This is a genomic window from Hydrococcus rivularis NIES-593, from assembly GCF_001904635.1.
GTDB classification, from domain to species: domain Bacteria; phylum Cyanobacteriota; class Cyanobacteriia; order Cyanobacteriales; family Microcystaceae; genus Hydrococcus; species Hydrococcus rivularis.
On sequence record NZ_MRCB01000016.1, the window covers coordinates 1 to 107,445 of the forward strand.

Consider the following 107,445-nt stretch of genomic DNA (forward strand, 5'->3'; position numbering starts at 1 on the left):
GTTTCATATTCTTATATTAAGATAGAAGATTATGTCTGACTATATATGACTATACTTTAATAGTTTGGATTATATACAAGACAAATTTGGGGAGAGAAAATCTATCTCTACAGAATTTATCTCTTGGCTTGCCTGTATTGTTTGAGAATGATTGAGAGATGTTGACGAAATAGTCTGGCGAGATGGCTGCGACTAAGTGTAAAGATTTTCAAAATATGTAGTTTTTGCTACAGAAAGTTTTATGATAAAGGTGTAAAGAGGGCAAGGAGGCAGGATAATGTCTATTGAAACACAAGCTCGCGCTCTCCTGATGCGCCACCACAGAGCGGTCGTCAATCGCGAACAGTCAATGCTTCTTCGGATCGTCAACGAACTTGGTGTGGACATTGACGTGACGCACTATCACAGCCACATCCAAGGTAAAACTCCCTCAGAGTTTAGTGCGGGTTACGATCGCACTCATGCTTCTATGAGCTAGATGATATAACAGTCAGCACCAGAGTAGGAGATAGAGATGGGATCTTGGGAGTCTGAATCCTAAAAGTCTGGGCTGACAAAAAATTTTTCGATTGTCTGACTTTGGCATGGACGCATTTATTAGTTTTGCAAAATGCTCAAGGGGTGAGGCAAGTGTCACTGCTGAGGGAACGAGTATGCCATCAAAAATCAAAAGCCAGGCAACTAAGACGAAACAATCGAGTGGCTCGTTCTTCAAGTTCTCAATCCCGTCCTGTAGGTACTTTTAGACTTTTATCTTCCCAAGAGCTAGAGGCGGTTTTACAAGAATTAAAAGGGTGGAGCCAGACAGAGGGAAAATTGCATCGTCAGTTTCGCTTCAGTTGCTTTGAAAAAGCATTGGGATTTATGTCTGGCTTGGCGTTAGTAGCTAAGGCAATGGGACATCGCCTGCAAGAGTCGAATATTTACGATCGCGTTACGGTTGACTTGACGACATCAGAGGCTGGAGGGATTACCGACCTAGATGTCGAACTAGCCCGAAAAGCCGATGAATTGGCTTCTCAGCTCAAACCATTGGGGTAAAGGCACGCTAAATTAAGCGAATTTTATACATAAATCATTTTTCGCGTCATTCCCCCATCAATAATAATATTAGCTCCCGTAATAAAAAATACGCTCGCTCATTTATCATCAATGCGATCGCTAATTTTTCCCCTAACTGCCGAAATCGCAACCACGCGCGGAGAGGCAAGATAGTTTCTAGCCGTCGGATCGCCACTGCGTCCCTTAAAGTTACGATTGGTGGCATAAATCCCCGTCTCTTGTTTGCCCAAAACTCCAATTCCGGCATTGATGCAAGCACCGCAGCCAGATTTAAGAACCTGTGCGCCTGCTCGTTCTAAAATGTCTAAATAGCCCAATTCTTCAGCCTTCTGACGAACTTCCCTAGAAGCGGGAACGACAAACAGACTTACTCTAGGGTCAACTCTGCGCCCTTTAAGCACTTCAGCAGCTTGGGCTAGATCGAAGAGTTTTCCTCCCGTGCAGGAACCGATAAACGCCCGCGTAATAGGAACTTCACCCAATTCACTAATCCCGACCACGCGATCGGGTTTGGGCGGACAGGCAATTTGCGGTTCTAGATTACTGAGATCGAATCGATAAATTTGTTCGTATTCTGCATCGCGATCGCTGGTTATTACTTCAAATTCCTCTTGCGTGCGACTTTGCACGTACTCAATCGTCACTTCATCGGGAGCAATTAAACCGCACATCGCCCCGCACTCGATCGCCATATTTGCTAAGGTCATGCGTTCGTCGATGGGCAATTGCTCGATAATACTGCCCCGAAATTCGATCGCTTTTCCAGTTGCCCCATTGCAGCCGATTTGACCCAGGATAAAGAGCATAATATCCTTAGCGCCGATCTGTTTGGGAAGCGTTCCCGATAATTCAAACAGCAACGTTCCAGGAACGCGAACCCACATATCCCCAGTCGCGAAGAGATTCGCCATGTCAGTCGTTCCTACCCCAGTAGAAAAGCAACCAAATGCCCCATAGGTGCAACTATGGGAATCCGTTCCCGCAATAACCATCCCCGGACGAATAAAGCCTTTTTCTGGTAGGAGAACGTGGCAAATGCCTGCCGCTTCGCCTGGAGAAACCACGTCTAATAGATGGCAACCTTGCTCTCGTGCAAATTGCACCATTTGTTGATGCATCGTCGTTGCGCCTTCGTCTTTCCTGATGTCGTTAATTTGAATGAAATGATCGGCAACTAAAACGACTTTATTTGCATTCCAGACTTTCGCCTTCTCTCCAAAATGCTGGTAAAAAAGTTGAGCGACTGGTCCTGCGATGGCATCGTGGGACATCGCCAAATCGACCTTGGCAAAAATAACCTCGCCAGGTTGGACGAAAGCATTGCCCGAAGCGCGGGCAAGCATCTTTTCTGCCATCGTCATCGATCGCGCTGGCGTGAGACTTTTGGGGACAGAAACTTTATCTCTCAAACGTTTCTGATTGAAGGGAATTAAACCGCCTGCCCGCGCGATCGCATCTACGACTGGATTCTGTTGGCTATCCCCGATAATTTCTAATGACAGACCAATATTGATACTATTGCGATAGAAAATTTCGGCAAAAGAACGAGCGCGGACTTTTTTAATTCCTGCTGCTTTGATAGCAATCGGAGCAAATTCTCGACTAGAACCGCAGCCAAAGTTATATCCTGCCTCGATGATGTCGTATTCTAGCAGCTTCCCTTCTCCTATTAAATGTTCTAGGGCATAGCGTGCTAAATGGACAGGATCGGCGTTAGTACCGCGTTTAGCAGGGATAATATCATCGGTGTTGATATCATCGCCGAGTATTAAAATTTTCTCTGAGATATTCATCACTCCTCACCTAAAAATCAAAAGCTATTTTAATCTGTTATTGTTCTATTTATCAGGATAAATTTGTCAACAACATAGATTAATTACCTAGTCAATACTTTACAAATATACTCATAGAGCTATGATTTTAAAATGCGATCGCAAAAGTCGATACATTATCAAACAAGAAGACAAAATAAACTAGCGATCGCCCGGTTATAAGTCTACAAAAAAAATAAAAAAAATCAGTAACAACTAAAACGGATCTAAAAACAGTTTTAGAAAAGATTGAGCCAAAAAGCAACAATGTACTTAATGAAAAAGTAGATGGTTTGAGTAAAAGATAAGATAAACGCTATAGAATTAAAAGCTCATTTATAAACAACTCTACTAATTCCTCCGTATTGACTAAAATTTCCTTGCCTTGAAGCGCTAAATCGGCTGTTCGGTATCCTTTCGCCAAAAGGTTTTCTTGTGCTTGAATCAATATCTGTGCTGATTCCTGTTCGCTCCATTGCTGAAGCATTAAAATAACTCCTGCTAGCGTTCCGAGAGGATTAGCAATTCCTTTACCCGCAATATCCGGTGCCGTACCGTGAATAGCTTCGTACATTCCAAAGCCATTTGCATTGAGACTCGCAGAACCTAGCAATCCAATCGAACCAACTATTGCTCCGCCAATATCGCTGAGAATATCGCCAAAAAGGTTGCCAGCTAAAATCACATCGAAATACTGGGGATTGATGACTAATTGCATCGCTAAGTTGTCTACTAGCATCGGTTCTACGACTACGCCAGGAAAATGTTCGGCTTCTTCTTTCACAAGACGACTCCACGGTAAATGGGGCAGTGCATTTTCCTTGTGAGCAACAGTCAGTAGACCTCTGCGACTCTTAGCTTTTTCGAGAGCAACCCTTGCTATCCGTCTTATCTCCCAGTCGTAGTAGCGCATGGTGTGGTAACCATAAGTCCCCTTCGCGTTTTCGGCGCGTCCAGAAGCCCCAAAGTAGATCCCGCTTGTCAATTCTCGCACGAAGAGGATATCTACTCCTTTGAGTCGTTCGGTTTTGAGTGGCGATTTGACGAGCAGACTGTCGAAAGTGCGAATGGGACGAAGATTAACGAACAAATCGAAACGTTTTCGTAACTCTAAGAGTCCTCCCCTGGATACTGCACCAAACAGAATGCCATCAGACCTCTCGCACAGTTGTGCTGTTTCTTCTGGAAAAAAGTTTCCACATGTCTCTAAAGCTGGTTCTCCAATGAGTCCATAATTGACCTCAACAGAAAATCCTTTGAGTCGAGCAACCTGTTGAAGAATTTTTAGCGCAGCTTCTACGACTTCTAGTCCAATTCCCTCGCCTGGAAGTACTGCTAGGCAATATTGATGAGTCATCAAATATTCGTAGACTTAATCTCAATTGTGCCAATTTCCTTTTATACCATCTCATACTTTTTTGGATTTAGAAAAACCGATCCCATAAAAAATTTGTAGCCAAGATTTTTCAAATTAGTATTACTTTGAATTTTCTGAAGGACTGGCAGCAGTATAGGTTGGCAAATTATAGGGAAAGAAGATGGTATAGTAAAGCGAAGGATCGACGCGATCTGTAAAGCAAGTGTATAAATATCGCTCTCGGATGGACTCGGTTTCGTTGCGATCGCATGGAGAGTTGTCAAGATCTTCAGGCTGACTAAGCGTTTGGGTAGTTTGAAACAACTCAGCCAGCTTTGACCAAGCAATCGAGAAAGGATTTTGTAGATATCTCTGAATCGGCGATTTCGGAAGAGGGTGTTGCTCGGATCGCATCTCTACATCGCGATCGCATATATTGTTTGACATAAGGGTTTCCGGGCTATTGAGAGGTTCGTTTCAATTGGCGCTGGGAGATTAATTGAGCTTCGCGCAGGATAAGGGGTTCGACGGCGGAACTAAAGACAGCCACAAAGCCTTCTTCTGTCACTCTTTTAGCCAGCTCTTGTACGACTTTTTCGGTCATCTCTTCAACGGCTGTTTTGACTGCGATATAGGTGGCAACGTTTTTCGCCAGTTCGAGCGATTTAATCAGTTCGGTGTAGGTATACGTATGTCCTGGTTTAACCAATTCCTCTAGCCTTTTGCAATCCAGGATATATTGCATCTGTCTCTGAGTGAGACTCATCCGTAACGCTTCTAGCCTTTCTTCGCTATTCATCGAAATTCTCCTAGCGCGTTTTATTAACTTGATTTCAACTGCATTTATCCTATAAATTCAACTAGGAAAAAACATCTGATAAATGTCACGAATTCTGTATCGACGAACTAGATATGTTTTCTCTGACTTTCAACCATCACTAGGTAATTGTCTCCATGATTTTTGTCATGGTTGAGAGCGACGATTAGAGGATATGTAGAAAGTCCCAAGATAAGTATACTTTGTCATTAGTCGCGCCATGAAATGGCGCGAAGAATCCCAATTTTTTGACATCGGCTGAGATGCTTCACTTCACTGCACTACGTTGGGCATGACAAAAAATATACTTTTCAAGCATCCTCTTAATTCAATGCTCAAAAAAACTAGCGCGATCGAAAGGATAGTGCTATAGTTTCATAAATTTCGAGAATGAGCCTAGCGATCGCGCTACTATTTAAACTGTTATTTAAGTTATGCTCAAATTTGAAAAGTATTTTTGAGACAAGTATTTACTATTTACAGCGTTTTGCAACTTAACGTGATACATGCAAGGGTGGAGGTTTGCATCCCTACATCAAAACTTGTCCTTCAGCGAGTCGCAATTTGCTGAACAAATAATTACTGCTATCCGAGAACAAACAAAACTTCTCGAATTGCTGCGTGACAAGCTAAACAAGTGAAACCTCTCTCGATGAGAGGGATTTTTTCAAAATCGGAGCGGCGGGATTTGAACCCACGACCCCCACTACCCCAAAGTGGTGCGCTACCAAGCTGCGCTACGCCCCGATGCCTGCGACGATTTTCTAGTATACACTCCGTTACCCAAAATTAGCAAGCAACTCGCGTTCAAAATCCCTTGAGCGTTCGCGCAGCTTGTGCTAGCTCTGCCATAGCTTCTGCCGACCAATACCCCTCGCAACAGCGACCTTGATTGAGAATCAAGCGCAGAGAATAGGCGTGGGGATAACCTTCTACTTCCATCCAAAGGCGATCGCTTTCTGCTTCGCAGGCGATTTTCTCCTCATCCATCAACTCATCAGCTATGCGAGTCATCATCTGGGTCAGTTGCTCGAGCAAGCAACAAAAATCATTTAACTCGTCTTCAGTTAACTCGATCGCCCAATCCTCGCCGCCTACTAACCCTTTATAAATTTCTGCGCTAGGATTCCAACCAATACGCCAACCGTTTCCCATTTTCAACAAGCGATCGCTCATGGCTGGAGTAATTGAGAATCGCCCGGTTTAGACATCGAAGGACTAGAGGAACTTGGCACAGAAGGAGATTGAGGAGCGGGTTTGGGCAAGGAATTGGAATTTTGATTGGCATTGGGAGTTGGCGGGTTTGGCTCGTTCGCTTTGTAGGCGCTAACTAAGGCATCGACTAACTCATCTCTTTGGCGACGATTGAGATGGCGAATAGCTTTGACATCGTTTTCCATCGGGTTAGTTTTTAAACTGCTTTGCCCTGGATAGCGATCGGGTTTGATAGGCTCGTTAACCCCTAAATAATCCGCTAAGGTGAGTTTCCAGTCTAGCCGAAAGTTAGTCTGACGCTTTTTCAAGTCTTGATGATAGCGCACCAAGCGAGCTACTAGGGTGTTTTGTTCGTCTACCTTTCCCGTATCCCGACGAAGGTATTGATTTTCTTTAGGAAGGTTGGGAAGACGCTGATAAACGGTTGCCGCAACGGATTCGGGACGCATGGTTTGAGCCGCGACTGGCTGCGAGCCGAATCCGATCGCGATTCCCCTCTGTTTGAGGTATCCTACTCCCAGAACTAATACTAACCCAACTACAATAGCTAGAACTGGTCGCCGCATTGATTTGGCTCGTTGCATAGATTGATGCTTCCGTAGCGCTTTCCAGAGCATTTTTTCTAGTTTTAGTCGCCGATGATTTCTGGTTGAGTGAGTTCGTCTGACATTTCGATGATGGCACGAATAGCAGGTTTCATCATCGGATCGTCAATATTATCAAAATCTTCATACCGACGACGTTTGGCTCGATTGGCAACTTGAACGGTGATTCGATAGCGGTTGGAGGCAGCCTTTAATAACTCTTCAGCACGGTACATGATCTGGGATGAGTCAAACGAGTGTCGCTTTTGCATAAAGATCGCTACTAAGTAAAATGCGTTTTTTTGGTGTTTTCTACAGACCAGTTTAGCTGAAAGGCGATCGCGTCGGCTTCTATATAGCTGCTACAAAAGTTTTATTGTTGAGTACGGCGATCGCTCCATATTAGTACGCAAAACTAGATTAGCCAATTTCATCAGCTGCATTATTCTTATTAGTTAGGAGTAGATAGTTCGAGCAAACAGACAAACAAAACCTGAATCGATTTTAAATCTTTGAATTGGAGGTGGCAAATATGTCGCTTATGCGCTGGGAACCTTTCCGAGAAGTTGAAGCAATAAAAAGAGAAATGAATCGCTTATTTGATACGCTGGCTCCTACGACTTATCCTAATGGTGAAAGAACCAGTTTATATCACGTACCAGCCGCAGAAATGACGGAAACGGCTGACGCAGTTCATCTGAAAGTAGAAGTTCCGGGTTTAGAAGCCAAGGACATCGACATCGAAGTAACTGCTGATTCCGTTAGTATCAGCGGCGAACGCCAATCCGAAACCAAGACTCAAGAAGCAGGCATGACTCGCACAGAATTTCGCTATGGGAAATTCCGTCGCGTAATTGCCTTGCCCACTCGCATAGAAAATACGAAGGTAACGGCTGATTACAAGAACGGCATCTTGCATCTAACGCTCCCCAAAGCGGCAGCAGAAAAGCAAAAAGTTGTCAAAGTTAATCTCGGTCAATAGCAGTTAATGGCAATTTCACAGAACTTACAGCGTTTTGCAACTTAACGTGATACGTACAAGGGCAGAGGGTTTGCGTCCCTACATCAAAACTTGTACTTCAGCGAGTCGCAATTTATTGTAATTGATTGCCGGGGCGGATATTTATTCGCCCGATTTCTTTAAAAATCAAGGATGCCAAAATTAATCCTTAGACCTCTTGCTTTAATCAAAGATAGGCTCTCAAAATACAGGGGAAAAGGGAAGGGGAAAACTTTCATCTATCTTTTCCCCTTTACCCTTTACCCTTTTCCCTACTTCTGTTGGCTATCGAGTTTCATAGGCACGAATCATTGCTTGAGTCCCTAATGCTTCACCTTTGCCCCCATCTAATTCGCTAACAATTTTAAACAGATGGTTCGCTAACTCTACACCTGGGAATTGCCCTTGCCAAGATTGCATCGTTTCTTTGACCAAACGTAAATCTTTGAGAATGTGCCGAATCGCAAAACCCGGAGCGAGATCGGATGCAATGATTTTCGGACCCAAATTGGCTAGCGCCCAAGATCCTGCCGCTCCCGTACTGCAAACTTCTACGATTAGGTTGGGGTCTATACCTTGCCTTTTAGCCATTTCTAGGGCTTCGCATAATGCTACCATGTGCATGGCTGCAAGAATTTGATTGCATAATTTTACGGCCTGACCGCTGCCTATCGGTCCGCAGAGGCGAACGGTTTTTCCCATCGCTGCAAAGGCTGGTTTGCATTTCTCAAAATCTTTTGGCTCGCCGCCTACCATAATTGTAAGGGTTCCCTTGTGCGCTCCGATATCGCCGCCGGAAACGGGAGCATCAAGGAAGCGCAGGCGATGTTTTTGCACCTCCATGCCGATTTGGCGAGCGGCATTGCTGCCGATGGTGCTCATATCTACGATGAGGGCACCGGGTTGGGCATAACGAACGACTCCTTCACTGCCCAGAATGACGGCTTCTACATCGGTAACGTCGCCGACGCAGGTAAAAATTATCTCGGCGGATTCCACAGCCTCTCGAATAGAAGCGGCAATCGTTGCGCCTGCATCAGCTGCGATCGCGATGGTGGGACGATTGGGGGTACGATTCCAAGCACTAACGGAAAATCCTTTGCGTACTAGATTGGCTGTCATGGGGGCACCCATAACGCCGAGTCCGAGAAAGGCAATCTTTGGATTCATGGGAATTTAGCTTTTTCTACCACAATAAACGCTATCTAGTTGCTAAGACAATCCGAGCGATCGAGGTCGGGAAAAACGGAGTCAGGGTAAATTGATAGCCTTTGCAGGCAGCGGATGATGGGGTGGCAATCTTACTGATAGCGTTCTAAGAAATCGAGAACGTGATTGAGCAGTTCAAAAAATTCCTTAGATTCTCGCATCGTATGACGATCGCACGGGTGAGGAAAAGGGACTTCTAAAATCTCTCCAATCGTCGCTTCTGGTCTATTGGTCATCAGAACGATGCGATCGGACATAGAAATTGCCTCATCGACATCATGAGTAATCATCATCACCGCCTGCCGATGACTTTCCCAAATCTCTAACACCTGTGCTTCTGACATCCTCCCTACGGCTAGAAGCCGTAGGGAGGATGTCAGTCAGTGCCTTTAGGGGAGTGGGCATCATATCGCGTCGAAAAAGCGCGATGAGCCACCACAAGACAATCAATCCCGCAAAACCAATCGCAGGAAGTAAAACAGTTTCTTGAATCAATACGGGTTTGATGCGCTTCCACGCAATTTGCCCCCCGACGGCAAGCGTTGATAGAGCCATATTAAATTACCCTCACTTGTTGAAAGCAGGTACACAAATACCGAGCAGTACCAACCAGGAACACTGATGAGGGCAAGTATTATGAATTTTGTCTCTTCAGTCTCCTCTCAATGCCGACGAGGTTATACCAATTTTCAGGTTTTCGCGATCGACATTCTTCTCCCCTCTCCCAAATNNNNATTAGGGAGAGGGGTTGGGGGTGAGGGCAATCGACTATCTCTGTCATTAATGAATGAAAAATGGTGTTAGCTGACGGGCTAGGACTGAGAGATGTTCCCTTAAATCAGTTATCAGTTATCAGTTATTGGCTGATTGGTCACTGAACACTGGTCACTGTTAAAAAGTTCGCCCCATAATTGGTTCCCCCGTTCCTGCTTTATCTTTCGAGCAACTTCTTTGCATGATGAAGTTAGGGATTAGGCTTACTTACTCGAACTTAGCAATCAAGGCTAACACAACTTATTCAAATTAGTAAAGAAAGTTTGTGCGCGATCGCAACCAAAAGAAATAATTATTCCTTTTGGTAGAGATTAGAATTTGATATTTTTAGCATGTAGCGATCTTATTTGAGTGGTGAGAAATTGTAGTGTGAGCATCTTACTCGCAACCAAACGAAATGGGGTTTAGGATTGCTATAGCTCCTTTGCAGGCAGTAGAAACGTCGCACGCAATATCTCATTGCCAACCTTACAAACCATAGAGCCAGACAATCAGTAATGGCGTAAGAATTGTCAGGATTAAATTGAGAGGCAATCCCACGCGAGTAAAATCTAAAAACTTGTAACCGCCCGGTCCATAAACCATCGTATTTGTCTGATAGCCAATTGGGGTTAAATAACTATTAGAAGCAGCAAAAGTGACGGCAAACATAAAAGCCAGTGGATTGAGACTGAGAGATTTTGCTACTTCAACTGCTATGGGAATCATTAATATAACCGCAGCATTATTTGAGAGAATTTCTGTCAAAAAAGAAGTAGCTAAATAAAAAAAGGTTAAGATCCAAAATCCAGACAGATTTCCTCCAATAGATACCAAGCCATTCGCCAACCATTCAGTTGCGCCCGATTTGTCCATTGCCGTTCCTAGAGGAATTAATCCTGCTAAGAGAAAAATAATATCCCAACGAACGGCACCATAAATTTCGCCTGGTTTGAGACAACCCGTAATAATCATCAATACAACCCCAACTAAACTCGTCACCAAAATAGGTTGCCAATCCAAAGCAGCAACGATAACCACACCTAAAATAATTGCTAAAGCAATCCAGGCTTTGTTCTGTCTGAGACTTTCCACGTCTCTTTCTTCTAAAACTAGGAGTTCGCGCGTTGTTTGCAAACCAATAAAACTTTCCTTCGGTCCTTGTACCAATAATAAATCTCCAAACCGTAAAGGAACTTTTCCTAACCTTTCCCTGAGTAATTCTTCTCCTCGGCGAATAGCAAGAACTGTAGCATTATAACGCTGTCGAAAACGCAAATCTTTCAGCGTAGCTCCTATTAAACGAGAATTAGAGAGAATCAAAACTTCAGCAATTTTTTCTTCTCCCGTGTCGAGTTCGCTTTCTAGCGAACCATTGCCAAACTTAACATCGGCTAATATTTCAACGCCTCTTTCATCTCTAACTTTTAGTAACTCTTCTCGCCTGCCTCGTACTAATAAAATATCTCCAGCTGATAATTTTTTATCGGCTAAAGGTTGCGGAAAATGGTTGCCATTGTGAATGATTTCTAATACAGATAGATCGAATTTACGTTGAATTCCACTTTCTCTTAAAGTTTGTCCGATTAAACTAGAATTGGGCGGAATAGTAATCTCGCTAACATAATCTTGAAGCTTGTAATCTTCACTAAAACGACCGCTGCTAACAGGTTTGCGTGCGGGAAGCAGTCGAGGGGCTACTATAGACAGATAAACTAAACCAACTATAAAAGTAATCAGACCTAGAGCGGTAAACTGAAATAAGCTAAATTCTCCATATCCTAATTTTTTTGATACGCCGCTTGCCAGAATATTAGTAGAAGTTCCAATAACCGTAATCATTCCTCCTAAAACAGTGGCATAAGATAGGGGAATTAACAGCTTTGAGACAGAAATTTTTTGTTTTTTGCACCAATCTTCAACGATAGGAAGAAAGACAGCAACAACAGCCGTGTTATTAATAAATGCCGTGATCGATCCAACAATCATTCCCAAAACAAAGATTTGCTGAGTCGGACTTTTTCCTCCCCATTTCACCAATAAATCGCGAACGATTTGAATAACCCCCGTGCGCGTAATTCCCGCGCTCAGGATAAACATTGCCATGACGGTAATGGTGGCAGAATTGCCAAAACCAGCGATGGCTTCATCTGGCGTAACCAATCCCAATAAAACTAAAACGATCGCAACGATAAGAGCGGTAATATCAATCGGCAACCACTCAAAAACGAATGCAATTAAAGCTGCCGTGACAACACCTAGCGTGAGAATAATTTCCATATGGTTTCAAAAAAAATCTTAATTCAATTGTTTTCAGAATTAAATTAACTTTAAGCTGCAATCGTATCACATTTACAGGTTACTGAAAAGAGATTGCGTTTAACTCCTAATTCCGAACGGTTTGGCTTGCTAGGATAGAAATGTTATCGATTCCCAAAAATATCTATGGCACGTAGACCTCGCTATTCTCCTCCGCGTTCTACCTCTTCTCGATATCCAGCTTCGGAACCATCGGAATCGGGTGGATTATTTAAAAGGCTCAACTACGCTTTAGTAGCCCTCTTAGGCGGGATTTTTGTTTTGGGAATCGGCGTTGGCATCGGGTTAAGTTCGACGACAACGGTTAATCCTGAAAACGTTGCCTCTCGCGATTTTATCGATCGCAGTGCCCCCAATCCCGAACTGTGCGTTCAATACGGGGCTAGTGCAATGGTTACAGATATGCGCGTTTTCGTCACTTTAAGCCCATTCAGCGTCTACGTAACCCAACCAACCATGCAGCCGGGATGCGTTTTACGCCGCAATAACTGGGCTATTTTAGAGCAACGAAAATTAGTTAATTCCCAACAAGTTAACGAATGCAAAAACCGAATGAATACTTTTGGTTTTACAGGAGTCCTGGAAAGCAAACCCAGAATTGATTGTATCTATCAAAACGATTCGGCAGGAAATCTCTTTCTCAATCAACCGGGTGCAGGGGGTTCGCCGTCTGAAACCGAGAATTTTTAAGATAAGATAACACCGGAGCGATCGCGCCCAGAAATTCCTCAAAGTTCTAGGGGCGATCGCTTTTTATTGCACAATTCAACGGTCTCTTGAGGTTGTATAACCGTTGCTATGCTCTAGTTTCAGCGAAATATGGTTGCTAGCGAATAGAAAAGCTAAACTAGCGATCGTTCGATTTTTTAGCAGAAATATCTAGATGCTCGACAAAAATACTCTCTTTTTTGTTTTGTTAGTCTTTATTCCTATCTCGATTGCCGCTCATTTTCTAGAGTGGGGAGAAACGCTGGTTTTTATTACCGCAGCATTAGCGATCGTTCCTTTAGCTGCTTTTATGGGAACGGCAACCGAAGAAATTGCCGTTGTTTTAGGTCCCAATTTAGGAGGACTCCTAAACGCTACGTTTGGCAATGCAACCGAACTAATTTTGGCGTTTATCGCCCTCAAAGAAGGATTGCTCGATGTCGTCAAAGCTACTATTGCAGGCTCGATTATCGGTAATTTGCTTCTAGTCATGGGGTTTGCCATGCTGTTGGGAGGATTGCGTTTCAAAGAGCAGACTTTTCAACCGATAGCTGCCCGAATGAATGCTTCTTCAATGAATTTGGCAGTTATTGCCATTCTTTTACCAACTGCGGTGGAATACACTTCTAGCGGCATTGGCGAAAAGATTCTGCAACAGCTATCTGTAGCCGTAGCAGTGGTGTTAATTGCCGTCTACGGGCTAACTCTATTGTTTTCTATGAAAACTCACTCCTATCTCTACGATGTAGGAGTGGCAGAATTAGAACCAGAATCGGCAAAGGAAACTCCCGAAACGATTGAAGAATTAAGATCGGGCATTAATATCTGGTTTTGGATCGGCGTTTTGCTAGCCGTTACGATCGGCGTGGCGGTGGAGTCAGAATTGTTAGTAGAGTCCCTCGAAGTCGCTACCTCCGAATTGGGGCTGACGGAACTGTTTACAGGAGTGATCTTTCTCCCGATTATCGGCAATGCTGCCGAACATGCAACAGCAGTCACCGTTGCCATGAAAGATAAAATGGATCTTTCGATGTCAGTGGCAGTCGGTTCTAGCTTGCAGATTGCCTTATTCGTTGCTCCCGTGCTAGTGATTGCAGGTTGGGCGATCGGTCAACCAATGGATTTAGACTTTAATCCCTTTGAATTGGTTGCGGTAGCGGTAGCTGTCTTGACGGCTAACTCGATTAGTTCTGATGGTACGTCGAATTGGCTGGAAGGAACGCTATTATTGGCAACCTATACCGTTTTGGGACTGGCTTTTTACTTTCATCCAGTTTAGAGATTATGGCAAATCCGTTTAAGTGGTGCGAGCGGGACGCTCGCGACTCCTGTTGGTCGCACTATCGGTTTATTGTGGTCATTGATCCGGATTTGATATTACGGCAAAAGTTCTTTGATTACAGCATCCTGCCAGGGCTGCAAGGCTAAGTCTAGCTCTGGCATGTAAACTGGCGAGGGCAGCAGTTCGGCAAACCAAGTAGTCATGGCAATGTTATCGGCAACTATCCAGAAGTCAGTCGGAATAGAGCCATCGATATGCCGACTCAAGACTCCAAACCCCAACCGCTGGCGACGATATTGCCAGACTGGAGCATTCTGTTTGACCCATCGGTCAAAATTATCAGAACGTTCCATACTCGCTAGCAAGTCTCGTTCCATCTCGGCAGGCAATTCGGTTTTGGTAGCAAGAATCCATGCTTGTCGGAGTAAATTGGCTCTTTGAGAAGGATTTTCCCAAGCTTGAATAAGCATCATTTCTGGAGAGGAAGGGGGTTGGGAGAGACTTGGTTGGGGAGATTTTCCCTCGGCAAGCGCCAGGATTGTTTGACTGAGGGGCGTTTTATATGCCTCCCAGTCGGCGCGAGCAGCTTTTAAATTTCCTTGCCACCAGTACAACCCGCCGCGACTGCGATGTAAGTAAGCGTTCATTTCTCCCGATTGAGCATATTGTTGCAACAACTCCTGGTAGCGGGTTGCCATACGATCGAGAACTTGAGAATAGATAGGTTGCAATCCTTGCGATCGCCAAACGGGACTGGTAATAAATAACGGATCGCGCAGTCCTTCTAGAGAAAAGGCTTCTATTGCTAAATCCGCTTTTCTTTGCCCCAATAGACTCAATCCCAATCCAAACATCACGCCGCGTTTGGCACGAACCAGTCGTGCGGCACGGGCAAATGCTTGACTGGCAGCTTTCGGATCGCTTTGCAGCAACAACCAGCCGAGATTGCTATAGCCAAATTCTTGGTAGGGCGAGATCGTATTTCCTTTTTGCAGCCAAGCGATGCTCTCATTTAATAACTGTTGTCGTTGCCGAGGATCTTTGGTTTGCAAGGCGAGATCGCCGAGATTCCAACCTAACTGATAGGGGTAATAGGGTTCCCAAGGCGCGAGTTGATGTGCCCTAGTTAAGCGATCGACAAATATCTCGACTTTCTCCTGACCGAGTGCCAGAAACCCCTGGCTAGACAGTTGCCAGGCACGATGAATTGGAATTAGCCAAATAAGGGCGACTATGAGAATGCCCAATCCAGCGTAAAATGGGAGGTTAAATTTTGACTTCTGTGGAGATTTGAGATATCGAGTCTCTAAATCTGACTTCTGACTTTTCAATATCGAGGCAATGCAAGCTAGATAAATGACGATCGCGCCGCTAATGGCAACGTTATCTAATTGGTAATCCGTTAGACTAATTATTCCATAAGCGAGTAATCCGCCATAGAGACTCCACAGGAGAATGCGATCGCCGTGCGCTATAGGAGTCTGACGCAACTGATGCCTGACTAGCCAATAAACGAGCAACGCGATCGCGCCCAATACGGGAATAATGCCCCAGATGCCCAACTCCGCCCAGAGGTGAACCGGGGTACTATGCAACTGATAAGCCAACTCCGACTCTCGTCCCGCCCAGATGGGACGGTATTTTTGATAGGCAAAAGGAACGCCGCCTATCCCGATTCCCGCCCAAGGGCGATCGCTGCCCATCTGCCAGCCCAGCGCAGCGTTAATCAGGCGATAGGCAAGTTCTCCTCCGTCCGTGTTTTGGAGGATTGCCACGATTAAGGTGCGAAGGCGATTGTTGGCAAAGACAAGCAATAGCAGCAGGGCAATCGTTGCCATTCCCCCTATCGCCAGCCCAAGTTTGGGAATTCGACTGCCGAATAATAAAACCCCTAAACCAAACAAACAGAGAGCAAATAATCCCAACCATCCGCCCCTAGAACTGGTACTGTAGAGGTCTAATAAACCCAAACCAAGGGCTATCAGCCACAAATAGCGCCGCCATCCTACACGAAGAATGCTCAACCCTGCGAACAAGGGTAAGATTAGCATCAAATAGCCAGCCACATAGTTTTGGTGTCCCAGGGGTGCCCAGTTGCGTAACTCCAGAACCGAAAAATCAAACGGCAAATTAACGCCATATTGCTTAAGCGACTCTAGACGCGCTAATTCCGGCATTAAAGTTTGCGTCGTCCAAAGGCTAAGGCTGATAATGACAAAGAACAAACCCACATACCCTAGCGTCGCTAGGACGCGATCGCGGCGATCGGAATTATCTAAATAATTATTTAAAGCGTATAAAGCTGCTAGAAAACATAACGCCCACCACCCATACCAACGCGCTTGGTTCGGAAATTGGGCGAAAATGCTAGAAACTAGCAAGCCAATCATGCCCAACCCGATGCACCAATCTAAGCCATTGCCCAGCGATCGTACTCGCCCCCAGTGCCAAAGTTGCCACAGCAACCAAAGTACCGGACACAGCAATCCGATCTGCCAGATAGCCACCCACGACCACTTGACCGTTAGGCTGTGACTGTCTGGCAATAAGGTAAAAAGTCCATAGAAGCAAGCTGTTAGTAAGGCTAACAACCGTCCCTCAGCTCTAGATTCTGACATACTGCTCTGCCTAAATCAAAAATCTATTTTTACTATTTTGCTAAGTTTTGGCTACGATACGCGCGATTCTTTGTAACTAAAGCGCAAAGCCAGAAAAAATTTAAATTACTTAATATTAAGATTACTGTTTTCTGATATTATTTGGCTAAATTTATCCAAAAACTTTTCTAGCTTTTGGGATTATTTGCCAAATCATTTAGATTAAATTGAGAGGAAATCGATCTAAAAATCTCTTAACTACTTGTGTAAAATCCTCGATGGAGATATGAAAGTTGCATACCCAAAGAATATTTGAACGATCGATACCTTGGAAAGAGCCATCGAATTATCTCTTTTTTGGAAAAAATAACAACACAAGATGGCGCAAACTGTTATTTGCCGTTCGAGATCGCAAAACAACTATCGTAATTCGCAACTACTGCATTGTCCTGGGATGTGTGACGCTTTTATGTTTGGGGTTAGCAGAAGTTTACAATCATCCTTCTAGAGTCGCCCAACAAGATCGGTTAAATAACTACGGTTACTTCATCGGTGCTGGTTTAGTCGATTATGCGAACAGGGCTATTTATCGATAAATGAGTCGCTAGTCGAAGTCAATTGGCGATCGCTTCGATAGAATCGTAGATAAGCTGCTCTAAAACTGATGAAATCATGGGCAATCGCAGCAATGAGCCATCGATCGCAAAACCTTGCGCGATCGCCACTTCCCAGTCTCCCATCTTCCAAATGCGCGATGTTAGCAAGACCTATCAAATGGGAGAAGTGAAAGTTCAGGCACTTAAATCGGTCACTCTCGACCTTTATGAAGGAGAATTTGTCGTCTTACTCGGTCCTTCTGGAAGTGGAAAATCAACTCTGTTAAATATTCTCGGAGGACTCGACATCCCTTCCGGGGGACAAGTAAAATTTCGCGACTGGGATCTCACCAAGGCAGACGATCGCGCCCTCACCCACTACCGCCGAGAATATGTGGGCTTTGTTTTCCAATTCTACAATTTAATTCCCAGTCTAACTGCATTAGAAAACGTCGCCCTCGTCACCGAAATTGCGACTCGTCCGATGCGCCCTAGAGAGGCGCTAGGATTAGTGGGACTCGACGAAAGGCTAAATCACTTTCCCGCCCAACTATCGGGGGGAGAACAGCAAAGAGTTGCGATCGCTCGTGCCATTGCCAAACGCCCGCAAGTCTTATTGTGTGACGAACCAACGGGCGCATTAGACTTTCAGACAGGAAAGTTAGTCTTGGAAGTGTTAGAGAAAGTCAATCGGGACTTGGGAACGACGACTGCGGTAATTACTCATAATGCCGGGATTGCAGCGATGGCAGATCGGGTGATTACTATGCGTAGCGGTGAAATAATTAAAATACAGCGCAACGAGACCAAGAAAGCGCCTGCCCAGTTGGAGTGGTAATACCATTTTCATTCATTAATAACAGAGATAGTCGATCGCCCTCACTCCAACTCTTCTCCCAGAGCGGTAGAGGAGCCTTCCACTTAAGACTTTAGACTTCTGCCTGAAGTCCCTTAGCCCCTTGTGAGAGAAGGGATTTAGGGATGAGGAGACAAAGATTTGTCAGTCAATTAGCAGCAGCTCTATTGTCAATTGTTCTGGTTAAGTCAAGAGCCTTTCTACTGTTACTTTAATATCTGGAAAAGCGATCGGTGAAAGGTTTCCTTGACTCAATTCTTGTTTGAGCGAATAGTCACCTTCTTGTGGTTCTCGAAATACAGTAATTTTTCTACTTTGTAAGTCCAAAACCCAATATTCTTGAATCTCAGCAGCAGCATAGATTGATTTCTTAAGTTCCAAGTCTTTTTTCAGGCTAGTCTGAGCTACCTCAACGAGAAAAAAAATATCTTCTGGATTAGGATGGCGAGCGTCGTATCTCGATTCTGGCGGTCTAACAATGGCGATATCTGGTTCGGGTTCCGAATCGGACAAAGTTATCGGTCCATTAAAGCGAACTTCGGCTCTACCGGCTAGCAATTCCTCCAGATATCTTGCTCCTCGTTTTGCCGTATTGTAATGAAGGGGCGTTTCTGGACTCACTTCAATAATCTCACCAGCTAGTAACTCCAGGCGGCGATCGCGTAAAATCCCTGCCTCAATCATTCGATGGTAATCTTCGACCGACCATTTAGCTAGGATTTTCATAGTAGTTTGCCAACTTTGCGGCGATTTACTAGCAATCGATCTAATTCTAACTTTTAAAATTCAAGAGAAAAAATCGAAATGATTTCTTGGTCATGTATGCCCTCGACCTGAAACTACTACGCGAACTCTGGCACTTGCGGGGTCAGATTATAGCAATAGCTCTGGTTGTCGCCTGTGGGATCGCTAGCTTTGTCCTAGCAATGAGTGCCTATCATTCCCTACAATTGACTCAAGCCACCTACTACGATCGCTATCATTTTGCCCAAATTTTTGCCTCCCTCAAACGCGCCCCAGAAACGCTCAAAACGCAAATTGCAGACATTTCAGGAGTTGCTCAAACTCAAACGCGCATTGTCGTAGATGTCACCCTCGACGTTCGGGGTTTAGAAGAACCCGCGACGGGAAGACTGATTTCAATTCCAGAACGCCGCGTTTCTATGCTCAACGACTTGTTTATCCGCCAAGGACGCTACATTGAGCGGGGGCGAGGGGATGAGGTGCTAGTCAGCGAAGCCTTTGCCGAAGCCAACCAATTGAACTTAGGCGATACAATTGGTGCCATTATTAACGGTCGCTGGCAAAAGTTGCGGATTGTCGGGATCGCTCTTTCTCCAGAGTACGTTTACGAGGTGCGCGGGGCAGGAGAATTGTATCCCGATAACAAGCGCTTCGGAATTATTTGGATGGGACGAGAAGCATTGGGAAACGCTTTCGATCTGGATGGGGCATTCAATAATGTTACTCTCTCCTTGAGTCCGGGGGCGCGAGAAATTGAGGTCATCAATCGCTTGGATCGCTTATTGGAACGCTACGGGGGATTGGGGGCTTATGGACGCAAGGATCGGGTGTCTAACAGAATTATTTCTGATGAGATTAGAAGCCTGGAAGTCACCGCCACTGTTGTTCCTTCGATTTTTTTAGCGATCGCAGCTTTTCTCCTTCACGTCGTCCTCTCTCGTCTAGTAGGAACTCAAAGAGAAGAGATTGCTGTCCTCAAAGCCTTTGGCTATAGCAATCTCGCCATTGGCATTCACTATCTAAAATTTGTTTTTGCCATTGTCAGCGTTGGGGCTATCGTGGGTATATTGGTCGGTCTTTGGTTGGGCAACGGACTGACGCGACTTTATGCTGAATTTTTCCGCTTTCCCATTTTCCGCTACGAAGTCGGCTCGAATTTACTGATAAGCGCAATTTTAGTCAGTTTTACAGCCGCCGCGATCGGTGCAATTGTAGCAGTACGGCGGGCAATTTCCTTGCCCCCAGCAGAAGCCATGCGCCCCGAACCTCCGGCTCGATTTAAACCGACAATTATTGAAAGGCTGGGACTACAGCGTCTTTTTTCGCCTGCAAGTCGTATTATCCTGCGCAACTTAGAACGCAAACCCATTCAGGCTTTTCTCTCCATGCTAGGGATTGCCGTAGCAGTGGCGATTTTGGTGACGGGACTTTATTTCCAAGATGCCATAACTTATCTGATGACGGTGCAATTCCACACCGTTCAGCGAGAGGATGTAACCGTTGTCTTCAACGAACCCCGCCCCGCCCGGACTCGTTACGAAGTGGCTCATTTGCCTGGAGTCATCCGTTCCGAACCATTTCGTCTGGTGCCTGCACGCCTGCGTTTCGAGCATCGCACCTATCGCACTGCCTTAACGGGAATCGATCCGAGGGGGGAATTTCGCAGCTTGATCGACAAGAATTTGTACTCGGTTTATCTGCCTCCCGATGGGGTGGTATTGACTGCGAAACTGGCAGAAATCCTCGGCGTTACTCCAGGAGATACTTTAACCGTCGAGGTACTCGAAGGAAGCCGTCCCGTGCGTCAAGTCCCAGTGGTGGGATTGGTGGACGAACTTATCGGCATTCAAGCGTATATGGATATCGATGCTCTCAACCGACTGATGCGAGAAGGACAAACTATCTCTGGTGCTTATCTATCCGTCGATCCGTACCTTGCGAGCCAGCTTTATTCTCGCCTAAAACGCATTCCCGCGATCGCAAGTTTTTCGACGCGCGAAGCAACTATTAGAAGTTTTAAGGAAATTAGCGCCAGGAACCTGCGCGTATTCACCTCAGTCCTGGTCGTTTTCGCTTGCATTATTACCTTTAGCGTCGTCTACAATGCGGCAAGAATCGCTCTCTCCGAACGGGGACGGGAATTAGCTAGTTTGCACATTATCGGGTTTACTCGCGCTGAGGTGGCTTTTATTTTGCTAGGAGAACAAGCAATTCTCACGTTGCTTGCTATTCCCCTTGGTTTTGGATTGGGATATGGATTGGCTGCTTTAATGTCTTTTGCCTATGATTCCGAGCTTTATCGTCTGCCTTTAATTATTACGAAATCTACCTATGCTTTTACGTTTGTTATCGTTATAGTCGCAGCTTTTGTTTCTGGGTTAATTATTCGCAGACAGAGCGATCGCCTCGATTGAATTGCTGTTTTAAAGACTAAAGAGTAGGAAAGTATCGAGTCTAAAGATAGGTATCGACAAGTTCAAATCATAATAGTCTAGTGCGTGCGCGTGAGCGCATACGTCCCGCTTGCGACTCTTGTTGGTCGCACTACGGGTTATTGTGGTCTTTCAACTGGACTTGATATTAAATGTAAAAACAACTCGCCACCTAACCATAACAAACTGTAACCATCGGCTGGCAATATCAGTTGGCAAGCTTACGCTGGAAGTATAGAGGGAGTGCCACCCGAAAACTATGAAGTACTTACCTCAAAAGCTTGTTTACCTGATTGCCGGACTCGGTATCGTTACCTTAGTCGTTTTCTCGTTCCGTCCCGCACCCATTCGGGTTGACATGGCAACGGTCAAGCGCGGTTCTTTGCAGGTAACAGTAGATGGCGAGGGAGAAACCCGCATTCGCAACCATTACGTGGTTTCTGCGCCCGTGGCAGGGCGGCTGGCTCGCCTTAACCTCAAAGAAGGGTATAAAGTCAATAAAGGCGCATTAATTGCCCAAATCGATCCCCTGCCTCTAACGGCTCAAGTCAGAGAAGCTCAAGCACGGCTGCGGGAATGGCAGGCAGAACGCGCGGGAGTGGCAACCTTGCGACCGAAAGCGGCGGCGCTAGCTCAAGCCCAAGCACGCATCAGAGCGGCAGTGGCAGCCGAAAGAGTAGCAGAGGCGAAAGTAAGGCAAATTGAAGCAACACTGGCGCAGGCAAAACGCGATCGCGATCGCGCCCAACAATTACACGCCCAAGGCGCAATCTCCCGTCAAGAGTTGGAAAATGCAGAACTTTTAGAAATCTCTCGTGCTAAAGAATTGGAAGCAGCGCAACGAGAAGTTGACAGTGCAGCGGCAGAAGTCGCAGCCGCCCAAAAAGAACTCTCCATTCTGCAAGCACAACAACGAGATCCCGATTATTTGCTCGATGTCTACGATGCTCGCATTGCCGGCGTTCGCGCCGAACTCGAGAAGCTAGCCGATGAAGCCAAACGTACCGAAATTCGCGCTCCTGTTAATGGCTATGTCCTGCGAGTTCTTCAGGAAAGCGCTAGGTATGTAGAAGCAGGAACGCCTCTGTTGGAAATAGGTAATCCGAAAGACTTAGAGATCGTCGTCGATTTGCTCTCTAGCGATGCAGTAAACGTGAAACCTGGGGCAACGATGCTAATCGAACATTGGGGAGGAGAGCAAGCTTTAAAGGCTAGAGTACGCTATGTAGAACCATCTGCTTTTACGAAGGTTTCAGCCCTTGGAGTTGAAGAACAACGGGTAAATGTCATAGCCGATTTTGTCAATCCTTCTATTCCCCTAAGCGATGGTTATCGAGTAGAGACGCGAACTGTGGTTTGGGAAGGAAAAAACGTACTAATCGTTCCTCTAAGTGCGCTTTTTCGCTGTGATGGGCGACAGAATGGCTCGGATTCAAAGGCTTGGTGTACTTTTATCGTGGAAAACAACCGAGCCAGAAAACGCGAGATAGAAATTAGTCAGCGCAGTAGCTTTGAGGCAGCAATCAAACGGGGACTCCAAGCAGGAGAAAAAATTATTCTCCATCCGACCGAGCAAATTGAAGAGGGACAAAGAGTAGAATCGCGGTGAGCGTGTTAGTAGTTAGTCTGTAGTAAAACCAACTACTAACCATTAACTACTACCGACTACCCGATCGCTCGGAATCAGAATTTTCTAGCTGTTGCCAGTCTTCTCCCAATTGAATGGTGATATCGGAGGCTAGAGAACCTGTACTTTCGACTAATACTTCGCCAAAGCCCAATTGAGCGCGAAGGGCTGCGGCACCGCCATCATCTCCCATTTGAGCAACGATGCGACTAACTTTCAAAGGTTCTTGCCAGCGATCGCTGACGTAAACCCTACGATAGCCAGCTTCTTTGAGATAGCGAACCATCGTTTGTACTGCCTCTGGATTATCGGTGCTATCTTGAATTGCTATTCTCAAGGATGTCGGATCGACTTCTTCAGATTCGCCGTACTCGCTAGCATTCTCAGGGGTATGGTCGAAATACTGAGTAGCAATTTGCTCGATGCGGCGTTTGCTGGGCAGCCAGTAGCTCACTTGTTTCCTGCCATCTCCGCTAAACTCGCCGGGTAGCAAAACCATTTGCACGTTCGATCGCTTTGTCTGCGCGGCATAACCCCCAAGGGCAGCTAGTTCCTCTAGGGTCAAATTGGTATCGATATGGGATTGCACGACCCCAAGTATGTCTGGTATCTTCAGCAACGTTTGCGGTTTGAGTGCTTGCTCGATGAGCGCTCTCATGAAAGTTTGCTGGCGCTGCACTCGCGAAATATCTCCGAATTGGTCGTAGCGAAAACGCAAAAACTGAACGGCTTTTTCTCCGTTGAGGTGCTGCTTTCCTTTTTTCAGATTGATATAAAGATGCTGGCTGTCGTCTTGATATTTCATATCTTTGGGAACGTAAACCGTCACTCCTCCCAAAGCATCGATGAGTTTTTCTACCCCTTGAATATTAACTCTCACATAGCGATCGATCGGAACTCCTCCCATGAGTTCGCTTACCGTCTCTGCTGCCAAAGCGGGACCGCCATAATAATTCGCTTCATTGATTTTTCTTACTCCGTGTCCTTCAATCCGCGCTTGCGTATCGCGAGGAATTGAAAGTACGGTCAATTTCTCATTTTCGGGATCGAATCGCAGCAAAAGCATGGTGTCGGAAAGCCCTTTAAAAGAGTTAACGAGCGCGTGATATCCTAAATTTTCCTGCGGCTTTTCGTGTTCTTCTAGATCGGAAGTCAGAACTTTAGTCCCCATCACTAAAATATTGACCGGGCGACTTAATTGCGGCAAGTTCAAATTTTTGTAGGAAATGGTTTTCTCTTGGTTGAAAACGGCGGCTTCTTCTGGCGATAGTTTGCTTTGTTTTAAAGGCGTTGAGGATAAAGAGACAGCCAGAATTGCCCCAGCAGTCGCCGAAAGCAATGCTACACCAGTTAATCCTAAGCCAATTAATAGCCAACTCGCTCGAAATTTTTTGCCACTTGCATTTTTAATTCCATGAACACTCACAGGTCGCTCGACATTATGGGCTGACACAGACTCTCTCACACCTCAAAAAATAGTAGTTACTTTTAGTATGCGGTTAAAAGTTGGCTAATGACCATTGGCTGAGGCAATTCGGCTCATTAGCTTGTTAATATCTTAGTCATGCAAAGGTTGGTTTTCGGATAAGTCATTATAGATTGTTGACTCATTTAGTTAGACTACTCTTGGGACGCATTGTGTTCCTGAATTTTTGTGCGATCGCATTCTGAGTATGAAAAAAACTATTTTTCACCCTAGATTTTTGGAAAGCGAAATGAATGGAGAAGCGCGTCCATCATTAATGGAATACAATGATTTTCTAGGTTATGGTTTTGTGTAATTTGCTGGATGCCTAAAGTTAGTGTCTGCATTCCTACTTACAATCGCGCCGACTTTCTGACTTATTCGGTTAATAGCGTTCTCCAACAGACCTATCCCGATTTTGAACTGATTATCTGCGATGATGGCTCTTCGGATAATACGTCGGAGATAGTAAGTCAGTGGCGCGATTCGAGAATTCGCTATATCAGGCAACCTGAAAATGTTGGCAGAAGCCGAAATATGCGCTCTGGTTTCGATGTGGCTGAGGGAGAGTATTTTCTCAAATTTGATGATGATGATGGGCTGACTCCTGAGTTTTTAGAGAAAACTGTCGCTATTTTAGATTCAGAACCTTCGGTAGATTTTGTTTGTACTAACCACTGGATTATCGATCGCAATGGCAAAAGAATTGAGTCGGCTACTCAGGAAAATTCTATCAGGTGGGGAAAAGATAAACTGCAACGGGGAGTAATCCCCGATTTGATGTGGCAAACTTTTTACTACCAAAGCTTGCAAGTCGGTTCGACTCTATTTCGTCGCGCTTGTTTGCAAGAAGTCGATTATATGCGTCCCGAAGCCGATGGTTGCGAAGATTTCGATCTGTTAGTTAGATTAGCGATCGCTGGAAAACAAGGCTATTTTTTACCAGAATTTTTAATGGAGTATCGCTTCCATGGCGGACAAACTAGCTTAAAACAAAATTTTCATTTCTTAAAATCCAAGGTATTTTGTATCGATAGCTACCAATTTCCCGATGAAAACTTAGAACGACAGCGCCTTGTCAAATTAGCCCAGACCCAACTAGATTTAGGGTTAAGAGCGATCGAAAATGGAGACGCTAAAGAAGGACGAAAATTACTCCAACAATCCAATCAAGTATTAGGACGTTCTCGTCGGGCTACATTAGGTTTATGCTTATCTTATTTCCCTTTCAGTTTGCGACAAATAGCTTTTCAAAGTTTTCGACAACTGCGCCCTAAAGATTATACCGAGCAAGTCCGAAAAGCTGTTGAATAAGTCGAAGTGCGATTAATCTGAGATCTTGCACCATTCTCAACAACTGCTGTTGTTATTAATTTCCTGGCCGAGCGAAAAAGTCTTCTAAGGAATATTGAATAAGAATTTCAGTCGATTTTAATCGAGTTGAGCTTTGGGACTAGAACTTTAGTTCTAGATTCTTAGATTAATCAAACCAACCGATATCTTCGTTAGATAAAACAGTGGTTGGTTGATTGGAGGCAATAAAACGTCCAATCGGTCGGCGTTGAAGTGCATAATTGGCAATAGCTGCTAGTTGTAATTCTGTCGAGTGAGAGGCATCGGAAGCTGCTTCAAGAGATTGTTCGTTTTGTGCTTGTTGTAACTGGGCAGAAAGTTCTTGTACTAATTTCTTTTGTTCTTCTAATTCCGATTGAAGGCTTTCAGCTTTTTGTAATTCAAAGTAGAGCTTCTCAACTAATTTTTTGTTTTCTTCTAATTCTAATTCCATCTGAATTGTTTTCTCCAATTGAATTTGGAGAGTTTCTACTAATTTTTTTTGTGTCTCCAATTGCGATTCTAAAGATACGATTTGCTCCTCAAGAGAACCAGAGTGTTGGTTGGCAGATTCTAGGGCAGCCGTCAACTCTTTTACCTTATCTTCCAACTGATTTGAAATAGTTTTTCTCGCTCGCGATCGCGTTCTAGAAGATGATTTGGAAGTTTTAGAATTAGATAAAGTTACATTAGCGCCTCGATCGTCGCTTGGCGAACTTGTACTTGTAGTAGTTGCTGACTCAGTAGATGTATTATTAAGTTCTTCTCGTAGCAGGTCGGATAAACGTTTTTTGGTCATAGCTGATTCCAATCTCGTTGTAGTTCTTCTGCCACGCGGCGATAATCCGCTTCGGCTTCGCGAGCATTTTTTCCCTGCCACTGGGTTACGGGCATTCCCTCTAAAACTGCCCGTTCGTGGGCTTTATAGTTGCGAACGAAGGCGTGACAGGCAGGAATTCCCAACTCTAATAGGGTATTTTGCGCTTCTAAGGTTTCTTTCAGGCTGCGAGGGTCTACTTTGGTCAACAAAACCCGATGGGCGACTGCTAAGGGCATTACTGCTTTCTGCACCGTCTCGATTAAAACGGATAAATCCATCGGTGCGGGTGGGGTCGGCAACACCAAATAATCGGCTGAAGCGATAACTGCTTTCAATGCCTCAGAACGTAAGGCGGGAGGGGTATCGACTACCACGAGATCGTAATCGCTAATTTGGCGCAAATTTTCTAATAGCTTGGGTTCTGTTTCTTGGGATAGGTCGAAATCTATCTCCGCATCGCTTCGTTCTATCCACCACGTCGCCGATCCTTGGGGATCTGCATCGACTAGCAATACCTGCTTTCGTTCGGCTAAGATTGCGGCTAAATTGACGGCTGTTGTGGTTTTGCCAACGCCCCCTTTTCCGTTAACAACTGCCAAAATTCTGATTTTTGGATCTGAGGATTTTGAAGACGCTTTCTTTTTTCTCACGATCGCGATCGCATTTTCTGCTTTTAGGCGCTTGAATCAATAGTCCTCACCTTACCATGTTTATTTCTCTTTAGGTTAGCAAATAAATAGCTTGTAACACTTTGACCAAAACAATTGTCAATTCGCAATTTGCTCGTCCTCCTCGCTGCACGAGTGGCAGCGGAGTGCGAGGAGCAGCGATGCAAACTGGTAATTGCGAATTGGTTTGACACGCTATGCAATTTTAGTTTTTCATAAAAAACTCAGATCTTGCACCTTTAGCATCAACGCCTAGAACTTTAGTTCTAGGCTCAAAGCTCAACTCGATTAAAATCGATTGAGATTAATGATGCAAGATCTCAGTTTTTAGGGAGTTTTTTTCATTTCTGCCGACATATTCCATTTATAGTCTTCCTGTAATTCTGTAATCCAGGCTGGATGAGCGGGACCAACAAACTCGTACTCGCCATCTTCTTCTGTCAAGAGAACGTTGTCGCCAGGATTAGCCGAACCTTCCATGATGACTCTGCCATTTCCCTCTTTTGCTTCAGTTCCCTCCATATTCATTAGCTCAATCGATAAGTAATTGCCAGTTCTTCCTCTAACGCGACCGAGTACGTAGTCGGAGAAGCTCATCTGCCCTTCTCCCCCTTCATAAGTATCGTGTCCTAAAGCCTGACTAATGAGGGTTTGTGAGGTTTGTGTGGGTTCTGCGATCGCAGGAGTAGCTGCAACTGCTGATAAAGAGGCTAATATCAGTATTCCAGTTAATGCGTGAGAATTTTGCTGTAACATAATTACCTCACTTGATTCTAAAAAAAATTGTTTTTAAACCTTTAAAAGTTTAGCTAGATTTGGCGGTAGCCGCAAAAATTTTCAGGATCGATTTAAGAATTGCTAATTTTCAGTAAATCAACTCGATTCCAGAGTAAAGCACTTTTATATAGACTCTGATTGGGGTTGCGCTAATTCAGATTGCATATTGGATTCTGAGGAAGCGGTCGGCGATCGCTCTGACAAAGGCGAGGAATTGGGATCGGTTTTTGTTGTTTGGAAACGACTGAGAACGCGATCTAACCATTGCGGTTTTTCTAAGCGAGAGGCTTGGTTCGCAGACGGGGTTTTTGTTGCTGGCGCCGCTTCCGTGTTAGTTGGCAGCGATTCCTCAGAAGGAGCCGCCGGGGTTGGTGCCGTTGAAGTTTCTGGTTGTGGTGCTATAGTTTCAGTTGGTTCGACCGATTCTTTGGTTGGAGTTTTCTTCGGTTCGGATAATAGAGGCTCACTCGTCTCTACTGGCGGCTGTGAGGTGACTTCTATTTCAGGTGCAGTCGGTTTTTCTATTGGAGTAGGCGTTTCTTGTGGGGTTGGAGTGGGTTGTTCGACAGGAACTTCTGGTCGTGCAGTAGGCGCTTCTTGTGGGGTTGGCGTTGGCGTTGGAGAAGGCGTAGGCGTTAATTTGGCTTTGTAGGTAGGATCGACGATACTGCGAGCATATTCAGTCGCTAATTCTCCGCGCATTAATTTGGAGAGGGGATCTTGACCTTTTGGATTGTATTCAATTAGCCTGACTGTCGTGTTGAAAACGTTATCAACTCGATTGCCAGCGCGATCGAGAAATTCTAGCTGAACCCAGTTGTTCCCTTTCTCAAAACCCGTTAAGTAAACGGGTTGCCAGTTATCGAGGACGAAGCTTTGACCGTTAATGGTAACTCGAATCCGCCAGTCGGCAATTTCGGAGTTTTCTTTTGCTACTAGACGTAGCGGAGCGTTAGTTAAGTAAAAATCGACTAGGATTGGCTCGGCGCCATAACTCCCCTGCGGACGGCTATAGGTCAATAGAGGAAGGGAAGGATCGGGAGCATTGGTATCTGTTTTTGTAAGGATATGGAAAGTCGTTTGAGCGTATGCGCCTTCATTTTTAAAGCTTTCGTGCCAGGGACGAGAGGCAAATACTCTTAGGGTATGGGTTCCGGGGGCTAGGTTTTCTAAAGTAACGGGTTTATCGATGTCGTAGATTTCTCGCGCGGGTTCGTTGTCGAGAATCAGCTTGAGGTGGGGTCCCATTTCAAGATCGGGATCTTTAAAGATGGGTAGGTCTCGCACTTGAAGTTTAACTGCGACGGTTGTTTCCTGGAAAATACTATCCCTTGGTGGGCTGAGAATAGCAACTTGTGGTTGATATTGTTCTAGGGTTTGGTTTAGCTGCCGAATAACCGCTGGAGGGGCTACTTCTGACAGTTTGCCCGCACTTATCGACACAGAAGGTGGCTCTGGGCTGGATAGCGGTGAAACTTCGATGCGATCGCCACAACTCACCAAACCTAAACTTAGTAGAATTAAGAATGCACACAAACAAATGGATTTTATAGGCAAAAATCGATACATAAAAACCAACACGCTAACCCCTCTTAATAACCCTTGAATCGATTAATCTTACTTAATTATTTTATTAAGAATGCTGAAGCTATCTATATGGCAATATAGCTGAATTTGGAGCGGTTCTTAGTGGTAATTTTCCGGAATTGAGTACGACCTTAATAAATTATTGCTTTTTGTAAAGAAAAAGTCCGATGCCCTTGACTTTTGGTCGGACAAGTTTTGCTGACAAATATCATGAGAGCGACAATTGAGCAAATTTTAATTATTGTTAAGTCCTGCCAACACAGCAGAGTAGAAAGACTTATCATCATCTATTGATGCTTTTGCCTGGAAGCTTTTTAAAACAGGCATCTTAAGCAAAATTGAAAAGCAGTAAATCCCACATTTGCTGTTCTTCTATTACACTATTCATCAAGAGAAAACCTTTAAAGTTCATTGTCGAGAGAGGAGAACCCTCATGACAATTAGTCCGGAGAGAGAGGCGAAAGTCAGGGTAAGAGTCGATAATAATCCGGTTCCTACATCGTTCGAGAAGTGGGGCAAACCCGGTCACTTCGACCGTACTCTGGCTAGAGGTCCCAAAACCACTACCTGGATTTGGAACCTTCACGCCAACGCCCATGATTTTGACAGCCAGACCAGCGACCTAGAAGATATTTCGCGGAAAATCTTCAGCGCGCACTTCGGTCACTTAGCAGTGATTTTCGTCTGGCTGAGCGGCATGTATTTCCATGGCGCTCGTTTTTCTAACTACGAAGCTTGGCTGACCGATCCGACCACGATTAAGCCTAGCGCTCAAGTGGTTTGGCCCATCGTCGGTCAAGGAATTTTGAATGCTGACGTAGGCGGCGGCTTCAGCGGCATCCAGATTACTTCTGGATTTTTCTACCTCTGGAGAGCTGCCGGTTTTACCAACAACTACCAGCTTTACTGCACGGCGATTGGCGGCTTGGTAATGGCTGCTCTAATGCTATTTGCAGGTTGGTTCCACTATCACGTGAGAGCGCCAAAACTGGAGTGGTTCCAAAACGTAGAGTCGATGATGAACCACCACTTAGCTGGTTTGCTGGGATTAGGCTCCTTAGCTTGGGCAGGTCACCAGATCCACGTTTCTCTGCCTATTAACAAGCTCTTGGATGCTGGTGTAGCTCCAAAAGATATCCCCTTGCCTCACGAGTTTATCCTCGATCCAAGCAAGATGGCGGAGCTATACCCCAGTTTTGCCCAAGGAATCAAACCTTTCTTTACCTTGAACTGGGGAGTCTACTCGGATTTCCTCACCTTCAAAGGCGGTTTGAATCCGGTTACGGGTGGCTTGTGGCTGTCGGATACGGCGCACCATCACTTAGCGATCGCGGTGCTGTTTATCATTGCCGGTCACATGTACCGTACCAACTGGGGGATCGGTCACAGCATGAAGGAAATCCTAGAGGCTCATAAAGGTCCGTTCACTGGTGAAGGTCACAAGGGTCTCTATGAAATTCTGACCACTTCTTGGCACGCTCAATTAGCTATCAACCTCGCCCTGCTGGGATCGCTTAGCATCATCGTGGCTCACCACATGTATGCCATGCCTCCCTATCCTTACATGGCGATCGACTATGCTACTCAGCTAGCCTGTTTTACTCACCACGTATGGATTGGCGGATTCCTGATCGTCGGAGCTGGCGCTCACGCCGCGATCTTCATGGTGCGGGATTACGACCCTGCCAAGAACGTAGATAACCTGCTCGATCGCGTCATCCGTCACAGAGATGCTATTATCTCCCACTTAAACTGGGTATGTATCTTCCTGGGCTTCCATAGCTTCGGTCTCTACGTCCACAACGACACGATGCGGGCGTTTGGTCGTCCTCAGGACATGTTCTCCGATACGGGAATTCAGCTACAGCCTATTTTTGCCCAGTGGGTACAAAACATTCACGCGCTGGCTCCTGGCAACACCGCTCCCAACGCTTTAGCGCCTGCTAGCTACGCATTTGGTGGAGATGTTGTCGCGGTAGGCGGTAAAGTGGCGATGATGCCCATCGCACTGGGTACGGCTGACTTCCTAGTCCATCACATTCATGCTTTCACCATCCACGTTACCGTGCTGATCCTGCTCAAGGGCGTGCTCTATGCTCGCAGCTCTCGCCTAATTCCAGACAAGTCCGAATTAGGCTTCCGCTTCCCCTGCGACGGTCCCGGTCGTGGCGGTACTTGCCAAGTATCGGGTTGGGATCACGTTTTCTTGGGCTTGTTCTGGATGTACAACTCCCTGTCGATCGTAATTTTCCACTTTAGCTGGAAAATGCAGTCGGATGTTTGGGGAACCGTTGCACCAGACGGCACAGTTACTCACATTACCTTGGGGAACTGGGCGCAAGGCGCGATTACCATCAACGGCTGGCTGCGCGACTTCCTATGGGCGCAAGCAGCACAAGTCATCAACTCCTACGGTTCGGCGCTTTCGGCTTATGGCATTATGTTCCTAGCCGGTCACTTCGTCTTCGCCTTTAGCTTGATGTTCCTCTTCAGCGGACGCGGCTACTGGCAAGAGCTAATCGAATCGATCGTCTGGGCGCACAACAAGCTAAAAGTCGCCCCAGCTATTCAGCCTCGCGCTCTGAGCATCATTCAGGGACGGGCTGTTGGAGTAGCCCACTATCTACTCGGTGGAATCGTGACGACTTGGGCGTTCTTCCACGCCAGAACCCTTTCTTTCTAATGTAATAAGCTCAACTGTAATAAGCTCAACCCTGCAATAAGCTTGTCAATCCTGTTGGGAGGGCTTAAAAAAACTTTTCCGCAGCGATTGACAGCTTACACTCCGCTACTAAGCAAGTAGCCAGCAAATGCTCTCAATTTATAAAGAAAAACGGCATGAAGGTTGGGTTAGACTGCCCGTTTTTGAAACCGTTTTTAACTTTCCATCTACCGTGACTTCGGTTACAGTAGATAACTAAAACAGGAAATGAGCAGCAATTCTGCACTGGCCCTCATTATTTAGAGAGGAGAATTTCCTAAAAAGCTATGGCAACTAAATTTCCAAAATTTAGCCAGGATCTACAACAAGACCCGACGACCCGTCGAATCTGGTATGGGATTGCCACAGCCCACGACTTTGAAAGTCACGATGGCATGACCGAGGAAAATCTTTATCAAAAGATTTTTGCCTCCCACTTCGGTCACATTGCTATCATCTTTCTGTGGACTTCCGGCACCATTTTCCACGTAGCCTGGCAAGGTAACTTCGAGCAGTGGATCAAAGATCCCCTGAATGTCCGTCCCATCGCTCACGCGATTTGGGACCCCCAATTTGGTAAAGCAGCCGTCGATGCTTTCACCCAAGGCGGTGCTTCCTACCCAGTTGATATCTCTTACTCTGGGGTATATCACTGGTTCTATACCATCGGGATGAGAACGAATGGCGACCTATATCAGGGATCGATATTCCTGTTAATCCTATCAGCCCTGTTCTTGTTCGCCGGCTGGCTGCACTTGCAACCCAAGTTCCGTCCGAGCCTATCTTGGTTCAAGAATGCTGAGTCTCGCCTGAACCACCACCTGGCTGGTCTGTTTGGCGTTAGCTCCTTGGCTTGGACGGGGCACCTCGTTCACGTTGCGATTCCCGAATCGAGAGGACAGCACGTCGGTTGGGATAACTTCCTGTCTACCGCGCCCCACCCAGCAGGTTTACTGCCTTTCTTCACCGGGAATTGGGGGGTCTACGCTCAGAACCCGGATACGGCTAACCACGTATTTGGAACTTCTGAGGGGGCAGGAACGGCAATTCTGACCTTTTTAGGTGGATTCCATCCTCAAACCGAGTCGCTCTGGCTGACGGATATGGCGCATCACCACCTGGCGATCGCGGTCATCTTCATCATTGCCGGACACATGTACCGCACCAACTGGGGGATCGGTCACAGCATCAAGGAAATCCTGAACGCTCATAATCCTCCTTCAGGAACTCCCTTTGGCGGGCTGTTGGGCGAAGGGCATAAGGGATTGTACGACACCATTAACAACTCCCTGCACTTCCAGCTTGGCTTAGCATTGGCTAGCCTTGGCACCATTACTTCCCTGGTAGCCCAGCACATGTACTCGATGCCTCCCTATGCCTTCTTGGCTAAGGATTACACTACCCAGGCTGCTCTGTACACCCATCACCAGTACATTGCTGGCTTCTTGATCACGGGAGCATTCGCTCACGGTGCTATCTTCTGGGTACGCGACTACGATCCCGAAGCCAATAAGAACAACGTGTTGGCGCGGATATTGGCTCACAAGGAAGCGATTATTTCCCACTTGAGCTGGGTATCGCTTTTCCTCGGCTTCCATACCCTGGGTCTATATGTCCACAACGACGTAGTCGTTGCTTTTGGAACCCCGGAAAAGCAAATCCTGATCGAACCCGTGTTTGCTCAGTGGATTCAAGCTGCTCATGGAAAGGCTTTGTATGGATTCAACACCCTACTATCCAATCCAGACAGCATCGCTTACACGGCTTATCCCAACTACGGCAACGTTTGGCTGCCCGGCTGGTTAGATGCGATCAACAGCGGGACTAACTCCCTGTTCTTGACCATCGGACCCGGAGATTTCCTCGTACACCACGCGATCGCGCTCGGTCTGCACACCACTACTCTGATTCTCGTCAAAGGTGCATTGGATGCTCGCGGTAGCAAGCTAATGCCCGACAAGAAGGACTTCGGTTATTCCTTCCCTTGCGACGGTCCCGGTCGTGGCGGTACTTGCGATATCTCCGCTTGGGATGCTTTTTACCTCGCCTTGTTCTGGACGCTCAACACGCTAGGCTGGTTAACCTTCTACTGGCACTGGAAGCATCTGTGCGTATGGCAAGGTAACGTTGCTCAGTTCAACGAAAACTCGACTTACCTGATGGGTTGGTTCCGCGATTATCTCTGGGCTAACTCCGCTCAGCTAATCAACGGTTACAATCCCTACGGCGTGAACAACCTGTCTGTCTGGGCTTGGATGTTCCTCTTCGGACACCTCGTTTGGGCAACGGGTTTCATGTTCCTCATCTCTTGGCGCGGCTACTGGCAAGAGTTAATCGAAACGATTGTCTGGGCACACGAGCGTACTCCTTTGGCGAACCTAGTTCGTTGGAAGGATAAGCCCGTCGCCTTGTCTATCGTTCAAGCTCGCTTGGTCGGTCTAGCTCACTTCACGGTTGGCTATGTCCTGACCTATGCAGCCTTCCTGATTGCCTCAACTGCTGGTAAGTTCGGTTAAAGAACGCCTAGCCTCATAGGTAACGAAGCTATCCCCTGCCTTTGGGCGGGGGATTAATTTTTTGGATTGGGAAAACTGGTAGAAGTTAATGCGACAAGGGATTGACACAGAGGAAACATAGCGTTGTCATATCCGGGCTGTAGTATTCGCGGTAGTGTTAAAAGTATCAAGCCGAAGCGGGACATACATCTACTGCAACATCTACTGCTAGCTGAGCATTCAGAAATCATCAATCGAGCGATCGTGACTTGGCTGGCTAAGATACTGTAACGAACGATAAGGCAGTTACTTATAACTTTTAACTTGATTCATGACTCTCAGTTGGAAAAAAACGTTAGGGATAGGTGCCATTATCCTTACTGTATTGGGAGCAATGGGATACTGGTACGTCTTCATTGCCGGCGCACCTCAACTAGACGCGCCTCAAGTCAACGTTCCCGGAAGCGATCTAACCTTTAAACTGGAGCGCTTCAACAGCAAAGCCATGGGAGAAGTACGGCAATACGGTCTAATTTTGCCGCCAGATTACGAGAAAAATCGCGATCGACGTTATCCGGTCATTTTCCTCCTACACGGCGGACATGACGATGCAAGAGCTTGGTATGACAAATATGCCATCATTACCGTTCTGCACCAACTCTATCAAAATGGCAAGCTACCGCCCTCAATCGTAATTAGCCCCGATGGCAACGATAACCGAGGCTCTAGTCCTTTGTGGGACCCCGATTATTTCGACAGTTCCAACGGCAAAGTCGGAACGCTTATTGGTTCTGAGTTAGTGCAAGTGGTCAAGTCTCGCTATCGCACTCTCAACGAACCGCAGTTTTGGGCAATGGGAGGACTTTCTTCTGGCGGATGGGGTGCATTTAATATTGGACTGCGCCACCTCGATAACTTTTGCGTCCTCTTCAGTCATCTGGGTTACTTTACCGATGACAGTGGTGCGGCAAATAGTCCCGAAAACTTCGTGCAAAAGATACCTAAGATGCAACTGAAGTGTTTGCGAGCTTATATGGATGCAGGCAAAGCCGATCCCGATTTTCTGGCTTCTACTCAACAGTTTCATCAGACTCTAAATCAATTAGGTGTTCCAAATGTGTTTTATGCCTTTCCTGGCGGTCATGGGGTGTCGGGAGCCGATTACGGCTGGAATTACGTTCACAAACATGCGTTTAATTCCCTCAGCTATGTGGGCGAACAGTTCAAGATGGCTTTAGCACAACAAAAACGCGAAGAAGCAAGAAGCACAAAACCATGAATGGGAAAAGACTTATAAGCGCGCGTTTAAAAGTGTTCAGTAATCAGTTACCTCTTCGGGGCGGTGCATCTTACGTTGGCGACTCGTACCCCAACGCCAGCATCGTCAGTTATCAGTTAATCTCCACTAATAACCACTAATAAATCGCGAAGCACCCCTCAACCTAATTATTAATTCGTCATTAAATTACGAATTGTTAAGCGTTACGCGAAGGAGCTAGGAATTTGAAAGAAGAAGACAATTTTTGGATAATACCATTTTTCATTCATTAATGACAGAGATAGTCGATCGCCCTCACCCCCAACCCCTCTCCCAAATAGGGAGAGGGGTGAAGAATGTCGATCGCGAAAACCTGAAAATTGGTATAACCTCGCAACTGGATTCGGGCAAATAATCTGCCACTTTCGGTCTCAAAGTGCTTCGAGCTTGGTTGGCGGGGCTTGTATCCTTATCATTAAGCTTAACTGATTACTGATTACTGATTACTGATGTGGTCGGTAGGGAGGAAAAATTTTGCTTAGACGACAAACCCAGCTTGGGATCTGGACAGCCACCTTACTGACAGCGATTGTTGGCATTGTTAACTTACTGTCGGCGGTAACGCCTAGCCTTGAAGAACGAGTCAGATGGTTGAAAGCCATTTTCCCTTTTGAAGTTCGAGCGAGCGGACATTTATTTGCTGCGCTAAGTGGATTTTTCTTGCTCGTCTTGGCAACTAATTTATTGCGGCGAAAACGAGTCGCTTGGCTGCTGACAGTTATCTTACTAATTATTTCCATTATTTCTCATTTAATTAAGGGACTCGACTATGAAGAGAGTCTGCTAGCCCTCGTGTTACTGATTCAACTGATTTTAATGCGGAGTGCGTTTACTGCTCGCTCCGATAGACCTTCGATCGCGCAAGGAATTCGAGTCCTTATCGGCGCGTTACTCTTTACCCTCGCCTATGGAACGGCGGGCTTTTTCTTACTCGACTACCACTACCACGTTAACTTCGATCTTCCAGGCGCGATCGCGCAAACCCTGGCGATGTTTTTTACTGAAGATAATGCGGGTTTACAACCCCAAACGCGCTTCGGCCGCTTTTTTGCCGATTCGATTTATATCGTGGGTGCGGTGACGTTTTTGTATGCCTTATTTATGCTTACTCGACCAATTGTGCTACGCGGTGCGCCAGCGACAGCAGCCCAAAGGCAACGAGCAAAGGCAATTGTTGAGGCATACGGTCGCTCTTCTCTGGCACGCTTTACCTTATTAGACGATAAAGCTTACTATTTTAGTCCTTCAGGACGTAGTGTCATTGCCTACGTTCCTAAAGGAAGAGGTGCCGTTGCCTTGGGAGATCCTATCGGTCCTGTAGAAGACAGGCGAGAAGTTATTGTTGGCTTTCAACAGTTTTGTCAGCTCAATGATTGGTATCCCGCTTTTTATCAAACCTTGCCAGACGATCTCGAACTCTATCGGTCGGTAGGTTTCGGGGCACTCAAAATCGGGGAAGAAGCGATTGTCGATCTCAAAGCTTTTACCATGCAAGGGAAAGCTGGAAAAAACTTAAGAAACGCTATCAATCGCATGGCTAAGTCGGGTTTTGAGGTTAAATTCTACCAACCTCCCATTTCCCATCAACTGCTCAAGCAACTGAAAGAGATTAGCGATGAATGGCTCAAGATGATGCAAGGGTCAGAAAAAAAGTTTTCCTTGGGATGGTTTGATGAGAAGTATCTGCAAGAGTGCGAAATTGCCGTGGTACAGAAAAACACGGGAGAAATAACAGCCTTTGCCAATGTAGTGCCGGAATATCAAATTAACGAGATTACCATCGACTTGATGCGGCGGCGAGCAGAAGTAGAGCACGGTACGATGGATTTTTTATTTATTTCGATGTTTCAACACTTTAAAGAACGGGGATACGACGGGTTTAATATGGGATTATCGGCACTGGCTGGCATAGGAGAAACCCCAGAATCTCCTCGTTTAGAAAAGGTGTTGCGTTATTTATACGAACACTTAAATCGGTTTTATAACTTTCAGGGTTTGCATAGCTACAAAGAGAAATTCCAACCCCGTTGGGAACCACGATATCTAGTTTATCCGGGAGCGGCGGCTTTACCGGAAGTCGTAGTAGCTTTGGTAAGGGCTGATTCGGGCGATCGCTTGCTAGACTACTTAAAACCCGGCTCGTAAGTAGGCAGAAAGCAAAAGGAGGGAAAAGTCGGAAGTTGCAAGTAGACTACCCCAGCTATGAATGAGGAGGCATATCTATGAATCGCCAGCGCCTTTCTCATATTGGTTCTGCGTTGCTGAGTTTATTGCTCTTTGCGCTTTCGATTTGGGCAATTACTCAGGAACTGCAAAAATATCACATCCGAGAAGTCTGGAAAAGTCTAGCCGCTATCTCCACATCCCATTTACTTTTAGCAGTGGGATTAACTAGCGTAAACTATATCGTGCTGACCGGGTACGATACGCTTGCCGTCCGCTACATTCGTCACCCTCTCCCTTACCCCAAAACTGCTCTAGTTGCGGTTATTAGTTATGCTATTAGCAATAGCGTTGGTTTAGCACTTTTGAGTGGCAGTACTATTCGCTATCGTTTTTATCGACCCTGGGATTTATCCATCGCTCAAATTGCTCAGATTATCGCTTTTTGCAATTGGAGCTTTTGGTTGGGGCTATTTGCTGTAGGAGGAGTGCTTTTTCTTATAGAACCCGTTGAGGTTCCCGCACTTTTGCATTTGCCTGTCACTTCAGTCCATCCCATCGGTGTTATTTTCTCGCTAGTCGTCATTAGCTATCTTTTTATCTCTATCCTGAGTAAAAAGCCTCTGAGAGTCGGTAGACTAACGATACCTCATTTACCCATCAACCTTTGTCTGGCTCAAATTGCCATTACTTCTCTTGATTGGTCGCTAGCGGCTGCGGTGCTCTATGTCCTCTTACCTGCATCCGTACCCATATCATATCCAGGTTTTTTCGGCATTTACTTACTGGCGCAAATTGCTGGAATTATTAGCAATGTTCCGGGAGGGTTAGGAGTCTTTGAAACGGTAATGCTTTTGCTGCTTTCCCCTCCCATCTCTTCGGCAGAGCTTTTTGGGGCATTGTTGGCTTACCGAGGGATTTATTACTTCTTGCCTTTAAGCCTTGCCGCCCTGCTGCTGGGACTGTATGAGATTAGACGAAGATTTTAATCTCTAGAATTTGAGAGCGTCCCAGAGCCAAAATTTCACACGATTGACATCCCTCTGACATAGATCTGATATCTGTCTTTTTTAGACTTCTAGTAGAATTAACCCGAAAGTACTGCGCTTTCTCGCCCAAAGACAGGGCATTACTCTTTTTATTGGGTTTTGCCTTGTAGCATGGAATTACCAGTGTGTTTCGATCGGCGGTTTTTTATCCATGTCAGATGTTTTACTCAGTCGCTATCAAATCATTCGAGAATTGGGTAGCGGCGGCTTTGGGGATACCTATCTAGCAAAAGACCTAGCCCTGCCAGGTCATCCTCCCTGCGTCGTCAAGCATCTGAAACCAAAAGATACCGCTCCGTCGGCTTTAGCTGTTGCGAAAACGTTATTCGAGCGAGAAGCAGAATATCTTTATCGCCTGGGCAAACACGACCAAATCCCTAGCCTGTACGCGCATTTCGAGGAAGGCGGGGAATTTTATTTAGTACAAGAATTCATTGAGGGAGAGGAACTCACTCAAGAACTCCTTCCAGGCAAACCATTGAGTGAAGAACGCACCATTAATTTACTGCGAGAAATTCTCGAAGTTTTAGCAGTCGTCCACAAAGAAAATGTCATTCACCGAGATATCAAACCATCGAATCTCATCCGGCGCAAGCGCGATAAAAAATTGGTGCTGATTGACTTTGGGGCGGTTAAAGAAATCGGTGCTTTGACGGTAACTGCCGCCGGACAAACGACGATGACGCGGGGAATTGGGACTCCCGGCTATATGCCAAGCGAACAAGCGCAAGGAAAACCCAGACTAGCCAGCGATGTCTATGCAGTAGGAATGGTAGGAATTCAAGCTATAACTGGCTTATCGCCCGATCGCCTTACAGAAGATCCTAATACGGGAAGATTATTATGGCACGATCGCGCCCAAGTCAGCGATCGCTTGGCGAATATTTTAGATCGAATGACCCACGAATATTATCGATCGCGCTATCAAGATGCCTCAGAAGCCCTGCAAGCACTCATGTCCGAGACAGAATTTTCGCCCCCTCTCTCGCAAGTACGAACGCAGGTGGCTTATGTTCCCGATGTTGCCTCCAAGCAATCTGGAGGCTTATTAAAGCTACTGAAGATAGTCTTTTCAGTAGCAATTGGCGGACTTGCCACGGGCGCGATCGCAGGAATAATATTACTCAATCGACCTTCATCCTCGCCGCCCGTCGTTTTCGACACCCCAACTCCTACACCGACGATAGAACCCACTCCTAGAGAAACGACCTCCCCAACGCCCACGCCGGAACCAACTCCAGAAGTAACAGTTTCCCCCACTCCCACCGATACACCCGAAGCGCAAGTGCCGGACGAGCCTTCACCCACGCCAACCGTCGAACCAACCCCAACCTCCGAAACGCCAGAAACAACCGTGGCTACAGTGTTGAATCCGGGGACATTAGTCAGGGACGAACCATCGCCTACGGGGAAAATTCTTTGTCCGGTTCGTTCCGTGAGGACGATTAATACCTATGGAGAAACGAATGGATGGTACAAAACCGACATTTGTGGGACAATGGGTTACATCCACCAAAGTCAACTGACCTTCGATCGCCGATCCGACGCAGAGTAGAATTTGAGAAATAGAGAAGCTTCTTTGTTTCGGGTTGCCAGTACGTTTGATGTTCGCCGTTTACAGCCAAGACCACCAATACCACAACCCTCGGTTCGAGTTAGTTGACGGGCAATTCAGCCCACCGTTCGAGCATCCCCGCCGTGCAGAAACAGTACTGGCGCAAATCCGCGAGATAAGTTTGGGTCACATTCTACCGCCGAGAGATTTCGGCTTATCTGCGATCCTGCGAGTTCACGACGAGGGGTTCGTTCGTTTTCTGCAAACTGCCTGGAACGAATGGTCGCTTGTGCGTGGAGAAGGAGACGCATTTCCTTTTACCTGGATAGGACGAGCGATGCGTCGCGACAAAGTGCCAGAAACCAGCGACGGCAAGCTGGGCTATTACGCTTTCGATGCGGGAACGCCGATTACCTCTGGTACTTGGCGAGCTGCTACTACCTCAGTTAATGTCGCCCTTACCGGGCAGGAACTAGTCGCGAAAGGAGAACGCGCCGTCTTTGCCCTCTGTCGTCCGCCCGGTCATCACGCCGCCCGCGACTGCTATGGAGGTTATTGCTTTTTGAATAATGCCGCGATCGCAGCCCAAGCCTTTCGAGACGCGGGGGCAGAACGCGTTGCAATTCTAGACGTAGACTACCACCACGGCAACGGGACGCAGGAAATCTTTTACGATCGCCGCGATATTCTGTTTGTCTCGCTGCATGCCCATCCCCGTCAGGAATATCCTTACTTTTCCGGTTACGAAGACGAACGAGGCGCAGGGACAGGAGAAGGCTACAATCAAAACTATCCCCTCCCCTGGGGCACCGATTGGACAAGCTATCGAGAGCCGCTTGAGGATGCCATTCGAGCAATCCGCAATTACAGCCCCGATGCTTTCGTCGTCTCTCTCGGTGTTGATACCTTCGAGAAAGACCCCATTTGCAAGTTTCAGTTTCACAAAGAAGATTACCTGCGTTTGGGCGAAGCGATCGCTCGCGTTAATAAGCCTACTTTATTCGTAATGGAGGGAGGCTATGCGGTAGACGAGCTAGGCTTGAATGTTGTCAATGTGTTAGTGGGATTTGAGAATGCCTGTTAAATAACCATTTACTGGGAGTGCGAGCATCTTGCTCGCGTTTGGGTTAGAATTATGCGATCGCGACGCTCATTAAATGGATTTCTAAGCTCCATACCAAAGCGTTTCGATTTTTCGGGCAACTTCTAACAATTGCTCTTTTACGCTTTGAGACGAGCTAGTTGCTGTCTCTGACTCTAGTAAAACTGTCACGTGTCCTAACTTGCGTCCGGGACGAGATTCGGTTTTCTCGTACCAATGAAGATAGGCATGGGGAATGGCAGCTATGCGATCGCGTTTTTCTTGATAATTGCTGTAAGAATGCTCATAGCCCAGCAAATTTACCATCACTGCTCCCGAGCATTTGAGAGCAGACGAGCCTAATGACAAATCCGTCACTGCCCGCAACTGCATTTCAAACTGAGACATTTCGCAGGCATCGAGGGTGTAGTGCCCAGAATTGTGCGTTCGCGGTGCGATTTCATTGACTAATACTTTGCCATCTTGGGTGAGAAATAGCTCGATCCCAAAAACGCCGACAACTTGCAATTTTTCTAGCAAATGACGGGCAATTCTTTCTATTTCTAACTCGATTTCCGGTGCGAGATCGGCTGGGGCAATAACCCAATGGCAAACTCGATCTTTCTGATAAGTTTCTACAACTGGGTAGACTACGACCTCTCCAGCAACGCTACGAGCGGCTATAATCGCTAGTTCCCGCTCGAAGGGGATAAATTCTTCCAACAACCATGAAGTATCTGGAAAACGCTTGTAGATGGCTTCTAGCTCACCGCGATCGCCGATAATAAAAGTTCCCTGTCCGTCATAACCGTGGCGGCGGGATTTGAGAACGATGGGAAAGCTTAATTTAAGATCGCACGAGACAGCATTATCATCTCTCTCTAATGCAACAAAGCAAGGGACTGGCAATCCAATCTCTTTGAGATAGCAGCGTTGGTGATATTTATCCAACAGAGGCGATAAAGCTTCCAAGCTGGGGCGAAAGCAAATGCCTCTCTCTGCTAAAGGCTTTAACGCTTCTAAATTAATAAACTCATTCTCAAAGGTAATAACATTGCAGCGATTAGCTAGCCGAACGGTAGCCGCCGCATCGTCTACGGCGGCTAGGATCGTTTCGGCTGCAATTTTAACGGCTGGGTCATCGGGACGGGGAGTCTGGACGACCAAATCTATTCCTAACTTTTGGGCAGCTTGTGCCATCATCCAAGCCAACTGACCGCCGCCAATGACACCAACTCGTTTTCTTTCCATCAATTGCACCCCAATGAAGCTCGCGTTTCAACGCCCGTTTTAGAATTCACCCCAGATGCTATGGTACACAGTTTAGCGACTTGATCGCCATCTAAAACGGCAAGCGTAAAGTCAGCTCCTGTAATATTTGCTCCATCAAAGGTAGTGCGTAACATGATTGCTTCTGTCAAAACCGCATCGCTGAGATCGGCTCCATTAAAGCTGCTCAGATAGGCAAGACCGTTAGTGAGATCGGCGCCGTGCAGATTGGTTTCTTTGAGAGCGGAACCGTTAAAAACCGCCCCGCGCAAGTCAGTATTGCTAAAGTTAGCAGAGGTTAGATCGACGTTGGTGAACTGAGCGGTTTGTAAATTTTGACCGGAAAAATCTTGACCGCTCAGATTTTTATCTTCAAAACTTGCGGCTGCTCCAGTGACGGCTGAAGAACTTGCCGCTTTTGCTGGTAAAGGAAAAAGCAAAATAGTTAATGCTAATAAGAAAATAGCTAATCGCAGAATATATTTCATCGCTTGCAAACAATGTAGATCGCTTAAATCGCCTTCTAGATAGATTGTACGGGAAAGTTGCCTCCGATTTGCTCTGTTGAATCGAGATAAGAGCAGCCTAACGCCGAACTCAGTTTAAGTATCGTTGCTCTCAAGAAAATCCTGTTGGAGGAAAGGAGCGAGTTCTCGGTTCAATCGACCGGCTTTGACCAATTCGGCATAGGTATCCGCTTCAGTTGCCATCAATTCTTGGCGCAGTTGCTCGGTAGTAAAGTCTTGTAGATTGGGATATTCATTTTGCAATCGCTCTATTTCTTCTTGCAGGCGGTTTAATTCTCCCTTAACGAGTTGCTCTTGATAGCGATAAAATTCCGGTTCGACTCCCGGACGTTTTTCGACTCGTTGGAGGTGTTGAAGAACGCGATCGAGGGCAGTCAAACGCGCGATCGCTTCTGCATATTGCTGGCGTAACGGTTGGTCGCCCAGTAGGTTTAGCTTCTCTAGTAACGGTTTGACGGTTAATCCCTGCACGAGCAACGTAAATAAGACGACTCCAAAGACTGTAGCAACGATCTCCTCTCGTTCGGATAGGATAGCAGGGATGCTCAATGCCAAAGCGATAGACACCGAACCTCGCAGTCCGCCCCACCAAAGTATCGTTTGCTCTTGTAAGGGAATGTCCGATTTAACCAGTTTATTGCTCAAACCGCTCAAACCGAAAATTGCTAAGGCTCGCGTCACAATCATCGCGACTACCGTCAAGGCGATGGTTCCTAAATTTTCTCCCAGAACGGCAAACTCGACGCGATCGCCAATTAGCAAAAAAACGATCGAGTTGACAAAAAAGGCTAGAAACTCCCAAAACTCTGTCACGATGATGCGGGTGCGGGGATTCATGCCGATGCGCGAACCAAAGTTCCCCAAAATTAACCCCGTAGTAACGACTCCAATGACTCCAGAACCGCCTAAATCTTCTGTAATCAAATAAGTGCCATATGCCGAAACCAGAGTTAACGATTGCTCCACCAATGGCAAGTCGAATCGTTGCGTGAGGTAGGAAATGCCAAAACCAATTAAACTGCCAACCGCAAGACCGATGCCGACTACTGAGAACAATTGTATTAAAATCGATTGAATTTCTAACGATTTAGTTCCTAGCGGCAGTCCGACCAAAAAACTAAAAGCCACTACCGCCATGCCATCGTTGAACAGGCTTTCCCCTTCCATTAAGGTGCTTAAACGTCTTTCTACGCCCAATTCTCGAAATAGCGCCGTTACGGAAACTGGGTCAGTGGCAGACAAACTCGCTCCCACGAGTAATGCAGTTGTTAACTGCAATCCGGCAAATTGTTTTAACCCCAACGCAATTCCTAAAATTGAAATAACGACTCCCGCGATCGCGTACAAACAAATGGGAAATAAGTCGCGCTTTAAATCTAGCCATCTCAAATTCCATGCTGCTTCAAACAGCAGTGGCGGTAAGAAAATTGACAGGATCAATTCGGGCGACAAATTGACGAGGCGAACGTCAACAAATGCCAAACCCAGACCAACGATTACCAATAGTAAGGTATAGGGAATTTGGCGAAACCAGCTAACAATTTGAGGCAGCGTTGCCACGCTCAAAGACACGGCGAGAACTAAAAGAAATTGTTTGAGATTGTCTTCAATCGCTGCTTCACTCATGGTTGAATTGAGATTGCCATTATTCCAACTTAATTTATTATGAACTGACGCACTCCAGCAAATGTAGGGGCAGTGTCCCGATCTTTTTCTACGGGATCTCGGATTTCTAACCTGCAACTGCGCCACTCCTATTATTGCCTGTTTACCGTCTCACTAAGTAATTTAAATTTTCAACTTCTTCAACCACTTTTTCTATCTCGCTTTCAGCAATTCTTTTTACATAATTAATTTTTATTTCTTCTAGCCAACTAATCAACCAAGACTGGATTTCTGGCAGATTTTGCTTTTTTTGGAGTTCTGCTTCAAAGGCATCGATAACATTTTCAATCAAATTAGTCATCAGTGTAGTACTGACCGGATCTTCAAGTGTTTTGATTAAGTTATTGTAGAGTATTTGAGAGAAATCTTTGGTCAAATTTTCGGTAATTTGGGCGGGTAAATGACTCAACCCAGGAATTTTTTGGATTTTTTGATAAATTGGAGATTCATTAAGAGTTCTTTCAAGATTGTAATGGACTAGAGCTTCTAGATCTGGCTGAACTTTTGGCAAAACATCATAAATGCTGACGTTGAATAAGCGAGCTGCGATCGCTCGCACTTCATTGGTATTATTAACCTGAATGTAGGGACGGCGAGTTTCGGGATGAAATAACCAGCGTGCCAAATCTCCTCGACGAATCGCGTCTTGCATCTGGTCGATCGCCTGAACGCCTATCATTTCTGTGAGTTCTCCAGCAAAATTAATGGCAAAATCGCGATCGATTTGCTTGCGTAAAGGTTCCAAATTCACTAAATCGGTTTGGTAAAGACGAATAGTGACTGGAATAACTCGCAACCATCTCCAGAAGGGAAGTAATAAAAACAGATCGTACCAACGCCGCAGGATAGCTTCTAGCCAATTCAAATTCGGATTGCTACGACTAATATGATAAGTGCGTATTAGTACGTCGAGAGCAAAAATAATAATAAATGGTAAATCGAGCAACCAAAAGCGATCGATAAAATTCCCAAATTTATTAATATCTCGATAGTAATTACTTTGAATGAGAGGTCGAATTAAAGAATTAAAAAAATTAATTTGCGATCGCCAATCAGTTTGAGAAAGATAAGCTTGACTCCAAAACGTAGCAAAACCATCTCTGGCAGATTGCTCGTTAGTATGTAAGCGCATTTCATTTTTGATTTTGGCTAGAGTCCCGCTTTTATTTGCTACATCAAAAGGATTTTCTTCAATAAGACGATTACTTAAAAGACGTAACTCGCTTAACAAATTTTCTGTCTGGGGAGACGTTAATCCAGTCTGCAAAACTTGCGCTTGCAATGCATCTACTTTATCGAGGTAGTTTTGCGTTTCCGGGTGAGGTTCGATCCCTTTAACTGGGTCGTATACTTGAGTTAAAGCTGGCAGTATTTGCAGATAAAAATCTCGCCAGGGTATATAAGTAAGATCGAAAAAGACCAAAGTTAAGTTCAGGAATCCAACGATAGCAATTAATTTCTGAAAATAGCGATCGCGCTCAAAGAAAAATTGTTTTTTATTCGAGTTTAATCCCATAAACAAATCATTTATTCCCGTTCAAAACTCAACAATTCTAAATGGCTGGGCTCTGAGATTAGCTCTTTTGCTACTAAAAAAGCCGCGATCGTCCAAGTCTGATATTTTCTGGCTTGTTTGCCAATCAATCGACCTGTTTTTCCATCGTAATATTCCGACCATTCGTCCTCACTTAAGTAATTTTCAGCAATATCGGTCGCTTCCTCAGCTATTTCAATGCGATCGGTTTTTATTGCAGCTCCTACGAGTAACCAAAGTAGAAAGGGCCAATTGCCACCATTATGATACGACCAGGGACGATTTTTAAGATCGGCTCCCGTAACGATTTTCCACTCCAGACCTTCGAGTGCGGGAAAACACATTTTCATCGGCATTTCGCCAACCAAATCATCCCAGCGTTGCTCGATTAAATTCATAATTTGCTGCGATTCTCGTTCGCTGGCTAAAGCAGTAATAATTGCCATTAGATTTCCTAGAGCAAAGAAACGAAAATCCATTCGTCCCGAACCGAGATTGCCTGCCAAATAACCTCCATTTCTAGGCAGCCATTCAGTTAACCAACCCGGAATTGACTCGGCAAAAATATTAAATCGATTGGCAACTTCTGTACCAAATTCATCGCCCCGAAAGCGATAGATTTCATTTAAACGTTTGAGATCGATCCAGTAGTATTCCCTCAAATGATAAGTCAAGGGAACTAGGCGTTGTTTGACGCTAGAAATACACGAGCAGTTATCGTCGTTGGGCAAAAGAAGTTCTCTAGCGGCACGTAAGGCAGCATAGAACAACACCTGAATTTCGAGCGGATGTTCGTAGACACCCATACGACGATCGATCGTAAAAGCGCCATCGGGAACTAACATGGTCGGGTACATGGCGAACCGATGTGCCAAACACATTTCTAAAATTAATTGGATGCCCTGTTGGAATTCAATTTGTTGGGCAAGGGAAATATCGCCCGTAGCTTTCACATAAGCTCGCAACAGGATAATCCACCACAGACAAGAATCGACAGGCGGAACTCGCGCGATCGCGTGTTCGCCAAAATCGGCAGTGATATACTCTTTGCCATCTATTAATTCGACTTTGAAACTGGCTGGCATCAATCCCGGTCCTGGCTTGAAAGAGTCCATTTGCGGTTCGTGACTCTGTAGGGAAAGCGTCTCTATCAAAAAGTTGCGAACTATCTCAGACCTGCCTTTAATGAGAAAAGCCAGCGCCGATGGGACAAAATCGCGAATAAAGCATTGATCGTAGTTGAGCGCCTCTAACTCCGGATCGTTGGCGGCGATTGTCCCAACCGGACGACCTCGATAATAAATAATCGATTTTTCCAGCCTTTCCCAGGCTTCTGCCACTAAATCGTTGCTTGCGTTCATCGCTTGCTCAATCTCCTCAGCTCATTTCGTGTCATCTGCAAACTTTGTTCTTCTGGTCCCGGACGGTATTGCAACCAAGCAAACAGCGCTGCCGTACCAAGAAAAATTAGGGTAATAATTGCCACCAGTTGAAGCATGATACTGTAACGCATAACAAGATTTTGGATCAAAGGATAGATTTGTCAGCGATCGCTACAAGTTTTAGATTTTGGATTAGAAGTTAGACGAGGTTTTAGTGTTTTATAAATCTCAACGATCATTTTCCCTGCATTTCTTTAAGATCGAATAAACTAATCAACACTCCAGCAAGCGGAATTGATAGGAAAACCCCCACCAATCCGGCGACTCTAGCTCCTACTAATAGAGCAAAGAACATAAAGACTGGATTCATATTAATCGAGCCTTGCATAATGCGAGGCATCAGTAAATTCTCCTCGACTTGTTGTAGCAAAATGCAACCGACTAATACTTGAAGAGAGAGCCAAATTCCTTGAGGCAATACAATTATAGAAACTAGGCTAATTCCAATCGTAGCTCCGATACCGGGAATGAGATCGAATACGCCCGCGATCGCGGCTAATAGCAATGCATAGGGCAAGTCTATGATGATAAATACAATATATACGGAAACTCCAAAAAAAATTGATAATAGCAAACGTCCCCAAAAAAAGCCCAAAAAGTTATACTGGATTGCCTCAGTTAATTCGTGACGAATGCGATCGGGAAAAGCTTTGAGTACAAAATTCCAAACTCGCTTGCCATCTAACAACATGAAAAAAGCCACAACGGCAATAAGAATCAGATCGATTAGATTAGATACTAAACCATGAAGAGTGGCTAAACCCACTCCAATTCCTGCCGTTGCCTGCTCTCGTACTTGTGCTTCAATCGCCTCAAAATCTACTTGAAAATTCCAATTATTCAGCGTCTCTTGTATTCTTTCTAATAAGGAAATAATAAACTCAAGAAATTGAGGAGCTTGGTTCAGTAGTTGTTCTGCCTGAGAAAGAATCGCAAAACCAATAGTAGCAATTAATCCTGCTAAAATCAGCAAACTCAGTAAAAAAACTAGAAGAACTGATATGCTGCGCGGTAAAAAACGAGAAATCCACTGTACTGGATAATTGAGTAGAAAAGCGACAATGGCAGCAAAAATAAAAATAACAATGACTGTTTTAAAATAAGATAAAACTTGGATAATAGCCCAACCAAAAGCAAAGATCAACAAATAGCGAATTAACTTGGAATTATTCAATTGCTTCCAAAAGTTTTCCCGAAAATTTTTTAAATTTGGTTCGTTCACAAAGTACTAACAGCAAACTTAAACAGCTATTTTTAAGTTTTAATCTTATCAGATTACTAGCTCAACTTTATCTATCAATAGAAAGAAAAGTCATTTTTCTTCAATTTCGGATTAGTTGCTATAGAAGAATAATTTTGTTGTTATGAAATCGCGCACCAAACTATCCCTCTATCAGCAACGAGTTTCATGAAATTTCTTCTATCTTAAAGAAGATTGGCAGGAGGATTTTCGGGAACCACCCACAAGTAAATCGTTCTACCACCTATCTGTTCGGTGCGTTCTGGTTTCCATTCACCCATATCGAAGGCGTGAGAAACAATGCGGGTACCCGGTTTGAGTTCTTGAAGCAATCTGGGTCGAAGTTTCACGTTAAGTTCGGGAAGCAGATAAAGCGTTACGATCGTCGCCTCGCTGAAGTCTGCCTGGAAAAGGTCTTGTTGCCGGAACTGGACTTTGTCAGTTACACCGGCTTCTTTAGCGTTTTCGTTTGCTTCTTGGATGCGTTGTGGGTTAATATCAATGCCAATGCCGCGCGTGCCATATTTTTGTGCCGCCGCGATCGGAATTCGTCCGTCGCCGCTACCAAGGTCGTAAAGAACATCATCACCCGTCACATTTGCCAGTTCGAGCATCCCTTCTACGACTTCGGGAGGCGTTGGCACGTAAACCACATCGGGTTCGCGTCCTGGGGCTTGAGTGTCAGGTGCAGCTGGCTGGGTTTGAGCATTCGATGGAGCTTCAGCAAACTCCCGTTGTTGAGTGCATCCGACAAAAAAGAAGCTACCGAGACTAGCGCCAATGAGCAATAATTTTATACTACGTGGTAACTGCATATTACACTTCTCCGAATAAAATAATGCGGGTTAAGAGCGAGACTGGGATCGCCCAGACCATAGCAACAGCGGAACGCCAGCGATCGCAACTGCCACGCCAATCAGCGCTCCGACATTAGTGAGAGTAAGGCTCGAATAAAGCAAATAACCGCAGATAAGGCAAAAAAGAATTGGCGTTAGCGGATAGAAGGGAACTCGAAACGGTCGCATTACCTGCGGTTCGCGGATGCGCAATACCAGCAACGACGCGGTTGTGAGCAGGAAAAAGAACCAAAAGGTGGGGGCTGTGTATTCCACCATCGTCTCAAAGCCGTTGCGCGTAAAAGTTCCTAGCAAGACTAGCGCTAGGGAGATCGCTCCCTGCACTAGCAAAGCATTCGTTGGCGTACTGCTGCGCGGTTGCCAGCGTCCGAGAAAGGTAAATAGCCAAAAATCTCTTCCCAAAGCGTAATTCGTGCGAGCGCCCGTGATAATGGTGGCATTGAGCGAGCCTAATGCAGAAATCGCAACCAGGAAGCTGATAAATACAACACCCGGTCTGTTGAGGACGCGACTCATTAAATCGGCGGCAACGGCTTCTGAATCTGCCATCCCTGCCAGACTTAACCCTCGGATATAAGCCAAATTGATTAAGAGATATATCGTTGTAATAATGCCGATACTCCAAAAGAGCGATCGCGCTAAGTTACGCTTGACATCGCGTACCTCCGCCGAAATATAGGCGGCTTCGTTCCAGCCGCCGTAAGATAGCAGCACGAAAATCATAGCCAGCCCAAAATCTCTCTGAGATGGGGGTTCGATAGGTGCAGCAGCACCAGAAGGAACGGCAAAAGCCAAACCGACGACGACGATTAACAGCAAGCCCAAGACTTTGGCAATCGTTAGCCAATTTTGCGTCCATTTCCCCTGTTGAGTGCCAATTAGATTGAGTCCGGTCAAAATGGCTACGACAAGCGCCCCGTAAAGCGAGGCAGAATAATTCCCCAAGCGCAACAGTTGCGAAGCATAATCTCCAAACACGAAGGCTAAAAGCGCGATCGAACCAGTTTGAAGAACCGTCATCCGCGTCCAAGCAAACAGGAAAGCAATCTTGTTGCCAAAGGCACGCATCAGGTAATAGTAATTCCCGCCTGCATGGGGATAGGTCGTTGCCAATTCTGCATAGCATAGAGCGCCTATGAGCGAGATTCCACCGCCCAACAACCAAGTTAGCAATGCTATTTGGGCAGTTTCTGTGTTCGCTGCAACCAGTGCTGGCGTCTCGAAAATGCCCGCACCAATGACGATCCCGACAATGATAGCAATGGCATCCGCGAAAGAAATTGCCCTTTTGGGTGTTGTTATCTCAGAAATAGCCGACGTGCGGTCGGCTATGCTATCGTTTCTAAGTTTGCTCACTTTGTCCCCATGCGAGTCGAGTTACGGAGCGTAAAAGCTATAAACGGTAAAAAACTTAAGAAGATTGCGATCGCGCAATCTTTAAATAAAGTTTACCGTCTTGGTTTTGCAGGTTCGGGACGATCGCGGTTAGGTCTTCCTGCCCAAGGCGGCGGACCGTCGGCAGGACGGATTTCAATTGTAGAACCGTCAGCGCGGGTAATCGAAAAAGCGTCAAACTCGCCACTTTTCTTGCTCATTTCACCAGTCACGGTTACCCGCTCGCCAGGTTGGATGTCGATCTCGCGCCACCAGCGCGGTCCGGCATCGACAATGATTTCTCCGCTCCCGTCGTCGAGAACGAAATCATTGCCAACAACCGACCTAACTTCACCCGATATGGCGATGCCGCGGGAACGCTGTTGTAGCTCTTCAATTCGGGTAGTTTGCGCCTCTACAAAGGTTGGAATTGTCAGTGCAGAAATTGAGGCTAGTGCGATCGAAGCTACAAAAATTTTCTGATTCATAGATAATTAACCTCTTAAGTTTATTATTTCCAGTTTTGGAGATAAAAATGACTAGAAAATGACAACGACAGTTGAAACAGAAGAAAGCTAATTATCTTCTTATAATTTTTGTAGAACCTAAGAAAGTCAACAATGCGATCGGATTTCCCCTTCACTAAGTTAGAGGAAGCGCCGCCATCAAAAACGTAGTATCCCTAACCGACGACCTAAGCGAGGTCATTCTTATGTTTAACAAACATTCTTATGTTTAACAAAATTTTAGTTGCCTTAGATTGTTCTGAAACTAGCAAGCGCGCGTTTGATAAAGCATTAGCGCTAGCCGAGGTGACTAATGCTTCCTTGCTGCTACTGCATGTCTTATCTCCAACTGATAAAGAGTATCCAGCTCCTGTTGATGAAGGCATGTATTCAAGCACGCGTAGGTTAGCGTGGAAATACTATATTCATAAGTGGGAAGAGTTTGTGCAAAAGAGATTTAATTGTTTGCGATCGCTGGCCGAGCGGGCAAATAAGCTTGGTATATCAGCCGAAGTAGCCCAAACTTTGGGCAATCCCGGTCGAATTATTTGTGAAGTAGCGCGAAATTGGCAAGCCGATTTGATTGTCGTTGGTCGTCGAGGTCGCAGAGGACTCCGCGAACTCTTACTAGGCAGTACTAGCAATTATGTCATTCATCATGCTTACTGTTCGATTTTGATGGTTCAAGGACAGGTCGAACCAACTGTCGATCCTTGTCAGGAAACCACCTTAGCCGCCGTAATGTGAATTGAGCGAGAATTTCATGCTCTGGAAACGCAGCTTTCGATTAGTCGCGCTACTCCTGGGATTATGGTTGGGCTTGGATTTAGCATGCAGCCTGGGGGCAGAAATTTTTTGGTTTGGGGAAGTCGATTATCTGCCAGTTTATTTACTCAGGCTGATAACCAAAAGCGTATTATGGATAGCCGTATTTGGCGTAACGGCTAGCTACCTGCTAGTCAACCTTTCCCTAGCACAACGGCTCAAGTATTCAAACCCACCGATGAGCGATTTCCAAAGGGATCGCGCCAAACAACAGCAGCGGGAATGGGAGAAATATTCCTCCCGAAAAACGCGCCACACCCAAAAACCTATAAGGTTATACTGGCTGCTTCCCCTGTTGCTCAGTTTTGGGATGCTAATTGGGTTAATGTTGCTTCACTATGGTCGAATTGTTTTCAGTTACTGGTATCCCGATCCTCAACTGGCGCATGTCACCGCGATCGTTCCCGCCCGACTTCGACCCGAAACTATTTGGCAGCTTGGGAACCAATTAAGTTCTCAGGGTTGGTATCTCGTAGCGATCGCGGGGTTGGCGATCGCCATACTTATCTATCCTCGTTTCTTGCTCTATGCGATCGCGGTGGTACTGAGTCTACTGCTGGGATCGATCTTATCCGAACATTGGGATAAAGTCTTGCAATATTTTCGCCCGACACCTTTTGGGGCTAGCGAGGCTGTCTTTGGTAAAGACATCAGCTTTTATGTATTTACTTTGCCCGTATGGGAATTGCTCGAACTTTGGCTAACGGGATTAACGTTGTATGGGTTCGTTGCCGTCCTCTTGGTTTATCTATTATCGGGAGATAGTCTCAGTCAAGGGCGCTTTCCTGGGTTTTCAAAGGAGCAACAACGCCATCTATACGGAGTGGGCGGCTGTTTGATGCTAGTCATTGCCTTCGGCTTTTGGCTCAGTCGCTACGAATTGCTCTATTCAGCGCGAGGCGTATCCTATGGCGCTAGCTATACCGACGTGACGGCACAACTGCCAGCCAATACGCTCCTGAGTATTCTAGCGCTAGCGATCGCACTTAACCAGCTTTGGTACGCGCTCTTTTCTGTGCGAGGGGCTTCTAGCCGCAGGTTAATCTTCCACGAACTGGGGATTTACCTAGTACTGGCGATCGTCATTGGCGCAGCCCTACCCACTGCCGTGCAATATTTGGTTGTCCAACCCAACGAATTAGAACGAGAGCAACCCTATATCGAGCGCACCATTGCCCTGACCCGACAAGCCTTCGCTCTCAACAATATCGATGCCCAAAGTTTCGATCCCCAAGGACAACTCACCCAAGCGGATCTAAAAGCCAACGACCTAACGATCCGCAATATTCGCCTTTGGGATCAGCGACCGCTTCTAGAAACCAACCGACAACTACAACAAATCCGCCTCTACTACCGTTTCCCAGATGCCGATATCGATCGCTATAGCTTTGCTAGCGAGAAACCAGAGAACAAAAAGACCGAACAGCGACAGGTTCTGATCGCCGCACGGGAACTAGACTATAGCGCCGTGCCCCAGCAGGCTCAAACCTGGGTAAACCGTCACCTCATCTATACCCACGGTTATGGCTTTACCCTCTCTCCGGTGAATACGGTCGCTCCTGGCGGGTTGCCCGAATATTTTGTTAAGGATATCGGCGTAGGCGAGCAGGGTTCGCTGACGGTTTCTAGCGAGGCAGTGCGCGACGCAATTCCGATTGGCAAACCTCGAATTTACTACGGTCAGATTACTAACAACTATGTAATGACCGGAACCAGCGTCAGAGAGCTAGACTATCCCAGCGGCAGCGAAAATGTCTACAATACTTACGACGGTCGCGGTGGAATTAACATTGGCTCTCTATGGCGGAGATTGCTGTTTGCCAAATATCTAAATGACTGGCGAATGGTGGTTACACCCGAATTTCGACCGGAAACGAAAGTTTTGTTCCGGCGCAATATCAACCAACGCATTCGCGCGATCGCGCCTTTTCTTCGGTACGATCGCGACCCTTATTTAGTCGCCGCCGATCCGCAGCAGCCAAAAACCGAACCGCAAAGCTATCTTTATTGGATCGTCGATGCCTATACGACCAGCGATCGCTACCCCTATTCCGATCCTGTCAGCGAAGGCATCAACTACATTCGCAACTCGGTCAAAGTAGTCATCGATGCCTACCATGGTTCCGTTGACTTCTACATTGCCGATTCCAGCGATCCGATTATTACCACCTGGTCGAAGATTTTCCCCAATCTGTTCAAACCGCTCGATGCCATGCCAGCTAGCCTCCGCCGCCACATTCGCTATCCCGTCGATTTCTTCAAGATTCAATCTGAGGAATTGATGACCTACCACATGACCGATCCCCAGGTTTTCTACAACCGGGAGGATCAGTGGCAGATTCCCACTGAAGTCTACGGCGATAAACCTCAGTTGGTCGAGCCATATTACTTAATTACCAGTTTGCCAACCGTTCCTTTTGAAGAATTTATTTTGCTTCTCCCCTATACCCCCCGGCAACGAACGAATTTAATTGCTTGGCTGGCAGCGCGTTCCGATGGCGAAAACTACGGTAGATTATTGCTGTACATCTTTCCCAAGCAGCGGCTAGTTTATGGACCAGAACAAATCGAGGCTCGGATTAACCAAGATCCAGTCATTTCCCAACAAATTTCCCTCTGGAATCGCCAAGGGTCTAGAACCATTCAGGGCAACCTTTTGATAATTCCGATCGAGCAATCCCTGCTGTATGTAGAACCGCTCTATCTGGAAGCCACTCAGAATAGCTTACCAACGCTAGTCAGGGTAATCGTCGCCTACGAAAACCGCATCGTCATGGCACAAACCCTCGAACAGTCGTTACAAGCGATTTTTGAGGAAGAAGAAACCCCAGAGCCGATTATCCGTCCGGTAGAGGAGCCAGCACAGGGGAGTCCGCCTACGCTCCCATAAGGAGCTAATACCATCGCCCTCACCCCCAACTCCTCTCCCTATTTGGGAGAGGGGAGAAGAATGTCGATCGCGAAAACCTGAAAATTGGTATAATCTATGAGTTATCGGCGATCGCTCGATTGATTTTGCGCCATGCTCTAGATAGAGGCAAATAAATACTTTTGTTACAAACTAGCAGCTAAAAATATGTCTAGTCGGCCAGAATCTTAAAACGATCTTTTCTCACCCCTAGAGGAAAACAATCCCAATATCGGACCGAGAATTGCCCCGAAAACGAAACCGCCCGCGTGCGCCCAATAGGCAATTCCGCCACCTTCCATGCCGATGTTAGCAGGTGCTTGTAAGCTGGCAACGCCATAGAGAGCTTGCTGCACAAACCAAAAACCGAGAAAGAACACGGCGGGAATTCTAAGGGTAGTCAGAAAGAAACCTAGCGGAACCAGCGTTAGGATTTGCGCTTTAGGAAATCGGATAATATATGCTCCCAGAACTCCCGCGATCGCGCCGCTAGCACCGATGGCAGGAACGCCCGATTGCATCGAGAAAAACCATTGAGTTAGAGCCGCTAACACGCCGCACGTCAGATAAAAAATAAAATATTTAATGCGACCGAGCTGGTCTTCAATATTATTGCCAAATACCCACAAAAACAACATATTGCCAGCAATATGTAAAAAACCGCCGTGCAGAAACTGGGAGGTCACTAGCGTTAGCGATTGCGAGACAATCCGATCTGGATCGCCGCTACTCAAGCTTGCTGTTAATTCTTTTGGGACAACACCGTAAGTATAGAAAAACTGCTCTAGTTGTTGGGGAGATAAACTGAGTTCGTGCAAAAACACAAAAACATTGATGCCAATCAATGTATAGGTGAGATAGGGAGTAATTCTAGTCGGATTATTGTCGTGCAGGGGAACCACGATGATTTTTCCTCTCGATTAAAAGTTGTCAAAAAAATAATTTGAAAGAAATTAGCACGTTCCAGCTTTTATGAAGGAGCGTGTCGCCACTTATCCAGAACATCTTTAAACAATACTTCCTCTAGCCAAATCTTAGCGACTACCGTCAGCGGTAGCGCCATCAACAGACCCAAAACTCCGAAAAAGCTAGCAAAGATGATTTGAGCGGTTAGGGTAATGGCAGGTAAGAGCGACACTTGTTTTGCCATAATTGCAGGCGTTAACCAATAACTTTCAAGATTTTGAATGACGATATAGACAATTAAAACAGCAACGGCTTTCCAGGGAGAATCGAGTAGCGCGATCGCGATGGGAAACACGGCACTCAAGGTAGGACCGATATTAGGAATCAAATCGAGCAATCCGGCTAAAATTGCGTGAGCGAGGGCAAGCGGCACTTGTAAAATCCACAAACTCATCCCGCTCATTAAGGCAACAAAACCCATTTGCATTAAAATCCCAATCGTCCAATTCCCTAAAGCGACTTCGCAATGAGAAATAATTTCGTTAGCTCGCTGGCGATAGAACGAGGGAAATAACCGGATAAATAAGTTCCGGTATGGCTGGGGATTTATTAGTAACATAAGGCTTAAAACGAGAACTAGGACTAGCTGCAAAATAACGTTAACCGACGCCGAAAAAAAGTCAAAAGTTTGCGCCAATAATTGAGTCACATAGGGCTGAAGCTGTTGTATTATCGTGCTGAGATCGGGGAGGTTGCGAAAATCTTGTTCGGCTAAGCGAGCTTGTAACCACTGAATTCCTGCCTGAATTTGTACAAAAACTTGTGGTAGCAATTCGAGCAGTTGTTGAATCTGTTCGACAAAAGCTGGCACGATTAGCCATAAAAAAATAATCAAAAGTACGAATAAGATGGCAAGGCTCAAAAATATGGCTACGGCGCGCCGTTTAACCCATCGCTGGAGTTGTTTCACTAGCTGATTGATGGCAATTGCTAATACCACGGCTGTAAAAAAAAGCAGCAGCAATTGCCGCATTTCCCAAAGGATATAGAGCGAGAGAATTAAAGCTATTAAGCCAAGCGATCGACCTAAATTCACAGTTTTATGACAAATAAGCTAACTACCAATGTCTAGCAGTGGTTTTCGAGCTTAAAATAAATACCCATGCTTTCAATATCGGCGACAATGATGACGGGAAAATGACAGCAACGGGCGAAAATCAGCTACCTAGAAGTCACAATTTAGAAAGATCGAGGCAATAGCCTCACCTCCCCTTGCGTTTAGGATAGAAGGGACAAACAGACCAGATCGTCCTTCCTCGGTAGGATTCTACAGCGATCGAAAGTCCATTTTGTCATTCCCAGTAGAGTAGAACGTAACGAAGAATCTCTGTTTAAAGTTGGTATGCTCAGATGTTTCGCTTCGCTACCGCTACGCTCGACATGCTATCCTTTTGGGACAACCTGTAAAGAAGACCCGATAGGAATTTTAGTCGTCGATTTTAATCGAGTTGAGCTTTGAGCCTAGAACTAAAGTTCTAGGCATTGGTGCTTTAAATCTGAAGCAGCGATAGAACATCTAGGGGCAAGCTCTATTGAGAGAAGTTAAAATTCGTGAAATTAAGGAAATTTGACACTCCCGCCTAACTGAAGCTAATCTCGAAGGTGCCGATTTAACTGGTGCTAATCTACAAGGAGCTAATTTAACCAAGGCTTTTGTGACTAATGCAACCTTTGAGAACGCGAATCTTAACCGAGTTAACTTCACCGAAGCCATAGTTTATGATGTTGACGTGAAGGGAGCTTCGATGGAGCAACTCAATTTGATGAATGCTGAGATTTATAATACCAATATCGGCGTTGGTGGAGAATAGGTTTAGCAGGAGGAATCGTGAGCGATCGCGTGCCAGTCGAAATTTTTCCCGGTGAAGTTTTTGCTAATACTACCGATTTTGATACCGGTATCCGCCAACTCATTCCTTATTATGATGAAATGTTAGCTACGATCGCTCGCTGCATACCCGTTAGTGCCGAACGAGTTCTAGAATTGGGCTGCGGAACGGGTGAATTGAGCGTCAAGCTGCTGCAAAACTGTCCCCAGGCAACTGTAATCGCCCTCGATTACTCTCCTCGCATGCTTGAATATGCTCGTGGCAAAATCGAGGCGACTGGCTATGGAAAGCGCTGGCGGGGAATCGTAATGGATTTTGGCGCTTGGACGGCAGGCGAAACGGCACAAGGGATTGGGAGTGGGTTTGATGCCTGCGCTTCCTCTTTAGCCATTCACCATCTCGTCAATCCAATGAAATTAAAACTTTTCGAGCGGATTCGAGCCAGTCTCAATCCGGGCGGGAGTTTCTGGAATGCAGACCCCGTGGCGATCGAGTCCCCCGCACTATCAGACGTTTACCAGAGCGTCAGGGAAGCGTGGGCGAGCGATTGCGGAACGACGCTGGCACAGGTGCGCACCAAGATGGGTCAGAGCAATCCCTACGGCTATTCTAGTCAAGACCAATTGGCGACATTGGAAGAGCATTGGCAAATGTTGAAAGCGGCAGGGTTTGAGTCGGTGTCGGTGCCCTGGAAATATTTCGGATTGGCTGTTTTCGGCGGTTTTGTTCCAAAATCTGATTGAGTGACCAAACTCCAATCGCCCTCACCCCAACCCCTATCCCAGAGCGGGAGAGAGGCTTTCAAGCTAAGACTTTGGACTGAAGTCCCTTCTCCTCTTGTGGGAGAAGGGATTTAGGGATGAGGGAACAAAGATTTGTCAGTCAACCAGCATCCTTCGCTATTGCTCTCCAATGACAGGTAATATCTCTGACTGCAACTTAGTATATGTTTTCCAAAAATTTGTAAGGACGGGTTGGAAAACCCGTCTCTACAGTTTTATGTTTATTAGACCTCCTAATTGCAATCAAAAAATCTAATTTAAATTCACGAACAAGGGAAAATTATCCCATTCCCCTTTTCCCTCGATCCTTTCCCCGACTTCTGTAAGAAGTCTATCTTTCTACATCGGTTACTCGCCAACTCAGCTTGAGGTTAAACCAGAAATTCCAAACCGTAACGATCGCGATCGCCATTAAATTTGCCACGTAGCGATCGATCCCAAAAACATTAAAAAATAAATTTAACAGTAAAACATTAAGAATTAATCCAGCCAAACAGATAATATTAAATTTAATTAACCGTTTTAATCGCTGACGCTTTCCCGGTTGTCGGCGAGAAATATCGCCAAACGTCCAGAAATCATTCCAGAGAAAATTATTAATAATTGCCAACTCTGAGGCAATAATTTTGCTGCGCGTGAGAGGCAAGGCAAGCATACTAGGATCGCTGAGCAAGTACAGCACTCCCATATCCACAAATACGCCGCTAAACCCGACAACTCCAAAGCGGAAAAATCGCTCGACAGGCCACAAGGAGAAGCGCAACCTCAGCAGGTGTTGGATATACTCGACATATTGTTTCCAAGTCACTTTGCTTTCCCCAGCGACGCGCTCCCGAAACACGTAACCCGCTTCGGCAATCCAGCGGATTTTTCCACGAGCAGCAACTTCAATGAGAATTTTATAACCTACCGGACTCAGCTGTTTGCCAATGATGGCGCTGCGACGTACCATAAAGTAGCCGCTCATAGGATCGGACAGGCGACCGATAACTTCGGGTAAAATAACTAATCCCAGCATCTGCGCGCCGCGAGACAAAAACCGCCGCACAGCACTCCATTCGCTCACCCCGCCACCCTCGACGTGGCGACTGGCAACTGCCAAATCTGCGCCGTGTCCCATTTCTTGCAGCAGTTGCAACAACACCTCTGGCGGATGCTGCAAGTCGGCATCGATTACCCCAAGAATTTTTCCCCTTGCGACTTGCCAACCGCGCACGACTGCGGTGGAAAGTCCTCGTTCGGTTTGTCGGCGCATGACTCGCAGTTGGGGATAGTAGGGAAGCAACTCTAGCGCGATTTTCCAGGTTAGATCGGGACTATCGTCATCGACGACGATTAATTCGTACTGTCCCGGAAGGTAGTCATCTAGGAGTTGGGTCAAAATTTGGACGATGCTGGCAATATTTTGACTTTCTTTAAAGGTGGGAAGAACAAGGGAAAACTCAATAGGCTCCTGTTCGGCGCTATCGACAAGATAAGGTCTTTCGGGGATTTGTAAAGCTCCAGAGGGAACGGGTAAAAGAGAATCATTCATTAGTAATTAAAAATAATCTTGACAAAATAGGGGTTATTAGCGAGGATTTCGTTCATAGAGACTGAGATTAAAACGATCTAGCTCCCAAGTTCCAAAAAGCTGTTGAGTTTTTTTGAGCTGAAATTGACCGTCTAGGACTTGTCGAAGTTGTTTTTTTTCTTCTGTGGTACTCGATTCTCCCCAAACGGGTCTAGCGCTGTCTAACCAAAGAATCCGTTGATAGCGATCGCGATCGGGGGCAAGAGTTTTTTGTAGTACTGGGGCAAGTTCGTCGGATGGTCGAGCGAGCAGCATTACTGAAGAAGTAGGTGGCAGGTAATAGGCTAGGCGCAGCACGTGACCCCAGGCAGTAGAATTCATGACAATTAAAGTTGTCGCTTTTTGGTTCTGTTCAATTATGTCTGCTATTTGGTGAAACATCCAGCGATTTCTGAGGCTAAAGTCGCTGGCACTAATACTCAAATACAATAGCAGCAAGGCGATCGCGGCTAGTTTTCGCCATTTTCGGGCGGCTTTCTCGATCCAAACCGTTAATAAGAATAAACAACCAGGAAGAATAAAAATAACCGATCGCCCCCAACCAAAGCCAAGGGTAAACTTTCCCGTCGCAACGTCCATCCCCAGCATTAATAACAGAGGAACGATGCCTAGCATCAAAGCAATTCCTAATATTTGACGCTGCTGGCGCTGCCAAAGATCTAGGCTACAAGCAAACAAGATTGCGATCGCGCCTATCCCCGCGATTGTGGCTAGGGTAGGAGGTAAAATACTCACCCAATCTCCTAAAATTAGGTGAGTTCCTAGAGTTCTAGCAAAATCCTGTAGGTGTTGCGGGGTCGTTTCTAGCCAGCCGCTAGCTGTCTCAAATCTTTCTAAATCTGCATTGCGTAACTGCTGTCGCGTTCCCCACCACACCCAAGGAATATTAATGAGAACGCCCCCTACAAAACATAATGTGTATTGCCACCATTGCCGTCTGTCTAACAACAGCACTAAGGCAGCTAGCACGATTAACAGGCAAGCAAAGTAATAAAAAGTCATTAAGCCAGCCGCGATCGCGCCGATTAAAATTACACTCCAGAACCATTTGGACTTCAAGATTTTTGATTCTGTTTGCGGGGATCGATTTGGGTTATTGAGGTAAATTAATTCAAATAATGCCCACGTCGTTAAAATTACCCAAAAAACGAGCGAACCATACATCCGTACGTTCAAGGAATGGAATAGATAATAAGGATTTAATCCCAAAAGTGCTGCCAAGAGAAGCCCCCCGCGATATCCTAACAGACAGCGACCCAAACCATAAGCGCTACCGATTGCCCCAATACTAAAGGTGGCGACTAAACTTCGCATGGCAGCTTCTGAATTGCCAAACAATCGCAGCCACAGATGTTGTCCGATAAAAAATAAAGGTGGATGGGGTTCTTTTACTAAACCCTTGAGCAGTTTTTCTCCTGTTGCTAAAATGTCGCCGAGTCCTTTTTCGGATGGCAGATTCAGTGCCCCAAGGTATTGAGCCAAGACGACTGGCGTATCGTCGGGATGTTTGTATAAACCTTTTTGTCCTGTAGAAAGAAGCAAGGATAAAACTTCGTCATACCAGAATTCGCGGCTTCCTAGATTAATAATTCTGATGATAACGGCAATGGCGATCGCAACTAATAAGAGTAACTCTACAGAAAAGTGTTTTAGGATTTTAGGCATAGGCAAGCCTCATCTCGTCATGCGATGAAAGGATTTTGGATTTTGGATTTTGGATTGGTTAGTAGGGGCGGGTTTTTTGCAGTAAGTGTTGGTAAATCTCTAGGATTTTTAGATAAACTCGCCCGTACAGTGGATAGTAGTTAATTGTCTCTCCAGTCTCCCCTTCTCCCCGCACCTCCCACACTTCCGGTTCTCCCCCTCTCCCATTTAGAGAGATTTAATACATCACTAACCTTATGACACAAGCACCAAAGAAGGGTTCGTTTGCAGTCTTGTCTAGAATAGTTAGATTTTCTCCTCATTCGCCAGTTCCACGCTATTTAGTTGAAGGAGGAATTCTTCTACTTTTAGCTTTAGCAACTGCGATCGTCAACTGGAAGATGATTCGCGATGGCATCAATGGCATGGCAGATTTAAAATGGCATATTCCCTGGCTGCAACATTTTTCTAAACAACTTGCCGAAGGGATTTGGTATCCTCGCTGGCTAGCAGGCACTAACTACGGGTATGGCAGCCCCACATTTGTCTTCTATGCGCCCCTAGTTTACTACATTGGTTCGTTGCTTAAATTCAGCGGCTTCAATACTGAAAATACGATTATTGCTTTATTTTCTTTGGCAATTTTTTTATCGGGTTTAAATTGTTATTACTATCGAAGATTTGAGGCAATAGCCAAAGAGCCTTCAACTATTAGGATACAAACTTATTATTATCCTGCTTGGCATTTATATTTAAATCAAAAATCTCATCCAATTGCAATGGCTAACGATGGAACGATGGAACTGAAATTAGAGCCAGGTTCTCATGAAGTAGAATTGCGCTATCAATGGACTCCTGCGTTTATTGCAGGCATGATTTTAAGTTTTTTGAGTGCTACGGCCTTAGTTTTTTTATGGATTAAAAGTTCAACAATTCAAATCGATAACATGAGGGTTGAATGAGTATTCATCATAAATTGTAGTGCGGGCATTCTGCCCGCAAGCGATCGATCTTGCTAGAGACTGAGAACCCTAATGATCGTTCCCTGTTTGGGAATATTCCCAGAATTGAGAGTAAGTTTGTTGCTATTAATTTTGCTGATATTCATCCCCTCGACTAGCTTTAAAAATTCATCTACAGGAACTAAATCACAGGCGTTTTTATCGGCAGCAGCCGTCAGATATTGCGTGGGAATCATAATTTTAGGGTTGAGGGATTCCATTGCCTGCTTAGCTTCTTGGGGATTGTAAGCCTTGGGACCGCCACCAACGGGAATGAGAGCGAGATCGGGATTGCCCATGAGAATTCGCTGTTCTATCTCAATGGGAGCCGCTGCACCGCCCAAATGTAGAATCCTAATACCGCCTTGATTCCAACGCCAAGCTACGTTGTTCCCAAAACGCCGTCCCCCCTCGCGATCGTGAGCGATGCTAATTCCTTGAAACCTGATGCCGCCAATCTCGTAAACACCTGGTTCGTAGAGTACTTTAGGATTTCCCGGCAATCCTTCAGCCGCCCCTTCATCCCAAAGCAGGCTGCTGACGAGAACCAGATCGGCTTGGACTTTGGGAGGGCGATAGCCAGCCGTACAGCCGATCGCGCGAAAGGGATTGACTAAAATCCGCCTCCCGCCTCCGGTAAATAAAAAACACGTATGTCCTAAGTATTGTACCGTAAGCGAACCGCCGCTTTGAGCTTGTGCGCGATCGCTCCCCCACCCCGAAACCCAAGCGGAACTGCTTGCTGCCAGTAAACTTGCTCCAGCGTAACGGATTAACTGTCGCCGTCTCATGGAAATTTATCCCTCTGTTGCTAGTTGTTAGTTAGAAGATCGCATCTTGCATCTTATCAGTAACAAATACTTAATCTAGCGATTTGAGGAAATTTCGCAACAGTTGTTTGCCCGATTTGGTCAAAATACTTTCTGGATGGAATTGAACGCCTTGAATGTGGGGATAGTTTCGGTGGCGGAGTCCCATAACCGTTCCATCTTCAACCCACGCTGTAATTTCTAGCACCTCTGGCATCGTTTCGCGATCGACGACTAAACTGTGATAGCGAGTAGCCTGAAACGGATTGTCTAATCCTTGAAAAACGCCGACGTTTTGATGGTGAATCTCTGACGTTTTGCCGTGCATTAAAACGGGTGCCGGAACGATTTTTCCTCCAAAGACTTGACCGATGCTTTGGTGTCCCAAGCAAACGCCTAATATTGGTACGGTTGCGCCGAGTTGTTCGATTACCGCTAGGGAAATTCCTGCATCCTTGGGATAGCCTGGACCTGGAGAGATGACGATCCCGTCGGGTTGAAGCTGACGTATGGTCTCGATATCAATGCGATCGTTGCGATAAACCTGAATATCTGAAGCGACTGGCAGTTCTTCGCCCAGTTCTCCCAAATATTGTACTAAGTTGTAGGTAAAACTATCGTAGTTATCAATAACAAGAATCAATGCCGATCTGCCTTTCTGTTTTTACTTAGAACTTTTACTTAGAACGTGCCGAGCTGGAAAATTAGGCTAAATAGCGGTGGCAGTAGGATAAAACTGGCTACTAACAAAGCCGCCAGAGCAGAAATGAGAACCGCGCCAGCCGCGCAGTCTTTAGCAATTTTAGCAAGCTCGTGATACGATTGACCGACCGTCAGATCGACGACGGATTCGAGAGCGGTGTTTAATAGTTCTAGTACCATTACCAAGGCGCTGGTTAAAGTCACGATCGCCATTTCTACTGGTGTAATCCTCAAAATCAGCCCCAGACTTATAGCTATCGTCGCGATCGCAGCATGAATGCGAAAGTTACGCTGAGTGACAAAGGCGTAGCTAACTCCTGCCCAAGCGTATCGAAAGCTAATCAGAAGATTCGGGGCAACTTGCCAAGCGAGTTCTCGCAGCGAAGAAGTTTTTAAGTTATAGCCACCCAAAGGAGATTTAATCATTTGCTTCTCCTTAATGGGAGCGGGAAAATAGATCGAGTCAAGTGCTTTGGCATTGGTCGATTGAGTCATTTGTAAATTATTTGCTTTCATAGAGATCGTTCGTTTTCAAACGATAAGATTTTCTTTAGATTTTGTTCTATTAAAATTATTAGCTTATCAGCACTAAGACAAAATCCCGATTATTTTCAATAGCGTTTGCTGCTGGGAGAGCATGTTGGCAAGACTATCTTCATCAGGATGATCCCAACCCAATAGATGGAGAAACCCATGAGAGGCTAACCAGGCAAGTTCTACACTTAGGGAATGTCCTTGTTGCTGTGCCTGTCGTTCGGCAGTTTCGATTGAAATAATAATATCTCCAAGGTATAAAGGCTCTAATTCGGAAAATTCTGCTGGCAGTTTAGGAAAGTTTACCTCTAAACTCGCAAATGCCAATACATCTGTAGGTCGATCTTGCTGGCGATACTGAGCATTGAGCGTCTGGATTTCTGCATCTGTGGTTAGACGAAGCGATAGTTCGTAGGTGTCTGCTTCTGGGAGTTCGGGACGCATGATTTCTAACCAAGTTTGAAACCAATTCGTCCAGGTGTCTGGGGAAATCGGGCAAGCTGTGGACGATTGCTCGAAAAAAACATCCTGCAAATTTACGTCAACTGCTACAGGGGATTTGAGAGAAGATGCCATATCAGTTATCAGTTATCAGTAGAGGCGGGTTAATTGTAAAAACGAGCGCCTTGTTGCATAACCCACCGACTAAACCCGCCCGTACAGTTATCAGTAGTAAAGATTAACTAAATTACTGACACTGTAAAGAGGAGATTAGCGAGTTAAGTAGGACATGCCGATCACAAAGGCTAGTAAACCGACGGTAGTCAGGAAAAAGTGTTTCAATGAAATTCCTTTTTTGCGTACCATGTTACGCATAGCGAGTTTGACGTAACTGGGTTCTGGTTCGGTTTGAGCTGTTTTGAGAGTTGGTGCTTCTGACGTTTGAGTAGATGTGGAGGAATCACTCATAGGATTTTGGATTTCAGAAAGTTACTAGAGTTATTAGTGCGATCGCTGCATTTAATGTAACAGTTTATTGCTAAAAATCAAGCAAGTCGATGATAAATTAAGTACGAAGTCAGTCGAGGCGATCGCACCTCAAGCAATCTCTTTTTTTATAGTATTCCCAGTTTGTCTATATTTGTTTCTTTCTTAGGATAGGTAGTTTTTAGGTTGCCCTACTTTATACCCTATCGTGCCCTAATGCGGTGAGAGCATCTCGAACGCGAACGGGATGCTCGCACACAGATAGATATAGACTACTCCACAATTAGCTTTGTTGCGCTCTCTAAAACTTAGAGAGAAACTATGGAATCTTGGCTATGTCAGCCATGCATTGGAAAATTATTTTGCATCTACACAACATTGAAGATAATATTTCGATATTGGTTTTTACTGCAAGCTGACAAACAAATACTTTTATCTCCTCTCGTAGAAGCTCCCATTCTTATCGATCGAGCTTACTTGAGTAGTTCTTTTATTTTAAAAAAACACTTTGCCTTGCTCCAGATTGACATTCAATTCCAACTAAACCGTCAAAAGAAGCGAGAAATTGTCTAAATCATGTTGATGAGTCAAGAAAAATCTATCTGTTGGCTACATATTTTTTCTATTGTTGGGATAGGGTTAATTTTAACTACCCCAATAGTCATTAATGGTTGCCTCCTTGCCCACGATCTCCAACATCATTTAATCTATGTTAAATCTTTTTCAGAACAATTTTGGAAGGGAGATTTTTATCCTCGTTGGCTTCAAAATCTGAATGCTGGTTTAGGAAGTCCAACTTTTTTCTTTTATGCACCTATTCCTTATTACTTCACCAGTTTATTTTACTCTCTATTTACTCATAACCAATCAAGTTGTAATGAGCTTGGGTTATCCAGTTCGCTTGCTCTGATAGCTTCTGGACTAACTGCTTACTTTTGGCTTAAAGAAATTACCCCTAAAAACTCTGCACTGATTGCTTCAATTCTTTATATGGCTTGGCCATACCATTTAGCTGTCGATCTTTATCGGCGCTTTGCTTTTGCAGAATATTGGTCTTTTGTGTGGCTACCTTTAATCTTGTACTTTAGTAGAAAAATAGTTAGAGGTTCGAGAATTAATATTATTGGATTAGCACTCAGCTTTTCTTTACTAGCTCTGACTCATCTTCCAAGTTTTATAATTTTCTTTCCTGTTCCAATTGGATATGCGTTATTACTAGCGAATCGAAATCAATGGAAAATAGTCATCTCACGTTTAGTTTTAGCAGTAATCATTATGGTTGGTCTGTCTGCAATTTATTGGTTGCCAGCAATGACGACTCAAGAATCGATTTCGATGGATGCTATCTTAACCAGGGAGTTTGATTACGAAAATAACTTTCTCTTTACAGGTCCCAAATTTGCTCACAAGAGAATTGTTTGGCAATATTTGGAAATCTTAACGGTGCTTACTGGAGGATTAGCTTTTAGTGCTTGGAAAATTTCTGGTCAAGGTTTGGAAGTAACTTCTAGACGTGAGAGTAATTATTGGATGGTTATCGCGATGATTGCTCTTTTTATGACGCTTCCCTTAAGTAAATTTGTATGGGATGCATTACCAGCAGTACAAAGAATTCAGTTCCCTTGGCGTTTTAATACTGTTTTGACAGTTGCTATTGTTGGACTTTTAGCATTAGCTATTTCTCGGTTAAAAATCAGCTCTAACTCTTTCAACACAAAGACATTATTTTTATCAATAGTTTATCTGACAGCTATCATTTTTATACTAATGATTATCCAGATGCTTCCTCTTCAGAAACAAATTGTTTTTTGGGGGAGTAGAAATACAGTACTAGCTATCTCTTTAATTGCCTTTTTCTTACTAGGAATTTCTTATATTCAAACTCCCATTAATTTTTCCAAGCACAAATTTTTAGTGGTTGGATTGGTACTAATGATAAGCCTATTTTTGGCTAGTGTTTTCCATTATCGCGACCATATATTTGTTGATAGACTAGATGATAGCTCTGTCTCTAAAATTTTAGAGGTTAGTAAGGCTGCTAACGAACATCGTCCTCGATGGGTTCCAAAGGATATATTTAATGAGAAAGACCTTAGCAGATTAGGTGAAAATTTTTCTAAAATACACATCGATGCGGGACAGGCAGACTTTTTAATCGAGAAATGGCAACCCAGGAATATTGTTTTGCAAGTCAATGCGATAACAGCTACTCGCTTAACTGTCGGTCAATTCTACTATCCAGGATGGACTGCCAGACTCAAAGAGCGATCGCAGATTCTTCCCGTACATTTTTCAAAATTAGGTTTATTACAAATCTCGGTACCTGCCGGAAAGCATCAGGTTTCAGTAACTTTAGATGCGGGAGTAGAGGAACGTGTTGGTCAAATAATCAGTGCTATTTCAGCTACGATAGCTCTATTTTTATCCGTTGCCTTTTTTCTCCCTTTTGAGTTTAGCTGCCTCAGAAATAGATAAATTGCTCATAAAGTCATCATAACTATGTTTATGAGCAATTTGAGAAAGGATTAGCTAAAATTTTCGGGACTATTGTTCAATTCCTAGCGTAGATTGGCGCAAATAGGCTTCGATAAAAGGATCGAGTTCCCCATCCATAACAGCATTCACATTGTTAGTTTCTACATTGGTTCGCAGATCTTTGACCATTTGATAGGGATGGAAGACATAGTTGCGAATTTGGTTGCCCCAGGCGGCTTCTACCATATCGCCTCGGATTTCTGCGATTTCTTTTGCCCGCTGTTCTTGAAGGATTACCAACAATTTCGCCTTGAGAAGGGCGAGGGCTTTTTCTTTATTTTGGAGTTGAGATCGCTCTTGGGTACAGCGAACGGCGATCCCCGTGGGGATGTGGACGATGCGAACGGCAGTTTCTACCTTATTAACGTTTTGTCCGCCCTTCCCGCCAGCACGAGAAGTGGTGATTTCCAGATCTTTTTCGGGGATCTCTACTTTAACCGCTTCCTCCCCTAAAATTGGCATCACTTCCACGCCGGCAAAGCTGGTTTGTCGCTTGCCGTTGGCATTGAAAGGGGAAATACGAACCAGTCGGTGAGTGCCTTTTTCGCCTTTGAGGTAGCCGTAGGCGTAGCGTCCCTCAAATTCGAGGGTGGCGGACTTGATCCCCGCTTCATCGCCTTCAGAAATGTCACTCACGCGGACTTTATAACCTTGTTTTTCTCCCCAACGGGTATACATGCGCAGCAACATTTCTGCCCAATCCTGGGCATCCGTTCCACCAGCCCCGGCATTAATAGTTAGGATGGCTCCTTTTGCGTCATATTCACCCGATAAAAGCTGCTGTAGTTCCCAACGATCGAGTTCTTGTTGGAGGTGAATGAGATTGTTTTTGGCTTCTGTTGCGAGGGTTTCGTCGGCTTCTAATTCTAGTAGTTCGGCAATGGCTTTGGTATCTTCTAGTTGAGTTTGCCATTGTTGGTATTGCTCTAAGCTGGATTTGAGATCGTTGAGTTCCTGAAGCGTTGTTTGTGCTTTCTCTTGACTATCCCAGAAATCCGGTTGAGCGGCCAATTGTTCTAAATCTTGGATCTTAGCTTTGAGTGCGCGAAGGTCAAAGATAGTCCTGGGTTTTCCCCAGGCGCGAACCGACGGTTTCTATTTCTCGTTTGAGTTCTGATATTTCCATACTCTCCTGAAAGTTTAGGGTAGTATTTCTATTCTAATCCTTTCTAAGAATCGTTTTGGAATACGAGGTTTCTGCTGCCGTAAATACGGCTAAAGCTTTGGGGATCGCACGAAACTTAGCCGGGGTAGAAACGGTCAATTCTCCATCTGTGTTGATCTCTTCGGGTTTGCGCGTATAGATCTCGACTTCTTCTGCTTCAAGCGATCGCACCCACGGCAGATTCTCGTAATCGCCACTAGGTAAAGTCCATATTAGCGGAAAAATTTGCCACCAACGCTCTATTTCTAAACTATACAAGTCCAAGCGGCGATCGTCGATCGCGGCATCTTTGGCGATCGCCATGCTACCGCCATAATAGCGCCCGTTGCCGATCGCAATCTGAATGGTTTTAATTCTAATCGACTCGCCATTGGCGCGAATTTCTGCTCGAAAGGGACGAGTTTGACTGAGGACTTGCAAGGCGGTATAACCATAAGCGAGAATCCCCAAACGGCGTTTTGCTCCTTTCGAGAGTTTCTTGGTGATTTTTACGCTCAATCCCAAACTCGCCACGTTAAAGAAATGTTTGCCGTTGACCCAACCCAGGTCGATATACTTGAGGTTACCAGATGCGATCGCCCGACAAGCTTCTGGAATAGACGGCGGAATTGAGAGAGTACGCGCTAAATCGTTAGCCGTTCCCAGCGGGAGAATGCCTAATGGGAGTTTGGTTTCTACCAAGCTATCGACAACCGCATTTAAGGTGCCGTCTCCTCCACCGACGATGACTAAATCGATCGCATTTTTATGTTTGTGGACTAGCTCAGGAAGTTGCTTAGGATTTTTAATCGGCACGGTAATTAGTTCAAAATCTAGGTCATGTAGAATTTCGACTGCTTTGGCCAGGCTTTTTTGACCCTTGCGAGCATAACGGTTAACTAGCAAGAGCGCTCGTTTAGTCATGAGATTTTGTTAGCGAGTGAGTGAGATAACATTTCTGTTTCTATTTTCTCTCTCTAGAAGCTTTACTGACACTCCCAATCGTTGTGAAGCCTTGCGAGTCGTTATTATCTGTTTTGACTGAGGTGCGATCGCTTTATCCTAACTCCTCAGAAAACAAGTCACTGGCGACTTGCTGCAATACTTTTAGTCCTCGTAGAGAACCTCGAATGAGTCGAATAGCCGCGACGGGGTTTTGCAACATCTTCATGGCTAAAGGAAAAGGCTGTAACGAACCATCAGATCCGATTGCTGGCATAATATTGGGTAAATCTTGCTGGCAGTCGTCGCTGATGACTCGTATTATGGCTAGAGCGATCCCCGCGCGAGCAAGAATTTCTAAGGCTGCATAGCTTTCCATGTCTACTACCTCAGCTTGGCAAGTTTGACCGAGATAAGATTTTTCTTGAGCAGACCAAATAACGCGATCGCTCGTCAACCCTTTGACTAATGTTGCTTTTTCTTGCAAGCGATCGCAAAGTAATTCAGTAAGATAAGAATCGCACTCTCGCCATGAAAGTCGCTCCCTCCCATAGCCGCAGGCTTGATAAATGACGATATCTCCTACACTATACTGGGGCGACAAGCTGCCACATAATCCCATTAGCAAGACGCGAGTCGGCAGCTTATTAAGAAAGTCTTTAGTTTGTTGCCATTTTTCTAAATAGGGGATCAAAGCGTTCACACCCATGGGAATAGGCAATACTAGAGGTTTCTGCGAGTCAATCGATTGTAAACCTTGACAAATTGCTCTATATTCTCCTCCTTGAGGAACGAGAATTCTATCGACGTTACTGACAAAGGCGGCTGATTTTCGAGCAGTTTCCCACGTCATTGATTTTTGAGAAATTTTCTTATTTAGAAGGCTGTTTAATGTTATATAAGGAATAGTGAGTTATTAAGAAGATTTCTATGTGAATTCAGAATTGAGACAGGCATTCACCGCCTGCTTTTTTCAGATTTTCAAGCCCTGAGTATCGCTTAAGTATATCCCTGATGGAACAACCAACTATCCTCGATCTCAAAAACGTCACCAAGCAGTTTTCGGCTCATTCCACCCCGGCGGTAGATAACGTCAGTTTAACTTTAGAGCAAGGAGATGTATTAGGATTGCTCGGACCTTCTGGCTGCGGGAAAACGACGCTATTGCGGATTATCGCTGGCTTCGAGCAACCTTCAAAGGGCGAGATCGCTCTTGCCGGACGCACGGTTGCGGGCAAAGGATGTTGGGTGCCGCCAGAGTTGAGAAATACTGGCATGGTGTTTCAAGACTATGCTTTGTTCCCTCATCTAACCATTACAGAAAACATTGCTTTTGGGTTGCAAAGAAAGTGCGCTCGTCTCTCCAAATCAGAGATCGAACAACGCATTGCTGAGGTTCTTTTACTGGTAGGACTGACTGGATTAGAAAAACGCTATCCCCACGAACTATCGGGCGGTCAACAACAGCGAGTGGCCTTAGCCAGGGCTTTAGCGCCCCAACCCACTTTGATCCTATTAGACGAGCCTCTGAGCAATTTGGACGTGCAAGTGCGACAGTACCTTCGCCACGAGATCCGCCACATCCTCAAAGCAGCAGGAACTTCGGCTATTTTCGTCACGCATGACCAAGAAGAAGCCCTTTCCATTTCTGACAAAATTGGGGTAATGCGCCGGGGCAAACTAGAACAGTTAGGTACGCCAGAAGAAATTTATACTTGCCCGGCTTCGCTGTTTGTGGCAGAATTTGTCAAGCAGGCAAATGTTCTTCCAGCCAAGCGCCAGGGAAACACTTGGCAAACAGAAATTGGAGCCTGGGAAATACCGAGTGCAAGCGAACTGAGGGGATTAGATACGGGCGAGTTGACGATCGCTCAAGAGGATATTATTCTCAAGCCAGATGAAACCTCGACGATAAAAATCTGCGATCGCCAATTTTTAGGTCGAGAGTACCGCTACTGTCTAGAAACTGCTTCTGGCAAAAGATTGCACGCTCGTACCGCGATCGACACCCAACTCCCGATCGGGATGCGAGTCCGGCTTTCAGTCAGTCCCGAAGCCGCACGGGTTTTTCCCTCGACTGCCCAGACGAAGCCAATTTCTGAGGTGATTTCTTTTCATTAAAACGCGATCGCTGCATCGAGGAAGTATTTTCGCCTAAAATAAAAATAACTACTTGGTTATTTAATCGATTTTTGAAATCGGCGATCGCTCTCTATGGTAAAGACTTCTTCTAAGACATCTCCCGAACTGCTAGCCCCAGTGGCAGAATATTTCAAAGTCCTCTCAGAAGTGAGTCGTCTGGCAATTTTAGATGTGCTAAGGCAATCGGGAACGATGAATGTCACAGAAATTGCTGAAGCGACTGGTTTGGGACAGGCAAATTTATCGAAGCACTTAAAAGTATTGACGCAAGCTGGGTTTTTGTCGCGCCAGCAAAACGGAGTCAGCGTTTATTATGAAATTGCCGATCCAGCAATCTTTGAGTTATGCGAGTTAGTTTGCGATCGCGTTAAGGAACGATTGCTAAAACAAGCTCAACAGTTTGAGAAATTTGAGGCTTTTCTTTAAACCACTAACTATTGTCCATAAATTTTTCCATCAGACAATTGGCAATGCGAGATGCCGCGCCGGGACTTCCCATCCGTCGCCGTCCATTTTGGTGAATTTGCTGCCAGCGATCGGCATCGTCGAGTAAGGATTGAATCTCACTAACAACGCGTTCGGGGTGTTCTACCAGGATAGCAGAACATCCTAAGAGACGAGTTTGAGCTTCAGCAAATGCATAGGTAAATTGTGGTCCCTCGCCAGGAATGATAATAGCAGGTTTACCCAAGCCGACAAACTGTTCTGTTGCCGTTCCTGCCATCGCGATCGCTAAGTCAGCCGCCGACAACCACTCTGCATAGATAGTTTGAGATAGTATTAAGGTTGTACTGCCTAGCGTAAACGCTGCAACCTTAGCATCGGAAATCGGACAAGAATTCCAACCGCGCTCGATGAGAGGTTTTTGAAAAGGTTCGAGAGACAAAGCGGGCGCGATCGCGCCTAAAAATAAAATAGGACGGCGATCGAAGATCGCGATGACTCCCGCTATAGCGGTCAAAATCGTTCGCCAATTCCTTTGTGCTTCTGGCATTCTCGATCCGGGGAGCAGGAGAATGACGAGCGAATCCTTCTGGCTTTTGGCTGGTGAGCTGCTGTTTTGCCAGCTCCAAGTAGATCGACTGACCCATCCTTTGTGGGACGAGTTGATGCCGCACAGATGTAGGGGGGCGCGATCGCGGGCTTCAACTTCAAGTCCATCCATCATGGGATTGCCCAGATCGAAAGCGGGGATCGACCATTGTTGTAAAATTTGAGTGGTTAGTGTATCTCTGGGAAATACTGCCTTGCAGCGGCGACGGCTCATTAACCAGCGCTCCCAGGGAAGATACACCGCTCCCAACCAGCGTTCTAATCTAGAGGTTTGAGGCAACCAACCGTCTTCGTCGCGAAGATAATACTCGGATTTTGCCGTTCCGACAAAAGCATATTCAGCACCGCTCGACCATGCAAATAATAGAGGCACAATATCGCCCACCGCTAAAATTTTTCCGCCTGTTTTTGCCCATCTGCGGACGGTATTAAATTGCGCTAGCGTCAACTGCAATAATCCGCCTCGAACGTCTCGCCATAGCTGTCGTCCATCCATGTAGATAAATCCTCCAGAAGGCATCTGCTTTACCTGCCCGATCGTGGGAATATTAAGCTGGGAATAGGCGTATCCAGTTCCCACTAAAGGAAATGCCGTTATTTGGGGCGATCTGGGATGGCGTTGCAATTGTTCTATAATGCGGATGGCGATCGCGTCTTCTCCGTGACCGTTACTTAAGACAAGGAGTTGCATGAATTTAGACTAACAGCTCATTAGGTAGACGGTTTTTTTAAGATAACCGATTCTTTACAGATAGTTCCTATTCCAGTTTTCCGAAGATAAGGAAAATAAGAGTGTGTTTTCTAAATTAAAATCGTTTTTTATTGATTTTGCCGCCAGTCGCAATCGCCTCAAACTCTATCGCGATCGGCGCTTGGAGAACTTTGTCCTGAAAAATTTATCAGTTTACTCTTAATAGCCTAAACTTAGGTTGTTTTCATTATCACATTCCATGAGAATGCAAGTGGTTAGGGAACAACAGTGGACAGATTAGCATTACTAGATATGGCTTCCTATAATAGTCTTTGACTGTTAAGCTAGCTGGTAATGCTAATTGTTTCCTTGGTAGGACAACGCCAAATGAGATAAGCTCGACAGGAGTGAGTTCTTTCTCATTGGCAAAACCTATGCATGCACTTTCAATTCCGACTTGGGTTATTCACGTTTCTAGCGTTATTGAGTGGGTTGCCGCTATTTGGCTGGTCTGGATTTATGGAGAAGTAACTGGCAATCGATACTGGTGGGGATTATCCTGGGCAATGTTACCTGCTTTGCTCAGTGCCATGTGTGCTTGTACTTGGCATTTCTTCGATAATGCCAGTTCGTTAGAATGGCTAGTGACGCTGCAAGCTTCAATGACCGTGGTAGGGAATTGTACTCTGTGCGCTGCGGCTTGGTGGATTTGGCGTTCTGCTAGTGGGGGCGATCGATCGCAGCAAGAATAGTTAACAATAGTAGTCGAAAAAAAATTCCTGTGATGCTCTCAAAAGATACGTTATTTGCCCTTTCCCTATTTCCTTATCTAGGATTTTTGTGGTTTCTGACTCGTTCTAAACAAACCCCGCGTTTGGCTTTAATTGGGTTTTATGCCCTGTTGGTTTTTGTCGGCGTTACCATTCCAGCGGGAATTTATGCCAAAATTCACTATGGCGAGGTTTTAGCCAATGTGGATTGTTTGCACGGCAGTGCGGAATCTTTGCTAACGCTTTCTAATATTTTGGTCGTGCTGGGGTTTCGGCAAGCTATTGTCGATCGCAAACGCGCGTCGTGATTAGTTCATAGTTCCCATTTTCATACTCAAATCTAACCAAGTAGAACGAGTAATGGGAGCGCTGCTGGAGATATAATCTACCCCGGTTTCTGCCACCCTGCGAATACTGTTTAAGGTAATATTTCCAGATGCTTCGATCTTTACCTTGTCATTTCGTGCGCGGATCGACTGTACCGCTTGCTTCATCTCCTCGATCGTCATGTTATCCAACATGATAATATCCACGCCGCCTGCAAGAGCAGCTTCAACTTCAGCGATGCTGGTTGTCTCTACTTCGATTGTTAAAGGATAAGGCATCGTTTTGCGAACTGCCGCGATCGCTTCTCGAATCCCTCCAGCCGCTGCGATATGATTGTCCTTGATCATAACCGCATCATCCAATCCCATGCGGTGGTTAACTGCGCCGCCGACTTGGGCGGCATACTTTTCCAAAATTCTCAATCCTGGCGTTGTTTTGCGCGTATCGACCAACTGAGTCGGTAAATCTGCGATCGCGTCTGCATACTGTCGGGTTAACGTGGCAATGCCACTGAGACGCATGGCTAAATTGAGCGCTACTCTTTCCCCCATCAGTAAAGCATCCGTCGCGCCTTCGATGCGAGCAATTACCTCTGCGGGGTTGACTGCTTCGCCTTCTGCCACTAAGGGGACGAAATTTATCTGGCGATCGAGTAACCGAAATACTCTGGCGGCGACTGGCAATCCTGCAATTATGCCTGCTTCTTTGGCAATCCATTCTGCCTTTCCTGCTGTAGCCGTTTGCGGGAAGATCCCTTGCGTCGCGCGATCGCCCCTACCAATATCCTCCAACAGCCAGCTTTGCAACAGTCCCTCTAATACAATCGGCGGCGGCAGTACGGCAATTGAATGTTTCATCTCAGTAAATTATCGTTTCTGAAAGTTGCGCCTCAAGTCAAAATAAAGCTTTTTCAGGCGCAGATCGAGCGATAAACCTCGGCGCGTTTGGATGACGATAGTTCCGGCAATTCTATCGTGAAAAGCTTGGTTGAGTTCTTCATCGGCAAAAGCCACGCCGCAATCGGCTAGTAGAGGAGAGACTAGCAACAGCATCGACAATCCATTGACAAAATTAATTTCTAAGCCATACATTGCCAGCATCGCAGCCAAGCCAACAATTCCTTCCCGTTTTGCCAAAGCTAGCAATCCGGGAATTTTGTTAAAACGCGGATCGATGACTTTCATGTCCAGCGCATAGCGACCGAGACTTTGACCTTTATTTTTTTCGACAACTAAAACCCGCACGACGAACCAGCCGACTAGGAACACAAACCACTGTATGACATCGGGGAAGAAGGAACTCAACAGCCAAACTGCAACAAAATCGATTAAAAAAGCAGCGACTCGCCGCTCGATCGGAACTTTAGGATATCGTCTCTCAGGCATTTGCTCGGTCTTAATCAGCATGGTGAAGTAGAAGTAGGGACTTCGCTCCTTCGTTATAGCAAGAAATGATAACTTTTGTACTTCTCTACTTTACCTTGGTTGACTGACAAAACTCTTGAAATCGTTGACTTGTCGTGGGTTGGTGTTGAGCGATAGTGAAACCCAACTTCGCAGGCGCGATCGCCAAGAGAACGGTACATTCAAATGACTCAACCGGACGATCGGCAAACCGCTCTATCTGAGTAGATATCTCTAAAACAAGCTCAGCTGTACGGGAGGGGATTCTAAGCGATCCCATGGCAAGGGAGGAACGTTTACGCCTTGCCGTTCGAGCAGTTGCTGAAAATAACGGGCAGTGAAAGGCGATCGCTCCTCTAACGGACAATGCACGAAGAAATAGATTTCTGTGCCTTGACGCAACCAGCGATCGACTTGCGTTACCCATTCTTGAAGAAAGGATCGGTTATACTCTTGTTGCGGGTGGCTGATGAAGCGAACTAAACTAAAATTCGCCGTAAGGCAAGGTTGCAAGGGCACTTTGGGTTTGCGCCTCTCGCAAGCAAGCTGCGGATCGTCGGGACAATCGTAGATCGGACGAGTATCTAGCAGCACTCTTGCTACCCCCAATTTTTCGAGAAGATTATTTAATTGATTAGCATGGGAGTTTTCAAACCAATCGGGATGGCGGACTTCTAGAGCTAATAAAGCTTTGGTTTCCTTAACTAGGGATTTGAGAAAAGCGCTCAGATCTTCCAGAAAGTCGGGACTGTAGCTGGGAGGTAATTGGAGAAAAACGGATCCGGTGCGATCGCCTAAGTTGCTAATTCTCTCCAAAAACGCGATCGCGGCTCCAAGCGAGGGCATGAGTAAGCCATTGTGCGTAATCTCTCTGGGAAGTTTAAGACAAAATTTGAAACCAGCTGGAGTTTCAGTTACCCAGCGTTCTATGGTAGTCGCTTCAGGTACGGCATAGAATGTTGTATTTCCCTCAACCGCCCTCAAGCGCTGGCTATAGAGGCGCAGAAAGTTTTTAGACTGAGTTTTTGGCGGGTAAAAGTTTCCTATCCATCCTTTGTAGGACCAAACCGCACAACCTAGATAAAAGTTCATCAATCTATCACGATTCTTAACACCTCTCTAGTCTCTCGCAAGACAAAGCAGATGCGATCGCCAAAAAGTTATATCGGTTACCTAAATGTTTGCGGAAGATGATAAGAGAGGGGAGTATGGGAAGTGTGGGGAGAGCGTCCCAATTATGTAATTGTAGTGTGAGCGTCTCACTCGCAAACCTGCTTTAGCGAGCAAGACGCAAAGCGTCCTAACAAGCCGAAGCGAAGCCCCCAGCGATAGCGAAGGGGCTAGCGAAGGATCTTTCGCACTACCGATGATAAATTGGCAAAAATGGGATGCTCTCAGTCTCGAATTCCCCAAAGGGGTTGACTTCGACGAAAATCAAACCGGACTGACCGCCTCATTATGTACCACCCTTAGCGCCTTAGCTTCTGCTGCATCGGTTAGCGCCGCATCGCGCAGTTGCTCGCGCAGATCGGGCATCACGGCAAGCGCTCTCGTCCAATCGGGAATCTGCGCTCCCGCAGGATTGGAGAAATAATCTTCTCCAGCTTCGGCAATGACTGCTTCAAATAGTTCTGTAGTCACTTCTTCTTGGTGGCGACCGAATTCCAGGTTATTGACCCGCGCATCGACAAAGTACTGGCGCGTATAGTCTTGAGCTTGCCGACGGAATTTAATGCGCAGGGAATGGAGATGTTCTCTTGTCAGTACGACTTGCTCGGTTTCTGTCAGCGTGCGCAAGATAGAACGAAGGATATCTCGGCACATCTTTTGCAATCCTTCTTTTGTCGAACTGCCGACTGTCTGGTGCTTGTGGTCGAAAACGCCCAAATCTATCTGGGCGATGCGCTTCTGAGCGACATTGCGATAGACTTCTGCCAACAAGCCAACTTCTAGACCCCAGTTGCTAGGAATGCGAATATTAAGCGCCAGATCGCTAGTCATAGCAAACTCTCCCGATAGGGGATAGCGAAAGGCATTCAGATAGCGCAGATAATTCTGATACCCAAGAAGTTCGGTCAGGGCTGTTAGCAGGGGCGTTACAAAAAGGCGCATCACTCGACCGTTGAGCTGGCGAGATTCGCTGCCGATACGAGCATAATAGGCTTTATTGAAGGCAAGACCAAATTCTTTTTCGAGTAGGGGATAGAGGAGTTTGAGCGGATAGGAACGCTCGTAGGTAATGATATCTGCATCGTGGAGAGCGATCGCTTCTGCGTCTAAAGATGCTACGCCCAATCCTAGCCACACGGCGAGACCTTTGCCTCTAAAACTGGATAAATCTAGATTGCGATCGCCTAAAGTTTCCAGAATGCGAGTTACTCGCTCTCCATTCTCCCAAATGACTGCTGTCGGTTGCGGCAATGACTCAAAAAACTCCACTGCTTTTGCATATTGCGCGATCGTCTTGGCATACAAGCTGACTACTACTTTTTTAACAAAAGCACACTGACCGAGGTGGTTTCTAATGCGAGTTAGCGCTGGTCTTTCTAATTCTTCATAAAGCGCTGGAATGACAACTGCCGTTGGAGCCTGTTCGCTGAGTTGAATCAATTTTTCTTCCAGGAGTTCCGAGTTGCATCCAAAATCGTGAATAGTTGTGATTAACTCCTGCTTATAGTCCATATCCGCCTTGATTGATTAAGTAAATTTAAGGCAACCGTAAAGTTAACCTGAATAATTTTTGCACGAGTTACACTAATTGCTGTGTCTGCTTTGATACCAGTCTTGGAATAGAGTTTACAAAGCAACTTCGGTGAATTTTTCTCTCATCGAGGTAATGTTCGAGCAACTCTTCAATAGTAATACACAAAGCGGATGCCAATTAGCGAAAATGAATTTTGAAAAATTGTGGGAGAAGTATAAATAAAATTTGCTATTCCCAACGGGCTAAAAATAGCGATCGCAAAAAGGAGTTGTTTATTGTTTTGTTTCTATCCCTCTACTTACAAAAACCGCTATAAGACTGGCGAAGTTCAACTCGGCAAAACCGTAAAAACAGAAACCGCGCGTTGCCATTTTATGATTTAACGATCGCGCCGAAATCCGCCAAAACGCGGGCGTGATTGCGAAGCAAACCTAATAAATTAAGCCGATTTTGCCTAATTTCTGGGTTTTCGTCCATCACCAATACGCTTTCAGGACCGTCGAAAAAGTTGCTGACTGTCGGCGCAATTTTCGCCAAAGCATCAACCAATAATTGATAATTGCGATCGGCTTGTGCGGCTTGGGTTTGCGGAACTAATTGGACTAGCGCGTCGTAAAATGCCTGTTCTGAGGGCTTCTCAAATAATTCTGGACGAACGACTGCCGCCGGATCGAGTTGCTGCTTGTCCAAATCGCCTTTGACAGCTAGACGCGCAGAACGGTTGACGGTTTCGTAGATGGTATCTAGCAAACCATTTTGACGAATCGATTGGAGAAATTGAGCGCGATCGCGCACATCTAACAAATCTCTTAATGCTCTTTCCGCATACTCTCGATCGTCTTCTCCCAAGACCGCATTCACCAAATCGTAATCGATCTTTAAGTCATCTTCGAGTAATGTGTGGATGCGCTGAATAAAAAACGCTTGCAAAGACGGGAGGGGGGATTCCTTATCGGGATGCGCCGTGACAAAATCGGCTGCACCTTGTTCGAGCAATTGTGCCAGATCGATGGGTAACTGTGCGTGCCAAGTAATATTAATGACTGCATTCGCCGCACGACGCAAGGCAAAGGGATCGGACGAACCTGTCGGGAGCATTCCCAAACCAAAAATACTCACCAGCGTATCGAGGCGATCGGCGATGCCAACCACCTGTCCCGTCAGGGATTCCGGCATTCTGTCTTCTGCGGTTCGCGGTAAATAATGCTCGAAAATTCCCTGGGCAACGTTTTCCGACTCCCCGCTGGCGAGGGCATATTTTTGTCCCATAATCCCTTGCAATTCCGGGAATTCGTAGACCATTTGCGTCACTAGATCCGCTTTACACAGGGTAGCCGTACTTTCAATCTCGCTGCGCTGTTGCGGGGTGAGATCTAGCTGTTCGGCAATCTGCTGGGCAATTTCGATAATTCGGTCTACTTTATCGCGCATCGTGCCCAACTCGTCCTGGAAGGTGACGTTGGCGAGTTCGGGTAAGTAGCTTTCGAGCGGTTCGTCGCAATCAGCTTGATAGAAAAACTTCGCGTCGGCTAATCTAGCTCGAATCACTCGTTCGTTTCCCGCCGCAATAATCTCGGATTTGGCTGGGTCGCCGTTGGAGATGGTAATAAAATTGGGCAGGAGAGAGTTATTGGGATTGTTTGAAGCAACTGGGAAATAACGCTGATGGGAGACCATAACTGTCGAAATCACTTCGGCAGGCAGATTTAAAAATTCAGCGTCAAATTTCCCGACTACGGCGGTGGGATATTCTACCAGATTGGTTACTTCGTTTAATAAATCGCTTGGGATATATGCCTTACCGCCTATCTGCTGCGCGGCAGTTTCGACTTGCTGCTGAATTTTACTGCGACGGACGGCTGGATCGACTTCGACATAAGCACAACGCAAGCATTCTGGGTAATCTGAAGCTTGGGGAATGGTAACGGGTTCGGGATGTAAGATGCGGTGTCCTTGGGAGACGCGATCGCTTTTGATAACCGTCGAACCATTTGTTAATTCGATCGGTAAAATCTCTTTATCCAATAAAGCTACCAGCCAGCGAATCGGTCTGGGAAAGCGCAAATCGCCATCGCCCCAGCGCATAAAACGCCTTCCTTCCAAGCCTGTAATCCATTGAGGCGCGAGTTCTTGTAAAATTTCGGCGGTTGCCCGTCCGGGAATTTTTTTCTGTACGAAGACAAAATCTCCCTTGTCGGTTGGTTTGACGAAGAGGTCTTTTACGTCCACCCCTTGTTTGTTGGCAAAGCCTTCGGCAGCTTTGGTCGGTTTTCCATCTTTGAAAGCGGCTGTTGCAGGAGGTCCTTTGATTTCTTCTTCTCGATCGCCTTGTTTGGCTGGAAGTCCTTTAACCAATATTGCCAGACGGCGAGGAGTCCCGTAAAGCGCGATTTCCTCTGAGTTTAAAAATTGTTCCTCTAGGGTTTTGGGTATTCTCTCCTGCCACTGCTCTATCGCTGTATCGACAAAATCTGCTGGTAATTCTTCAACTCCGACTTCCAATAAAAAATCAGGCATAGGTTATTTTCTATAATCTTGCTTTGAGGTTACACTCTCTTATATCAACAAATCCCTACAATCTAGCGTTGGTAAGGTTCGATACAAGACTTTTCGAGACTCGGACAGGTACAATAAAAGTAACATAACCTAATCATTTATTGACTTGTCGGGTACGCGATCGAGTTCAATATATTTCCGTCCACTTTATTGCAATCCTCCCGCTCTAGCTCATGCTTCAAGATCCTCAAACCATCCGCTACTATCAAAAACTCACCGATTCCATGGTGGATTTGTGGAACCGAGGTTATCGCTATGACGAAATCCGCCTATATTTGGAGGGTTACTTTGCTTGTCTGCGCCATACAAACGTTCTCGAACCCTATCAAATTCATCGACTAGAAGAGGATGCTTTTCGATATTTTTACGACCCCTCGAACTTCGAGTTGCCGCTTCCCGAACCAGAAACCGATTATTACTAGGGTAGGCAGAGAAAACCTACCCCAAAGGCTGGTTTCTTAGGAAGCTAAAGCAACCTCAACCATTTGTTGCAATTCGCCACTTTGATAAAGCTCGATCGCGATATCCGAGCCGCCAATAAACTCTCCATTGATATAAATTTGGGGAATCGTGGGCCAATTGGAATACTCTTTGATGCCTTGACGAAGATCGGCATCTTGCAAAACATCTACAGTTTCGTAGGGAACGCCCAAGACGTTAAGAATCTGCACGACGTTGTTAGAAAAGCCACATTGAGGCATCAACTTCGAGCCTTTCATAAACACGACGATTTTGTGGCTATTGATGATTTGTTCGATCCGCTCTTTGAGTTCTGGTGTCATAGACCGTAATAGAGTTTTCTGCTCAAAAGACTACAAACAGACGACGAGACAAAAATAATCGCTTTAGGAGAACTAGGTGATTTTTGTCAAGCAATACTCCTTAAATTTTAACTCAGACGGGTTGACCCTCAGCCTGCCATGCTTGGGGAGTGTAAGTTTTTAAGGCGAGGGCGTGAATTGCCTCTGATGCCATCGCTTCTTGCAAGGCGCTATAGACTAGCTGATGCTGTTTGACGCGCGTTTTGCCTTCAAACTCGGCAGACACGACTACCGCTTCCAAATGGTCGCCGCCACCAGTCAAATCTCTAACAAATACCTGAGCGCCAGGCAATTTAGCCTGAATCATTTCTTCAACTTGTTTAAGACTAACCATCTTAATTTCGACAAAACAACTTAATCTAGTTTATTTGACTTACTAATCCTATCGAGGGTAAATCAACAGTATTTTAATTCCTTTGTGGATTACCTGGTTGGGGATTGTCTTGCTGAGGACTGCCTTGTTGTGGTTGAGGCGCGGTACGGGTTGAGGGAGAGAAGGGCGATTCGACAAACCCCAGTTCGTAAAGCTGTTGGTAAGCTTTCTTCCCCAAGTCGCTAGTCGGATTTTGAGAACGGATGACCTGTATTAGCAGAGGAACGGAGAGTTCTGGTTGATTTTGCGCCCGATGAACCAGGGCAAGCTGATAGGTGGCTTCGTCGCGCATTTGTCCGCTTTTGAGGGCGCTACTTCTTTGCGCTTCGTAAACTTGGCTATCAATTCCCGAAAAACTATTAGCGAGCTGTAAATGAAAATTAGACAATTGATTAAAAATTTTCCGAGCTTGTTGTAGCTTGTTGACTGCTACCTCGTATTGCTCCGAGCCGATGGCTTGATTGGCTTCATTCATTAAGCGCTGTGCGCCTTGAAAGCTGAGGAGACTATTTGGCTGAGCTAAAGGGCGAAGATCGCCTTGACCTTGTTCTGTCTGCTGAGGGGGAACTTGAGCCTGGATAGGCGCTGCAATTGCCAACGCTACAATCGAGGAAAAAGCGATCGAACTGCTACAGCTAAGAAAATGTGTATTTATCATGGCATGACTCTACTACTAGCTCGTGCGAGCAACTCAAGTTTTTTGCTTGAGGTATATTAGCATCTGTCTATACCGTGTTAGCAGTTTTCGGCGCGATCGCTTGTTGCCAATCTTTTTTTTACTCTTGCGATCGCTAGCCAAGGTTGCATCGATCATAACTGCTCTCGCATTTTTTGGTACTCTTGTCGCTGTTGTTCGAGCTGTTGCTGATACAATTCTTGCAATTTTCGCTGTCGTTCGAGCTGTTGTTCGAGCTGTTTTTGCTGCTGCTCTTTTTTTTGCTTCATTTGTTCTAGTAACTTCTGCCTTTGTCGCTCTTGTTCTTCAAGAAATTTTTCCCGATAAAGTCTTTGGCGTTCTTGTTGTTGTTCGTATTGTTGTTGAGCCTGTTCGTTAACCTTTTGTTGGATTTCTGTTTTGAGAGCGGGAAGCGATTTTAGATCGTTGCGAAAAAAAGTGCTGGTTTTGAAAAAATTATAGTTAAATTGCCGAGAAGTCAGGACGCTTTCTCTAGGAAGCATGCGAAAACCATTATTGATATTAATTCCGCCGAAACTGTTGATGGTTTTGGCAACGTCGGCAACAGCAGGATTGACATTCATCTGTTCTAGAGAAGCAGAGAGGTCGTTTTTCGGCATTAGGGCAAGTTCCGAATCGAGTGTTGGCGTACTTAGCTGTCTTATTGAGAGTACTTGACTTGCCAAAGGTTTGGGAAAAGCCGTTTGATTGTTGGCATTAAAAAAGACCGAATTAGTCGGTCTTTTTTGAAGCTGCGATGATGACTCAAAAGCATAAATTCCCTTATCGATATCGGCGTATTTGACTTGGGGCAGTATGGGAACGCTGGCTGGCTGACTGGTCGATTTAGTTCCCTCTAAGTTCAGTTGCCTAAATGCTTGAATAAGGGCGCTTACTGATAAAGATTTTTGGGCTTCGTTGTCTTGGGAGCGATTAGAAGCATAAAAATTAGCAATGATTAAATCTACTTCGTCAGATCGAGTAGTAAGATCGACAATTTCTTCTACCATCGATTCCCAAGTCTTCCGATTACCTTCAAGAGAATTTTCAACTTCTAATAACGAGCCAAATAATAATGAACTCTTGAACCCAAAAGAGAGAGAGGCTCCTAAAGTTTGATAGCAAGGAAATATGACGTAAGTTAATAAAGCTATTTTGAGAAGAGATCTGGCTTGTTTGAGAGAATCCTGTTGGATAGACATGGCAATTCGATCCGATTTTTGCTTTGCATCATATCAAACCAAACTTAAAAATTAAAGTTTTATGCAAACAAATTTATTTTCATATGTTCTATTTAGCAGCTTATTACTAGCAGTTTAATATTCTAGCGACGAGCGTAGAGATCCGACGTGAGGCTCCCAACTGACCGCGAACCATCAGCAAGCGATCGCGCATTTGCTCCAACCTCTCTGGATTGTCTAAATAATCCAACACCAGTCGAGCTACCTCTGCCGCTTGCAATTCGCCCACTAATTCGGGTACGATCTCTTCTCCTGCCCATTTATTAGGCCAAGCAAAGAGGCGACCCTGTTTCAAAACGAGCCAGTTAATCGCCTTGGCGAACGCAGATCCCAATAGGGGCAAATTCGCCAGGATCCCAGGAATTCCATCCCAACTGCGCATCGCGTCTAGCTGTTGCGTCGGCAGCAGAACGAACATGGGAATACCTAACGCGCCCAATTCGGCGGTATTAGCTCCCACGGTGGTTAGAACTAGGCAGCACTGACAGAGAAATTCATGAGCGGGGAACTGAGCGATCAGCTCGATTTGCACCCCGGCAGAGGTTTTAAGAACTGGGTTTTCAGACAAGTCGGGAGAAGGCATTAGCAATTGGGCGCTAACGCCCCCTAGTTTGTTGAGGATGGGGTTGCTGCTGGGATCGGCATAGGTGGCGAGCGTCGGTAAATCCAGCGTGGGAGCAACGGGAAGAATGAATCGGGTTTGCGGGCGTTGGGCGTAGATCTGTTGCGCGATCGCCAGACACAACGGCACTCCCTGAGAGAGTTTGGCTGCTTTAGAACCGGGAAGAAGACCGATAGTAAGGGGAGGGGGGGACAAGGGGAGGGGGAGACAAGGGGAGGGGGGGACTGGGAAAATATTAACTTCTGACTTCTGCCTTCTGCCTTCTACGCCTTCTACTACGTCTGCCATTAAATCGCCGACTACTGTCAATTTATGACGATATTGGGGCGGAACTTGGGAAAGCATTGAAGGCTGTCTGACGCAGAAGCAATCGATCCAGCGATACCAACGCACTTCCCATTCGGCATAGACGACGGTGCGATAGCCCAGACGCTTGCCAATAATGGCGGCAAAAGCTTGGTCGCCGCCGAGGAAGATGACGGCTCCAGATTTTCGCCAATCCCAATTTTCGTGGGTTTTCCCCCACAGTAGAAAAGGAAAAAAATGCTCTGGCGGCTGGACGCGATCGACTTCGGGATAGCTGCGGACGAGCGCGGCTTCTTTTCCGGTGGCATTGGAACAGGGAGATAGCACCACCGATATTCTAAGTTGCGATCGCTCGTCGCCCAATTGCTCTCGTAGCACCCTGACGACGGGACGCACCCAGGTGGCGATTTCTCCCGGTCCGTTGGAGAGAATGAGGATATCGACTGGCGAAATAGTCATCGATTGCGATCGCCTAAAACGAAAAAGGAATGGATAAACCGACTCCTACCCCTAGCTCATCTTGGTCGCGCCCCCTCAGTTGATGCCAGGTAGAAGAGCCAACGCGGTTCGTTAAATATACCTCTAGTTTGGGGCTATTGCCATTCTCATTTGGCTTAAGTCCCAGCAAAGCTGACGGATCCCACCTGATGCCAACAGACCAGGGAATAACATTTTTTCGTTCGTCGTCCAGGAAGGCATTGCCAGGATTGACAAAATTAGCGCCGATTTCACCGATCAAACTCAAATCGCTGGCAAGCGGGATCGAACCTCCTAGACTAAAACCCGCAATTTCGGTGCCCAGTCGCTGGGCATAACCCCAAACCGGAGTCAACCAAACGGCAGCGCCGCCGTCAAACTCGTAATGCAAAGGGAGTGAGAGGGTGATGAGATAGAGTTGACTTTTTGCGTCGCTGTCTCCTTGGAAAATTAGGGGAACCTCTTTTGATAAACCGAGATTGTCAAATTCATTGCGATCGTTGGCGCGGAAATTGGCGAACGGCTGATTGGTCAAGCCATAGGTTCCGGCTAAACTCGCCGTAAAGGGAGCGCCATCTGCTTGATTGAGCAGCCGAACTTTTCCGCTAAATCCCTGTTCCGACTCATCTACCTCGCCAAAGACGTAATCGAGATACACGCCCACTTCCAAATCTTTGAGCAAACCATAGCGCAACGACGTGAGAATGCCCTGACTGCCTCCTTGTAAGTTGAACAGAAATTTTCCGCTCGGCAAAGTTCCCCCATCGAAAAACCCGAATCCATCGGTAGTAATGCGCGTATCGGCTTCCGGATTAGATTGTCCAAAGCTGTCGGCATAGCGGCGGTTAGCACCAATGAAGTCGGGCATAAAGACGATCGCCGCGCCCAAAGCCATCAAGTCTCGGTCTGCAGTCAGGGAGAGAGGACCGACGCTACCTTGGGCATTGGATGCAAAAACATCGAGACCGATACGAGGATTGACCAGATAGCGCAAGCCGACATTATAAGCCATGGCTTGGTCTGGTTTGCCAGACTCTCGACTAATGCTGTTGTTGCCAGCAACGGGAATGAAGGCATCTCCCCAAAGAATTATCCGAGAACCGAAGCGATAGGAAACTGCTCCCGTGAAACCAAAGGTCGTGCCAAAAGAACCTGGGTCGTCGATTGGAAGACGACTGTAGAACATGGCGTTTTCTTCTGGGAAAAAAGCCAGGGTTGGGGAAATGGTAAAGCGCAGGCGATCGTCAATCGTAGCGGTAAAGGGAAACTGAAGACCGACGACCAAATCTTCGCTATCTCTCCTCTCGACGAGTCTGCCATCTTGTCGGGAGGAAAAAATAAAGTCTCTATTGCCCCAAGAAAGGGAAAGAACGCCGCTCAGAGCTAGCGTACCAGATGAATTTTCCCAAAATTGTTGCTTGAGATCCAGCGACAATTCTTCGTCTGCATCTAGGATGGCAATAAAATCGCCCTGGCGAGCTGGAGAAGCGCTATCTACCCTTTGGTATTCAAAGGTCAGTTCTGTGTTGTCGGTAATGCCCCAACTAAAACCAAGATTGGGATAGGCTCCAGTATCTGCCTCTAGCAACCCGTTCTCTACATACTCAGGAAGAAAGTAGACGCGATTGCGAAAATTGAAGACGAACTCTCCTTGACCTAAATGCTCTGCTGTCGGTTGCATCGGCGAGATCCGAGTTAGAGGACTCTCAGTTTCGCTTGTCCTAGGGGAGTCGTTTTCACTAGATTCGGCACTTTGTGGGAGAGACGGGAGATAATTCTGTGCGATGACATCGCCACTGGAACCAGCTAGAACGGGAAAAGCCTCAGGGAAGGTGGAGATGGTAAAAACAACCGATGGATCTGGCGTAGTGGGAAAGGATGGACTCGGAGAGCTAGAAAAATCCGACCATTGAGAAGTTGCCCAAGCATCCGTTTTTCTCTTCTCCAACCAGCGAGGAGCTTTCTCAAAGATGTTTCCTTCCCTATCTAACCATTGGGGAATGGCGAGCAGTCTATCGTTGCGATCGCCCGTTTGGTTAGAGAAAGTCAAAGGCGCTACGGGAGTTGGTTTGGGACTGGCAACTGCCTCACTGCCAATCCCACCGACCACTGCGATCGCTAGATTGGAAAGAATAAGCGTTTTAGTTGGCATTATCGAGCAAAGCTCTACTTTAGTTGTTAGATGTCGCCGCGTTGCGAACTGTTCCGCTCTTTATCGATAGGAACAATCCAAATTAGCAGCTATCTTAGAACATGAAACCACAAAAAAACGATCCCCCGTAGATAGATGGGGAAGGCGGGGAGATAATTAACTACTAACCACTAACTGCTAACCAACGACCAATGACGATTTTTTTTAGGGACAAGGGAAAAGGAAAAGAGGCATACTTCTTTGCCCCCTTCCCCGAATCGCTTATCTGGCTTATCTATACTTCGGCTTTATCTGCTTGTACCGACTCGGAAGCTTTAGCAGCAGACTTTTTCTGTTCCAGTTTGATGGTCAAATAGCGAATTACTTCGTCGCTCAGGCGCATGGCTCTCTCTATAGCAGCCACTTGGGTTCCATCTCCTGTGTAGTTTACTTGGACGTAAGTACCATCTTGATGTTTTGCGATCGGATAGGCAAGTCGTCTTTTTCCCCAAATTTTAATCTGAACGTCTTCTGCTTTTTGCTCGATTAATAAATCTCGATATTTATTAACTACTTGCTGCACCTGCTCTTCTGTTAAGTCTGGACGCAGGATATAAACTAATTCGTAATTGTGACTCATCCAATTAATCTCCTTATGGACATGATGGCTTCTTTGTCAATAGCTAGACAAAACCAGAGACTGTTTGATATCTAGCTTTAGGTAAAGAAGCAAGGGATTTCGATCGTATCATTTCTTTGCTGCTAATCGCCAGTCACCCAAATTTATCGATTACCTAACCCAATTTTCACAGCTATGGCGCAACGCTACGTTCGAGTCAAAACTCCTCAAGGGCAAACCTACTATGGATGGCTCAATCTCAATCGCAGTGTCGAGGTTCTCGACGCGCCCCCGTGGTTGGGAGGACAGTCTAGCGATCTGACTTTAGAACCAGATAGTTACGAACTGCTTGCGCCTTGCGCTCCTTCCAAAATCGTCGCCGTGGGGAAAAATTATCGCAATCACGCGGCAGAAATGGGAACTGCCGTCCCAGAAGAACCCCTCTTGTTCCTCAAACCGCCCACAACCGTCACGGCTAACGGTCAACCGATCTTTTATCCCAAGCAATCTCAACGAGTTGACTATGAGGGAGAATTAGCGATAGTCATCGGCGATCGCGCCAAAGACTGTACCCTAGAACAAGCGCTGAGTAAAATCTGGGGCTATACCATTGCCAACGATGTTACGGCGCGCGACTTGCAGAGCAAAGACGTTCAATGGACGAGAGCCAAGGGATTTGATAGCTTTTGTCCCCTCGGACCTTGGATCGTTCGCGAGTTGAGTGCGGGGGCGCAGTTACAAACCTTTTTGAACGATGCTCCCGAACCGCAACAATCCGCGTTGATTAGCGATATGGTATTCTCGCCTGAGTTTTTAGTGTCCTATATCTCCCAAATCATGACTTTACTGCCAGGGGATGTGGTGTTAACCGGAACGCCAGCCGGAATTGGTCCGATGCAAGTCGGCGATCGCGTTCGCGTAGAAATTGAGGGGATCGGTTCCCTAGAAAATTTTGTGGCTGCTAGGTAGGCGCTCCTCCAAAAGCTATCGCACCATGGCATAGGCTTGTTCGGAAATTATTGGAACTTCTGGATACAAACCCCGAATACACTGAAAAATTGAATAAAAAGAAGAACCTGCCACAAACAAAAAAATCAGAATGCTAATCGTATTGCCCAAAAGAGAACCCGACCAAGCCGAATCGCCAGCTATCACTCCAGAGAATGCTTGTTGTGAAATGCCAAAAAGGGATAGAACCAAACGGCATAGCGCGGCAAAAACTGATAGCAATAATGCTTGCATTGCATTGTAGCGAAGAAAGTGAATCAATTTGGGATTTTGAGCGATCCCTGCATATAACCAAATAAAAATTGCCAATGCAACGATAGGAAATCCGCCGACTCCCAGATAATAAAATTGCAGCAGGGGCGACAAGGGAATCAACAGCCACAGTAGTGGCGGAAAGAAAGCGAACAAATAAATCCCAAAAGGAATCACTTCTATCAGAGGCACTAGATAAGTTAAGCAGGCGAATAATTTATCTTTAGCTTTGGGCGAACCGCGCCAAACCATTACCTGGTCTCCTATGAAAACTTTAGAAAAACCTAGAAGCTTAATAGCTTTTTAGTCAGTTTGTTTATCATTATAGGCAATGCGCCGATGCTGTTGGGCGAGCGGCGATTTTGCAGTTCCCCAATTTTCAAGATTTTAAATAACTCAATTGCCATCGATATTAGCTAGCACGAAGCCCATCTGACATTCATAGAGTTCGGAGCTGTGGCGATCGGCTTTAGCCAGAGAATGACCGCAGCCAAGTTTTCCGTGATGCCAGCGAGGCAATCCGTGGCTATTGGCAAGCAAACAACCCGAACAAACTTGTTGTGTAGAAATGATTTGTTCGTCAGTTAGAATCACTAGCATGACACCATTCCTCGATCCCCAATGCTGCTGAATTTATTGTAATCCTCGCTCCAGGCACTAGAGGCAAGATTGTCATACAGCTTAATCAGAACTTTAAAAAATAGCAGTATTGTTTAATACATGTGCCCCTGAATTCAAAAAACTAGCAGTTCGTAATAATCTGTAATATGATGGGAGTAATGCGAATAGTTTTTTAGACAATAGAGTGGCAAAAAGGGGGTGAAGTCCGTGTTAAAGAAGGTAAAGCCTCATAACCCCGAAGTGGTTGACCTAACAGAAAGCATTATGCTTCGTACTGCCATTGCTCGGGAGAACCACGCTGCGCTTCGTTCTGGATTTGCTGGCTATCCACCCAATCCGCGCTGGAACGTGACCAAGTTTCGCGCTTGGAAGACGGGTCGTCAGTTGAAAGAAGCCCTAGAACACGGCGAGATGGTAGTGCGATCGACAGACTGTATGTTAGTGCCAGCCCAAGACCAAGGAAACGGTACAGACGAAGAAGTCCGAAGTTCGCAATGGATTGACTTTTTCTCGCACAAGCAATTGGTACTGGCTGCGTAGATAGAAAAAACGTTAATTTAGAGAGACGGTTATCATAAAAGACGATATCCGCTCTTTTTTTGAAGCCGATCGGCAACGCATCATGACTGAGAAGGTTACTCAATCCGATCCCAAACTTCCGCCTTTGATTCCTCGCGAAATCCTGTTTGGCAACCCCCAACGCAGCAGTCCACGTATATCAAGCGATGGTAAGTATTTAGCCTATATTGCCCCCGACGACAAAAATGTCTTGCAAGTTTGGTTGCGGACTCTGGGGCAGGAGGACGATCGCAAGCTAACCGACGATAAAAAACGGGGGATTCGGGCTTATTTCTGGACGTATAATCCCGAACAGCTCATCTATCTACAAGATTCGGATGGAGATGAAAATTTCCACCTTTACTCGGTCAATATTCAGACCAATATCGTTCGAGATTTAACGCCATTTCAAGGCGTGAAAGCACAAGTAATCGATCTCGATCCCGACTTTCCCGATGAAATTCTCGTCGGACTCAATCTTAATAACCCAGAGAAATTTGATGTTTATCGCATTAACCTAAAAAATGGTGCAGTCGAATTCGACACTGACAATCCAGGCAATATCGTCGGCTGGACGGCGAATGCACAGTTTCAAATTCTCGCTGCTGCCGCGGCTACGCCCGATGGGGGTTCCGATCTACTGTATCGCGAAACGCGCGATCGCCCTTGGGAAATTCTCCGTCACTGGGGGCCCGACGATACGGGGGGAGCAATTAGTTTTTCTAGCGATAACAAAACCTTATATATTTTAGGCTCTCACGATGCCAATACCCAGCGGTTAATCGCTTTGGATTTAGCTACCAGACAAGAGACGGTTATTGCTGAGGACGAACAGTACGATATCGGCGGGATCGTAACTCATCCGACCAAGCGTCACATCCAAGCAGTTTCCTTTTACAAAGATAAGGTGCATTGGCAAATTCTCGATGAAAGTATTGCCGCAGATTTTGAGGCATTAGCTAAAGTGCGCCCTGGAGAATTCTCGATGACTAGCCGGGATTTGGCCGATGAAAATTGGATTGTCGCTTACCTCACCGACGATGGTCCGGTTTATTACTATCTCTACAATCGAGCCTCGAAATCGAGTACCTTACTCTTTAGCAATCGACCAGAATTAGAAGAGTTACCCCTGTCGTCGATGCAACCCATTTCTTATCAGGCACGAGATGGATTAACCATTTATGGATACTTAACCTTGCCGATCGCGGGAAAAGCTCCCTATCCTGCGGTTCTTCTCGTCCATGGCGGTCCTTGGGCAAGGGATACCTGGGGATACGACCCACAGGTACAATGGCTGGCTAATCGCGGTTATGCGGTCCTACAGGTGAATTTTCGAGGGTCTACTGGCTATGGGAAAGCTTTTCTCAATGCAGGGAATCGTCAGTGGGCGGCAGCAATGCACGACGATTTGATCGATGGGGTCAATTGGTTAGTCGAACAGGGAATTGCCGATCGCGATCGGATTGCAATTATGGGCGGTTCTTATGGGGGCTATGCAACTTTGGTGGGATTGACCTTTACGCCAGAGGTATTCGCCTGCGGGGTGGATATTGTCGGACCGAGTAATATTATCACGTTGTTACAAAGCTTTCCCCCCTACTGGAAACCGATGACGGCGATGTTTGAACATCGGGTAGGGAATTTGGAGACCCAAGAGGAGTTTCTCAAATCGCGATCGCCCCTCTTTTTTGTGGATAAAATTCAAAAGCCATTGCTAATCGCACAGGGTGCGAACGATCCCCGTGTCAAGCAAGCAGAAAGCGAACAAATCGTTGAAGCGATGCGTCAAGCCGGTAAACCCGTTAAATATGTTCTTTATACCGATGAAGGACATGGATTTGCTCGCCCGGAAAACCGCTTGCATTTTTACGCGATCGCTGAAGAGTTCCTGGCACAATATTTAGGAGGACAATTTGAACCCGTGGGAGACATTAAAGGTCACTCAGGAATTGTCAAATAATTCATAGCGATCGCGCAAATTTTGTAGAGTAGGGGTGCAAAGTAATTTGCACCCTTAACAGGTATAATTTGATGATTCTATTTTGCTTGATATTGCTGATTGGCAATGATAAAAATACCCAAGATAGTTTGGCTGAGTTTGAGCTTAGCTTTTTCTATATTCTATAGTTGTTTGGGATTGCAACAAGCTTTTAGTAGCGAATATATCGTTCAAGATGATGCGCGGCAGCATGTTTTTTGGATGATGCGATTTATCGATCCAGCGTTATTCCCTAACGATTTTATTGCTGATTATTTTCAATCGGTTGCTCCCTTAGCATACAAAACGATTTACCAATTAGCAGCAGCGATCGGCATTAATCCTCTATTTTTTAATAAAATATTGCCTCTATTTATTGGATTAATTACTACTTTTTACTGTTTTGCTTTTTCTCTAGAAATATTGCCATTGCCAGGGACAGCATTTATCTCTTCCTTAGTTCTCAATCAAAATCTCTGGATGAAAGATGATTTGGTTTCTGCAACTCCTAGAGCATTTTCTTATGTATTAATTCTAGCTTTTTTATATTATTTATCCCGTCGTTATTTAGTTCCTGTTTTAATCGCGATCGCTCTAATAGGACTAATTTATCCTCACTGCATTTTTCTGGCTGGCGGTCTTCTAATTATTCGATTATTTAAAAAGAAAGAAAAAGGTTTTTATTTATCTCAAAATCCTCAAGATTATCGCTTCTGCTTTTTGGGGTTAGGGGTGGCATTTCTTGTCATGCTTCCCTATGCTCTCAGTCATTCTGTTTTCGATCCAATTATTACTGTCGCTCAAGCTAAACAATTGCCAGAATTTTTACCCGGAGGACGAACTGAGTTCTTTTCTCAAAGACTCGACGAATATTTCATCTATGGCAAACGCAGTGGGATGTTTCCCATGTATCCATTTATTCCCCTAACTCTTGTAAGTGGGGTGTTTTTACCATTACTGCTCAAATTTCCCTCGCGGTTTCCCTTGGTGAAGCGAATTCAACCTAATATTATTCTTCTTCCTCAACTCCTTTTTGGATCGTTGGGTATGTTTTTTATTGCTCATGCTTTTATATTTAGATTGCATCTTCCCAACCGTTACACTGCTTATAGCTTTCGGATTATTATTGCATTATCAACAGGAATTACTTTATCCTTAATTTTAGATGCTTTATTGAATTGGGTAGCCAAAAAAACGATATCTTTTTCGAGAAGACGACAAGTCATCGCCCTTAGTTTTATTGGTTTAATTGTTGGAGCAATTCTTTTTTATCCCAACACAATGAAACGATTTCCAATCACGCTTTATGTCGAAGGAAACGAACCAAAGCTATATGAGTTTTTTAAGCAACAACCTAAAGATATCCTCATCGCTTCTCTTGCCGAAGATACTAATAGTAATTTACCATCTTTTACTCAGCGATCGATTTTCATCGGTAGAGAATATTCGATCCCCTATCATTGGGGTTACTATAGAAAATTTCGTCAAAGAGCGATCGCTTTAATCCAAACTCAGTATAGTTCTAGTTTAGAAGAAGTAAAACGGTTCATCAAAAACCATCATATCGATTTCTTTTTGCTGGATAAAAATGCTTTTACTCCTGAATATTTAGCCGATAATTCCTGGCTGCAACAATTTCAACCCTATGCAAAACAAGCCCAACAAAGATTAGAACGAGGAAATCTTCCAATTCTGGCAAACTTTATCAAAGATTGCTCTGTATTTGAGACAAAATATCGAGTAGTTTTATCGGCAAAATGTATCTCAGGATCGACTTCTAAAAGAATGTCTAAAAATCAGGCAATTTAAGATTTTTTTTAACTAATCATCAATTGCTAATAAGGTGACAACGAGACCAGAAAGCTTGTTGGATAATGATCGTAGTCCTAAGACCTTTCTGATAAAATGAGGACTTATATCATTTTTCATTCATTAATGACAGAGATGGTCGATCGCCCTCACCCCCAACCCCTCTCCCAAACTGGGAAAAGGGAAAAAGATGTCGATCGCGAAAACCTGAAAATTGGTATAATACCATTTTTGCGAAGCCGCCGCACGCTCCTTGAACCGCTTCAAGAAGAACGGCGGATTTTGGATTGAAAAGTAAGGGCGCTTCGATCTAAAAATGCGAGAGGCTTCACACAGAACTGCTGACTAATTGCGAATCGATCGTTGCCAATTGCCAATTGCGAATTGGTAGAAGATGTTTCGCTTCGCTATCGCTACGCTCAACATGACAATTAGTTATAACGATTGACGCGCTTACGAAACGTTCTGGAGAAGATTATGAAGCAGATCTCAGTCGCGTCATGTCTAATCCCATTGCTTTAAAAGTTAAAATTGCTGACATGAAAGACAATATGGATTGCGATGGATTGCGATCGCATTTTCCATCGAACCGAGCAAGATTGCCAACGGCTTAAGAAATATCAGATGATTCTTCCGCGATCGGCAGCGCTTGCTAAACTTTTTCAGGCTAAAATTCATTAACACAATGCAAAATTCTCACCTCAACAAATATGCCCTCGCTCTTCATACTAGCAGTCCTCAATTAGGACTTAGCCTGAGTAATTTTGCTGGCGACAGTCGCACTCAAACCTGGAATTTAGATCGAGAATTATCTACTTATTTACATCAATATCTTATTGAATTTCTGAAGCCTCAAACTTGGAAAGATCTAGAATTTATTGCCGTAGCAAAAGGACCTGGAAGCTTCACCAGTACTCGTATCGGTGTTGTAACTGCTCGAACTTTAGCACAACAGTTAGAGATTCCTTTATTTGCTATTTCTACCCTAGCAGCGCTTGCTTGGGCAAAATGCGATCGCTCTTCTTCCAATCAAACAATTGCCCTGCAAATGAATGCAACGCGAGGTCAATTATATGTTGGAATTTATCAAGTTTGCGATCGCTCTTCGGGTTTGATTGCCTATTTACCCGATACGGTAATGACACCAGAAACATGGCAACAAACCCTAGAAAAGTCAGAAACTTCTTACCAATTAATTGTCGCACCAACCGCGCTAGGAGCGACTGCCGATAGTTTACTCGAACTAGCTTATCAAAATTGGCAAGCGCAAAAGCGCCCTCATTGGTCGGAAGCTTTGCCATTTTATGGAGTATGATTCTCATTACCAGTCTAAGCTTTACTAACCGTTAACTTACTACCACCTGAAGCATTTCTTCTGGAGTGAGATAGGGGTATACGACTTGTCCGTCGCGAAACCAAATAATGCGCTGAGAATGACGCGCGACTTCTTGTTCGTGAGTGACTATGACAATGGTAATGCCGCTGTTATGAAGTTCGTCGAAAATCGCTAGGACTTCGCGAGTCGTCTGGGAATCGAGTGCGCCCGTGGGTTCGTCTGCTAGCAAGAGAAGAGGATTATTGACAATAGCACGAGCGATCGCAACCCGTTGTTGTTGTCCTCCGGAAAGTTGATTGGGTTTGTTGTTGATTCGATTTTCTAACCCGACTCGCGTTAAGGCAACTATCGCGCGATCGCGCCTTTCTTGTTGCGGCACGGCTGCATATACCATCGGTAACATGACATTCTCCAATGCTGTCATCTGAGGCAGCAGATGAAATTGTTGGAAAACAAAACCAATTTTTCGGTTGCGAATTTTAGCTAATTCGGTGTCCGGCAGTTTTGAGACATCTAAGTTATCGAGATAGTAGCGTCCAGAGGTGGGGCGATCGAGACAGCCAATAATATTCATTAAAGTAGACTTTCCCGATCCCGATGCTCCCATAATCGAGCAGTATTCGCCTTGGTCGATAATCAAGTTCACGTTAGAGAGGGCATGGACGGCTGTTTCTCCACTGCCATAAACTTTAGATACTTCTTCCAAACGAATAATGACGGGATGGTAATCGCGAGAAGATTTCTGAGGTAGGCTCTCAAAGGTCATATTGAAACGGTCGAGCTTGCGATCTATCTACTATTATAGGTTTCCCTCTTTTTAAATTATTTTTGAGGTTCGCTCGGTAACATTTTTAGAGAAAAAAGGCAAGCTCGTTTTCTACCGCAGTTAATTAACCGGACAAAAAGAAAAGGGAATTCAATAATACTGGCAGAATCAAAATCAACCAAGTATCGATAGTTTGCTTTTAATATTATTAGAAAATTAATCAGAACATTGTGAATTACAAATTATGAATGATGAATTTAATTTTATGATACCTTTAATTTTATGATACCTTGTTTTAATTAAACCTAATTATTGCTATCAAACATGAAAAGATTTTGGGGAGCGATCGCATTTGTAATTATAATGATAATAGTAAGTAATATGGGAATCTCCGTGGCTAAATCGGAACCTACGCTATATTTAGCCTACCCTCCCAACAATCATCAAACGACTTCAGACAAGATTTTCCTGATAGGAACTGCTTCTCCCGATAGAGAAGTGTTAGTCAACGATCGACCTATCGCTCGCAATAAAAGCGGACATTTCGCGCCCAGTTTTCCCCTCAAGATGGGAGAAAATCTCTTTACTTTGCGCGATCGCGATCGGGAAATTCAGGTCAAAGTCACTCGAATTGCCAGCGAACCAAAAATGCCAGTTGGCATTGCATTTGCTAAAGATTCTCTTAGCCCGGCAGTAGATATTGCCAGACTGCCCGACGAACTCATTTGTTTTGGCGCGATCGCGCCCCCGAACGCGACTGTTTCTGTGCGATTAGATAACCAAACCATTCCTTTATTAGCCCAAGCACAAACCGTTCGATTACCGCCTAATTCTGCTGTTTTAACTTCAAGCAATGAACCCGCTACATCGGAAGCAGGCAACTATCAAGGATGTTCTACCTTTTCCAAAGTCGGTAAATTAGGAAATCCTATCTTTCAACTCAGCCTAGATGGAAAAACAATTACTCAACCGGGTGCGGGAGGTGTAGAAATTCTTTCTCCGAGCAAATTGGAAGTAGTAGAAATAACTGCCCCATCGGGAGTGGCTAGAACGGGTCCGAGTACCGATCATTCTCGTTTAACGCCTTTACCCAAAGGAACGATGGCTTCTGTTACAGGGATAGAGGGAGAATGGTTGCGTTTAGATTATGGCGGTTGGATTAAGCGAGAAGAAACGCGATCGCTCCCCAATAATATTCCGCCAAAATCTATTATTCGAGGCATTAATTCCCGACAGGTTGAAGGAGCAACAGAAATTATTTTTCCTCTACAAGTTCCCGTTCCCATTAGCGTACAACAGGGAGAAAAAAACCTGATTTTAACGCTTTACAATACAACCGCACAAACCGATACGATTAAATTCAATGACGACCCGATAATTAAGCGTTTAGACTGGCAACAAATCGCACCGGGACAAATTCAATATATTTTTAATTTAAAATCGGAGCAACAATGGGGGTATGACTTGAGATATCAAGGAACGAGTCTCATTCTTTCTCTGCGACATCCCCCACAAAACCAGAAACAAAATCCGACCTCTTTACAAGGAGTTAAAATTCTTCTAGACCCCGGACATGGCGGCACAGAAACAGGGACAACAGGACCAAATGGCTATACAGAAAAAGAAATTGCTTTAGTAGTTTCAAAACGATTAGAGCAGCAATTAATCGATCGCGGTGCGAAGGTTTACATGACAAGAGAAGAAGATAAAGAACTCTCTTTGCAAGCCAGAGTCGATGCAATCGATACAGTCAAACCAACCATTGCACTTTCAGTTCACTATAATGCCTTGCCAGATTGGGGCGATGCGATAAATACCAAAGGAGTGGGAATATTTTGGTATCATCCCCAGGCACACAATTTATCAGTTTTTCTCCATAATTATCTAGTCAAAAAACTCAACCGTCCCTCCTATGGCGTGTTTTGGAATAACCTCGCTCTAACTCGTCCTTACACGGCACCTTCAGTTTTATTAGAACTCGGATTTATGATCAATCCCGATGAATTTGACTGGATTAGCAATCCACAAGAACAAGAGAAATTAGTGCAAACGCTAGCAGATGGAATTGTTGAATGGTTTGATACGGTTCGATAATCGTTTGTCTGCCTGACGAGAGAAGCTGTTTCGCAGACGGGCGTATTAAGTTAATACCAATTTCCTAATTTACCCAAAACCCTTTCCTAAAACCTCACGGGGTGGCAAACAACCGTAAAGGACGATGAACAGTTATCGGTAACAGAGACCCCTAAACAAAACAATTCAAATAGAAAAAACTAGCAGCATTCTTACCGATACCAATCAAATATGAGAGTTGTCGTCATCTTCAAAGACTTTTGGGATTATCATAACTAACCCCAAAATATATTTGGTTCCCCATTCTCAAACATAAAAAAAGAGAAAATGTTAGGTAGCGATCGATAGAATCTGATGGCAAGAGCAAAATTTATTTGTAGCCAGTTTAATTGAAAAAAAGAGCAATTCTGCTCTTTTAGATGTTACAAAATAAAAAGGCAATAGGAAGATAGAAAAGCAAAAAAGATTAATCAAATCAGTTTTGAGATTGCCAAAAGGGTATGAAGTAGTGCTGGTTGAGTGACAAAACTCAAATCGCCCTCACCCCAACCCCTCTCCCAGAACGGGAGAGGGGCTTTTCACTTAAGACTTTGGACTGAAGTCCCTTCGCCCCTTATGGGAGAAGAGATTTAGGGATGAGGGGACAAAGATTGGTCAGTCAATCAGCCAATCAGCTAACTTTAGCTTCAGAAATCGCGATTAAAGCCACATCGACTCGATGTTCTTGCGGTTGCATCAATTCGGCACGGATTCCCGGTCCAAAAAATTTTTCGATCTTTTCTTGCTTTTCCTGCCACTTTTCTAGAGAAATAAAAGGAGATTCAAATTCCAAAATAAGCGTGTAGGAATCGTTAATTGCCGTTTCTCGCACTCCTGTCAAAACGGGTCTTTCTTCATTGCTAGGACTCAATCCCAACCGTTTTAAAGATTCATCTAGATGTGCATCCTGACCGAAGCGATAGCGGGTCACATCTTGACGAACCTGATTTTGAGTTGGCGTTCCTTGCTTTTCTCGCAAGGCGACAATTTCTGGCGGCGTGGGTTGACTGTAAGGAACTGGCTTGAGTTCGGTGATTTTGAGTGCCAGACCGCCGAGGATTAGGGGAATTCCATAAAACCATCCACCGATGTTTAAGGCTGCCTTTCCGGTGACGTAGGCAATGAGTCCAACAGAGGTTAAGATCCCGCCTAGAGTGAGTAACAACGATGCTAAAGAGAATTTGCGAAACATGGGGATGAAATAATGCGAGTGATAATCTCGGATAATTGACAACCTAGCTCTTGAAGCTATTAATTAGTTATTCTAAATGACCAGTTAGGTATTCTGGTTGTAAATTTCCCAGCTAGCGCGATCGGGAGCTAAAAAGGCTTTGCAATAACTGGGGATTTCCTAGAGAAAAAACTCGCGATCGCAACAGCAACCACGAGTTGAATTCACACTGGAAGGGTGACTTTCTTAACCTAACCTAGAGGGTGGAAAAGCAGATCGGGGTAAATGTTGTTAAACACAATCAACCAAACGGCTGTCTCGGCTAGCCATACAAAGAGAATTACCGGAGCCAAAGAAAGAAATTTTGCCATAAACTATTCTCCAAACAAGATATTGCGATCGAAAAATTATGACGGCTCAAACGATGAGTTAACGGGGAGAAACAGGAATTTCCGAATCCTTTGCGGTTAAGGTACCAGCAAGGAATTCTTTAACAGCCAATAGAGGCCATGCAAAGGCAGCTATCATCTGTTTGAGTGCTAGAGGAACGTCAATGATGATTTCTTTCATTTCTGCGTCCTTCTCGTCTCTGATGGCGATCAAGTAAGCGCGACCTGCCCAACCTATCTGTCCGGCAATATATAGGAAAAGAATGCTAGGAATAAAAAAGTCACCCATATGATCCCAGCGGCCATCTACAATTAAGTGAGGATAGCCTTCTGGTCCGCAAAGGGCTTGAGCATAGCGTTCAGCACGCTTTTGCCCAGATTTGGGATCGGCAGTCGTGTTGAGGAAGTTCTTGGATTTTTGCTTGAAGGCAGGGGTTTCGCTACAAGGCGTTAACCCAGCAACGCTACCATCGGCAGAGGCAGGAGGAGCAAAATTAAACCACAAGGTAACAATGAGAATTAAAGCCAACAAATGCTTCATAAGAGTTGTTTCCTTTTGTAACAAAAGACTGAGTTTTTTGTACGAAAGATGTAGAAAATCGGCTGCATGCAGATGTAATAATACTCTGACAAGTTTGCCGAGTAAAGTTTAAGTTACAAGAAGTAGTCTTTTGTATCAAACTATCAGAGAATGAGCACGATTCTAGCAATCGAAACAAGTTGTGATGAAACTGCCGTTGCAATTGTAAAAAATCGTCACATTTTGAGCAGTATTATTGCCTCCCAAATCGACCTCCACGGAACCTATGGGGGAGTCGTACCGGAGATGGCATCTCGCCAACATTTACAAACGATTAATCCCTGCATCGCCCAAGCGTTTGCCTCCGCAAAACTGGGCTGGGACGAGATCGACGGCGTTGCCGCTACGGTAGCGCCTGGATTAGTAGGCGCATTGATGGTTGGAGTTACCGCAGCTAAAACTTTGGCAATTTTGTATCACAAACCCTTCATCGGCGTGCATCATCTTGAAGGTCATATCTATGCAACCTATTTAAGCGATCCCGAATTGCAGCCGCCATTTTTGTGCCTTTTGGTTTCTGGCGGTCACACGAGTTTGATTTACGTTAAAGACTGTGGCGTTTACGAGATGCTGGGATCGACTCGCGATGATGCGGCTGGAGAAGCATTTGATAAAGTTGCGCGCTTGTTGGGCTTAGGGTATCCGGGAGGACCTGCCATCGATCGCGCTGCTAAAATGGGCAATCGAGAAGCGTTTCCCCTGCCAGAAGGGAAAGTCTCCTTGCCAGAGGGAGGCTATCATCCCTACGATTCCAGTTTTAGCGGGCTAAAAACGGCAGTTTTGCGATTAGTACAGAAGCTCAAGGCAGAAAACCAACCGTTGCCGATAAACGACCTCGCAGCTAGTTTTCAAGAGACTGTAGCGCGATCGCTCGTGAAAAGAACCATTACCTGCGCGATCGATTATGGGATTTCCACAATTGTTGCGGCGGGTGGCGTGGCAGCTAACAGTGCCTTGAGAGCACATTTACAAGCTGCCACCCAAGAACACAATCTCAAAGTCTACTATCCTCCACTCACGCTATGTACGGATAATGCGGCGATGATTGCTTGCGCGGCAGCAGATCGTCTCAACCGAGGACAAACTTCTTCGCTAACTCTAGGCGTTCAATCGAGGTTGCCGATAACGGCAACTAAGCAGCTATATCATTAATAAAGTATTGTAAAAAATTTTATTAACGCGATCGCAATACAACTCCCTTCAGTCGCCCTTACTAGGAAGAAGGGCGAAGCTAGAGGGATAATTTTAGTTTTCTAGCAACCTATTTTTTACTGACTGTTTACAATTGAAGTTTTTAGGCGATCGACAAAAAAATTAATTTTTTTTGTTGATTTAAACGCTTTTATTAAAGCCAAAAAACGCGACAATCTTTTTTTGTTAATCTTCAAAAATCATTACTAATCTTGTTTTCTAAACACAGGTTACTTCTGCTAATTTCCCTTGATTTTCTCTTTCTAGAGGAGGTAAATGCTGCTGTAATTTGCGATGGGGATTAATCATTCGCATCAGATCGAAATTAGGCATTTCAGCCCAACAGCTTTGGCAGAACCAGTATACGTTACCATGACGGACATGGCGAAGTAATGAATTCCCGCAACAAGGACAGTTACTCATACAACCTCAACCTCTCTATAACTCTCTTCAATCAGAATAAGATTGAAATTTGAGGAACTTGTGAGGATCGCGATGGGTTTTTCGCGATCCCCTCCTAAATCAAACAGGCAAGTCAGAGCGATCGCCCGACAGCATTTTTCTCGACGCTTTTAGGAGCAAACGCCGTTCGGCGCGAGCGATCGCCCGACAGGTTCTTTCAACTGCCTCCGGTTCTACAGAAATCGAGGTAATTCCCCACTGTATCAAGCGATCGACGAGTTCGGGATACTGTACGGGAGCTTGCCCGCAAATCGAGCATGGGATTTCTGCATCCCTCGCAAGGCGGATTAACTGTTCGATCGCGGCTAGCATGGCTGGATGACGAGCATTCAATCTATCTGAAGACATCGCTCCTTCGCGATCGACTGCCAACAAGAATTGAGTGAGATCGTTAGTGCCAATAGAAATGCCCCCAACGCCAGCTCGAATCAATTGTGGCAGCAGAAAAATAACGGAAGGGACTTCTGCCATAATCCACAGTTGAAACATCTGGCGATCCAATAATCCGGCTCGTTCGACGCGACTGCGACAGAAGCTAAACTCCTCAACACCCCGAACGAATGGCAAAATGAGGTTCACATTCGTGTAGCCAGAATCACTAACTTGCTTCAAAGCCTGCAATTCTAGCTCGAAAAGCGTCGGATTTAACTGATAGCCACAAGTTCCTCGTTGCTCGCTCGATTTTTTACCTAAAAGAAAACTAAATTCGGGCGCTTTGCTATCGATAGAGCGATAAAATACGGGTCGCGGTGCAAATCCCCTGGCAAATTCAGCGATCGCTTGCGTCAACCATTCGACTAGGTGCGATTGTTGAGATGGCTCTAGCCATTCTTCTAGAGGCTTTTGAGACAGCAACTCTGATATCATCCATTCCGATCGCAACAATCCCACGCCATCGACAGGTAATGCAGCCGCCTTGGCAATAGCACTCGGCTGGCTCAAATTGACCATCAACTGAGTGCCAATTGGATAATCAGCAATCAATTCCTGTACTTCTGATTTCTGTATGGGCGTTTCAGGACATGTTTCTGTGACGGTTGGCGATTCCTCTTTGAGACGATAAACTTCTCCTTTGTCGCCATCGAGTAGTAACAATTCTCCGGTGCGAACTCGTTGCATTGCGCCAGTAGCGTTGACAATGGCAGGAATTCCCAATTCTCTGGCGATAATAGCGGTATGGCTGGTTATGCCTCCCCGTTCGGCGATAATACCCGCTGCTTGTTTGATCCATGGCAGCCAATGGGGATTAATTTGTCGCGCAACCAAAATGCTTCCGACTGGTACGGCAGCTAGATGTGCGTCATCTGCGATCGTGTGGGCAACAGCAATTGCTTTTCCTGGAGAAGCCGATAATCCAGTGAGCAGGAGTTGGGAATTTTCCATAACAGATCGTGTAGGAATCAAACTAGCTGCAGGCGCTTGTTTGGAGAGATTGGGGCGAATTTGCGCGATCGACAACTGGGAAACTGACGAGAGCGTCCACTCAAAGGAACCGGAGAATTGCTGTTCGGCTACTAAACGCCGAGCCAACCGAATCAGTTGCTCTAAAATAGTCTCGTCGAGAGAATAGCGTTCTTGTTCTTCTGGTGCTAACACATAGGTTTCGAGAGGAATGTCGCGATCGGTTGATTCTGGCATGGATTTTAAGCGATAGGCGCGGATTTTGTAGCCCAACTGCTGAGTTTTTATCTGTCCCGTTGAGAGTTGGATTTGATAAGTGTCGGGCAACACCTCTCCTCTAAGGATGCTGTAGCCTAATCCCCAGGTTGACTGAATCTCAAGACAATCCGAGTCAATGGCTGTCGTGCCAGAAGCGATCGCGTTTTCGAGCGGCTGTACTAAAATGGCTAAGTCGATCTGTTCGATGCCGATCCCTCTTCGCTGCCAGTAAAACAAACTTTTTGCGCTAAATAACTCCGCCCAAGTCCGTTTTATGGCTAATTCTAATGCCTCCGGTTCGCACCAACAAACCTGCGAGGGAAGCAATCCTGAAAATCGTTCTTCGAGCGAGTGCGGCAGCGATAACGAGATACGCAAAATTAAAGCGCAAGACTTTAATTGTTGGGCGGCAGTCGTGAAAAGCGATCGCCACTCGGCAGGTAAAGTTGCTCCAAGGATTTCCTGACGGCTTTGTCGCGCTACCCGTTGCAAGGTCGAACGATCATCTACATCTAAATGTAAAGAAGAATAAGGGAGATCGGTCAAAATAGAGGCTTTACCTTCGAGATTTTCGATAAATTCTCTCCAAAATTCCGTGCTAATGACGAAACCAGTAGGAATCGGATAGCCTTGCTGCCTAAACTGACTTAAGACAAAGGCTTTTTCTCCGACCGATAAACGATCGGAAGGTTGAATACGATCGAGCCAATATAGTTCTTTCACCTGAATAATAGAGATCTATTAGCAACAAAACGTTGCCTTGTGTTTTCTCGCCCGCTACATTATCCTGGTTTAAATTGTGACCTCAGTTGTCAATGGTTCGCAGTAAATTTTAATTTTTTTGTTAAAAGTTAAAATTTAATATTAGTTTTAAACAAGAATATAGTTGAGAGCGATCGCGCTAAAGCGCTGTTAAGCGGGCAGGTAAAAGCGAGAGAGTCACAACGATTAGAAAAACAAAAGCTCCTCCAGTTTCTAACATCGCCACGAATTGAATTTTAATATAGCGATACCACCGTTGATTCCAGGCGGCAATGCTAAATTTAAGAGGAGCGATCGCATGATAAATTATCCGCTCTTAAGAACTTAGACAAGATAGGATAAAGTTAGATCGACTTAGACACTA

At 45.5% G+C, this 107,445-nt stretch carries 100 protein-coding genes, 1 tRNA gene and 2 pseudogenes; 38 read left to right on the plus strand and 65 right to left on the minus strand.

What is annotated here, in order from left to right; translation table 11 throughout:
- Positions 1 to 277 precede the first annotated feature (277 nt).
- Entirely contained in the window at positions 278 to 478 is a 201-nt protein-coding gene (gifA, locus tag NIES593_RS13725; protein ID WP_015144108.1) for a glutamine synthetase inactivation factor IF7A, read from the plus strand.
- Between the two features lie 221 nt (positions 479 to 699).
- Positions 700 to 1,041: a 4a-hydroxytetrahydrobiopterin dehydratase gene (locus NIES593_RS13730; protein WP_073600124.1), complete on the plus strand. Its 342-nt coding sequence runs from the start codon at positions 700 to 702 to the stop codon at positions 1,039 to 1,041.
- Positions 1,042 to 1,139: 98 nt separating this feature from the next.
- Here the strand turns inward: NIES593_RS13730 and NIES593_RS13735 are convergent, their stop codons facing one another.
- The 8 genes from NIES593_RS13735 to NIES593_RS13770 form a co-directional block, all read right to left on the minus strand.
- Positions 1,140 to 2,855 carry an aconitase/3-isopropylmalate dehydratase large subunit family protein gene (locus NIES593_RS13735; RefSeq protein ID WP_073600125.1) on the minus strand — a complete coding sequence of 572 codons (1,716 nt, stop codon included), beginning with the start codon at positions 2,853 to 2,855 and terminating at the stop codon, positions 1,140 to 1,142.
- 334 nt (positions 2,856 to 3,189) lie between these two features.
- On the minus strand, positions 3,190 to 4,230 hold the full coding sequence (locus tag NIES593_RS13740; protein WP_073600126.1) for an isocitrate/isopropylmalate dehydrogenase family protein: 1,041 nt from the start codon (positions 4,228 to 4,230) through the stop codon (positions 3,190 to 3,192).
- Positions 4,231 to 4,350: 120 nt separating this feature from the next.
- Positions 4,351 to 4,677, minus strand: coding sequence for a hypothetical protein (locus NIES593_RS13745; protein WP_073600127.1), 327 nt, complete (start codon positions 4,675 to 4,677; stop codon positions 4,351 to 4,353).
- 13 nt (positions 4,678 to 4,690) lie between these two features.
- Positions 4,691 to 5,029, minus strand: a complete 339-nt coding sequence (locus tag NIES593_RS13750) for a hypothetical protein (protein ID WP_073600128.1) — start codon at positions 5,027 to 5,029, stop codon at positions 4,691 to 4,693.
- Between the two features lie 691 nt (positions 5,030 to 5,720).
- A tRNA-Pro gene (locus tag NIES593_RS13755) sits at positions 5,721 to 5,794 on the minus strand.
- Between the two features lie 60 nt (positions 5,795 to 5,854).
- On the minus strand, positions 5,855 to 6,223 hold the full coding sequence (locus tag NIES593_RS13760) for a DUF1818 family protein (RefSeq protein ID WP_073600129.1): 369 nt from the start codon (positions 6,221 to 6,223) through the stop codon (positions 5,855 to 5,857).
- Entirely contained in the window at positions 6,220 to 6,846 is a 627-nt protein-coding gene (locus NIES593_RS13765) for a hypothetical protein (protein ID WP_083602446.1), read from the minus strand. The genes NIES593_RS13760 and NIES593_RS13765 overlap by 4 nt, the downstream gene beginning before the upstream one ends.
- Positions 6,847 to 6,890: 44 nt before the next feature.
- On the minus strand, positions 6,891 to 7,118 hold the full coding sequence (locus tag NIES593_RS13770) for a DNA-directed RNA polymerase subunit omega (RefSeq protein ID WP_073600131.1): 228 nt from the start codon (positions 7,116 to 7,118) through the stop codon (positions 6,891 to 6,893).
- A 260-nt stretch (positions 7,119 to 7,378) separates the two neighbouring features.
- Between NIES593_RS13770 and NIES593_RS13775 the strand changes: the two genes are divergently transcribed.
- Positions 7,379 to 7,828: an Hsp20/alpha crystallin family protein gene (locus NIES593_RS13775; RefSeq protein WP_073600132.1), complete on the plus strand. Its 450-nt coding sequence runs from the start codon at positions 7,379 to 7,381 to the stop codon at positions 7,826 to 7,828.
- Positions 7,829 to 8,131: 303 nt separating this feature from the next.
- On the opposite strand, the gene NIES593_RS13780 is transcribed toward NIES593_RS13775, so the two are convergent.
- The 4 genes and pseudogenes from NIES593_RS13780 to NIES593_RS13790 form a co-directional block, all read right to left on the minus strand.
- Positions 8,132 to 9,016: an NAD(P)-dependent oxidoreductase gene (locus NIES593_RS13780; RefSeq protein ID WP_073600133.1), complete on the minus strand. Its 885-nt coding sequence runs from the start codon at positions 9,014 to 9,016 to the stop codon at positions 8,132 to 8,134.
- Between the two features lie 131 nt (positions 9,017 to 9,147).
- Positions 9,148 to 9,390, minus strand: a pseudogene (locus NIES593_RS13785) (ABC transporter ATP-binding protein); the annotation flags it as partial.
- A complete protein-coding gene (locus tag NIES593_RS23615; RefSeq protein WP_139253708.1) occupies positions 9,332 to 9,610 on the minus strand; it encodes a hypothetical protein in 279 nt (92 codons plus the stop codon). The pseudogene NIES593_RS13785 and the gene NIES593_RS23615, both read right to left, overlap by 59 nt.
- 687 nt (positions 9,611 to 10,297) lie before the next feature.
- Positions 10,298 to 12,088: an SLC13 family permease gene (locus NIES593_RS13790; RefSeq protein ID WP_073600134.1), complete on the minus strand. Its 1,791-nt coding sequence runs from the start codon at positions 12,086 to 12,088 to the stop codon at positions 10,298 to 10,300.
- Positions 12,089 to 12,253: 165 nt separating this feature from the next.
- Between NIES593_RS13790 and NIES593_RS13795 the strand changes: the two genes are divergently transcribed.
- Both NIES593_RS13795 and cax read left to right on the plus strand, forming a co-directional pair.
- Positions 12,254 to 12,817 carry a DUF3172 domain-containing protein gene (locus NIES593_RS13795; RefSeq protein ID WP_015144097.1) on the plus strand — a complete coding sequence of 188 codons (564 nt, stop codon included), beginning with the start codon at positions 12,254 to 12,256 and terminating at the stop codon, positions 12,815 to 12,817.
- Positions 12,818 to 13,010: 193 nt separating this feature from the next.
- A complete protein-coding gene (gene cax / locus NIES593_RS13800) occupies positions 13,011 to 14,114 on the plus strand; it encodes a calcium/proton exchanger (RefSeq protein ID WP_073600135.1) in 1,104 nt (367 codons plus the stop codon).
- A 98-nt stretch (positions 14,115 to 14,212) separates the two neighbouring features.
- Here the strand turns inward: cax and NIES593_RS13805 are convergent, their stop codons facing one another.
- Complete coding sequence (locus NIES593_RS13805; protein WP_073600136.1) at positions 14,213 to 16,735, minus strand: O-antigen ligase family protein; 2,523 nt, start codon at positions 16,733 to 16,735, stop codon at positions 14,213 to 14,215.
- Positions 16,736 to 17,007: 272 nt separating this feature from the next.
- Between NIES593_RS13805 and NIES593_RS13810 the strand changes: the two genes are divergently transcribed.
- Positions 17,008 to 17,310 carry a hypothetical protein gene (locus tag NIES593_RS13810; RefSeq protein ID WP_217651905.1) on the plus strand — a complete coding sequence of 101 codons (303 nt, stop codon included), beginning with the start codon at positions 17,008 to 17,010 and terminating at the stop codon, positions 17,308 to 17,310.
- An 18-nt stretch (positions 17,311 to 17,328) separates the two neighbouring features.
- Here the strand turns inward: NIES593_RS13810 and NIES593_RS25225 are convergent, their stop codons facing one another.
- On the minus strand, positions 17,329 to 17,454 hold the full coding sequence (locus tag NIES593_RS25225) for a hypothetical protein (RefSeq protein WP_281250741.1): 126 nt from the start codon (positions 17,452 to 17,454) through the stop codon (positions 17,329 to 17,331).
- 7 nt (positions 17,455 to 17,461) lie between these two features.
- Here NIES593_RS25225 and NIES593_RS13815 point away from each other — a divergent pair, with 7 nt between their 5' ends.
- A complete protein-coding gene (locus tag NIES593_RS13815; RefSeq protein WP_175561141.1) occupies positions 17,462 to 18,148 on the plus strand; it encodes an ABC transporter ATP-binding protein in 687 nt (228 codons plus the stop codon).
- Between the two features lie 201 nt (positions 18,149 to 18,349).
- Here NIES593_RS13815 and NIES593_RS13820 read toward each other — a convergent pair whose 3' ends face one another.
- Positions 18,350 to 18,892: a Uma2 family endonuclease gene (locus tag NIES593_RS13820; protein WP_073600138.1), complete on the minus strand. Its 543-nt coding sequence runs from the start codon at positions 18,890 to 18,892 to the stop codon at positions 18,350 to 18,352.
- 92 nt (positions 18,893 to 18,984) lie between these two features.
- Here NIES593_RS13820 and NIES593_RS13825 point away from each other — a divergent pair, with 92 nt between their 5' ends.
- Together NIES593_RS13825 and NIES593_RS13830 are read left to right on the plus strand one after the other, a co-directional pair.
- Positions 18,985 to 21,324, plus strand: coding sequence for an ABC transporter permease (locus tag NIES593_RS13825; RefSeq protein ID WP_073600139.1), 2,340 nt, complete (start codon positions 18,985 to 18,987; stop codon positions 21,322 to 21,324).
- 277 nt (positions 21,325 to 21,601) lie between these two features.
- Positions 21,602 to 22,951: an efflux RND transporter periplasmic adaptor subunit gene (locus tag NIES593_RS13830; protein WP_073600140.1), complete on the plus strand. Its 1,350-nt coding sequence runs from the start codon at positions 21,602 to 21,604 to the stop codon at positions 22,949 to 22,951.
- Between the two features lie 49 nt (positions 22,952 to 23,000).
- Here NIES593_RS13830 and NIES593_RS13835 read toward each other — a convergent pair whose 3' ends face one another.
- Positions 23,001 to 24,422, minus strand: a complete 1,422-nt coding sequence (locus NIES593_RS13835; RefSeq protein WP_073600141.1) for an LCP family protein — start codon at positions 24,420 to 24,422, stop codon at positions 23,001 to 23,003.
- A 336-nt stretch (positions 24,423 to 24,758) separates the two neighbouring features.
- Between NIES593_RS13835 and NIES593_RS13840 the strand changes: the two genes are divergently transcribed.
- Positions 24,759 to 25,748 (plus strand): glycosyltransferase family 2 protein, encoded by a 990-nt coding sequence (locus NIES593_RS13840; protein WP_073600142.1) that lies wholly within the window; start codon positions 24,759 to 24,761, stop codon positions 25,746 to 25,748.
- Positions 25,749 to 25,914: 166 nt separating this feature from the next.
- Here the strand turns inward: NIES593_RS13840 and NIES593_RS13845 are convergent, their stop codons facing one another.
- From NIES593_RS13845 to NIES593_RS13860, 4 genes are all read right to left on the minus strand, one after another.
- Complete coding sequence (locus NIES593_RS13845; protein ID WP_073600143.1) at positions 25,915 to 26,565, minus strand: hypothetical protein; 651 nt, start codon at positions 26,563 to 26,565, stop codon at positions 25,915 to 25,917.
- Entirely contained in the window at positions 26,562 to 27,236 is a 675-nt protein-coding gene (locus NIES593_RS13850; RefSeq protein WP_073600144.1) for a ParA family protein, read from the minus strand. Before NIES593_RS13850 ends, NIES593_RS13845 begins: the two co-directional genes overlap by 4 nt.
- Before the next feature lie 345 nt (positions 27,237 to 27,581).
- Positions 27,582 to 28,010: a hypothetical protein gene (locus tag NIES593_RS13855; RefSeq protein ID WP_073600145.1), complete on the minus strand. Its 429-nt coding sequence runs from the start codon at positions 28,008 to 28,010 to the stop codon at positions 27,582 to 27,584.
- 144 nt (positions 28,011 to 28,154) lie between these two features.
- Positions 28,155 to 29,588 carry a hypothetical protein gene (locus tag NIES593_RS13860; RefSeq protein ID WP_245817501.1) on the minus strand — a complete coding sequence of 478 codons (1,434 nt, stop codon included), beginning with the start codon at positions 29,586 to 29,588 and terminating at the stop codon, positions 28,155 to 28,157.
- Positions 29,589 to 30,051: 463 nt separating this feature from the next.
- Here NIES593_RS13860 and psaA point away from each other — a divergent pair, with 463 nt between their 5' ends.
- From psaA to NIES593_RS13895, 8 genes are all read left to right on the plus strand, one after another.
- Positions 30,052 to 32,301 (plus strand): photosystem I core protein PsaA, encoded by a 2,250-nt coding sequence (gene psaA / locus NIES593_RS13865; RefSeq protein WP_073600147.1) that lies wholly within the window; start codon positions 30,052 to 30,054, stop codon positions 32,299 to 32,301.
- A gap of 305 nt (positions 32,302 to 32,606) precedes the next feature.
- Positions 32,607 to 34,835, plus strand: a complete 2,229-nt coding sequence (gene psaB, locus NIES593_RS13870; protein ID WP_073600148.1) for a photosystem I core protein PsaB — start codon at positions 32,607 to 32,609, stop codon at positions 34,833 to 34,835.
- A 310-nt stretch (positions 34,836 to 35,145) separates the two neighbouring features.
- Positions 35,146 to 36,093 carry an alpha/beta hydrolase gene (locus NIES593_RS13875; RefSeq protein WP_073600149.1) on the plus strand — a complete coding sequence of 316 codons (948 nt, stop codon included), beginning with the start codon at positions 35,146 to 35,148 and terminating at the stop codon, positions 36,091 to 36,093.
- A gap of 271 nt (positions 36,094 to 36,364) precedes the next feature.
- Positions 36,365 to 36,487 (plus strand): hypothetical protein, encoded by a 123-nt coding sequence (locus NIES593_RS25230; RefSeq protein ID WP_281250743.1) that lies wholly within the window; start codon positions 36,365 to 36,367, stop codon positions 36,485 to 36,487.
- 119 nt (positions 36,488 to 36,606) lie between these two features.
- Complete coding sequence (locus NIES593_RS13880; protein WP_073600150.1) at positions 36,607 to 38,277, plus strand: bifunctional lysylphosphatidylglycerol flippase/synthetase MprF; 1,671 nt, start codon at positions 36,607 to 36,609, stop codon at positions 38,275 to 38,277.
- Positions 38,278 to 38,354: 77 nt separating this feature from the next.
- Positions 38,355 to 39,284 (plus strand): lysylphosphatidylglycerol synthase domain-containing protein, encoded by a 930-nt coding sequence (locus tag NIES593_RS13885; protein WP_073600151.1) that lies wholly within the window; start codon positions 38,355 to 38,357, stop codon positions 39,282 to 39,284.
- A gap of 211 nt (positions 39,285 to 39,495) precedes the next feature.
- On the plus strand, positions 39,496 to 40,899 hold the full coding sequence (locus tag NIES593_RS13890; protein WP_073600152.1) for a serine/threonine-protein kinase: 1,404 nt from the start codon (positions 39,496 to 39,498) through the stop codon (positions 40,897 to 40,899).
- Positions 40,900 to 40,948: 49 nt separating this feature from the next.
- Positions 40,949 to 41,983: a histone deacetylase family protein gene (locus tag NIES593_RS13895; protein ID WP_073600153.1), complete on the plus strand. Its 1,035-nt coding sequence runs from the start codon at positions 40,949 to 40,951 to the stop codon at positions 41,981 to 41,983.
- An 81-nt stretch (positions 41,984 to 42,064) separates the two neighbouring features.
- On the opposite strand, the gene NIES593_RS13900 is transcribed toward NIES593_RS13895, so the two are convergent.
- The 10 genes from NIES593_RS13900 to NIES593_RS13940 form a co-directional block, all read right to left on the minus strand.
- A complete protein-coding gene (locus tag NIES593_RS13900; RefSeq protein ID WP_073600154.1) occupies positions 42,065 to 43,231 on the minus strand; it encodes a 5-(carboxyamino)imidazole ribonucleotide synthase in 1,167 nt (388 codons plus the stop codon).
- Positions 43,231 to 43,737 (minus strand): pentapeptide repeat-containing protein, encoded by a 507-nt coding sequence (locus tag NIES593_RS13905; protein ID WP_073600155.1) that lies wholly within the window; start codon positions 43,735 to 43,737, stop codon positions 43,231 to 43,233. Before NIES593_RS13905 ends, NIES593_RS13900 begins: the two co-directional genes overlap by 1 nt.
- A gap of 114 nt (positions 43,738 to 43,851) precedes the next feature.
- Positions 43,852 to 45,402, minus strand: a complete 1,551-nt coding sequence (locus tag NIES593_RS13910) for a cation:proton antiporter (RefSeq protein WP_073600156.1) — start codon at positions 45,400 to 45,402, stop codon at positions 43,852 to 43,854.
- Between the two features lie 142 nt (positions 45,403 to 45,544).
- Positions 45,545 to 46,957: a hypothetical protein gene (locus NIES593_RS13915; protein WP_073600157.1), complete on the minus strand. Its 1,413-nt coding sequence runs from the start codon at positions 46,955 to 46,957 to the stop codon at positions 45,545 to 45,547.
- An 11-nt stretch (positions 46,958 to 46,968) separates the two neighbouring features.
- Positions 46,969 to 48,336, minus strand: coding sequence for a glycoside hydrolase 100 family protein (locus NIES593_RS13920; protein ID WP_073600158.1), 1,368 nt, complete (start codon positions 48,334 to 48,336; stop codon positions 46,969 to 46,971).
- Positions 48,333 to 48,488 carry a hypothetical protein gene (locus NIES593_RS24230; protein WP_175561136.1) on the minus strand — a complete coding sequence of 52 codons (156 nt, stop codon included), beginning with the start codon at positions 48,486 to 48,488 and terminating at the stop codon, positions 48,333 to 48,335. Before NIES593_RS24230 ends, NIES593_RS13920 begins: the two co-directional genes overlap by 4 nt.
- Positions 48,489 to 48,592: 104 nt before the next feature.
- A complete protein-coding gene (locus tag NIES593_RS13925; protein ID WP_073600159.1) occupies positions 48,593 to 49,639 on the minus strand; it encodes an AI-2E family transporter in 1,047 nt (348 codons plus the stop codon).
- Between the two features lie 203 nt (positions 49,640 to 49,842).
- On the minus strand, positions 49,843 to 50,472 hold the full coding sequence (locus NIES593_RS13930; RefSeq protein ID WP_073600160.1) for a class I SAM-dependent methyltransferase: 630 nt from the start codon (positions 50,470 to 50,472) through the stop codon (positions 49,843 to 49,845).
- Positions 50,473 to 50,502: 30 nt separating this feature from the next.
- A complete protein-coding gene (locus tag NIES593_RS13935; RefSeq protein ID WP_073600161.1) occupies positions 50,503 to 51,870 on the minus strand; it encodes an APC family permease in 1,368 nt (455 codons plus the stop codon).
- Positions 51,871 to 51,962: 92 nt separating this feature from the next.
- Entirely contained in the window at positions 51,963 to 52,376 is a 414-nt protein-coding gene (locus NIES593_RS13940; protein ID WP_073600162.1) for a NirD/YgiW/YdeI family stress tolerance protein, read from the minus strand.
- 243 nt (positions 52,377 to 52,619) lie between these two features.
- On the opposite strand from NIES593_RS13940, the gene NIES593_RS13945 reads away from it, so the two are divergent.
- Both NIES593_RS13945 and NIES593_RS13950 read left to right on the plus strand, forming a co-directional pair.
- Positions 52,620 to 53,141, plus strand: coding sequence for a universal stress protein (locus NIES593_RS13945; RefSeq protein ID WP_073600163.1), 522 nt, complete (start codon positions 52,620 to 52,622; stop codon positions 53,139 to 53,141).
- Positions 53,142 to 53,157: 16 nt separating this feature from the next.
- On the plus strand, positions 53,158 to 56,109 hold the full coding sequence (locus tag NIES593_RS13950; protein WP_073600164.1) for a UPF0182 family protein: 2,952 nt from the start codon (positions 53,158 to 53,160) through the stop codon (positions 56,107 to 56,109).
- 206 nt (positions 56,110 to 56,315) lie between these two features.
- Here NIES593_RS13950 and NIES593_RS13955 read toward each other — a convergent pair whose 3' ends face one another.
- Positions 56,316 to 57,029, minus strand: a complete 714-nt coding sequence (locus NIES593_RS13955; RefSeq protein ID WP_073600165.1) for a rhomboid family intramembrane serine protease — start codon at positions 57,027 to 57,029, stop codon at positions 56,316 to 56,318.
- Positions 57,030 to 57,097: 68 nt separating this feature from the next.
- Positions 57,098 to 58,129 (minus strand): AI-2E family transporter, encoded by a 1,032-nt coding sequence (locus NIES593_RS13960; RefSeq protein WP_073600166.1) that lies wholly within the window; start codon positions 58,127 to 58,129, stop codon positions 57,098 to 57,100.
- A 538-nt stretch (positions 58,130 to 58,667) separates the two neighbouring features.
- Between NIES593_RS13960 and NIES593_RS13965 the strand changes: the two are divergent.
- Both NIES593_RS13965 and NIES593_RS13970 read left to right on the plus strand, forming a co-directional pair.
- Positions 58,668 to 58,904, plus strand: a pseudogene (locus NIES593_RS13965) (pentapeptide repeat-containing protein); the annotation flags it as partial.
- A gap of 17 nt (positions 58,905 to 58,921) precedes the next feature.
- Positions 58,922 to 59,665 (plus strand): class I SAM-dependent methyltransferase, encoded by a 744-nt coding sequence (locus tag NIES593_RS13970; protein ID WP_083602448.1) that lies wholly within the window; start codon positions 58,922 to 58,924, stop codon positions 59,663 to 59,665.
- A 370-nt stretch (positions 59,666 to 60,035) separates the two neighbouring features.
- Here the strand turns inward: NIES593_RS13970 and NIES593_RS13975 are convergent, their stop codons facing one another.
- Genes NIES593_RS13975 through NIES593_RS25235 form a run of 3 tightly spaced genes read right to left on the minus strand, consistent with a single transcriptional unit; the run spans position 60,036 to position 63,126 of the window.
- Positions 60,036 to 61,238: a glycosyltransferase gene (locus NIES593_RS13975; protein WP_073600167.1), complete on the minus strand. Its 1,203-nt coding sequence runs from the start codon at positions 61,236 to 61,238 to the stop codon at positions 60,036 to 60,038.
- Between the two features lie 36 nt (positions 61,239 to 61,274).
- A complete protein-coding gene (locus NIES593_RS13980) occupies positions 61,275 to 62,942 on the minus strand; it encodes a glycosyltransferase family 39 protein (protein WP_073600168.1) in 1,668 nt (555 codons plus the stop codon).
- 58 nt (positions 62,943 to 63,000) lie between these two features.
- Positions 63,001 to 63,126 carry a hypothetical protein gene (locus NIES593_RS25235; RefSeq protein ID WP_281250744.1) on the minus strand — a complete coding sequence of 42 codons (126 nt, stop codon included), beginning with the start codon at positions 63,124 to 63,126 and terminating at the stop codon, positions 63,001 to 63,003.
- A 52-nt stretch (positions 63,127 to 63,178) separates the two neighbouring features.
- On the opposite strand from NIES593_RS25235, the gene NIES593_RS13985 reads away from it, so the two are divergent.
- Positions 63,179 to 63,883, plus strand: a complete 705-nt coding sequence (locus NIES593_RS13985; RefSeq protein ID WP_073600169.1) for a hypothetical protein — start codon at positions 63,179 to 63,181, stop codon at positions 63,881 to 63,883.
- Positions 63,884 to 63,936: 53 nt separating this feature from the next.
- On the opposite strand, the gene NIES593_RS13990 is transcribed toward NIES593_RS13985, so the two are convergent.
- The 5 genes from NIES593_RS13990 to NIES593_RS14010 all read right to left on the minus strand — a co-directional run bounded on the left by NIES593_RS13990 (position 63,937) and on the right by NIES593_RS14010 (position 66,876).
- Positions 63,937 to 64,713, minus strand: a complete 777-nt coding sequence (locus NIES593_RS13990; protein ID WP_073600170.1) for an MBL fold metallo-hydrolase — start codon at positions 64,711 to 64,713, stop codon at positions 63,937 to 63,939.
- Between the two features lie 70 nt (positions 64,714 to 64,783).
- Positions 64,784 to 65,374 carry an anthranilate synthase component II gene (locus NIES593_RS13995; RefSeq protein WP_073600171.1) on the minus strand — a complete coding sequence of 197 codons (591 nt, stop codon included), beginning with the start codon at positions 65,372 to 65,374 and terminating at the stop codon, positions 64,784 to 64,786.
- Between the two features lie 38 nt (positions 65,375 to 65,412).
- Entirely contained in the window at positions 65,413 to 65,949 is a 537-nt protein-coding gene (locus tag NIES593_RS14000; RefSeq protein ID WP_139253709.1) for a diacylglycerol kinase, read from the minus strand.
- A gap of 72 nt (positions 65,950 to 66,021) precedes the next feature.
- Positions 66,022 to 66,543: an rRNA maturation RNase YbeY gene (gene ybeY, locus NIES593_RS14005; RefSeq protein ID WP_073600172.1), complete on the minus strand. Its 522-nt coding sequence runs from the start codon at positions 66,541 to 66,543 to the stop codon at positions 66,022 to 66,024.
- A gap of 135 nt (positions 66,544 to 66,678) precedes the next feature.
- The gene (locus tag NIES593_RS14010) at positions 66,679 to 66,876 is read right to left on the minus strand and encodes a DUF3285 domain-containing protein (RefSeq protein WP_073600173.1); all 198 of its coding nucleotides are present in this window, start codon (positions 66,874 to 66,876) and stop codon (positions 66,679 to 66,681) included.
- 339 nt (positions 66,877 to 67,215) lie between these two features.
- Here NIES593_RS14010 and NIES593_RS14015 point away from each other — a divergent pair, with 339 nt between their 5' ends.
- Together NIES593_RS14015 and NIES593_RS14020 are read left to right on the plus strand one after the other, a co-directional pair.
- Complete coding sequence (locus tag NIES593_RS14015) at positions 67,216 to 67,467, plus strand: hypothetical protein (protein ID WP_073600174.1); 252 nt, start codon at positions 67,216 to 67,218, stop codon at positions 67,465 to 67,467.
- A gap of 9 nt (positions 67,468 to 67,476) precedes the next feature.
- On the plus strand, positions 67,477 to 69,369 hold the full coding sequence (locus NIES593_RS14020; protein WP_175561137.1) for a glycosyltransferase family protein: 1,893 nt from the start codon (positions 67,477 to 67,479) through the stop codon (positions 69,367 to 69,369).
- Between the two features lie 69 nt (positions 69,370 to 69,438).
- Here the strand turns inward: NIES593_RS14020 and prfB are convergent.
- The 3 genes from prfB to NIES593_RS14035 form a co-directional block, all read right to left on the minus strand.
- A protein-coding gene (gene prfB / locus NIES593_RS14025) for a peptide chain release factor 2 (protein WP_139253710.1) occupies positions 69,439 to 70,555 on the minus strand; the annotation gives its coding sequence in 2 pieces (ribosomal slippage) (positions 69,439 to 70,482 and positions 70,484 to 70,555; 1,116 coding nt in all).
- Between the two features lie 33 nt (positions 70,556 to 70,588).
- Complete coding sequence (locus NIES593_RS14030; RefSeq protein ID WP_073600177.1) at positions 70,589 to 71,497, minus strand: lipid kinase; 909 nt, start codon at positions 71,495 to 71,497, stop codon at positions 70,589 to 70,591.
- 133 nt (positions 71,498 to 71,630) lie between these two features.
- Positions 71,631 to 72,368, minus strand: coding sequence for a 5'-methylthioadenosine/S-adenosylhomocysteine nucleosidase family protein (locus tag NIES593_RS14035; RefSeq protein WP_073600178.1), 738 nt, complete (start codon positions 72,366 to 72,368; stop codon positions 71,631 to 71,633).
- A 161-nt stretch (positions 72,369 to 72,529) separates the two neighbouring features.
- Between NIES593_RS14035 and NIES593_RS14040 the strand changes: the two genes are divergently transcribed.
- Both NIES593_RS14040 and NIES593_RS14045 read left to right on the plus strand, forming a co-directional pair.
- A complete protein-coding gene (locus tag NIES593_RS14040; protein WP_073600179.1) occupies positions 72,530 to 73,636 on the plus strand; it encodes an ABC transporter ATP-binding protein in 1,107 nt (368 codons plus the stop codon).
- 93 nt (positions 73,637 to 73,729) lie between these two features.
- Positions 73,730 to 74,083, plus strand: coding sequence for an ArsR/SmtB family transcription factor (locus NIES593_RS14045; RefSeq protein WP_073600180.1), 354 nt, complete (start codon positions 73,730 to 73,732; stop codon positions 74,081 to 74,083).
- Positions 74,084 to 74,087: 4 nt separating this feature from the next.
- Here NIES593_RS14045 and NIES593_RS14050 read toward each other — a convergent pair whose 3' ends face one another.
- Positions 74,088 to 75,401 carry a lipid-A-disaccharide synthase-related protein gene (locus tag NIES593_RS14050; protein WP_073600181.1) on the minus strand — a complete coding sequence of 438 codons (1,314 nt, stop codon included), beginning with the start codon at positions 75,399 to 75,401 and terminating at the stop codon, positions 74,088 to 74,090.
- Positions 75,402 to 75,835: 434 nt separating this feature from the next.
- Between NIES593_RS14050 and NIES593_RS14055 the strand changes: the two genes are divergently transcribed.
- On the plus strand, positions 75,836 to 76,153 hold the full coding sequence (locus NIES593_RS14055) for a DUF2499 domain-containing protein (protein ID WP_073600182.1): 318 nt from the start codon (positions 75,836 to 75,838) through the stop codon (positions 76,151 to 76,153).
- 32 nt (positions 76,154 to 76,185) lie between these two features.
- Entirely contained in the window at positions 76,186 to 76,479 is a 294-nt protein-coding gene (locus tag NIES593_RS14060; protein ID WP_073600183.1) for a DUF3593 domain-containing protein, read from the plus strand.
- Here the strand turns inward: NIES593_RS14060 and nadC are convergent, their stop codons facing one another.
- The 6 genes from nadC to glyS form a co-directional block, all read right to left on the minus strand.
- Positions 76,480 to 77,355 (minus strand): carboxylating nicotinate-nucleotide diphosphorylase, encoded by an 876-nt coding sequence (gene nadC / locus NIES593_RS14065; RefSeq protein WP_073600184.1) that lies wholly within the window; start codon positions 77,353 to 77,355, stop codon positions 76,480 to 76,482.
- 9 nt (positions 77,356 to 77,364) lie between these two features.
- A complete protein-coding gene (locus NIES593_RS14070; RefSeq protein WP_245817504.1) occupies positions 77,365 to 77,883 on the minus strand; it encodes an RDD family protein in 519 nt (172 codons plus the stop codon).
- 53 nt (positions 77,884 to 77,936) lie between these two features.
- Positions 77,937 to 78,083, minus strand: coding sequence for a hypothetical protein (locus tag NIES593_RS24235; protein ID WP_175561138.1), 147 nt, complete (start codon positions 78,081 to 78,083; stop codon positions 77,937 to 77,939).
- Between the two features lie 52 nt (positions 78,084 to 78,135).
- Positions 78,136 to 78,993, minus strand: coding sequence for a DUF72 domain-containing protein (locus NIES593_RS14075; RefSeq protein ID WP_073600186.1), 858 nt, complete (start codon positions 78,991 to 78,993; stop codon positions 78,136 to 78,138).
- 342 nt (positions 78,994 to 79,335) lie between these two features.
- Entirely contained in the window at positions 79,336 to 80,583 is a 1,248-nt protein-coding gene (locus NIES593_RS14080; protein WP_073600187.1) for a glycosyltransferase family protein, read from the minus strand.
- Between the two features lie 394 nt (positions 80,584 to 80,977).
- Positions 80,978 to 83,122 (minus strand): glycine--tRNA ligase subunit beta, encoded by a 2,145-nt coding sequence (glyS, locus tag NIES593_RS14085; protein WP_073600188.1) that lies wholly within the window; start codon positions 83,120 to 83,122, stop codon positions 80,978 to 80,980.
- A 212-nt stretch (positions 83,123 to 83,334) separates the two neighbouring features.
- On the opposite strand from glyS, the gene NIES593_RS14090 reads away from it, so the two are divergent.
- Positions 83,335 to 83,583 carry a DUF6761 family protein gene (locus tag NIES593_RS14090; protein ID WP_015143196.1) on the plus strand — a complete coding sequence of 83 codons (249 nt, stop codon included), beginning with the start codon at positions 83,335 to 83,337 and terminating at the stop codon, positions 83,581 to 83,583.
- Positions 83,584 to 83,619: 36 nt separating this feature from the next.
- Here the strand turns inward: NIES593_RS14090 and grxD are convergent, their stop codons facing one another.
- From grxD to rpsF, 7 genes are all read right to left on the minus strand, one after another.
- Positions 83,620 to 83,943, minus strand: a complete 324-nt coding sequence (gene grxD / locus NIES593_RS14095; protein ID WP_073600189.1) for a Grx4 family monothiol glutaredoxin — start codon at positions 83,941 to 83,943, stop codon at positions 83,620 to 83,622.
- Positions 83,944 to 84,055: 112 nt separating this feature from the next.
- On the minus strand, positions 84,056 to 84,316 hold the full coding sequence (locus tag NIES593_RS14100) for a BolA family protein (RefSeq protein WP_015143198.1): 261 nt from the start codon (positions 84,314 to 84,316) through the stop codon (positions 84,056 to 84,058).
- Between the two features lie 73 nt (positions 84,317 to 84,389).
- Positions 84,390 to 85,013 (minus strand): hypothetical protein, encoded by a 624-nt coding sequence (locus NIES593_RS14105; RefSeq protein ID WP_073600190.1) that lies wholly within the window; start codon positions 85,011 to 85,013, stop codon positions 84,390 to 84,392.
- Between the two features lie 152 nt (positions 85,014 to 85,165).
- On the minus strand, positions 85,166 to 86,233 hold the full coding sequence (locus NIES593_RS14110; protein WP_073600191.1) for a hypothetical protein: 1,068 nt from the start codon (positions 86,231 to 86,233) through the stop codon (positions 85,166 to 85,168).
- A 106-nt stretch (positions 86,234 to 86,339) separates the two neighbouring features.
- Complete coding sequence (locus tag NIES593_RS14115) at positions 86,340 to 87,659, minus strand: glycosyltransferase family protein (RefSeq protein WP_175561139.1); 1,320 nt, start codon at positions 87,657 to 87,659, stop codon at positions 86,340 to 86,342.
- A gap of 13 nt (positions 87,660 to 87,672) precedes the next feature.
- On the minus strand, positions 87,673 to 89,829 hold the full coding sequence (locus NIES593_RS14120; RefSeq protein ID WP_073600192.1) for a hypothetical protein: 2,157 nt from the start codon (positions 89,827 to 89,829) through the stop codon (positions 87,673 to 87,675).
- 274 nt (positions 89,830 to 90,103) lie between these two features.
- Positions 90,104 to 90,448 carry a 30S ribosomal protein S6 gene (rpsF, locus tag NIES593_RS14125; RefSeq protein WP_073600193.1) on the minus strand — a complete coding sequence of 115 codons (345 nt, stop codon included), beginning with the start codon at positions 90,446 to 90,448 and terminating at the stop codon, positions 90,104 to 90,106.
- 174 nt (positions 90,449 to 90,622) lie between these two features.
- Between rpsF and NIES593_RS14130 the strand changes: the two genes are divergently transcribed.
- Positions 90,623 to 91,396 (plus strand): fumarylacetoacetate hydrolase family protein, encoded by a 774-nt coding sequence (locus tag NIES593_RS14130; RefSeq protein ID WP_073600194.1) that lies wholly within the window; start codon positions 90,623 to 90,625, stop codon positions 91,394 to 91,396.
- A 15-nt stretch (positions 91,397 to 91,411) separates the two neighbouring features.
- On the opposite strand, the gene NIES593_RS14135 is transcribed toward NIES593_RS14130, so the two are convergent.
- Together NIES593_RS14135 and NIES593_RS14140 are read right to left on the minus strand one after the other, a co-directional pair.
- Positions 91,412 to 91,939, minus strand: coding sequence for a Tic20 family protein (locus NIES593_RS14135; protein ID WP_073600195.1), 528 nt, complete (start codon positions 91,937 to 91,939; stop codon positions 91,412 to 91,414).
- 144 nt (positions 91,940 to 92,083) lie between these two features.
- Positions 92,084 to 92,287 carry a hypothetical protein gene (locus NIES593_RS14140; RefSeq protein ID WP_073600196.1) on the minus strand — a complete coding sequence of 68 codons (204 nt, stop codon included), beginning with the start codon at positions 92,285 to 92,287 and terminating at the stop codon, positions 92,084 to 92,086.
- A gap of 228 nt (positions 92,288 to 92,515) precedes the next feature.
- On the opposite strand from NIES593_RS14140, the gene NIES593_RS14145 reads away from it, so the two are divergent.
- The 5 genes from NIES593_RS14145 to tsaB all read left to right on the plus strand — a co-directional run bounded on the left by NIES593_RS14145 (position 92,516) and on the right by tsaB (position 97,968).
- Entirely contained in the window at positions 92,516 to 92,848 is a 333-nt protein-coding gene (locus NIES593_RS14145; RefSeq protein ID WP_073600197.1) for a hypothetical protein, read from the plus strand.
- Between the two features lie 82 nt (positions 92,849 to 92,930).
- Entirely contained in the window at positions 92,931 to 94,826 is a 1,896-nt protein-coding gene (locus tag NIES593_RS14150) for a S9 family peptidase (RefSeq protein ID WP_073600198.1), read from the plus strand.
- Positions 94,827 to 94,931: 105 nt separating this feature from the next.
- Positions 94,932 to 96,653, plus strand: a complete 1,722-nt coding sequence (locus NIES593_RS14155; RefSeq protein WP_073600199.1) for a hypothetical protein — start codon at positions 94,932 to 94,934, stop codon at positions 96,651 to 96,653.
- Between the two features lie 126 nt (positions 96,654 to 96,779).
- The gene (locus tag NIES593_RS24240; RefSeq protein WP_175561140.1) at positions 96,780 to 96,944 is read left to right on the plus strand and encodes a hypothetical protein; all 165 of its coding nucleotides are present in this window, start codon (positions 96,780 to 96,782) and stop codon (positions 96,942 to 96,944) included.
- Between the two features lie 394 nt (positions 96,945 to 97,338).
- The gene (gene tsaB, locus NIES593_RS14160; protein ID WP_073600200.1) at positions 97,339 to 97,968 is read left to right on the plus strand and encodes a tRNA (adenosine(37)-N6)-threonylcarbamoyltransferase complex dimerization subunit type 1 TsaB; all 630 of its coding nucleotides are present in this window, start codon (positions 97,339 to 97,341) and stop codon (positions 97,966 to 97,968) included.
- A gap of 31 nt (positions 97,969 to 97,999) precedes the next feature.
- Here the strand turns inward: tsaB and NIES593_RS14165 are convergent, their stop codons facing one another.
- On the minus strand, positions 98,000 to 98,755 hold the full coding sequence (locus tag NIES593_RS14165; RefSeq protein WP_073600201.1) for an ABC transporter ATP-binding protein: 756 nt from the start codon (positions 98,753 to 98,755) through the stop codon (positions 98,000 to 98,002).
- Positions 98,756 to 99,079: 324 nt separating this feature from the next.
- On the opposite strand from NIES593_RS14165, the gene NIES593_RS14170 reads away from it, so the two are divergent.
- Complete coding sequence (locus tag NIES593_RS14170; RefSeq protein ID WP_073600202.1) at positions 99,080 to 100,849, plus strand: N-acetylmuramoyl-L-alanine amidase; 1,770 nt, start codon at positions 99,080 to 99,082, stop codon at positions 100,847 to 100,849.
- Between the two features lie 649 nt (positions 100,850 to 101,498).
- On the opposite strand, the gene NIES593_RS14175 is transcribed toward NIES593_RS14170, so the two are convergent.
- The 3 genes from NIES593_RS14175 to NIES593_RS14185 all read right to left on the minus strand — a co-directional run bounded on the left by NIES593_RS14175 (position 101,499) and on the right by NIES593_RS14185 (position 102,968).
- Positions 101,499 to 102,059 (minus strand): DUF2854 domain-containing protein, encoded by a 561-nt coding sequence (locus tag NIES593_RS14175; RefSeq protein WP_073600203.1) that lies wholly within the window; start codon positions 102,057 to 102,059, stop codon positions 101,499 to 101,501.
- A gap of 230 nt (positions 102,060 to 102,289) precedes the next feature.
- Entirely contained in the window at positions 102,290 to 102,409 is a 120-nt protein-coding gene (locus tag NIES593_RS14180; protein ID WP_015142240.1) for a photosystem I reaction centre subunit IX / PsaJ, read from the minus strand.
- Positions 102,410 to 102,467: 58 nt separating this feature from the next.
- A complete protein-coding gene (locus NIES593_RS14185) occupies positions 102,468 to 102,968 on the minus strand; it encodes a photosystem I reaction centre subunit III (RefSeq protein WP_015142241.1) in 501 nt (166 codons plus the stop codon).
- Between the two features lie 150 nt (positions 102,969 to 103,118).
- Between NIES593_RS14185 and tsaD the strand changes: the two genes are divergently transcribed.
- Entirely contained in the window at positions 103,119 to 104,159 is a 1,041-nt protein-coding gene (gene tsaD / locus NIES593_RS14190; RefSeq protein ID WP_073600204.1) for a tRNA (adenosine(37)-N6)-threonylcarbamoyltransferase complex transferase subunit TsaD, read from the plus strand.
- Positions 104,160 to 104,417: 258 nt separating this feature from the next.
- Here the strand turns inward: tsaD and NIES593_RS14195 are convergent, their stop codons facing one another.
- Complete coding sequence (locus NIES593_RS14195; RefSeq protein WP_073600205.1) at positions 104,418 to 104,621, minus strand: hypothetical protein; 204 nt, start codon at positions 104,619 to 104,621, stop codon at positions 104,418 to 104,420.
- A 99-nt stretch (positions 104,622 to 104,720) separates the two neighbouring features.
- Positions 104,721 to 107,042 (minus strand): putative PEP-binding protein, encoded by a 2,322-nt coding sequence (locus tag NIES593_RS14200; RefSeq protein WP_073600206.1) that lies wholly within the window; start codon positions 107,040 to 107,042, stop codon positions 104,721 to 104,723.
- Positions 107,043 to 107,445 lie beyond the last annotated feature (403 nt).

What these genes read in the sequence shown, in the direction of transcription:
- NIES593_RS13760 (WP_073600129.1), bottom strand. Translation starts at nt 6,223, where the DNA reads ATGAGCGATCGCTTGTTGAAAATGGGAAACGGTTGGCGTATTGGTTGG.
- NIES593_RS14010 (WP_073600173.1), bottom strand. Translation starts at nt 66,876, where the DNA reads ATGAGTGATTCCTCCACATCTACTCAAACGTCAGAAGCACCAACTCTC.
- gifA (WP_015144108.1), top strand. Translation starts at nt 278, where the DNA reads ATGTCTATTGAAACACAAGCTCGCGCTCTCCTGATGCGCCACCACAGA.
- NIES593_RS14120 (WP_073600192.1), bottom strand. Translation starts at nt 89,829, where the DNA reads ATGCCAACTAAAACGCTTATTCTTTCCAATCTAGCGATCGCAGTGGTC.
- NIES593_RS13770 (WP_073600131.1), bottom strand. Translation starts at nt 7,118, where the DNA reads ATGCAAAAGCGACACTCGTTTGACTCATCCCAGATCATGTACCGTGCT.
- NIES593_RS14030 (WP_073600177.1), bottom strand. Translation starts at nt 71,497, where the DNA reads ATGACTAAACGAGCGCTCTTGCTAGTTAACCGTTATGCTCGCAAGGGT.
- NIES593_RS14060 (WP_073600183.1), top strand. Translation starts at nt 76,186, where the DNA reads ATGCTCTCAAAAGATACGTTATTTGCCCTTTCCCTATTTCCTTATCTA.
- NIES593_RS13765 (WP_083602446.1), bottom strand. Translation starts at nt 6,846, where the DNA reads ATGCAACGAGCCAAATCAATGCGGCGACCAGTTCTAGCTATTGTAGTT.
- NIES593_RS13910 (WP_073600156.1), bottom strand. Translation starts at nt 45,402, where the DNA reads ATGAGTGAAGCAGCGATTGAAGACAATCTCAAACAATTTCTTTTAGTT.
- NIES593_RS13875 (WP_073600149.1), top strand. Translation starts at nt 35,146, where the DNA reads ATGACTCTCAGTTGGAAAAAAACGTTAGGGATAGGTGCCATTATCCTT.
- NIES593_RS13985 (WP_073600169.1), top strand. Translation starts at nt 63,179, where the DNA reads ATGACACAAGCACCAAAGAAGGGTTCGTTTGCAGTCTTGTCTAGAATA.
- NIES593_RS13945 (WP_073600163.1), top strand. Translation starts at nt 52,620, where the DNA reads ATGTTTAACAAAATTTTAGTTGCCTTAGATTGTTCTGAAACTAGCAAG.
- NIES593_RS13735 (WP_073600125.1), bottom strand. Translation starts at nt 2,855, where the DNA reads ATGAATATCTCAGAGAAAATTTTAATACTCGGCGATGATATCAACACC.
- NIES593_RS13740 (WP_073600126.1), bottom strand. Translation starts at nt 4,230, where the DNA reads ATGACTCATCAATATTGCCTAGCAGTACTTCCAGGCGAGGGAATTGGA.
- NIES593_RS13980 (WP_073600168.1), bottom strand. Translation starts at nt 62,942, where the DNA reads ATGCCTAAAATCCTAAAACACTTTTCTGTAGAGTTACTCTTATTAGTT.
- NIES593_RS13900 (WP_073600154.1), bottom strand. Translation starts at nt 43,231, where the DNA reads ATGGAAAGAAAACGAGTTGGTGTCATTGGCGGCGGTCAGTTGGCTTGG.
- NIES593_RS13890 (WP_073600152.1), top strand. Translation starts at nt 39,496, where the DNA reads ATGTCAGATGTTTTACTCAGTCGCTATCAAATCATTCGAGAATTGGGT.
- NIES593_RS14000 (WP_139253709.1), bottom strand. Translation starts at nt 65,949, where the DNA reads ATGAAAGCAAATAATTTACAAATGACTCAATCGACCAATGCCAAAGCA.
- NIES593_RS24230 (WP_175561136.1), bottom strand. Translation starts at nt 48,488, where the DNA reads ATGCGTTACAGTATCATGCTTCAACTGGTGGCAATTATTACCCTAATT.
- NIES593_RS14055 (WP_073600182.1), top strand. Translation starts at nt 75,836, where the DNA reads ATGCATGCACTTTCAATTCCGACTTGGGTTATTCACGTTTCTAGCGTT.
- NIES593_RS13885 (WP_073600151.1), top strand. Translation starts at nt 38,355, where the DNA reads ATGAATCGCCAGCGCCTTTCTCATATTGGTTCTGCGTTGCTGAGTTTA.
- NIES593_RS13805 (WP_073600136.1), bottom strand. Translation starts at nt 16,735, where the DNA reads ATGTCAGAATCTAGAGCTGAGGGACGGTTGTTAGCCTTACTAACAGCT.
- NIES593_RS13855 (WP_073600145.1), bottom strand. Translation starts at nt 28,010, where the DNA reads ATGTTACAGCAAAATTCTCACGCATTAACTGGAATACTGATATTAGCC.
- NIES593_RS14170 (WP_073600202.1), top strand. Translation starts at nt 99,080, where the DNA reads ATGAAAAGATTTTGGGGAGCGATCGCATTTGTAATTATAATGATAATA.
- NIES593_RS14150 (WP_073600198.1), top strand. Translation starts at nt 92,931, where the DNA reads ATGACTGAGAAGGTTACTCAATCCGATCCCAAACTTCCGCCTTTGATT.
- ybeY (WP_073600172.1), bottom strand. Translation starts at nt 66,543, where the DNA reads ATGGCATCTTCTCTCAAATCCCCTGTAGCAGTTGACGTAAATTTGCAG.
- NIES593_RS14175 (WP_073600203.1), bottom strand. Translation starts at nt 102,059, where the DNA reads ATGTTTCGCAAATTCTCTTTAGCATCGTTGTTACTCACTCTAGGCGGG.
- NIES593_RS24235 (WP_175561138.1), bottom strand. Translation starts at nt 78,083, where the DNA reads ATGTACCGTTCTCTTGGCGATCGCGCCTGCGAAGTTGGGTTTCACTAT.
- NIES593_RS13990 (WP_073600170.1), bottom strand. Translation starts at nt 64,713, where the DNA reads ATGAGACGGCGACAGTTAATCCGTTACGCTGGAGCAAGTTTACTGGCA.
- NIES593_RS25230 (WP_281250743.1), top strand. Translation starts at nt 36,365, where the DNA reads ATGACAGAGATAGTCGATCGCCCTCACCCCCAACCCCTCTCCCAAATA.
- NIES593_RS23615 (WP_139253708.1), bottom strand. Translation starts at nt 9,610, where the DNA reads ATGGCTCTATCAACGCTTGCCGTCGGGGGGCAAATTGCGTGGAAGCGC.
- NIES593_RS14075 (WP_073600186.1), bottom strand. Translation starts at nt 78,993, where the DNA reads ATGAACTTTTATCTAGGTTGTGCGGTTTGGTCCTACAAAGGATGGATA.
- NIES593_RS14105 (WP_073600190.1), bottom strand. Translation starts at nt 85,013, where the DNA reads ATGATAAATACACATTTTCTTAGCTGTAGCAGTTCGATCGCTTTTTCC.
- cax (WP_073600135.1), top strand. Translation starts at nt 13,011, where the DNA reads ATGCTCGACAAAAATACTCTCTTTTTTGTTTTGTTAGTCTTTATTCCT.
- NIES593_RS25225 (WP_281250741.1), bottom strand. Translation starts at nt 17,454, where the DNA reads ATGGGAGACTGGGAAGTGGCGATCGCGCAAGGTTTTGCGATCGATGGC.
- NIES593_RS13820 (WP_073600138.1), bottom strand. Translation starts at nt 18,892, where the DNA reads ATGAAAATCCTAGCTAAATGGTCGGTCGAAGATTACCATCGAATGATT.
- NIES593_RS13830 (WP_073600140.1), top strand. Translation starts at nt 21,602, where the DNA reads ATGAAGTACTTACCTCAAAAGCTTGTTTACCTGATTGCCGGACTCGGT.
- NIES593_RS14195 (WP_073600205.1), bottom strand. Translation starts at nt 104,621, where the DNA reads ATGAGTAACTGTCCTTGTTGCGGGAATTCATTACTTCGCCATGTCCGT.
- NIES593_RS14110 (WP_073600191.1), bottom strand. Translation starts at nt 86,233, where the DNA reads ATGTCTATCCAACAGGATTCTCTCAAACAAGCCAGATCTCTTCTCAAA.
- NIES593_RS13825 (WP_073600139.1), top strand. Translation starts at nt 18,985, where the DNA reads ATGTATGCCCTCGACCTGAAACTACTACGCGAACTCTGGCACTTGCGG.
- NIES593_RS13975 (WP_073600167.1), bottom strand. Translation starts at nt 61,238, where the DNA reads ATGAATGATTCTCTTTTACCCGTTCCCTCTGGAGCTTTACAAATCCCC.
- glyS (WP_073600188.1), bottom strand. Translation starts at nt 83,122, where the DNA reads ATGCCTGATTTTTTATTGGAAGTCGGAGTTGAAGAATTACCAGCAGAT.
- NIES593_RS13895 (WP_073600153.1), top strand. Translation starts at nt 40,949, where the DNA reads ATGTTCGCCGTTTACAGCCAAGACCACCAATACCACAACCCTCGGTTC.
- NIES593_RS14035 (WP_073600178.1), bottom strand. Translation starts at nt 72,368, where the DNA reads ATGACGTGGGAAACTGCTCGAAAATCAGCCGCCTTTGTCAGTAACGTC.
- NIES593_RS14070 (WP_245817504.1), bottom strand. Translation starts at nt 77,883, where the DNA reads ATGCCTGAGAGACGATATCCTAAAGTTCCGATCGAGCGGCGAGTCGCT.
- NIES593_RS14015 (WP_073600174.1), top strand. Translation starts at nt 67,216, where the DNA reads ATGGAATCTTGGCTATGTCAGCCATGCATTGGAAAATTATTTTGCATC.
- NIES593_RS13745 (WP_073600127.1), bottom strand. Translation starts at nt 4,677, where the DNA reads ATGTCAAACAATATATGCGATCGCGATGTAGAGATGCGATCCGAGCAA.
- psaA (WP_073600147.1), top strand. Translation starts at nt 30,052, where the DNA reads ATGACAATTAGTCCGGAGAGAGAGGCGAAAGTCAGGGTAAGAGTCGAT.
- NIES593_RS13840 (WP_073600142.1), top strand. Translation starts at nt 24,759, where the DNA reads ATGCCTAAAGTTAGTGTCTGCATTCCTACTTACAATCGCGCCGACTTT.
- rpsF (WP_073600193.1), bottom strand. Translation starts at nt 90,448, where the DNA reads ATGAGTCACAATTACGAATTAGTTTATATCCTGCGTCCAGACTTAACA.
- tsaD (WP_073600204.1), top strand. Translation starts at nt 103,119, where the DNA reads ATGAGCACGATTCTAGCAATCGAAACAAGTTGTGATGAAACTGCCGTT.
- NIES593_RS13790 (WP_073600134.1), bottom strand. Translation starts at nt 12,088, where the DNA reads ATGGAAATTATTCTCACGCTAGGTGTTGTCACGGCAGCTTTAATTGCA.
- NIES593_RS14165 (WP_073600201.1), bottom strand. Translation starts at nt 98,755, where the DNA reads ATGACCTTTGAGAGCCTACCTCAGAAATCTTCTCGCGATTACCATCCC.
- NIES593_RS13915 (WP_073600157.1), bottom strand. Translation starts at nt 46,957, where the DNA reads ATGGGATTAAACTCGAATAAAAAACAATTTTTCTTTGAGCGCGATCGC.
- nadC (WP_073600184.1), bottom strand. Translation starts at nt 77,355, where the DNA reads ATGAAACATTCAATTGCCGTACTGCCGCCGCCGATTGTATTAGAGGGA.
- NIES593_RS14115 (WP_175561139.1), bottom strand. Translation starts at nt 87,659, where the DNA reads ATGACTATTTCGCCAGTCGATATCCTCATTCTCTCCAACGGACCGGGA.
- NIES593_RS14135 (WP_073600195.1), bottom strand. Translation starts at nt 91,939, where the DNA reads ATGGTTTGGCGCGGTTCGCCCAAAGCTAAAGATAAATTATTCGCCTGC.
- NIES593_RS24240 (WP_175561140.1), top strand. Translation starts at nt 96,780, where the DNA reads ATGACAGAGATGGTCGATCGCCCTCACCCCCAACCCCTCTCCCAAACT.
- tsaB (WP_073600200.1), top strand. Translation starts at nt 97,339, where the DNA reads ATGCAAAATTCTCACCTCAACAAATATGCCCTCGCTCTTCATACTAGC.
- NIES593_RS13815 (WP_175561141.1), top strand. Translation starts at nt 17,462, where the DNA reads ATGCGCGATGTTAGCAAGACCTATCAAATGGGAGAAGTGAAAGTTCAG.
- NIES593_RS13920 (WP_073600158.1), bottom strand. Translation starts at nt 48,336, where the DNA reads ATGAACGCAAGCAACGATTTAGTGGCAGAAGCCTGGGAAAGGCTGGAA.
- NIES593_RS14180 (WP_015142240.1), bottom strand. Translation starts at nt 102,409, where the DNA reads ATGGCAAAATTTCTTTCTTTGGCTCCGGTAATTCTCTTTGTATGGCTA.
- NIES593_RS13845 (WP_073600143.1), bottom strand. Translation starts at nt 26,565, where the DNA reads ATGACCAAAAAACGTTTATCCGACCTGCTACGAGAAGAACTTAATAAT.
- NIES593_RS14020 (WP_175561137.1), top strand. Translation starts at nt 67,477, where the DNA reads ATGAGTCAAGAAAAATCTATCTGTTGGCTACATATTTTTTCTATTGTT.
- NIES593_RS13795 (WP_015144097.1), top strand. Translation starts at nt 12,254, where the DNA reads ATGGCACGTAGACCTCGCTATTCTCCTCCGCGTTCTACCTCTTCTCGA.
- NIES593_RS13775 (WP_073600132.1), top strand. Translation starts at nt 7,379, where the DNA reads ATGTCGCTTATGCGCTGGGAACCTTTCCGAGAAGTTGAAGCAATAAAA.
- NIES593_RS13905 (WP_073600155.1), bottom strand. Translation starts at nt 43,737, where the DNA reads ATGAAATATATTCTGCGATTAGCTATTTTCTTATTAGCATTAACTATT.
- NIES593_RS14130 (WP_073600194.1), top strand. Translation starts at nt 90,623, where the DNA reads ATGGCGCAACGCTACGTTCGAGTCAAAACTCCTCAAGGGCAAACCTAC.
- NIES593_RS14090 (WP_015143196.1), top strand. Translation starts at nt 83,335, where the DNA reads ATGCTTCAAGATCCTCAAACCATCCGCTACTATCAAAAACTCACCGAT.
- grxD (WP_073600189.1), bottom strand. Translation starts at nt 83,943, where the DNA reads ATGACACCAGAACTCAAAGAGCGGATCGAACAAATCATCAATAGCCAC.
- NIES593_RS14155 (WP_073600199.1), top strand. Translation starts at nt 94,932, where the DNA reads ATGATAAAAATACCCAAGATAGTTTGGCTGAGTTTGAGCTTAGCTTTT.
- NIES593_RS14080 (WP_073600187.1), bottom strand. Translation starts at nt 80,583, where the DNA reads ATGGACTATAAGCAGGAGTTAATCACAACTATTCACGATTTTGGATGC.
- NIES593_RS14185 (WP_015142241.1), bottom strand. Translation starts at nt 102,968, where the DNA reads ATGAAGCATTTGTTGGCTTTAATTCTCATTGTTACCTTGTGGTTTAAT.
- NIES593_RS13750 (WP_073600128.1), bottom strand. Translation starts at nt 5,029, where the DNA reads ATGAATAGCGAAGAAAGGCTAGAAGCGTTACGGATGAGTCTCACTCAG.
- NIES593_RS14140 (WP_073600196.1), bottom strand. Translation starts at nt 92,287, where the DNA reads ATGCTAGTGATTCTAACTGACGAACAAATCATTTCTACACAACAAGTT.
- psaB (WP_073600148.1), top strand. Translation starts at nt 32,607, where the DNA reads ATGGCAACTAAATTTCCAAAATTTAGCCAGGATCTACAACAAGACCCG.
- NIES593_RS13930 (WP_073600160.1), bottom strand. Translation starts at nt 50,472, where the DNA reads ATGCAGTTACCACGTAGTATAAAATTATTGCTCATTGGCGCTAGTCTC.
- NIES593_RS14045 (WP_073600180.1), top strand. Translation starts at nt 73,730, where the DNA reads ATGGTAAAGACTTCTTCTAAGACATCTCCCGAACTGCTAGCCCCAGTG.
- NIES593_RS14100 (WP_015143198.1), bottom strand. Translation starts at nt 84,316, where the DNA reads ATGGTTAGTCTTAAACAAGTTGAAGAAATGATTCAGGCTAAATTGCCT.
- NIES593_RS13780 (WP_073600133.1), bottom strand. Translation starts at nt 9,016, where the DNA reads ATGAATCCAAAGATTGCCTTTCTCGGACTCGGCGTTATGGGTGCCCCC.
- NIES593_RS14040 (WP_073600179.1), top strand. Translation starts at nt 72,530, where the DNA reads ATGGAACAACCAACTATCCTCGATCTCAAAAACGTCACCAAGCAGTTT.
- NIES593_RS14050 (WP_073600181.1), bottom strand. Translation starts at nt 75,401, where the DNA reads ATGCAACTCCTTGTCTTAAGTAACGGTCACGGAGAAGACGCGATCGCC.
- NIES593_RS13940 (WP_073600162.1), bottom strand. Translation starts at nt 52,376, where the DNA reads ATGAATCAGAAAATTTTTGTAGCTTCGATCGCACTAGCCTCAATTTCT.
- NIES593_RS13950 (WP_073600164.1), top strand. Translation starts at nt 53,158, where the DNA reads ATGCTCTGGAAACGCAGCTTTCGATTAGTCGCGCTACTCCTGGGATTA.